105 protein-coding genes, 1 other RNA gene, 5 pseudogenes and 1 riboswitch (1 of these 112 only partly in view) are annotated in these 111,174 nt (G+C 72.7%); of the genes and pseudogenes, 58 read left to right on the top strand and 53 right to left on the bottom strand.

The window, feature by feature from the left end; genetic code table 11:
* Positions 1-27 carry the 3' portion of a phosphatase PAP2 family protein gene (locus ACH4F2_RS08525; protein WP_398131937.1) on the top strand. Its footprint begins 831 nt before the window's first position, so only the last 27 of its 858 coding nucleotides appear in the window; its start codon lies off the left edge, out of view; it ends in the stop codon at positions 25-27.
* Between the two features lie 51 nt (positions 28-78).
* Here the strand turns inward: ACH4F2_RS08525 and ACH4F2_RS08520 are convergent, their stop codons facing one another.
* Positions 79-666, bottom strand: coding sequence for a TetR/AcrR family transcriptional regulator (locus tag ACH4F2_RS08520; protein WP_398131936.1), 588 nt, complete (start codon positions 664-666; stop codon positions 79-81).
* Positions 667-737: 71 nt separating this feature from the next.
* On the opposite strand from ACH4F2_RS08520, the gene ACH4F2_RS08515 reads away from it, so the two are divergent.
* Positions 738-1,631, top strand: coding sequence for an NADP-dependent oxidoreductase (locus tag ACH4F2_RS08515; protein ID WP_398131935.1), 894 nt, complete (start codon positions 738-740; stop codon positions 1,629-1,631).
* A gap of 66 nt (positions 1,632-1,697) precedes the next feature.
* Here ACH4F2_RS08515 and ACH4F2_RS08510 read toward each other — a convergent pair whose 3' ends face one another.
* On the bottom strand, positions 1,698-4,700 hold the full coding sequence (locus ACH4F2_RS08510) for a bifunctional [glutamine synthetase] adenylyltransferase/[glutamine synthetase]-adenylyl-L-tyrosine phosphorylase (RefSeq protein ID WP_398131934.1): 3,003 nt from the start codon (positions 4,698-4,700) through the stop codon (positions 1,698-1,700).
* Positions 4,701-4,950: 250 nt separating this feature from the next.
* On the opposite strand from ACH4F2_RS08510, the gene ACH4F2_RS08505 reads away from it, so the two are divergent.
* From ACH4F2_RS08505 to ACH4F2_RS08495, 3 genes are all read left to right on the top strand, one after another.
* On the top strand, positions 4,951-5,214 hold the full coding sequence (locus ACH4F2_RS08505) for a type II toxin-antitoxin system prevent-host-death family antitoxin (protein WP_345594094.1): 264 nt from the start codon (positions 4,951-4,953) through the stop codon (positions 5,212-5,214).
* Complete coding sequence (locus tag ACH4F2_RS08500) at positions 5,211-5,465, top strand: Txe/YoeB family addiction module toxin (protein WP_398131933.1); 255 nt, start codon at positions 5,211-5,213, stop codon at positions 5,463-5,465. The genes ACH4F2_RS08505 and ACH4F2_RS08500 overlap by 4 nt, the downstream gene beginning before the upstream one ends.
* A 105-nt stretch (positions 5,466-5,570) precedes the next feature.
* On the top strand, positions 5,571-6,017 hold the full coding sequence (locus ACH4F2_RS08495) for a VOC family protein (protein ID WP_398131932.1): 447 nt from the start codon (positions 5,571-5,573) through the stop codon (positions 6,015-6,017).
* A 138-nt stretch (positions 6,018-6,155) separates the two neighbouring features.
* On the opposite strand, the gene ACH4F2_RS08490 is transcribed toward ACH4F2_RS08495, so the two are convergent.
* Entirely contained in the window at positions 6,156-6,782 is a 627-nt protein-coding gene (locus tag ACH4F2_RS08490) for a DUF305 domain-containing protein (protein ID WP_398131931.1), read from the bottom strand.
* On the bottom strand, positions 6,779-7,447 hold the full coding sequence (locus ACH4F2_RS08485) for a DUF3105 domain-containing protein (RefSeq protein ID WP_398131930.1): 669 nt from the start codon (positions 7,445-7,447) through the stop codon (positions 6,779-6,781). Before ACH4F2_RS08485 ends, ACH4F2_RS08490 begins: the two co-directional genes overlap by 4 nt.
* Positions 7,448-7,722: 275 nt before the next feature.
* Between ACH4F2_RS08485 and glnA the strand changes: the two genes are divergently transcribed.
* The 3 genes from glnA (at position 7,723) to ACH4F2_RS08470 (ending at position 12,270) form a co-directional block, all read left to right on the top strand.
* Positions 7,723-9,084 carry a type I glutamate--ammonia ligase gene (glnA, locus tag ACH4F2_RS08480; protein WP_398131929.1) on the top strand — a complete coding sequence of 454 codons (1,362 nt, stop codon included), beginning with the start codon at positions 7,723-7,725 and terminating at the stop codon, positions 9,082-9,084.
* A gap of 185 nt (positions 9,085-9,269) precedes the next feature.
* Positions 9,270-11,657 (top strand): penicillin acylase family protein, encoded by a 2,388-nt coding sequence (locus tag ACH4F2_RS08475; protein ID WP_398131928.1) that lies wholly within the window; start codon positions 9,270-9,272, stop codon positions 11,655-11,657.
* Between the two features lie 379 nt (positions 11,658-12,036).
* On the top strand, positions 12,037-12,270 hold the full coding sequence (locus ACH4F2_RS08470; protein ID WP_398131927.1) for a hypothetical protein: 234 nt from the start codon (positions 12,037-12,039) through the stop codon (positions 12,268-12,270).
* 360 nt (positions 12,271-12,630) lie between these two features.
* Here the strand turns inward: ACH4F2_RS08470 and ACH4F2_RS08465 are convergent, their stop codons facing one another.
* From ACH4F2_RS08465 to ACH4F2_RS08445, 5 genes are all read right to left on the bottom strand, one after another.
* On the bottom strand, positions 12,631-13,377 hold the full coding sequence (locus ACH4F2_RS08465; protein ID WP_398131926.1) for a DUF3618 domain-containing protein: 747 nt from the start codon (positions 13,375-13,377) through the stop codon (positions 12,631-12,633).
* Positions 13,353-13,784, bottom strand: a complete 432-nt coding sequence (locus tag ACH4F2_RS08460) for a phage holin family protein (RefSeq protein ID WP_398131925.1) — start codon at positions 13,782-13,784, stop codon at positions 13,353-13,355. Before ACH4F2_RS08460 ends, ACH4F2_RS08465 begins: the two co-directional genes overlap by 25 nt.
* 1 nt (position 13,785) lies before the next feature.
* Positions 13,786-14,472 carry a hypothetical protein gene (locus tag ACH4F2_RS08455; RefSeq protein WP_398131924.1) on the bottom strand — a complete coding sequence of 229 codons (687 nt, stop codon included), beginning with the start codon at positions 14,470-14,472 and terminating at the stop codon, positions 13,786-13,788.
* 317 nt (positions 14,473-14,789) lie between these two features.
* A complete protein-coding gene (locus tag ACH4F2_RS08450) occupies positions 14,790-16,016 on the bottom strand; it encodes an MFS transporter (protein WP_398131923.1) in 1,227 nt (408 codons plus the stop codon).
* 151 nt (positions 16,017-16,167) lie between these two features.
* Positions 16,168-17,220, bottom strand: a complete 1,053-nt coding sequence (locus ACH4F2_RS08445) for an endonuclease/exonuclease/phosphatase family protein (protein ID WP_398131922.1) — start codon at positions 17,218-17,220, stop codon at positions 16,168-16,170.
* Between the two features lie 346 nt (positions 17,221-17,566).
* On the opposite strand from ACH4F2_RS08445, the gene panB reads away from it, so the two are divergent.
* From panB to ACH4F2_RS08430, 3 genes are all read left to right on the top strand, one after another.
* Positions 17,567-18,442, top strand: coding sequence for a 3-methyl-2-oxobutanoate hydroxymethyltransferase (panB, locus tag ACH4F2_RS08440; protein ID WP_398131921.1), 876 nt, complete (start codon positions 17,567-17,569; stop codon positions 18,440-18,442).
* A 154-nt stretch (positions 18,443-18,596) separates the two neighbouring features.
* A complete protein-coding gene (locus tag ACH4F2_RS08435) occupies positions 18,597-19,622 on the top strand; it encodes an ATP-binding cassette domain-containing protein (RefSeq protein ID WP_398131920.1) in 1,026 nt (341 codons plus the stop codon).
* Positions 19,619-20,473: an ABC transporter permease gene (locus ACH4F2_RS08430; protein WP_398131919.1), complete on the top strand. Its 855-nt coding sequence runs from the start codon at positions 19,619-19,621 to the stop codon at positions 20,471-20,473. The genes ACH4F2_RS08435 and ACH4F2_RS08430 overlap by 4 nt, the downstream gene beginning before the upstream one ends.
* Positions 20,474-20,485: 12 nt before the next feature.
* On the opposite strand, the gene ACH4F2_RS08425 is transcribed toward ACH4F2_RS08430, so the two are convergent.
* Positions 20,486-23,833 carry an AfsR/SARP family transcriptional regulator gene (locus ACH4F2_RS08425; protein WP_398131918.1) on the bottom strand — a complete coding sequence of 1,116 codons (3,348 nt, stop codon included), beginning with the start codon at positions 23,831-23,833 and terminating at the stop codon, positions 20,486-20,488.
* Positions 23,834-24,183: 350 nt separating this feature from the next.
* Here ACH4F2_RS08425 and ACH4F2_RS08420 point away from each other — a divergent pair, with 350 nt between their 5' ends.
* Positions 24,184-24,981, top strand: a complete 798-nt coding sequence (locus tag ACH4F2_RS08420) for a site-2 protease family protein (protein ID WP_398131917.1) — start codon at positions 24,184-24,186, stop codon at positions 24,979-24,981.
* A 6-nt stretch (positions 24,982-24,987) separates the two neighbouring features.
* On the opposite strand, the gene ACH4F2_RS08415 is transcribed toward ACH4F2_RS08420, so the two are convergent.
* Together ACH4F2_RS08415 and npdG are read right to left on the bottom strand one after the other, a co-directional pair.
* Entirely contained in the window at positions 24,988-25,179 is a 192-nt protein-coding gene (locus ACH4F2_RS08415) for a hypothetical protein (protein ID WP_279563676.1), read from the bottom strand.
* 92 nt (positions 25,180-25,271) lie between these two features.
* Entirely contained in the window at positions 25,272-25,979 is a 708-nt protein-coding gene (gene npdG, locus ACH4F2_RS08410) for an NADPH-dependent F420 reductase (RefSeq protein ID WP_398131916.1), read from the bottom strand.
* A 219-nt stretch (positions 25,980-26,198) separates the two neighbouring features.
* On the opposite strand from npdG, the gene ACH4F2_RS08405 reads away from it, so the two are divergent.
* Positions 26,199-26,801: a hypothetical protein gene (locus ACH4F2_RS08405; RefSeq protein ID WP_398131915.1), complete on the top strand. Its 603-nt coding sequence runs from the start codon at positions 26,199-26,201 to the stop codon at positions 26,799-26,801.
* A 42-nt stretch (positions 26,802-26,843) separates the two neighbouring features.
* Here ACH4F2_RS08405 and ACH4F2_RS08400 read toward each other — a convergent pair whose 3' ends face one another.
* The gene (locus ACH4F2_RS08400; protein WP_398131914.1) at positions 26,844-27,077 is read right to left on the bottom strand and encodes a hypothetical protein; all 234 of its coding nucleotides are present in this window, start codon (positions 27,075-27,077) and stop codon (positions 26,844-26,846) included.
* 67 nt (positions 27,078-27,144) lie between these two features.
* Between ACH4F2_RS08400 and map the strand changes: the two genes are divergently transcribed.
* Together map and ACH4F2_RS08390 are read left to right on the top strand one after the other, a co-directional pair.
* A complete protein-coding gene (gene map, locus ACH4F2_RS08395) occupies positions 27,145-28,002 on the top strand; it encodes a type I methionyl aminopeptidase (RefSeq protein ID WP_398131913.1) in 858 nt (285 codons plus the stop codon).
* Positions 28,003-28,142: 140 nt separating this feature from the next.
* Positions 28,143-28,790 carry a heme oxygenase (biliverdin-producing) gene (locus tag ACH4F2_RS08390; RefSeq protein ID WP_398131912.1) on the top strand — a complete coding sequence of 216 codons (648 nt, stop codon included), beginning with the start codon at positions 28,143-28,145 and terminating at the stop codon, positions 28,788-28,790.
* A gap of 204 nt (positions 28,791-28,994) precedes the next feature.
* On the opposite strand, the gene ACH4F2_RS08385 is transcribed toward ACH4F2_RS08390, so the two are convergent.
* The 3 genes from ACH4F2_RS08385 to ACH4F2_RS08375 form a co-directional block, all read right to left on the bottom strand.
* The gene (locus tag ACH4F2_RS08385) at positions 28,995-29,717 is read right to left on the bottom strand and encodes a DUF998 domain-containing protein (RefSeq protein ID WP_398131911.1); all 723 of its coding nucleotides are present in this window, start codon (positions 29,715-29,717) and stop codon (positions 28,995-28,997) included.
* A 182-nt stretch (positions 29,718-29,899) separates the two neighbouring features.
* On the bottom strand, positions 29,900-30,733 hold the full coding sequence (locus ACH4F2_RS08380) for an NAD(P)H-binding protein (RefSeq protein ID WP_398131910.1): 834 nt from the start codon (positions 30,731-30,733) through the stop codon (positions 29,900-29,902).
* A 240-nt stretch (positions 30,734-30,973) separates the two neighbouring features.
* Entirely contained in the window at positions 30,974-31,384 is a 411-nt protein-coding gene (locus ACH4F2_RS08375) for a DUF3224 domain-containing protein (protein WP_398131909.1), read from the bottom strand.
* Positions 31,385-31,733: 349 nt separating this feature from the next.
* On the opposite strand from ACH4F2_RS08375, the gene ACH4F2_RS08370 reads away from it, so the two are divergent.
* A complete protein-coding gene (locus ACH4F2_RS08370; protein ID WP_398131908.1) occupies positions 31,734-32,360 on the top strand; it encodes an NAD(P)H-dependent oxidoreductase in 627 nt (208 codons plus the stop codon).
* Between the two features lie 476 nt (positions 32,361-32,836).
* Here ACH4F2_RS08370 and ACH4F2_RS08365 read toward each other — a convergent pair whose 3' ends face one another.
* On the bottom strand, positions 32,837-33,481 hold the full coding sequence (locus tag ACH4F2_RS08365) for a PhzF family phenazine biosynthesis protein (protein WP_398131907.1): 645 nt from the start codon (positions 33,479-33,481) through the stop codon (positions 32,837-32,839).
* Between the two features lie 165 nt (positions 33,482-33,646).
* On the opposite strand from ACH4F2_RS08365, the pseudogene ACH4F2_RS08360 reads away from it, so the two are divergent.
* The 3 genes and pseudogenes from ACH4F2_RS08360 to ACH4F2_RS08350 all read left to right on the top strand — a co-directional run.
* A pseudogene (locus tag ACH4F2_RS08360) lies at positions 33,647-34,105 on the top strand (ABC transporter ATP-binding protein); the annotation flags it as partial.
* A gap of 3 nt (positions 34,106-34,108) precedes the next feature.
* Positions 34,109-34,232, top strand: a pseudogene (locus tag ACH4F2_RS08355) (iron transporter); the annotation flags it as partial.
* Positions 34,207-35,208: a hypothetical protein gene (locus ACH4F2_RS08350; RefSeq protein ID WP_398131906.1), complete on the top strand. Its 1,002-nt coding sequence runs from the start codon at positions 34,207-34,209 to the stop codon at positions 35,206-35,208. The pseudogene ACH4F2_RS08355 and the gene ACH4F2_RS08350, both read left to right, overlap by 26 nt.
* Positions 35,209-35,233: 25 nt before the next feature.
* Here the strand turns inward: ACH4F2_RS08350 and ACH4F2_RS08345 are convergent, their stop codons facing one another.
* The gene (locus ACH4F2_RS08345) at positions 35,234-35,965 is read right to left on the bottom strand and encodes a bifunctional DNA primase/polymerase (RefSeq protein WP_398131905.1); all 732 of its coding nucleotides are present in this window, start codon (positions 35,963-35,965) and stop codon (positions 35,234-35,236) included.
* Between the two features lie 160 nt (positions 35,966-36,125).
* Entirely contained in the window at positions 36,126-36,761 is a 636-nt protein-coding gene (locus ACH4F2_RS08340) for a TetR/AcrR family transcriptional regulator (protein WP_398131904.1), read from the bottom strand.
* 98 nt (positions 36,762-36,859) lie between these two features.
* On the opposite strand from ACH4F2_RS08340, the gene ACH4F2_RS08335 reads away from it, so the two are divergent.
* Positions 36,860-37,066: a DUF6243 family protein gene (locus tag ACH4F2_RS08335; RefSeq protein WP_398131903.1), complete on the top strand. Its 207-nt coding sequence runs from the start codon at positions 36,860-36,862 to the stop codon at positions 37,064-37,066.
* A 164-nt stretch (positions 37,067-37,230) separates the two neighbouring features.
* Here ACH4F2_RS08335 and ACH4F2_RS08330 read toward each other — a convergent pair whose 3' ends face one another.
* From ACH4F2_RS08330 to ACH4F2_RS08310, 5 genes are all read right to left on the bottom strand, one after another.
* On the bottom strand, positions 37,231-37,929 hold the full coding sequence (locus ACH4F2_RS08330; RefSeq protein WP_398131902.1) for a response regulator: 699 nt from the start codon (positions 37,927-37,929) through the stop codon (positions 37,231-37,233).
* A 1-nt stretch (position 37,930) separates the two neighbouring features.
* Complete coding sequence (locus tag ACH4F2_RS08325) at positions 37,931-39,205, bottom strand: sensor histidine kinase (protein ID WP_398131901.1); 1,275 nt, start codon at positions 39,203-39,205, stop codon at positions 37,931-37,933.
* Between the two features lie 91 nt (positions 39,206-39,296).
* Entirely contained in the window at positions 39,297-40,301 is a 1,005-nt protein-coding gene (locus tag ACH4F2_RS08320) for a small ribosomal subunit Rsm22 family protein (RefSeq protein WP_398131900.1), read from the bottom strand.
* Between the two features lie 51 nt (positions 40,302-40,352).
* Entirely contained in the window at positions 40,353-41,549 is a 1,197-nt protein-coding gene (locus ACH4F2_RS08315) for a serine hydrolase domain-containing protein (protein WP_398131899.1), read from the bottom strand.
* Positions 41,489-42,940, bottom strand: a complete 1,452-nt coding sequence (locus ACH4F2_RS08310) for a multidrug effflux MFS transporter (protein ID WP_398131898.1) — start codon at positions 42,938-42,940, stop codon at positions 41,489-41,491. Before ACH4F2_RS08310 ends, ACH4F2_RS08315 begins: the two co-directional genes overlap by 61 nt.
* A 106-nt stretch (positions 42,941-43,046) precedes the next feature.
* On the opposite strand from ACH4F2_RS08310, the gene ACH4F2_RS08305 reads away from it, so the two are divergent.
* Positions 43,047-44,069 carry a Gfo/Idh/MocA family protein gene (locus ACH4F2_RS08305; RefSeq protein ID WP_398131897.1) on the top strand — a complete coding sequence of 341 codons (1,023 nt, stop codon included), beginning with the start codon at positions 43,047-43,049 and terminating at the stop codon, positions 44,067-44,069.
* On the opposite strand, the pseudogene ACH4F2_RS08300 reads toward ACH4F2_RS08305, so the two are convergent.
* A pseudogene (locus tag ACH4F2_RS08300) lies at positions 44,056-45,018 on the bottom strand (PhoD-like phosphatase N-terminal domain-containing protein). The gene ACH4F2_RS08305 and the pseudogene ACH4F2_RS08300 sit on opposite strands and share 14 nt — an antisense overlap.
* 132 nt (positions 45,019-45,150) lie before the next feature.
* Between ACH4F2_RS08300 and ACH4F2_RS08295 the strand changes: the two are divergent.
* A complete protein-coding gene (locus ACH4F2_RS08295) occupies positions 45,151-45,948 on the top strand; it encodes an SDR family oxidoreductase (RefSeq protein ID WP_398131896.1) in 798 nt (265 codons plus the stop codon).
* Positions 45,949-46,225: 277 nt separating this feature from the next.
* Here the strand turns inward: ACH4F2_RS08295 and ACH4F2_RS08290 are convergent, their stop codons facing one another.
* Positions 46,226-47,224: an aldo/keto reductase gene (locus tag ACH4F2_RS08290; RefSeq protein WP_398131895.1), complete on the bottom strand. Its 999-nt coding sequence runs from the start codon at positions 47,222-47,224 to the stop codon at positions 46,226-46,228.
* Between the two features lie 72 nt (positions 47,225-47,296).
* Positions 47,297-47,623, bottom strand: coding sequence for a nuclear transport factor 2 family protein (locus tag ACH4F2_RS08285; RefSeq protein WP_398131894.1), 327 nt, complete (start codon positions 47,621-47,623; stop codon positions 47,297-47,299).
* Positions 47,624-47,858: 235 nt separating this feature from the next.
* Between ACH4F2_RS08285 and ACH4F2_RS08280 the strand changes: the two genes are divergently transcribed.
* A complete protein-coding gene (locus ACH4F2_RS08280; RefSeq protein ID WP_398131893.1) occupies positions 47,859-48,401 on the top strand; it encodes a DoxX family protein in 543 nt (180 codons plus the stop codon).
* Between the two features lie 50 nt (positions 48,402-48,451).
* Positions 48,452-48,793, top strand: coding sequence for a MazG-like family protein (locus ACH4F2_RS08275; RefSeq protein ID WP_398131892.1), 342 nt, complete (start codon positions 48,452-48,454; stop codon positions 48,791-48,793).
* Between the two features lie 234 nt (positions 48,794-49,027).
* On the opposite strand, the gene ACH4F2_RS08270 is transcribed toward ACH4F2_RS08275, so the two are convergent.
* Both ACH4F2_RS08270 and ACH4F2_RS08265 read right to left on the bottom strand, forming a co-directional pair.
* Positions 49,028-50,017, bottom strand: coding sequence for a polysaccharide deacetylase family protein (locus ACH4F2_RS08270; protein ID WP_398131891.1), 990 nt, complete (start codon positions 50,015-50,017; stop codon positions 49,028-49,030).
* 35 nt (positions 50,018-50,052) lie between these two features.
* Entirely contained in the window at positions 50,053-51,054 is a 1,002-nt protein-coding gene (locus ACH4F2_RS08265) for a glycoside hydrolase family 11 protein (RefSeq protein ID WP_398131890.1), read from the bottom strand.
* A gap of 363 nt (positions 51,055-51,417) precedes the next feature.
* On the opposite strand from ACH4F2_RS08265, the gene ACH4F2_RS08260 reads away from it, so the two are divergent.
* Positions 51,418-52,944, top strand: coding sequence for a hypothetical protein (locus ACH4F2_RS08260; protein WP_398131889.1), 1,527 nt, complete (start codon positions 51,418-51,420; stop codon positions 52,942-52,944).
* Positions 52,945-53,151: 207 nt separating this feature from the next.
* A complete protein-coding gene (locus ACH4F2_RS08255; RefSeq protein WP_398131888.1) occupies positions 53,152-54,003 on the top strand; it encodes an FG-GAP repeat domain-containing protein in 852 nt (283 codons plus the stop codon).
* Between the two features lie 96 nt (positions 54,004-54,099).
* Here the strand turns inward: ACH4F2_RS08255 and rnpB are convergent.
* From rnpB to ACH4F2_RS08235, 4 genes and pseudogenes are all read right to left on the bottom strand, one after another.
* An RNA gene (rnpB, locus tag ACH4F2_RS08250) (RNase P RNA component class A) lies at positions 54,100-54,501 on the bottom strand.
* 118 nt (positions 54,502-54,619) lie between these two features.
* Positions 54,620-55,399: pseudogene (locus ACH4F2_RS08245) on the bottom strand (DMT family transporter); the annotation flags it as partial.
* A 19-nt stretch (positions 55,400-55,418) separates the two neighbouring features.
* Positions 55,419-56,249: an AraC family transcriptional regulator gene (locus ACH4F2_RS08240; RefSeq protein ID WP_398131887.1), complete on the bottom strand. Its 831-nt coding sequence runs from the start codon at positions 56,247-56,249 to the stop codon at positions 55,419-55,421.
* Between the two features lie 27 nt (positions 56,250-56,276).
* Positions 56,277-56,858, bottom strand: coding sequence for a Uma2 family endonuclease (locus ACH4F2_RS08235; protein ID WP_398132096.1), 582 nt, complete (start codon positions 56,856-56,858; stop codon positions 56,277-56,279).
* Positions 56,859-57,032: 174 nt separating this feature from the next.
* On the opposite strand from ACH4F2_RS08235, the gene ACH4F2_RS08230 reads away from it, so the two are divergent.
* From ACH4F2_RS08230 to eda, 4 genes are all read left to right on the top strand, one after another.
* On the top strand, positions 57,033-57,794 hold the full coding sequence (locus ACH4F2_RS08230; protein WP_398131886.1) for a MerR family transcriptional regulator: 762 nt from the start codon (positions 57,033-57,035) through the stop codon (positions 57,792-57,794).
* Complete coding sequence (locus ACH4F2_RS08225) at positions 57,791-58,387, top strand: hypothetical protein (protein ID WP_398131885.1); 597 nt, start codon at positions 57,791-57,793, stop codon at positions 58,385-58,387. Before ACH4F2_RS08230 ends, ACH4F2_RS08225 begins: the two co-directional genes overlap by 4 nt.
* A gap of 51 nt (positions 58,388-58,438) precedes the next feature.
* Positions 58,439-59,221, top strand: coding sequence for a peroxide stress protein YaaA (yaaA, locus tag ACH4F2_RS08220; RefSeq protein WP_398131884.1), 783 nt, complete (start codon positions 58,439-58,441; stop codon positions 59,219-59,221).
* An 87-nt stretch (positions 59,222-59,308) separates the two neighbouring features.
* The gene (gene eda, locus ACH4F2_RS08215) at positions 59,309-59,977 is read left to right on the top strand and encodes a bifunctional 4-hydroxy-2-oxoglutarate aldolase/2-dehydro-3-deoxy-phosphogluconate aldolase (protein ID WP_398131883.1); all 669 of its coding nucleotides are present in this window, start codon (positions 59,309-59,311) and stop codon (positions 59,975-59,977) included.
* On the opposite strand, the gene ACH4F2_RS08210 is transcribed toward eda, so the two are convergent.
* The 3 genes from ACH4F2_RS08210 to ACH4F2_RS08200 form a co-directional block, all read right to left on the bottom strand.
* Entirely contained in the window at positions 59,952-61,265 is a 1,314-nt protein-coding gene (locus ACH4F2_RS08210; protein ID WP_398131882.1) for a bifunctional RNase H/acid phosphatase, read from the bottom strand. The two genes, eda and ACH4F2_RS08210, sit on opposite strands and share 26 nt — an antisense overlap.
* 132 nt (positions 61,266-61,397) lie before the next feature.
* Positions 61,398-62,141, bottom strand: a complete 744-nt coding sequence (locus ACH4F2_RS08205; protein ID WP_398132095.1) for a zinc ribbon domain-containing protein — start codon at positions 62,139-62,141, stop codon at positions 61,398-61,400.
* Entirely contained in the window at positions 62,138-62,995 is an 858-nt protein-coding gene (locus ACH4F2_RS08200; protein ID WP_398131881.1) for a Nif3-like dinuclear metal center hexameric protein, read from the bottom strand. Before ACH4F2_RS08200 ends, ACH4F2_RS08205 begins: the two co-directional genes overlap by 4 nt.
* A gap of 197 nt (positions 62,996-63,192) precedes the next feature.
* Here ACH4F2_RS08200 and ACH4F2_RS08195 point away from each other — a divergent pair, with 197 nt between their 5' ends.
* Positions 63,193-64,431: a hypothetical protein gene (locus ACH4F2_RS08195; RefSeq protein WP_398131880.1), complete on the top strand. Its 1,239-nt coding sequence runs from the start codon at positions 63,193-63,195 to the stop codon at positions 64,429-64,431.
* 97 nt (positions 64,432-64,528) lie between these two features.
* Positions 64,529-64,699, top strand: a complete 171-nt coding sequence (locus ACH4F2_RS08190) for a hypothetical protein (RefSeq protein ID WP_398131879.1) — start codon at positions 64,529-64,531, stop codon at positions 64,697-64,699.
* A gap of 142 nt (positions 64,700-64,841) precedes the next feature.
* On the opposite strand, the gene ACH4F2_RS08185 is transcribed toward ACH4F2_RS08190, so the two are convergent.
* Positions 64,842-65,747, bottom strand: coding sequence for a MaoC/PaaZ C-terminal domain-containing protein (locus ACH4F2_RS08185; protein WP_398131878.1), 906 nt, complete (start codon positions 65,745-65,747; stop codon positions 64,842-64,844).
* A gap of 371 nt (positions 65,748-66,118) precedes the next feature.
* Complete coding sequence (locus ACH4F2_RS08180) at positions 66,119-67,561, bottom strand: MFS transporter (protein ID WP_398131877.1); 1,443 nt, start codon at positions 67,559-67,561, stop codon at positions 66,119-66,121.
* Between the two features lie 357 nt (positions 67,562-67,918).
* Here ACH4F2_RS08180 and ACH4F2_RS08175 point away from each other — a divergent pair, with 357 nt between their 5' ends.
* The 5 genes and pseudogenes from ACH4F2_RS08175 to ACH4F2_RS08155 form a co-directional block, all read left to right on the top strand.
* Positions 67,919-69,703: an MFS transporter gene (locus ACH4F2_RS08175; RefSeq protein ID WP_398131876.1), complete on the top strand. Its 1,785-nt coding sequence runs from the start codon at positions 67,919-67,921 to the stop codon at positions 69,701-69,703.
* Positions 69,704-69,816: 113 nt separating this feature from the next.
* Positions 69,817-70,467 (top strand): class I SAM-dependent methyltransferase, encoded by a 651-nt coding sequence (locus tag ACH4F2_RS08170; RefSeq protein WP_398131875.1) that lies wholly within the window; start codon positions 69,817-69,819, stop codon positions 70,465-70,467.
* Positions 70,468-70,489: 22 nt separating this feature from the next.
* Positions 70,490-71,500 carry an N-acetylmuramoyl-L-alanine amidase gene (locus tag ACH4F2_RS08165; protein WP_398131874.1) on the top strand — a complete coding sequence of 337 codons (1,011 nt, stop codon included), beginning with the start codon at positions 70,490-70,492 and terminating at the stop codon, positions 71,498-71,500.
* Between the two features lie 164 nt (positions 71,501-71,664).
* Complete coding sequence (locus tag ACH4F2_RS08160; protein ID WP_398131873.1) at positions 71,665-72,540, top strand: hypothetical protein; 876 nt, start codon at positions 71,665-71,667, stop codon at positions 72,538-72,540.
* Between the two features lie 89 nt (positions 72,541-72,629).
* A pseudogene (locus ACH4F2_RS08155) lies at positions 72,630-73,011 on the top strand (LLM class F420-dependent oxidoreductase); the annotation flags it as partial.
* Positions 73,012-73,015: 4 nt separating this feature from the next.
* Here the strand turns inward: ACH4F2_RS08155 and ACH4F2_RS08150 are convergent.
* From ACH4F2_RS08150 to ACH4F2_RS08140, 3 genes are read right to left on the bottom strand one after another with little or no spacing between them, the layout of a single operon-like run.
* Positions 73,016-73,798: a hypothetical protein gene (locus tag ACH4F2_RS08150; RefSeq protein WP_398131872.1), complete on the bottom strand. Its 783-nt coding sequence runs from the start codon at positions 73,796-73,798 to the stop codon at positions 73,016-73,018.
* On the bottom strand, positions 73,779-75,362 hold the full coding sequence (locus ACH4F2_RS08145) for a substrate-binding domain-containing protein (protein ID WP_398131871.1): 1,584 nt from the start codon (positions 75,360-75,362) through the stop codon (positions 73,779-73,781). Before ACH4F2_RS08145 ends, ACH4F2_RS08150 begins: the two co-directional genes overlap by 20 nt.
* Positions 75,359-76,651: a hypothetical protein gene (locus ACH4F2_RS08140; RefSeq protein WP_398131870.1), complete on the bottom strand. Its 1,293-nt coding sequence runs from the start codon at positions 76,649-76,651 to the stop codon at positions 75,359-75,361. Before ACH4F2_RS08140 ends, ACH4F2_RS08145 begins: the two co-directional genes overlap by 4 nt.
* A 142-nt stretch (positions 76,652-76,793) precedes the next feature.
* On the opposite strand from ACH4F2_RS08140, the gene ACH4F2_RS08135 reads away from it, so the two are divergent.
* Complete coding sequence (locus ACH4F2_RS08135) at positions 76,794-77,093, top strand: hypothetical protein (RefSeq protein ID WP_398131869.1); 300 nt, start codon at positions 76,794-76,796, stop codon at positions 77,091-77,093.
* Between the two features lie 25 nt (positions 77,094-77,118).
* Here the strand turns inward: ACH4F2_RS08135 and ACH4F2_RS08130 are convergent, their stop codons facing one another.
* From ACH4F2_RS08130 to ACH4F2_RS08120, 3 genes are read right to left on the bottom strand one after another with little or no spacing between them, the layout of a single operon-like run.
* Positions 77,119-78,207, bottom strand: coding sequence for a prenyltransferase/squalene oxidase repeat-containing protein (locus tag ACH4F2_RS08130; RefSeq protein ID WP_398131868.1), 1,089 nt, complete (start codon positions 78,205-78,207; stop codon positions 77,119-77,121).
* Positions 78,204-78,938 carry a methyltransferase domain-containing protein gene (locus ACH4F2_RS08125; RefSeq protein WP_398131867.1) on the bottom strand — a complete coding sequence of 245 codons (735 nt, stop codon included), beginning with the start codon at positions 78,936-78,938 and terminating at the stop codon, positions 78,204-78,206. Before ACH4F2_RS08125 ends, ACH4F2_RS08130 begins: the two co-directional genes overlap by 4 nt.
* Complete coding sequence (locus ACH4F2_RS08120; RefSeq protein ID WP_398131866.1) at positions 78,932-80,335, bottom strand: glycosyltransferase family 4 protein; 1,404 nt, start codon at positions 80,333-80,335, stop codon at positions 78,932-78,934. The genes ACH4F2_RS08125 and ACH4F2_RS08120 overlap by 7 nt, the downstream gene beginning before the upstream one ends.
* A 217-nt stretch (positions 80,336-80,552) precedes the next feature.
* Between ACH4F2_RS08120 and ACH4F2_RS08115 the strand changes: the two genes are divergently transcribed.
* The 7 genes from ACH4F2_RS08115 (at position 80,553) to ACH4F2_RS08085 (ending at position 87,678) form a co-directional block, all read left to right on the top strand.
* A complete protein-coding gene (locus ACH4F2_RS08115) occupies positions 80,553-81,233 on the top strand; it encodes a TetR family transcriptional regulator (protein WP_398131865.1) in 681 nt (226 codons plus the stop codon).
* Positions 81,234-81,263: 30 nt separating this feature from the next.
* Positions 81,264-81,370, top strand: a riboswitch (cobalamin riboswitch).
* 129 nt (positions 81,371-81,499) lie between these two features.
* On the top strand, positions 81,500-82,756 hold the full coding sequence (locus ACH4F2_RS08110; RefSeq protein ID WP_398131864.1) for a prenyltransferase/squalene oxidase repeat-containing protein: 1,257 nt from the start codon (positions 81,500-81,502) through the stop codon (positions 82,754-82,756).
* Positions 82,753-83,430: an SCO2322 family protein gene (locus tag ACH4F2_RS08105; protein ID WP_398131863.1), complete on the top strand. Its 678-nt coding sequence runs from the start codon at positions 82,753-82,755 to the stop codon at positions 83,428-83,430. The genes ACH4F2_RS08110 and ACH4F2_RS08105 overlap by 4 nt, the downstream gene beginning before the upstream one ends.
* 67 nt (positions 83,431-83,497) lie before the next feature.
* Positions 83,498-84,733 carry a CbiQ family ECF transporter T component gene (locus ACH4F2_RS08100; protein ID WP_398132094.1) on the top strand — a complete coding sequence of 412 codons (1,236 nt, stop codon included), beginning with the start codon at positions 83,498-83,500 and terminating at the stop codon, positions 84,731-84,733.
* Positions 84,730-86,415 (top strand): ABC transporter ATP-binding protein, encoded by a 1,686-nt coding sequence (locus ACH4F2_RS08095; RefSeq protein WP_398131862.1) that lies wholly within the window; start codon positions 84,730-84,732, stop codon positions 86,413-86,415. Before ACH4F2_RS08100 ends, ACH4F2_RS08095 begins: the two co-directional genes overlap by 4 nt.
* Entirely contained in the window at positions 86,412-87,251 is an 840-nt protein-coding gene (locus ACH4F2_RS08090) for an ECF transporter S component (protein WP_398131861.1), read from the top strand. The genes ACH4F2_RS08095 and ACH4F2_RS08090 overlap by 4 nt, the downstream gene beginning before the upstream one ends.
* 118 nt (positions 87,252-87,369) lie before the next feature.
* On the top strand, positions 87,370-87,678 hold the full coding sequence (locus ACH4F2_RS08085) for a hypothetical protein (protein WP_398131860.1): 309 nt from the start codon (positions 87,370-87,372) through the stop codon (positions 87,676-87,678).
* 66 nt (positions 87,679-87,744) lie between these two features.
* Here ACH4F2_RS08085 and ACH4F2_RS08080 read toward each other — a convergent pair whose 3' ends face one another.
* Positions 87,745-88,782: a GlxA family transcriptional regulator gene (locus ACH4F2_RS08080; RefSeq protein WP_398131859.1), complete on the bottom strand. Its 1,038-nt coding sequence runs from the start codon at positions 88,780-88,782 to the stop codon at positions 87,745-87,747.
* A gap of 129 nt (positions 88,783-88,911) precedes the next feature.
* On the opposite strand from ACH4F2_RS08080, the gene ACH4F2_RS08075 reads away from it, so the two are divergent.
* Together ACH4F2_RS08075 and ACH4F2_RS08070 are read left to right on the top strand one after the other, a co-directional pair.
* Positions 88,912-89,502: a cysteine hydrolase family protein gene (locus ACH4F2_RS08075; protein WP_398131858.1), complete on the top strand. Its 591-nt coding sequence runs from the start codon at positions 88,912-88,914 to the stop codon at positions 89,500-89,502.
* 233 nt (positions 89,503-89,735) lie between these two features.
* Positions 89,736-91,376 (top strand): hypothetical protein, encoded by a 1,641-nt coding sequence (locus tag ACH4F2_RS08070; protein ID WP_398131857.1) that lies wholly within the window; start codon positions 89,736-89,738, stop codon positions 91,374-91,376.
* On the opposite strand, the gene ACH4F2_RS08065 is transcribed toward ACH4F2_RS08070, so the two are convergent.
* Positions 91,330-93,552, bottom strand: coding sequence for a bifunctional glycosyltransferase 87/phosphatase PAP2 family protein (locus tag ACH4F2_RS08065; RefSeq protein WP_398131856.1), 2,223 nt, complete (start codon positions 93,550-93,552; stop codon positions 91,330-91,332). The two genes, ACH4F2_RS08070 and ACH4F2_RS08065, sit on opposite strands and share 47 nt — an antisense overlap.
* 456 nt (positions 93,553-94,008) lie before the next feature.
* On the opposite strand from ACH4F2_RS08065, the gene proP reads away from it, so the two are divergent.
* Positions 94,009-95,388 (top strand): glycine betaine/L-proline transporter ProP, encoded by a 1,380-nt coding sequence (gene proP, locus ACH4F2_RS08060; RefSeq protein ID WP_398131855.1) that lies wholly within the window; start codon positions 94,009-94,011, stop codon positions 95,386-95,388.
* Positions 95,389-95,618: 230 nt separating this feature from the next.
* Positions 95,619-96,290, top strand: a complete 672-nt coding sequence (locus ACH4F2_RS08055) for an O-methyltransferase (protein WP_398131854.1) — start codon at positions 95,619-95,621, stop codon at positions 96,288-96,290.
* A gap of 62 nt (positions 96,291-96,352) precedes the next feature.
* Here the strand turns inward: ACH4F2_RS08055 and ACH4F2_RS08050 are convergent, their stop codons facing one another.
* Complete coding sequence (locus ACH4F2_RS08050) at positions 96,353-96,745, bottom strand: hypothetical protein (RefSeq protein ID WP_398131853.1); 393 nt, start codon at positions 96,743-96,745, stop codon at positions 96,353-96,355.
* Between the two features lie 106 nt (positions 96,746-96,851).
* Here ACH4F2_RS08050 and ACH4F2_RS08045 point away from each other — a divergent pair, with 106 nt between their 5' ends.
* A complete protein-coding gene (locus ACH4F2_RS08045; protein ID WP_279563602.1) occupies positions 96,852-97,259 on the top strand; it encodes a DUF1992 domain-containing protein in 408 nt (135 codons plus the stop codon).
* A 10-nt stretch (positions 97,260-97,269) separates the two neighbouring features.
* Here ACH4F2_RS08045 and ACH4F2_RS08040 read toward each other — a convergent pair whose 3' ends face one another.
* Both ACH4F2_RS08040 and ACH4F2_RS08035 read right to left on the bottom strand, forming a co-directional pair.
* Positions 97,270-97,821 carry a hypothetical protein gene (locus tag ACH4F2_RS08040; RefSeq protein WP_398131852.1) on the bottom strand — a complete coding sequence of 184 codons (552 nt, stop codon included), beginning with the start codon at positions 97,819-97,821 and terminating at the stop codon, positions 97,270-97,272.
* Between the two features lie 5 nt (positions 97,822-97,826).
* Positions 97,827-98,498 (bottom strand): hypothetical protein, encoded by a 672-nt coding sequence (locus tag ACH4F2_RS08035; RefSeq protein WP_398131851.1) that lies wholly within the window; start codon positions 98,496-98,498, stop codon positions 97,827-97,829.
* Between the two features lie 165 nt (positions 98,499-98,663).
* Here ACH4F2_RS08035 and ACH4F2_RS08030 point away from each other — a divergent pair, with 165 nt between their 5' ends.
* Positions 98,664-99,164 (top strand): GNAT family N-acetyltransferase, encoded by a 501-nt coding sequence (locus ACH4F2_RS08030; protein ID WP_398131850.1) that lies wholly within the window; start codon positions 98,664-98,666, stop codon positions 99,162-99,164.
* Between the two features lie 130 nt (positions 99,165-99,294).
* Here the strand turns inward: ACH4F2_RS08030 and ACH4F2_RS08025 are convergent, their stop codons facing one another.
* Positions 99,295-101,391 carry a DHA2 family efflux MFS transporter permease subunit gene (locus ACH4F2_RS08025; protein WP_398131849.1) on the bottom strand — a complete coding sequence of 699 codons (2,097 nt, stop codon included), beginning with the start codon at positions 101,389-101,391 and terminating at the stop codon, positions 99,295-99,297.
* A gap of 169 nt (positions 101,392-101,560) precedes the next feature.
* Between ACH4F2_RS08025 and ACH4F2_RS08020 the strand changes: the two genes are divergently transcribed.
* Positions 101,561-102,850 carry a peptidoglycan-binding protein gene (locus tag ACH4F2_RS08020; protein ID WP_398131848.1) on the top strand — a complete coding sequence of 430 codons (1,290 nt, stop codon included), beginning with the start codon at positions 101,561-101,563 and terminating at the stop codon, positions 102,848-102,850.
* Between the two features lie 63 nt (positions 102,851-102,913).
* On the opposite strand, the gene ACH4F2_RS08015 is transcribed toward ACH4F2_RS08020, so the two are convergent.
* Together ACH4F2_RS08015 and ACH4F2_RS08010 are read right to left on the bottom strand one after the other, a co-directional pair.
* The gene (locus ACH4F2_RS08015; protein ID WP_398131847.1) at positions 102,914-103,576 is read right to left on the bottom strand and encodes an HAD-IA family hydrolase; all 663 of its coding nucleotides are present in this window, start codon (positions 103,574-103,576) and stop codon (positions 102,914-102,916) included.
* A 314-nt stretch (positions 103,577-103,890) separates the two neighbouring features.
* Positions 103,891-104,472, bottom strand: coding sequence for a TMEM165/GDT1 family protein (locus tag ACH4F2_RS08010; protein WP_398131846.1), 582 nt, complete (start codon positions 104,470-104,472; stop codon positions 103,891-103,893).
* Between the two features lie 445 nt (positions 104,473-104,917).
* On the opposite strand from ACH4F2_RS08010, the gene ACH4F2_RS08005 reads away from it, so the two are divergent.
* From ACH4F2_RS08005 to ACH4F2_RS07990, 4 genes are all read left to right on the top strand, one after another.
* Complete coding sequence (locus ACH4F2_RS08005; RefSeq protein ID WP_398131845.1) at positions 104,918-105,562, top strand: HNH endonuclease family protein; 645 nt, start codon at positions 104,918-104,920, stop codon at positions 105,560-105,562.
* A 143-nt stretch (positions 105,563-105,705) separates the two neighbouring features.
* Positions 105,706-107,469 carry an alkaline phosphatase D family protein gene (locus ACH4F2_RS08000; RefSeq protein WP_398131844.1) on the top strand — a complete coding sequence of 588 codons (1,764 nt, stop codon included), beginning with the start codon at positions 105,706-105,708 and terminating at the stop codon, positions 107,467-107,469.
* A gap of 272 nt (positions 107,470-107,741) precedes the next feature.
* Positions 107,742-108,197 carry a DoxX family protein gene (locus ACH4F2_RS07995; RefSeq protein ID WP_398131843.1) on the top strand — a complete coding sequence of 152 codons (456 nt, stop codon included), beginning with the start codon at positions 107,742-107,744 and terminating at the stop codon, positions 108,195-108,197.
* Between the two features lie 201 nt (positions 108,198-108,398).
* The gene (locus ACH4F2_RS07990) at positions 108,399-109,043 is read left to right on the top strand and encodes a DedA family protein (protein WP_398131842.1); all 645 of its coding nucleotides are present in this window, start codon (positions 108,399-108,401) and stop codon (positions 109,041-109,043) included.
* Between the two features lie 131 nt (positions 109,044-109,174).
* Here ACH4F2_RS07990 and ACH4F2_RS07985 read toward each other — a convergent pair whose 3' ends face one another.
* Entirely contained in the window at positions 109,175-109,948 is a 774-nt protein-coding gene (locus tag ACH4F2_RS07985) for a helix-turn-helix domain-containing protein (RefSeq protein WP_398131841.1), read from the bottom strand.
* Positions 109,949-110,170: 222 nt separating this feature from the next.
* Here ACH4F2_RS07985 and ACH4F2_RS07980 point away from each other — a divergent pair, with 222 nt between their 5' ends.
* Positions 110,171-110,842, top strand: coding sequence for a DUF4097 family beta strand repeat-containing protein (locus tag ACH4F2_RS07980; protein WP_398131840.1), 672 nt, complete (start codon positions 110,171-110,173; stop codon positions 110,840-110,842).
* A 27-nt stretch (positions 110,843-110,869) separates the two neighbouring features.
* Positions 110,870-111,174: ATP-binding cassette domain-containing protein (locus ACH4F2_RS07975; protein WP_398131839.1), on the top strand; the 305-nt coding region annotated here is incomplete at its 3' end.

The following is a 111,174-nucleotide window of genomic DNA, read 5'->3' as shown; positions in this document are numbered from 1 at the left end:
GGAACACCTGCGCCCACCCGGGCGTAGGGCCGCCGAGCGTCTCCGACCGGCTCCCGCCCGTCCGAAGGGGACGGTTGCTCACGCGTGCCCGGGAGGGCGGGTGACCTCCCAGGCCGCCTCGATCATCCGGAAGATCTCGTCCACCGCGGCTTCCGGATCGGCCGCCTCACGGGCGAGCGAGTAGGCGTCGACCGCGAACCTCGCGATCGCCCGGCAGGCCGTCGTGGTCTGCGACAGGCCGGGATCGGCGGCGAGGGCCGCCGCCAGCGACTCCGCGTGGCGCGGCCTCATCGACTCCTCGTACTTCCGCAGGGCGGGCGATCCGTCGATCATGCGCCGGATCGGGGCGGCGCCGTCCCCCGTGCAGTGCCGCACCAGGGCCAGGACCTCGCGGCGCAGCGCGGGGACGAGCGACTCGTGCGGCGCGCGGCCGGTGACCGCCTCCGCGAGGCGTCGCTCGAAGTCCTGGTCCTGCTCGAACACCAGGGCCTCTTTGGAGGCGAAGTGGGAGAAGAGCGTGGTGACGGCCACGTCGGCCTCGGCGGCCACGTCCCGGATGCCCACCGCGTCATAGCCGCGTTCCAGGAAGAGCCGCAGGGCGGTGTCGGCGATCTTCTGACGGGTCGCGGCCTTCTTGCGCTCACGGCGTCCGGACTGCACGGTCATGGGCCTGACACTACCAAACACAAACATGTAACCGTTCCAGAAAGCTAACCGTTAGTGCTATGGTCCTCCGTATGAAGAAGGTGAGCTTCGCCGAGTTCGGCGGTCCGGACGTTCTGCAAGTCGTCGACGCCGAGGAGCCCCACGCGGGCCCCGGCCAGATACGCATCGCCGTACGCGCGGCGGGTGTGAACCCCGTCGACTGGAGGGTCCGGGAGGGTCAGGTCCTGGGCGCCCATCCGGTCCGGTTGCCCGCCGGGGTCGGGCTGGACGCCGCGGGGGTGGTGGACGAGATCGGTGAGGGCGTCGAAGGGATCGAGGCGGGCGACCGCGTCTTCGGCGAAGGCGCGAGCACCTACGCCGAGTTCGCCGTGCTGGGGGCCTGGGCCCGGATGCCCGAGGGGCTGACGTTCGAAGAGGCGGCCGGGTACCCGTCCGTCGTGGAGACCGCGCTGCGCGTCATCCGCGAGGTCGGTGTGCGGCCCGGACAGACGCTGCTGGTCAGCGGCGCGTCGGGGGGAGTCGGGTCGGCGGTGCTGCAGATCGCCCGCGACCGCGGCATCACGGTGATCGGCACGGCCGGGGCCGCGAACCAGGACTACCTGCGGAGCCTGGGGGCCCTCCCCACGACGTACGGCGAGGGCTGGGTGGAGCGGGTGCGGCGGCTCGGCCCTGTCGACGCGGCTCTCGATCTGGCCGGCTCGGGCGTGATCCGTGAGCTCGTCGAGCTGACCGGGGACCCCCGGAGGGTGGTGTCCATCGCCGATCTCGGTGCGCCGGAGTCCGGTGTCCGGTTCTCCGGCGTGGCCGGGAGCGTGCCCGACGCGCTCGCCGAGGCCGTCGGCCTGATCTCACGGGGACGGCTCCACATCCCGGTCGAGAAGTCGTACCCGCTCACCGAGGCCGCGGCGGCGCACATCGACAGCCAGGCCGGTCACACGCGCGGGCGCCGGGTCATCGTCGTCTGAGCCGCTTCCCGCACGGCGGCACGGCGCCGGCGAGTGGCACCGGAGCGTCAGGGCCCGGGCGTGGAACTAGGCGTAGAACAGGTCCTCCATCACCGCTCTGGCCCGGCGGGCCGTGCGGCGGTACTCGTCGAGCATGTCGCCCGCGTGGCCGGGGCCGTGCCCCAGGTAGCGGCCCACCGCGGCCAGTTCGCGGGGCTCGCTCGGGAACGTGTCCCCGGCCCGTCCGCGCACCAGCATCACCGCGTTGCGCACGCGCGTCGCCAGTACCCACGCCTCGTCGAGCGTCCCGGCGTTCTCCGCCGAGATGAGGCCGGCGTCGCACGCGGCGGCCAGGGCCCGGCGCGTCCGGGTGGTCCGCAGCCCCGCCTCCGTGTGGCCGTGCCGCAGCTGGAGCAGCTGCACGGTCCACTCGACGTCGGACAGTCCGCCCGGCCCCAGTTTGGCGTGCAGCTTGGGGTCCGCGCCGCGCGGCAGCCGCTCGGACTCCATCCGGGCCTTGAGCCGGCGGATCTCCCGTACGGCGTCCTCCCCGAGCCCGTCCGCCGGGTAGCGCAGCGGATCGGCCAGCTCGATGAAGCGCCGCCCGAGATCCGCGTCGCCGGCGACGAACTCGGCCCGCAGCAGCGCGTGCCGCTCCCACACCAGCGACCAGCGCCGGTAATAGGCCTCGTACGACTTCAGGGTCCGCACCAGCGGCCCGGACTTGCCCTCGGGCCGCAGGCCGGCGTCGATGAGCAGGGGCGGGTCGGCGCTCGGCACCTGGAGCAGGCGGCGCATCTCGGCGACGACCTTGTTCGCGGCGTCCGCCGCCTCCCGCTCCTCGACCCCGTCGCGGGGCTCGTGCACGAACAGCACGTCCGCGTCCGAGCCGTAGCCCAGCTCGTGCCCGCCGAACCGGCCCATGCCGATGATCGCGAACCGGGTCGGCAGGGTGTCGCCCCAGCCCTCCCGCACGACCGCCCGCAGCGTCCCGGCCAGTGTCGCCGCCGTCAGGTCGGAGACGGCGGCGCCGACCCGGTCCACCAGGGCGCCCTGGTCGGCCTCGACGGGCTGCGTGTCGGTGCCGTAGGAGCCGACGATGTCCGCGGCGGCCGTACGGAACAGCTCCCGGCGCCGGATTCCGCGCACCGCCGTGACCGCCTGCACCGCGCCGTCCGCGCGGCGGACCGCGGCGAGCGCCTCCTGCTCCAGCTGGAGCCGCCCGCGCGGCGCCAGCCCTCCGGCGTTGCCGTCGCCGAGCAGTGCGACGGCCTCGGGGGCCCGCAGCAGCAGGTCGGGGGCGAGCCGCCCGGCGGAGAGCACGCGGGCGAGGTTCTCGGCCGCCGCGCCCTCGTCCCGCAGCAGCCGCAGGTACCAGGGCGTGGTGCCGAGCGCGTCGGAGACCTTGCGGAAGTTCAGCAGACCGGCGTCCGGGTCGGCGGAGTCGGCGAACCAGCCGAGCAGCACGGGCAGCAGGGTGCGCTGGATGGCCGCCTTGCGGGTGACGCCGGACGCCAGCGCCTCCAGGTGCCTGAGCGCGGCGGCCGGGTCGGCGTACCCGAGGGCGACCATGCGTTCGCGGGCCGCCTCGGCGCTCAGCCGGGCCTCGCCGGGCGCGAGCTGGGCGACGGCGTCGAGCAGCGGCCGGTAGAACAGCTTCTCGTGCAGCCGGCGTACGACGGAGGCGTGCCGCTTCCAGGCGCGCAGCAGCCCGGTGACCGGGTCGTTGCGCAGGCCGAGGGAGCGGCCGAGGCGCCGCAGGTCGGCCTCGTCCTCGGGCACGAGGTGGGTGCGCCGCAGCCGGTGGAGCTGGATGCGGTGCTCCATGGAGCGCAGGAAGCGGTACGCCTCGTCGAGCTGGGCGGCGTCGGCCCGGCCGACGTACCCGCCCGCGGCCAGCGCCTCCAGCGCGTCCAGCGTCGTACCGCTGTGCAGGGACGCGTCGGACCGCCCGTGCACCAGCTGGAGCAGCTGCACGGCGAACTCGACGTCCCTCAGGCCCCCCGGGCCCAGTTTGAGCTGCCGGTCGACCTCGGCGGCGGGGATGGTCTCCACCACCCGGCGGCGCATCTTCTGCACGTCCGGGACGAAGTTCTCTCGGTCGGCGGCCTGCCACACCAGGGGCTGGAGCGCGGCGACGTACTCGGCGCCGAGCCCGGGGTCGCCGGCCACCGGGCGGGCCTTGAGCAGCGCCTGGAACTCCCAGGTCTTGGCCCAGCGCTGGTAGTAGGCGAGGTGGCTGCTGAGGGTGCGCACCAGCGGGCCGTTGCGGCCCTCGGGACGGAGGTTGGCGTCGACGGGCCAGATGGAGCCCTCGACGGTCGTCTCGGAGCAGATCCGCATCATGTGCGAGGCGAGCGCGGTCGCGGCCCGCAGCGCCTTGGTCTCATCGACGTCGGGGACGCCCTCCGCCGCCTCGCCGACGAAGATGACGTCGACGTCGGAGACGTAGTTCAGCTCGTGTCCGCCGCACTTGCCCATCGCGATCACCGCCAGCCGGCACAGCGCGGCGTCCTCGGGCGCGTCGGCCTCGGCGAGGGCGAGGGCGGCGCGCAGCGTGGCGGTGGCGAGGTCGGCCAGCTCGGCGGCGGTCTCGGCGACGTCGATGGTGCCGCACACGTCGCGGGCGGCGATGGACAGCAGGCAGCGCCGGTAGGCGACGCGCAGGGAGACGGGGTCGGTGGCCTCGGCGAGACCGTGCTCGAACTCCGCCACCCCCCGGTGCAGGTCCCGCGGCTCGTACGTGACCAGGGCCTGCCAGTCGCCGGCGTGCCGGGCGAGGTGGTCGGCGAGCGCCTCGGAGGCGCCGAGCACACCGAGGAGACGGTCGCGCAGCGGCTTGGCCGCTATCAGGGTGTCCAGCAGCTCCCGGCGGGCGGTGGGGTCCGGCTGCGCCTCCAGGAGCCGGACCAGGCCGTGCAGGGCGAGGTCCGGGTCGGCGGTGGCGCCCAGCGCCTCCAGCAGGACCGGGTCGTCGCGGACCCCCGCCAGCTCCACGCCGTCCAGCAGCCGCTCGGCGGCCGAGGGGTCGGTGAAGCCGTGCCGCAGCAGACGCGTGAAGGTACTGCTCCTGCGCCCCGGCGCCGTCATCCCGGCCTCCTGTCGGACTGGCGTTTCGTCGATACCCACGGGCCCGCGGGCCCGCAGACCCACAGGCCCGCAGGCCCGCAGGCCCGCAGGCCCACGAACTGTCGGACCCTCGAACCGTCGGATCAAGGTCGTACGCCTGAGCGTAACCGGGAAGGCGGGCGCGGGCGCCGGGGCGTACCGGTCCCGGTCCCCGGTGGACCGCACCGCACTCGTACGATATCTTGTACAAGCCGCGAAGGGAGGCACCGGTATGTCCATTACCGCGAGTGAAGCCCGCCAGAACCTGTTCCCACTGATAGAGCAGGTCAACGAGGACCATGCCCCGGTGCACATCACCTCCCGCAAGGGGAACGCCGTACTCATGTCCGAAGAGGACTTCACGGCCTGGACGGAGACGGTGCATCTCCTGCGCTCCCCCAGGAACGCCCGCCGCCTGCTCGACTCCATCGCCGAGGCCGAATCCGGCGGTGCGCGGCGGCGTGAGCTGATCGATCCGGACGCGGAGCGCCCGTGAAGATCACTTTCACGTCGCACGGCTGGGAGGACTACGTCCACTGGGCCGAGAGCGACCGGAAGGTGACCAAGCGGATCAACAAACTGATCACCGACATCACACGTGACCCGTTCAAGGGCATCGGCAAGCCTGAGCCGCTGAAGGGCGACCTGTCGGGCTACTGGTCACGACGCATCGACGACACGCACCGCCTGGTGTACAAGCCGGTCGACGGCGAGCTGGTCATCGTCCAGGCGCGATACCACTACTGACAACGACGACCGACAACGACGACTGAAGAACTGACCGTTGACGACTGACGACTGACAACTGACAACCGACATCGTGCTCGGCAAGGACGTCGAAGGAGCCAGGCCATGGACTTCACCCTCGAAGTGATCCCGCTGCCCGTGACCGACATCGACCGGGCCCGGGACTTCTACCGGGACAAGGTCGGCTTCCACGTCGACATCGACCAGGAGGTCATGCCGGGGATGCGCATCGTCCAGCTGACGCCGCCGGGCTCGGGCTGCTCGATCGCCCTCGGCGACGCCATCTGGGACATGGCGCAGGGCCAGACCGCGCCGGCCCCCGGCGCGTACCAGGGCCTGCAACTGTGCGTCACCGACATCAAGGCGGCCCACGCCGAGCTGGTGGGGCGCGGCCTGGACGTCTCCGAGCCGGTGCAGTACTCGCCGGACGACGGCGCCACGTTCATGTACTTCAAGGACCCCGACGGCAACGGCTGGGCGGTCCAGGAGTACCGGCGCCGGGAGACGGAGCCGCTGCACCAGCTGCTTGCGGACCTCAAGCGGCAGCGCTAGGAGCGTGGGCGGGCGGGCCCCCGGTCAGGTGGCCGCCGTCCTCGGCCACGGCAGGCGGTAGGGGCCGAGCGGGGCCGCGGGCGGCAGGGGGGCCGCCGCCGGGCCGGCCCGGTCCGCCCGGAAGGACGCCCGACCGCCTCACGCCCGCGGCTTCGCGCCCCGCTCCGCCAGCAGGTCCGCCATCAGCCGGATCTCCGACTCCTGCGACTCCACCATGCCCTGGGCCAGCCGCTTCTCCACGCCGACCGTGCACCGGTCGGCGCACCCCTCGGCCATGTGGACGCCGCCCTCGTGGTGCTCGGTCATGAGCTGGAGGTAGTAGACCTCCGCCTGCCGGCCGTCGAGCGTTCCGAGCTTCTCCATCTCGGCGTCGGTGGCCATCCCCGGCATCAACGAGCCCTCGCCGGCGGAGGGCATGTCGCCCATGCCCATCCAGGTCATCGGCGGGTCGGACGACACCTTGGGCAGCCCCCACAGGTCGAGCCAGCCGATCATCATGCCGCGCTGGTTGGCCTGGGTCTGCGCGATGTCGTACGCGAGCCGCCGCACCTCCTCGTCGTCGGTGCGGTCGCGCACGATGTAGGACATCTCCACGGCCTGCTGGTGGTGCACCGACATGTCCCGCGCGAAGCCGGCGTCCGCCGACCCGGCGGACGGCACCCGGCCGGCGCCGTCGTCCCCGGCGACGGCGTAGGTGACCCCGCCGGCCACGACGAGAGCCGCCGCGGCGGCCCCCGCGATCCAGCCGGCCTGTTTCGGTGTCACTCGGCCAGCCCGTTCGTGCAGGCGGCACCCGGCTCGGGGGTCTGCTCGCCCTGGACGAACTTCTCGAAGAACTTGTCCACGTTCGGGTCGTCGGCGCCCGTCACCGTGCGCTGGTGGCCCCAGGCGGTGAGCATGATCGGGTCCTTCTGCTTGTCGTCCGGGCTCATCAGCGAGTACGGCGTCTTCTTCACCTTCGCCGCGAGCTTCTCCACGTCGGCCGTCGGCGCCTTGTCGGTGTACGTCACCCAGACGGCGCCGTGCTCCAGCGAGTGCACTGCGTTCTCGTTCTTCAGCGGCTTGGTGTAGACGTCACCGTTGCAGTTCATCCACGCCTGGTCGTGATCGCCGCCGACCGGGGGCTCGGCCGGGTAGGACACCTCTTCGGTGACGTGGTTACGGGCGAGCGTCCCCTTCCAGGTCTGCACCCCGTCCTCGCCGGCGACGAACTTCCCGGAGGTCTTGCCGTCGGACGCCGCGTCGGAGGAGGAGTCGTCGGACTGCGACCGGACGAGGACGACCCCGCCGACGACGAGACCGGCGACGACCACCGCGCTGACCGCGATCGTGAGGATCCGGTTCCGGCGGTCGCGGGCCTCCTCGGCGCGCCGCATCTCGGCTATGCGTGTCTGACGCGCCGTGTTGCTGCTCTTCTTGGCGGAACCCATGGGGTGTGCCCTTCTGGGAAAAGGGGGGCGATGGAGTCCGCTGATCGTAATGGTGGAGGAGGGCCGAATCGTAGGGAGAGCACAGGATCCGTCGCCGGGGGACCCCAGGAATGGCCCGATCGAACAGGTGGCCTCTACGCTGCGGGGAGGGCCGGTCGACCGATCGAGGTCCGCAACGCGTACGAAACCGTGCTGTGGTGTGATGCCCGGGTGCAGGGCCGCCTCCCGCCGTACCGGAGACAAGCGGCCTGACCAGCGAGGATGGGAAGCGGAAGATGGACAAGCAGCAGGAGTTCGTGATCCGGACGCTGGAGGAGCGCGACATCCGGTTCGTACGCCTGTGGTTCACGGACGTGCTGGGCTTCCTCAAGTCCGTCGCCGTGGCCCCGGCCGAGCTGGAGCAGGCCTTCGACGAGGGCATCGGCTTCGACGGCTCCGCGATCGAGGGTTTCGCCCGGGTCTACGAGTCCGACATGATCGCCAAGCCGGACCCGTCGACCTTCCAGGTCCTGCCCTGGCGCGCGGAGGCCCCCGGCACGGCCCGCATGTTCTGCGACATCCTCATGCCGGACGGCTCCCCGTCCTTCGCCGACCCGCGCTACGTCCTCAAGCGTGCCCTGGCCCGCACCTCCGACCTGGGCTTCACCTTCTACACCCATCCGGAGATCGAGTTCTTCCTGCTGAGGGACAAGCCGGTCGACGGCTCGGTGCCGACCCCGGCCGACAACTCCGGGTACTTCGACCACACCCCGCAGAACATCGGCATGGACTTCCGCCGCCAGGCGATCACCATGCTGGAGTCGATGGGTATCTCGGTGGAGTTCTCCCACCACGAGGGCGCCCCCGGCCAGCAGGAGATCGACCTGCGCTACGCCGACGCGCTCTCCACGGCCGACAACATCATGACCTTCCGCCTGGTCATGAAGCAGGTCGCGCTGGAGCAGGGCCTGCAGGCCACCTTCATGCCGAAGCCGTTCTCGGAGTACCCGGGCTCGGGCATGCACACCCACCTCTCCCTCTTCGAGGGCGACCGCAACGCGTTCTACGAGTCGGGCGCCGAGTACCAGCTCTCCAAGGTCGGCCGTTCCTTCATCGCGGGCCTGCTGCGGCACGCGGCGGAGATCTCCGCCGTCACCAACCAGTGGGTGAACTCGTACAAGCGCATCTGGGGCGGCAGCGAGCGCACGGCGGGCGCCGGCGGCGAGGCCCCCTCCTACATCTGCTGGGGCCACAACAACCGCTCGGCGCTGGTCCGCGTGCCGATGTACAAGCCCGGCAAGACCGGCTCGGCCCGCGTCGAGGTCCGCTCCATCGACTCCGGCGCCAACCCGTACCTGACCTACGCCGTCCTGCTGGCCGCCGGCCTCAAGGGCATCGAGGAGGGTTACGAACTCCCGCCGGGCGCCGAGGACGACGTCTGGGCCCTGTCCGACTCGGAGCGCCGCGCGCTGGGCATCGAGCCGCTCCCCCAGAACCTCGGCGAGGCCCTCGCCCTGATGGAGCGCAGCGACCTGGTCGCCGAGACGCTCGGCGAGCACGTCTTCGACTTCTTCCTGCGCAACAAGCGGCAGGAGTGGGAGGAGTACCGGTCCCAGGTCACCGCCTTCGAACTGCGGAAGTCGCTGCCGGTGCTGTAGGCACCGGTCGGGCCGGCTCCAGCCGCACCGGAGGCGCGGACAGGCAGCGGGAGGAAGCCGTGAAGTGCCGTGCGGTAGGGGTGAGTTAGGGGGGTCACCTGCCTCGTGAGGTGAAGTAGCTTCGGGCGACGGGACTGTGCCGTCGTCCGGGCGCGTTCTGTGTCCGCTCCATGCCCACGGAGGTGATGGTCGAGATGAGAGCGCGCTTCAAGGTACTGCTGACCGCGACCGCCGTCTCGGTACCCATGGTGGTGCCGATGCCGGCCTCGGCGGAGAGCCCGGGGACCTCCTACGTGGTACCGGGCCTGGAAAAGCCGGTCTCCATGACGGTCGACACATGGGGTGTGCCTCACATCGCCGCGTCGAGTACCGGTGACCTCTTCCAGGCGCAGGGGTTCAGCGCCGCGCGGGACCGGCTCTTCCAGATGGACACCTGGCGCCGCAGCGGGCTCGGTGAGCTCAGCGCGGTGCTCGGCGAGAGCTACGTGGAACAGGACCGTGCCTCGCGGCTGTTCCTCTACCGCGGCGACATGGACAAGGAGTGGGCGAGCTACGGCCCGGGGGCCAAGGAGGCGGCGACCCGCTTCGCGGCCGGGGTCAACGCCTACGTCGACTGGCTGGAGAAGAACCCGGACTCCATGCCGGAGGAGTTCCGCAAGCTCGGCTACGAGCCCGCGCGCTGGAAGCCGCAGGACCTGGTGCGGATCCGCACCCACAGCCTGGTCAGCAATCTCAGCAAGGAGGTCACCCGGGCGAAGCTCATGTGCCTCGGGGGGCCGGACGCGAGCAGGTACCTGTCGAAGCTCGAGCCGAAGCACAGGCCCGAGGTGCCGGACGGCCTCGACCTGTGTTCGCTCCCGGACGACGTCCTGGACACCTACAACCTCGCCACGGCGACGGTCACCTTCGCAGGCGGCAGGATGGCGAGGGAGCCGGAGCCCGTCCGGGCGCTGCGGGAGGCCGCGAGCGGCAGCAACGCCTGGGCCGTTTCGCCGGAGCGCACCTCGACCGGCAGGCCCATCCTCGCGGGCGACCCGCACCGGGTGAACTACTCGGTGCCCGCGAACCGTTACATCACCCACCTCTCCGCCCCCGGGCTGAACATCATCGGCGCGGGTGAACCGTGGAACCCCGGCGTCAGCATGGGGCACAACGGGAACGTCTCGTTCGCTCTGACCAACCTGGCCGCCGACCAGTCGGACCTCTACGTGTACGACCTGAAGCCGGGGGACCCCACCAAGTACCGCTACCGCGGCGCCTGGGTGTCCATGAAGACCGTCGAGGAGGACATTCCGGTGGCCGGCGCCGGCGCACGGAGGTCGTCGCTCTCCTTCACCCGGCACGGCCCGGTCATCAAGGTGGACCAGGAGAAGAACAAGGCCTACGCGGTGCGCACGGTCTGGACGCAGCCGGGTACCTCGGCCTATCTGAGCAGCCTCGACTTCCAGAAGGCCGGGAACTTCGACGAGTTCTCCGCGTCCATGCGCAGGTGGAGGGCTCCGGGATCCAACCTCCTCTACGCGGACGAGAAGGGGAACATCGGCTGGGTGCCCGGCGCGCTCTCGCCGAGGCGCGCCGGCAAGGGCTACGACGGTCTGCTCCCCGTGCCCGGCGACGGACGCCACGAGTGGACCGGCTTCGACGACAGCGACGACTTCCCGAGCGCGCTCAACCCGGAGGCCGGCTTCATCGCCTCCGCCAACGAGTACAACTTCCCCGACGGCTACGAGGCTCCCGGGTTCGAGTGGGCGGAGCGCTACCGCAAGGACCGGATCGACGAGGTGCTGTCCGGGCAGTCGGGTACGTCCGTCGAGGACACCACGGATCTGCAGAACGATGTGAAGTCGGGCGCGGCCACCGAGGTCCTGCCGTACCTGAAGGGCCTGGAGTCCTCGGACCCGACGACGCGGGAGGCGCTGGACCTGCTGCGCGGCTACGACGGTGTCGCGGGCAAGGACTCCGCCGGGGCGGTCCTCTTCGAGACCTGGATCACCAACGCGCTCTACCCGGCGTGGGCCCGGGCCATGCTGCCGGAGGAGGCCGCACGGTATCTGACCCGGAGCGGGACCATCCCGGACTTCCGCGTCGTGACCGACTCCTTCGCCCGGCCCGAGGAGTGGTTCGGCGAGGGCGGTGCCCTGGCGAGGGACAAGCTGATCCTCGACACCCTGCCCAAGGCGTACGACGAGGTGAGCGGGTTCCTCGGCACCGACCCGGGCAGGTGGAGCTGGGGCGCGGCGCACATCCACGTGTTCCAGCACCCGCTCGGCGGCCCGAACGTCGGTCCCGTCCCGATGGACGGCACCTCCCACACGGTCCGCCTGTCGACGTACATTCCGAGCATCTTCCCCCGGATCCAGATCGTGGGACCTACGTTCAAGATGGCGCTCGACGTCGGCTCCTGGGACAACTCGCGCGCCATCAACGCGCCGGGCCAGTCCGGGGACGAGCGCAGTCCGCACTACGACGACCTCGCGGAGAAGTGGGGCGCGGGTGAGTACTTCCCGCTGCTCTACAGCGAGTCGGCGATCGAGGAGAACGCGGAGACCGAGATCACTCTCGACCCGGCGTGAGGGGCATACGGCGGCGTCTCGCGCGCAGGGCCCCGGGCCGGCCCGAAACCTCCCTCGGATCCGCACATCGTTCATCGCCCGGTCGCGCGGAAGGCGGCGGAGGCGGCAGACCGGGCCGGTGGTGCGGATCGCCGCCCCGGGGAGCTCCCGTAACCGGTGGGTAGCGTGAAGACGCGGGCTCTTTCCACGACCGCGTCACCACACTCATGAATGCGGTGACGCGGAGAGAGCGGGCGGCAACAGCACGCAACTGGTCGGCCGTTCACCGGCGTGCTTGGATCTGTGCGCGGCACGCCGGTGATCGTTTCCGGCTTCCCCACTCCGGATTCCGGGCGTGCCGCGCCGCTCCGATTCCGTTGACAGAAGGGAAAGACCTGCCATGAACCTCGTCCCCCAGGTCGAAACAGCCGAAATCTCCGACGCGGACCTGGACCAGGTGTCCGGCGGCCAGGTCGGCATCGACGCCGGCGCCGCCGTCATCACGGTCGGCGGTGCCGTCGGCGCCGGTCTCCACGTGGAGTCCGGCCCGGTCGCCGTCACCGCCGGGCTCGGTGCCTCGGCGCTGACCGGCGGTATCGCCTCGGACGGCCACGCGCACACCACCCGTGTCTGAGCCGCACTGCTGACGTGCGCTGACGTGCGCTGACGTGCGCTGACGTGCGCTGACGACAGGTGAACGTGGGCCCCGGACCGCTGTGTCCGGGGCCCACGTCCAGCACGTCGGCGGGACGACCCGCCCGTTGGCCGAGCCGTCCCGCCGCGCGTTCCTCGCAGTCGGCCGGCATGACCTCGCGGGACACCGTCCTCATCCTTGTGGCTTTGTACGGCCGACGCGTGAGCTGCCGCCCGTAGCCGCTCCCGGGCCGCTCCCGGACGTACCTTGGCGCACGGAGCCCGGCCCCGCGCCTTCGGCCGGCGGTACCGGACCGAGGGCTCGGGGCTCGGGGGCCTCGGGACTCCTCCGCCGTACGCGCTAGGTGGAGCCGGGGCCCTGCTGCCGGGCCTCGTCCTTGAGGTGCCGGCCGGAGTCCCGCGCCTGACCGGCGACCTCGCCGCCACGGTCGCGCGCCTCGTCCTGCGTGGTGCGGGCGGCCTGCGCCGCGCTGTCCTTCACCTCGGCGGCCGCGCTCTGCGTCACCTCCTTGGCGCCTTCCTTCAGGTGCTGCGCGGACTCGGTGGCGGCCTGCTTCACCGGCTCCAGGGCCTCGCCGCCGCGCTCCATCAGCTCGGCGGCCTTCTCCTGTTCGGTCCGGGAGGCGGGCAGCAGCGAGGACGCCAGCAGGCCGACGCCGAAGGCGACCAGGCCGGCGGCCAGCGGGTTGCCCCGGGTCTGGCGGAGTGCCATGTCGGGTGCCTGCTGTGCGGCTTCTCCCGCCTGGCCGGCCGCGCCCCGCGCCACCTCGGCCGCCCGTCCGGTACCTTCCTGCACCGAACCGGCCGCGGAGTGCGCCGTGTCCGAGACGGAGCCCGCCGCGGAGTGCGCCGTGTCCGAGACCGAACCGGCCGCGGACTGAGCGGTGCCGGTGACACTGTGGACGGTGTGCGACGCCGTGCCCATGACCCGGTCGCGCACGCCCGACACCGCGCCGCGCATCCTGGCCCGGCGCCGGCGGACCGCCCGCCGGGGACTGGTCCGCTCGGCGAGCTGGTCCACGTCCGTGGAGAGCTGGCCGCGCGTGGCCTCGATCTCGGCCCTCATCTGGTCGGGTGACGTGCCCATTCCGCGTTCTCCTTCATGGTCTCGACGGTTCGCTCGGGCTTCGGGGAGACGGTGCGCATCCCCGCGCGGCCCTTCATGTACAGCACGGCCGCGACAACGGCCCACACCGCGGTGACGATCAGGGCGGCCCAGCCCCCGTCCATGACGTTGGCCAGGCCCAGCACGGCGGCCAGCGACAGGAAGAGGACGACCATGTAGCCGGCGAAACCGGCCCCGCCGTACATTCCGGCGGCCTTGCCCGCCCTCGTTCCCTCCTCCTTGATCTCGGCCTTGGCCAGCTCGATCTCCTGCCGGAACAGGGTCTGCAGGTCCGCGGTAACGCCGGACATGAGCTGCCCGACCGACCTGTCGTCGACGTGCCGTTCGGTGGGGCGTGTGGGGCGGGGCGCGGGTCGGACGGTGGCCATGTCACACCTCCGGCCGCGCACGTCCCGGCGCGCCGCCCGGCGGCATACCGGTGGCGGGTGAGACCGGTGCGCCGGTGGGGGCCGCCCGCGGCGGGGCACCCGGCGCGGGGCCGGGCGGCAGCGGCGCGGTGTCCGGGGCTGCGGCCAGGCCGTCGCGGTCCGCGGCGCCGGTGGCCGGCCCCTGTCCGGAGCCGTCCGACCGGGCGGCGCTGCCCGCCTTCGCCAGACGCCCGACGGCCAGTCCGGCCAGCAGCGCGCCGCCCAGGAACGCCCCGGGGCGACGCCGGGCGAAACCCTGGAGGTCGGACACGAGGCCTTCGGCGCCCTGCTTCTCCAGGTAGCCGGCCGCACGGTGCCCCCGGTCGGCCGCCTGTGTCGCCAGGCTGCGGGCCGCGGACTCCTTGTGGGCGTTCTCGGCGAGGTCGGCGAGGTCGTCCGCCCACTGCCGAAGCGTGCCGGCCGCGCGCCTGGTCTGGCCGTTGGCCTCGGTCATCGCACGGCCGCGCAGGTCGTGGAGGGCCGTGCCGGCCTGCTGCCGTGCCTCGTCGGCCACGTGCCGGGCCTGTTCCGCCGCGGTTCCGGCGACCTGGCCGGCGGCCTGACCGGCCTGTCCGGCCGTCGCGGAGGCCTCTGTTCTGACCTTGTCCCCAGTCTTGCTCCTGGGGCCGGTCTGTACGGACTCACTCATCGGCGACTTCCCCTCGTCGGATGTCCTGTGTGAGGTCCCGTGTCCGTCTCCCGGACGGCCCGGCGTGTGCCGGAGGGCGCACACCGGGCGTCACACGTGACCGTCCGTCTCACGACGAGTGGCTATTTGTCCGCCTTTGACACACTTTCCGTCCCGCTAATCTCCTGCTCCTCAGACTCCTCCCCTGCCCCGCCGCCGGATCCCCGCGGCGATCGGCGGACCCGGGCCGACCGCGCGGAGGAAAACCGCAGGTCGCCATGGTCCTGCGGGCGGCGAGGCCTCCCGGCACCCGCCCCCGGGGAGGCGGGCGCCGGAGGTTACCGGCGGACCGTTTCCGCGGGCTCCGGCACGTGCCCCGCGACCACGCGTTCCCGTCCGGCCGCCGGAGCGGAAGCGGCGCGGCGGCGGTCCACCGCGTACGCCGCGCCCGCGACCGCCAGACCGAGCACCGCCAGCCCCGCGCCCGCCGTCGCCGGGGAGGTGGCGCCGAAGCCCGCCGCGAGGGCGAGGCCGCCGATCCAGGCGCCGCCGGCGTTGGCCAGGTTGAAGGCGGCCTGGTTGGCGGAGGAGGCCAGCGAGGGGGCCGCGGACGCCTTCTCCATGACCATCAGCTGGAGCGGGGAGCCGGTGAGGAAGGCGGCCATGCCCAGGAGGGCCACCGCGACGGCCGCGCTGACCTCCGTACGCATCAGGAGCGGGAAGAGGGCGAGGACGAGGACCAGCGAGACGAGGCCGCCGAGGAGGGTGCCGCGCAGGGAGTGGTCGGCCAGCCGGCCGCCCAGCAGGTTGCCCGCGGTGGCGCCGACGCCGAACAGGGCCAGCAGCAGTGTCACGCTGCCCTCGGCGAACCCGGCGGCGTCGGTGAGCATCGGCGTGATGTAGCTGTACGCGGAGAACAGCGCGCCGAAGCCCGCGACCGTCGTGCCGAGCGCCAGCCAGACGGGCAGGGAGCGCAGGGCGGCCAGTTCGCCGCGCAGGCCGGCGGTCGGGGCGGGGGCGCCGTCGCGCGGGATCAGCGCGACGAGCGCCGCTATCGCCGCGACGCCGATCGCGCTCACGCCGAGGAAGGTGGCCCGCCAGCCCAGTTGCTGGCCCGTGGCCGTGGCCGCGGGCACGCCCACGATGTTGGCGACCGTCAGGCCGAGGAACATCAGGGAGACGGAGCGGGCCCGGCGTTCCGGCGCCACCATGCCGGTGGCGACCACCGCGCCGACGCCGAAGAAGGCGCCGTGCGGCAGGCCGCTGACGAAACGGGCGGCCAGGAGGGAGCCCTCCCCGGGCGCGAGCGCCGAGAGCGCGTTGCCGGCCACGAAGAGGACCATGAGGGCGATGAGGACCGTGCGGCGGGACATCCGCGCGGTCGCCGCCGCGAGCAGCGGGGCGCCGATGACGACGCCGAGGGCGTAGGCCGAGACCAGGTGTCCGGCGCTGGGGATCGAGATGTTCAGGTCGTCCGCGACGTCGGGCAGCAGGCCCATCATCACGAACTCGGTCGTACCGATGCCGAAGGCGCCCACGGCAAGGGCGAGCAGGGCCAGGGGCATGAAGGGTCTCGCCTTTCGAGAGCGGGGGTGTGCGTACGGGATGAGCGTCCGGACGAGCCGCCCGGACCTGGTGTCAGGACGTGCCGTCCGGACGTTGTTATGTTCCCGTACGGAACAAAGCCTCTCAGGGCGAGTATTCCGCCGACGAATCTCAGGAAGCCGTTGTGTCGACCTTCACACGCGCGGCGATCGGAAGGTGGTCGCTGCCGGTCGCCGGGAGGGTCCAGCTGGTCACCGGGTCGACGCCGGTGACCAGGATCTGGTCGATGCGGGCCATCGGGAACGACGCCGGCCAGCTGAAGCCGAAGCCGTTGCCCACGGCGCCCTGCGGGGAGCGCATCTGGGAGGTGATCGCGGTCAGCGCGCGGTCGTTCGTGGTGCCGTTGAGGTCACCGAGCAGGATCTTGCGGGGGAGCCTCTCGTCGCCGATGGCCTCACCGAGGGCCTCGGCGCTCTTGTCCCGCTGCCGGGCGGTGAAACCGGCCTCCATTTTCACCCGTACGGAGGGCAGGTGGGCGACGTACACCGCGACCGGCCCGGACGGGGTGGCGACGGTGGCGCGCATCGCGCGCTTCCAGCCCAGCCGGATGTCGACGGCCTTCACGTCGCTCACCGGGTACTTGCTCCACAGCCCGACGGTGCCGACGACCGCGTGGTGCCGGTACGCCGGCTCCAGCGCCCGCTCGTACGCCGGTACGGCGGACGCCTTCAGCTCCTCCAGGGCCAGCACGTCCGCCTCGGCCGCGGCCACGGCGCGGGCGGTGCCGGCCGGGTCGGCGTTGTCGGCGTTGACGTTGTGCGTGGCCACCGTGAGGTCGCCGCCGGCGCCGGTCTTGTCGAAGAGCAGACCGCCGAAGAGGTCCAGCCAGACGCTCACCGGCAGCACCAGCGCGATCAGCGCCGTCGCCGACTTGCGGACGACGGCGATCACCAGCAGGACGGGGACCAGCAGGCCGAACCACGGCAGGAAGGTCTCCGTGAGGCTGCCGAGGTTGCCGATGGCGTTCGGGATGCGCGAGTGGGCCGCCATGACACCGGCCAGGAGGACGGCCACCGCGGCGGTGACCAGGCCGCGCCGCCAGATCCGCCGGTCGCCGCGCCAGCCGGTGACCAGCCGGTCGAACAGGCGCCGAATCCGGGTCTCCCGGCGCTCGGGATCCGAGCCGCCGTTGTCCGTCTCCGTCATGTACGCCTGCTGCGCCATACCGTCGCCTCACTGACTGCCGTGCACACCGTTCGCCCCCCCCGTGACTCAGCACCCTAGGGGATGATCGGTTCCGATCCCGCCGTCCCATGACGGCCGTACGCGTACGAGGACGTACGAGTCGGAGTCCGGGGTTCCGGTCACCCCCGACACAGGTGGCTCTGTGACACAACGAGCACGTTTCTCCCCATCTCCTCCTCCCCTTTCCCCGCGCGCGACCCGCACGCGACCCGCACGCGACCCGCGCCGGGGGTCCCCTAGCCGCCGGGGCTCACGAGGTGCCACCATGGAAGGGATCCGGGGACGCCGTCAGGGCGCCTCGAGATGACATGAAGGAGCCGTTGCCATGACGCAGCTCTCGGCTGCCCAGACGCCTCAGCGCAAGCCCTCCGACGGGAACAAGGCGCTTTACGGAGGCAAGAGCAACCGTCGTATCACCGTCCGGGACATCACCGCCGCCAAGGAGCGCGGCGAGAAGTGGCCCATGCTCACCGCGTACGACGCGATGACCGCGTCCGTGTTCGACGAGGCCGGCATCCCGGTCATGCTCGTCGGCGACTCCGCGGGCAACTGCCACCTCGGCTACGACACCACCGTGCCGGTCACGCTGGACGAGATGACGATGCTGTCGGCCGCCGTCGTACGGGGCACCAGCCGCGCCCTGATCGTCGCGGACCTGCCCTTCGGCTCCTACCAGGAGGGTCCGGTGCAGGCGCTGCGCTCGGCGACCCGGCTGGTGAAGGAGGCCGGGGCCGGTGCGGTCAAGCTGGAGGGCGGCGAGCGCTCGCACCGGCAGATCGAGCTGCTGGTCGAGTCCGGCATCCCCGTGATGGCGCACATCGGCCTCACCCCGCAGTCCGTCAACGCCATGGGCTACCGGGTGCAGGGCCGGGGCGAGGAGGCGGCCCAGCAGCTGCTGCGCGACGCCAAGGCCGTGCAGGACGCGGGCGCCTTCGCGGTCGTCCTGGAGCTGGTGCCGGCCGAGCTGGCCGCCGAGGTGACGCGGACGCTGCACATCCCGACGGTCGGCATCGGCGCGGGTGCGGACACGGACGCGCAGGTGCTGGTGTGGACCGACATGCTCGGGCTGACCGGCGGCCGGATGCCGAAGTTCGTCAAGCAGTACGCCGACCTGCGCAAGGTCATGGGCGACGCGGCGAAGGCGTACGCCGAGGACGTCGTCGGCGGAACGTTCCCGCAGGAGGAGCACTCCGTCCACTAGCCACCGCGGTACGGCACACCGGCCCCGCCGATCTTCCCCCGTCGGCGGGGCCGGTGGGTCCCCGGCACCCCCGTGCACCCCGTTCCGGGTCCTGTCGGTGGGGTGTCGGCCGGATGTCGGTGGTTTGTCGGTGGGGGCTGGCAACGTCGTCGGCATGAAGCGAATCGACGACAACCCCCCGGCCGCGGGCAGCGCGGTCACCGTGCGGGGGCTGGTCAAGCACTACGGCGAGACCAAGGCGCTGGACGGCGTCGACCTCGATGTGCGCGAGGGCACCGTGATGGGTGTGCTCGGACCGAACGGCGCCGGCAAGACCACCCTCGTCCGCATCCTGTCCACCCTGATCACCCCCGACGCCGGCCGGGCGCACGTCGCCGGCTACGACGTCGTACGGCAGCCGCGGCAGCTGCGGCGGGTGATAGGACTCACCGGGCAGTACGCGTCCGTGGACGAGAAGCTCCCCGGCTGGGAGAACCTCTACCTGATCGGCCGGCTGCTCGACCTGTCCCGCAAGGACTCGCGCGCGCGGGCCGACGAGCTGCTGGAGCGGTTCTCGCTCACCGAGGCGGGCAAGCGGCCCGCGGCCACCTACTCGGGCGGCATGCGGCGGCGGCTGGACCTGGCGGCCTCCATGATCGGGCGCCCGGCCGTCCTCTACCTCGACGAGCCCACCACGGGCCTGGACCCCCGCACCCGCAACGAGGTGTGGGACGAGGTCAAGCGCATGGTCGGCGACGGCGTCACCGTGCTGCTCACCACCCAGTACATGGAGGAGGCCGAGCAGCTCGCCTCCGAGCTGACCGTCGTCGACCGCGGCAAGGTCATCGCGAACGGCGGCATCGAGGCGCTGAAGGCCAAGGTCGGCGGGCGCACCCTGCGCGTCCGGCCGGCCGACCCGCTGCAACTGCGCCCGCTCGCCGCCTTCCTGGACGAGCTGGGCATCACCGGGCTCGCCACTGCGACCGTGGACGCGCAGCGCGACGCGGTCCTGGTGCCGATCCTCAGTGACGAACAGCTGACCGCCGTGGTCGGCGCCGTCACCGCGCGGGGCATCACGATCACCTCCATCACCACCGAACTGCCCAGCCTGGACGAGGTCTTCCTGTCCCTCACCGGCCACCGCGCCAGTGCCCCGCAGGACCCCGCGCCCGCCGACGCCCGCGAGGAGGTCGCCGTATGAGCGCCACCACCACCACCGACACCCCGGCCTCCACCGCCCCCGCTGCCGTGCCGGCGCCGCCGTCCGCCGACGCCCGGATCTCGGTACGCGGGCATCTGCGGCACACCAGCGCGCTGGTCCGCCGCAACCTGCTGTGGATCCGGCAGGACCCGGAGTCGATGTTCGACGCCGTCCTGTTCCCGATCGTCTTCACGCTCCTGTTCGTGTACGTCTTCGGTGGTTCCATCGGGCAGTCGCTGGGCGGCGGGCAGCAGGCGTACGTGCAGTACGTCATCCCCGGCCTGATGGCCATGATGGGCATGACCATGGCCCAGGGGGTCGGCACCGGCTTCAACCAGGACTTCAACTCCGGTGTCATGGACCGCTTCCGGTCCCTGCCGATCGGGCGCGGCTCGGTGCTGTTCGCCAAGATCGCCGTGGAACTGCTGCGGATGCTGTTCGCGACCGTGGTGCTGCTGGTCGTCGCCCTGCTCGTCGGCTTCGACATCACCAACTGGGCCGGTCTGCTGGCCTCGATCGGACTGTCCGCGGTGTTCGGTTCGGCGCTGATGTGGGTCTTCATCACACTCGGTGTGATCATGAAGAACGCGCAGTCCGTGCAGGCGATGGGCTTCCTGGTACTGATGCCGCTCCAGTTCGGCTCGTCGATCTTCGCGCCGACCGACTCGATGCCGGACTGGCTGCGGGCGTTCACCGACTACAACCCGCTCTCCGCCCTCGCGGACACGGCGCGCGGGCTGATGGTGGGCGGCCCCGTCACGCACGACCTGTGGGTGACGCTGGGCTGGTCGGCGGCCCTGACGGCGGTGATGGCGCCGGTCGCCATCCACAAGTTCCGTACGAAGAGCTGAGTCACGTCCGCGTCAGACGAGGGCGACGGCCTCCTCCGCGGAGAGTCCGGCGCCCTCGGCGTACGCCGCTTCGTACGCCTCGGTGCCGAGCGCCGCACGGACTCGCTCGACGGCCCGGATCCCCGCGTCCCGTTCCAGGCCCGTCGCGACGTGGCGGGGCGGCAGCATCGCGTCGGCGGCGCCGAGGCACCGCGCGGCATCCGTCGCCCGGCGCCCGCCGTCCACCCGGGCCAGCGCCATCGCGGCGATGGTCAGGTACGCGGAGCGCATGTGCGGGGCGACGGCCGCGGACAGCGGGTCACCGGCCCGTTCCAGCGACTCCCGGATCCTGGTCAGGGACTCCTCGTGCCGCTCCTCCAGCGTCTCGAGCCAGGCCTCCGCGGCGAGGATGAAGGCGTCGAAGACGACGAAGTGGGCGATGGAGAACTCCTCGCGCAACAGCCGCAACTGCTCGCCGGCCTCGGCGGTCCGGTCGGTCATGCCGAGCCACCCGGCGAGGAACAGCCGGGCGGCGGGCATCGCGGCGTTGTGGCCCGTCCCCGCCGACCGGTCGATCACGTCGCGCAGGAGGCGCTCGCCCTCCTCGGTGTCGCCCGCCTCCAGCAGCACGCTGCCGAGGCGGGCGCCGAGGACGTCCACCTGGGCATGTGCGCCGAGCCGTTCGGCGTGTTCCGCGGCGGCCCGGTAGTCGGCGGCGGCGAGCAGGTACTCGCCCTTGCGCTCCCGGGCCTCGGCGCGGGCGGAGAGGGCCTCGGCGGTGCCCCACGCGTCACCGAGGCGGCGGTAGATCTCCAGCGCCTCGTCGGCGTCGCGGGCCGCGTCGCCCGCCCAGTCGGTGCGGTTGGCGAGCGCGTTGGCGCGCATCTGCAGACTGCCGGCCAGCTCCCACTCGTATCCCGGCGTCTCGCGGCAGGTGCGCACGGCGGCGTCCATGATCTCGCGCAGCCGCTCGACGTCGCCGGTGAGCATCACCGCGAAGAACCAGAGCAGGCCGGGGCTGGCGCAGTTCTGCGGCATGCCGGGCTCGTAGGTGTCGGCGATGGCGCGCAGTTTCCGCTGGGCAGTCGGGGTCTGCCACTTGTCCAGCTCCGTGTCCATGCAGGCGAGGTGGGCCAGGTGCACGCCGCGCCGGGCCTCGGCGAGGACCTCGCCGGTCATCGGCGGCGGGGCCGCCGTGCACCGCTCCCACACCGGCTCTGCGCGGCGGACCGGCTCGGAAAAGGGGTCGGGGCCGAGGGTCATGACCGCGCTGAGCCAGTTCCGGGCCTCCACCCGCAGGTCGCGCATCTGCCAGTACCAGACGAGCGACAGCGACAGGCTCAGCGCCTCCTGCTCGTCGCGCGCGGTGACGGCGTGGCGCAGGGCGGTACGCAGGTTCTCGTACTCGCGCTCCAGTCGCCCGATGGCAGCGAGTTGCTCGGCGCCGCGCAGCAACGTGTCGGTGGTGCGGGCGACTTCGCGGTAGTGCGCCAGGTGCGCGCGCTCTGCCCCGGCTCGTCCGCCGGCCTCGTCGAGGCGTTCGCCGGCGTACTCGGCGACGGTCTCCAGGAGCCGGTAGCGCATGCCGTCACTCCCGGACGGCGCGGCCACGACCAGGGACTTGTCGACCAGGGAGCCGAGGGCCTCCAGGGCGGCGGGCCCGCACACGGCCTCCGCGGCGGCGAGGTCGCAGCCGCCCGCGAAGACGGACAGGCGCCCGAGGACGGTCCGTTCGTCCTCGTCGAGCAGGTCCCAGGACCAGTCGACGACCGCGCGCAGGGTCTGCTGCCGGGGCAGGACGGTCCGGCTGCCGGAGGTGAGCAGGCGGAAGCGGTCGTCGAGGCGGTCGGCGATCTGGCGCGGGGTGAGCATGCGCAGCCGGGCGGCGGCCAGTTCGATGGCCAGCGGCAGCCCGTCGAGACGGCGGCATATCTCGGCGCAGGCGGCCGCGGTCCCCTCGTCGGCGTCGGTGCGAAAGCCGGGGCGGGCGGCGGCGCCCCGGTCGGCGAGCAGCCGCAGCGCGGCCGGCTCGGGCAGCGGCTCCACCGGGCGCAGTACCTCCCCCGGTACGCCGAGGGGTTCGCGGCTGGTGGCGAGGACGGTCAGGTTCGGGCAGCGGGCGAGCAGTTCCTCGGCGAGGCGGGCGGCGGCGTCGACGACGTGCTCGCAGTTGTCGAGGACGATCAGCATGCGACGCCGGCCGCAGTGCTCGACGAGGCGCTCGACGGCGGTGGCCTGCCGGTCCGCGGTACCCCGCCGGTCGGCGACGGCCCGCATCTCCTCGGCGCCGGCGCCGTAGAGCACGGTCTCGCGGGCACCGACGGCGGTCAGCACGGCCTCCGGTACGGCGCCGGGGTCGTCGACGGGTGCGAGCTCGGCCAGCCACACGCCGTCCCGTGCCGTGTCCCCGGCGCCTTCGGCGGCCTCCTGCGACAGCCGGGTCTTGCCGGCACCGCCGGGCCCGAGGAGGGTGACGAGGCGCGTGGTGGCCAGGTCGGCGCGGAGGGCGTCCAGGTCGGCGTCCCGGCCCACGAAGGAGGTGAGCCGGGCGCGGAGGTTGCCACGGAGGCGGGGCGCCACGGCAGGAACACCCGGGGGCGCGGGGTGCATGGGCGGCGCGGGGGACTCGGGGGGCGCGGGTGCCGAGGAAGCCGGGGGATTGAGCAGCACCGCGTGCAGCGCCCGCAGTTCGGGCCCGGGATCGGTGCCGAGCCGGTCCGCGAGCAGTCGGCGTACGGCCTCGTAGGCGGCCAGCGCCTCGGCGGTGCGGCCGGTGTCGCGCAGGGCGCGCAGCCGCAGGGCCTGGAGGGGCTCGTCGAGGGGGTGTCCGTCGCACAGCGCGGTCAGCTCGGGCAGGGAGTGTTCGGCCTGCCCGAGGTCCAGGGCGGCGGTGTGGCGGGCGCGCAGGGCGTCCAGGCGCCGGGTCTCCCAGCGGGCCGCCTCGGCGGTGCGGTCGGGCAGGTCGGCGAGGGCGGGACCGCGCCACAGGGCGAGTGCGTCGTCGAGCACGACGGCCGCCTTGGCGGGGTCACCGTCGGCGAGGGCGCGGGTGCCCTCGCCGGCCAGCCGGTCGAAGAGGTGCAGGTCGATGTCGTCGGGGGCGGTGGTGAGCCGGTAGCCGCCGTCCGCGGAGGTGACCGCGTCCGCGCCGAGCGTCCGGCGCAGCCGCCCGACCAGCGCCTGCAACGCACCCGGCGCGTCGGCGGGCGGGTCGCCGTCCCACACCTCCTCCACCAGCAGCCCCGCGGGCACGGCGCGGCCGGGGCTGAGGGCGAGCACGGTCAGCAGCGCGCGCAGCCGCGCCCCGCCGACCGGGACGGCGGTGCCGTCGGGGCGGATTGCCTGTGTGGTGCCGAGAATGCGATAGCGCACGGGGTCCATTGTCCCCGCTGCCGTCGAAGCCGGTCACGGGGTTTTGACGGTGCGGCGCGGGAAGCCGCGGGTCCGGGGGGCCTTCACCGGCGGGAGGGCGGCCCGGAACCTCCCGCCGGCGCCTCGGAACCTCCCGCCGGCGCCTCGCAACCTTGCGCCGGTACCCGGAACCTCCCGTCGCCCGCGAGACGTTTTCCCGGTGCGCCCGGTACGGTCGGGCAGTCCTACCGGTCCCGGCCAGGACCGGGCCAGGACCGGGCCAGGCCCCCGCCAGGCCCCCGCCAGGGGCCTGCCGGATCCCGGCCGGGTCTCCGGCCGGCCCCTCAGGCCCCATGTGTGTCCGACAGCCAGGGAGTCCCATGACCACCGCCACCGCCCGCCCCAGTGACCGGCGGATCAGTCCCGTCTTCCTCGGGATCGTCGCCGTCGCCGCGGTCACGGGCTGGGCCACCTGGACCGGGTTCGCCGAGCAGCCGGGCGTCGCCGTGTTCCTGTTCGTGACGGCCGCGTGGGTCGTGTCGCTGTGCCTGCACGAGTACGCGCACGCCCGCACCGCGCTGCACAGCGGCGACGTCTCGGTCGGCGCGAAGGGCTATCTGACCCTGAACCCGGTCAAGTACACCCATGCCCTGCTGAGCATCGTGCTCCCGGTGCTTTTCGTGATCATGGGCGGGATCGGTCTGCCGGGCGGTGCGGTGTTCATCGAGCGCGGGCGGATCCGGGGCCGCTGGCGGCACAGCCTGATCTCGGCCGCGGGCCCGCTGACGAACGTCCTGTTCGCGGTGGTGTGCACGGCCCCGTTCTGGCTGGACGCGCTGGACGGCGTGCCGCGCGACTTCCGGATCGCGCTGGCCTTCCTCGCGCTGCTCCAGGTCACGGCCGCGATCCTGAACTTCCTGCCGGTTCCGGGCCTGGACGGGTACGGGGTGATCGAGCCGTGGCTGTCGTACAACGTGCGGCGGCAGGTGGAGCCGCTGGCGCCGTTCGGACTGCTGATCGTGTTCGCACTGCTGTGGATCCCGGCGCTCAACGGCGTCTTCTTCGACGCGATCGACGCGGTCCTGCGCGGCCTCGGGATCAGCGAGGTCGACACGTACTGCGGCTTCGAGCTGTACCGCTTCTGGCAGACGGACGAGTTGTGCTCGGTCGTCGGCTGACGCGGGTCAGCCCGTGACGGACGTGGCGCGGCGGGCGTCCCGGCCGCGCTTGACGTAGTACCAGCACATGTTGGACGACACCCCCGACAGCAGCACCCACACGACGCCGATCAGCACGCTGCCCTGCACGAAGGAGACGACGGCGGCGGCCACGGCGAGTACGCAGACGGCCAGGGCGTAGAGGGCGAGACGGGGCATGGTGCGGGCTCCTGTCGGGGGACACGTGCGGGTACTGCGGCGAACACGGGCGGTGCGGGCACCGCCGGCACCCACCAGTGTCCCCCATCGCCTCAGACGTCGGTGACGCGGAGCCCGGCGTGTGCCTTGTAGCGGCGGTTGACGGAGATCAGGTTGGCGACGAGCGACTCGACCTGGTGGGCGCCTCGCAGCCGCCCCGCGAAGACGCCGCGCATGCCGGCGATGCGCCCGGCGAGGGCCTGCACGATCTCGACGTCGGCGCGCTCCTCGCCGAGCACCATGACGTCGGTGTCGATCTCGTCGATCTCCGGGTCCTGGAGGAGGACGGCGGACAGGTGGTGGAAGGCGGCGGCGACCCGGCTGTCCGGCAGCAGGGCGGCGGCCTGCTCGGCGGCGCTGCCCTCCTCGGGCTTGAGCGCGTAGGCGCCCTTCTTGTCGAATCCGAGCGGGTTGACGCAGTCGACGACGAGCTTGCCGGACAGTTCCTCGCGCAGGGATTCGAGGGTCTTGGCGTGGCCGTCCCACGGCACGGCGACGATCACGATGTCGCTGCGGCGCGCGGTCTCGGCGTTGTCGGCGCCCTCGACGCCGTGCCCGATCTCCTCGGCGGCGGCCTCGGCGCGCTCGGCGGCGCGCGAGCCGACGATCACCTTCTGGCCGGCCTTGGCGAGGCGGTAGGCGAGGCCCTTGCCCTGGGGGCCGGTGCCGCCGAGCACGCCGACGACGAGCCCGGAGACGTCGGGCAGGTCCCAGGGGTCCTTGGCGGGGGCCTTCTGTGCAGCACTGTCGGTAGAGGTCATGGGCCGACCCTACGTCCGTACCGGCCGCCGGACGGGTTCAGGTCCCCCTCGGTGTCGGGCCGTTTCCGGGCCGTCCCCGGATCGCCCCCGCCGCGTCCCCGGATCGCCCCCGCCGCGTCCCCCGGGCCGTCCCGGCCAGTGCGCCGGCCGTCCCCGGGTCGGGCGAATCCGGAGCGAATCCCGGGCCGCGCGGGCCGGTTTGCGGCAGGATGCGGGCCCATGGACGCCGTACGGGTCGCGCTGCTGCGGGACGTGCTCGCCGGGACCGAGTGGCTGGGGGCCACCCGGAGATTCGCGGGGACGCTGCGGGGGTCCGTGGTCCCGCACGGGGGCGGGCTGCTGCTGGTGGGCACCGCAGACTACGAGCCCTGGCATCTGGCGGCCCACCTCGTGGACGAGGCCGCCTGGTCGGGGACGCCGGGGCTGGCCCCCACGCTCGTGCGGCACGACGCGCGCCCGTCGGACCCGGCACATCTGGCGGTGGGTCTCGGGCGGCTGGCGGCGGCCCGGCGCGGGGAGACGCTGCTCGTGGTGGCGCCCGACGACCCGGGCGCCCCGCTGCTGGAACGGGTGCACGACGCCCGCCGGGCCGGGGCGACGGTCCTGGCGCTCGGCGCCGGCGAGCGGGAGCTGACGGCCATGGCGCACGAGGCGCTGACCGTGCCGGACGGCGCCGAGCTGGACCTGGACACGGTGCAGCACCTGGTGAGCGCGGCGGCCGGGGAGAACGCGGCGCCGCCGCCCCGGGGCCGCCGGCGCTTCCGGGACCGCCTCTCGCGCCTCGCCGACCACCTGACGGCCCCGCCTCCGTCCCGCTGGTGACGCGGCTTCCCAGACCCGTCTGACCGCGGCTTCCCTGGCCCGTCAGTCCTCGTCCGTGCGCCCCGCGGCGGAGGCGTCGTGCCACCTGGGGTCGTTCTCCCACTCGAGGTTGCGCTCGCGGGCCGTGCGCATCGCGTGCTCGGCCTCCGTGCGGGACGCGTACGGCCCGAAACGGTCCTTGCCCGGGCAGTCCGGCCCCTCCTCGACCTTCCGGTGCTCCAGGCAGTAGTACCACTCGCCCGGTTTTCCGACCGTGCGCTTCTTGAACAAGGCCATGACCGGCTCCTTTCGTCCACCTGCCGGGGGGCATGCTCTCGCATGCCCGCTGGTTAGACTCGCTGACATGTCTGGCCAGTCGCTGCTCGTACCAGGGGAGCTGTCTCCCACCCGTTCCGTACCCGGAAACATCCGCCGGCCCGAGTACGTGGGCAAACCCGCGCCGGCGCCGTACACCGGGCCGGAGGTGCAGACGCCCGAGACGATCGAGGCGATGCGCGTGGCCGGCCGGATCGCGGCGCGGGCGATGGAGGAGGCCGCGAAGCTCATCGCGCCCGGCGTGACGACGGACGAGCTGGACCGGGTGGCGCACGCGTACATGTGCGACCACGGCGCCTACCCCTCGACGCTCGGTTACCGCGGTTTCCCCAAGTCCCTGTGCAGCTCGGTCAACGAGGTCATCTGCCATGGCATCCCCGACTCCACGGTGCTGCGCGACGGCGACATCGTCAACCTCGACGTGACGGCGTACATCGGCGGTGTGCACGGCGACAACAACGCGACCTACCTGGTCGGTGACGTGGACGAGGAGAGCCGGCTGCTGGTCGAGCGCACCCGCGAGTCCCTGGCCCGCGCGATCAAGGCGGTCAAACCGGGCCGGCAGATCAACATCATCGGCCGGGTCATCGAGTCGTACGCGAAGCGGTTCGGGTACGGGGTGGTGCGGGACTTCACCGGTCACGGGATCAACTCGTCGTTCCACTCGGGGCTCATCGTCCCGCACTACGACAGCCCGCACGCGACGACCGTCATCCAGCCCGGGATGACCTTCACCATCGAGCCGATGCTCACGCTCGGGACGCACGAGTACGACATGTGGGACGACGGCTGGACGGTCGTGACGAAGGACCGCAAGCGGACGGCGCAGTTCGAGCACACGCTGGTGGTGACGGACTCCGGGGCGGAGATCCTGACGCTGCCGTAGCGTCGCCCGCCGTCCCGGTTCGAGGGTTCGAAGGCCCGCTCTCCTCGGAGGGCGGGCCTTCTCGTGTCCGGGTACGCTCTTACCGACAGGGCGTCGGAAAAACATTGACTTAGGTAAGCCTTACCGTAGAAGATCGGCTCATGGACTCCTTCTCGACCCTCATCCGCACGGCCTCCCACGAGCAGCACGTTGAGGCGGAGACCTCCACCTTCATGAGCGACCTGCTCGGCGGCCGGCTCGGCGTCGACGCGTACGCGCGCTACACCGAGCAGCTGTGGTTCGTCTACGAGGCCCTGGAGGCCGGCGCCGGCCGGCTGGCGTCGGACCCGGTGGCCGGGCCGTTCGTCCGCCCGGAGCTGATGCGGCTGGCCTCGCTGGAGCGGGACCTGGCGCACCTGCGCGGCCCGCGGTGGCGCACGGAGCTGACCGCCCTGCCGGCGACCGAGGCGTACGCGGCCCGGGTGCGCGAGTGCGCCGAGCAGTGGCCGGCCGGGTACGTCGCCCACCACTACACGCGCTACCTCGGCGACCTGTCCGGCGGGCAGATCATCCGCGACAAGGCGGAGCGGACGTGGGGCTTCGCCAAGAAGGGCGACGGGGTCCGCTTCTACGTCTTCGAGGAGATCACCAACCCGGCCGCGTTCAAGCGCGAGTACCGCGAACTGCTGGACGGCATCCACGCGGACGACCTGGAGAAGCAGCGGGTCGTCGCCGAGTGCAAGCGGGCCTTCGCCCTGAACACGGCGGTCTTCCAGGGGCTGGGCGAGGAGTTCCCGCTGTCGGCGTGAGGCGGACCGGCCACGCGGCCGCGCAGCCGCTCTCCGCGGTGGTGACCTTCCTTCGCGAGGACGGATGAGCCCCCGTCATGTTGTCGCGATCCCGCAAGGGGGCCGTCGGCCTCCGGGCCCGAGGGCTTCGGCGACGCCGACGAGACGCCCGGCCACCGCCTGATCCGACGCAACCGGCTGTGCGGCCGAGAACGGGCAGCAGCATCAGCACTCCCTCGCGGCACAACGACCATGTCCGAGCCGGCGGAGAAACGCCAGGTGCTCACTCGCCTGCGTGCGACCGCGCGGGGCGTGGGCCGTGATCGGTGCGCATCCTTGTACGTACCGGCCGAGTACGCCGAGCATGGTCACCTCACTGCCGAGCAGCAGGCGTTCGACCAAGCCGATCAGCTCCCGGCCACCGGGGCCCGCCGAGTAGGCCATCAGCGTGGCCCCGACCAGGGCGATCCACGACAGGACACGCAGCCATCGAACTGTTCGCACCGCATGCGGTTCGGTGGAGAGCCGCCGGGCGAGAAGGAGCCCGGCGGCCGGGAGTGCGGCGAACGCCGCGATGGAGGCATAGCGGTGCACGTACGCGGACCCGCTCAACTGTGTGGTCAGCGGGTCGGTCGGCACCACAGCCGCGACCACGAGTCCCAGACCCCAGACGGTCAGCAGGGCGGAGGGAAGACCGCGCACGGGCACGCATCGCCCCCTCGCCACCGTCAGGAGTACCAACGAGACCGCGCCCAGCAGGGCCATGGTGGTTTCGATCGGACCGCCGCGGTCCAGGGCAGCGAAGTCGCTGACGGTCAGGGAGAACGGACTGAGGTAGGGGTCCGTGTCCGAGGGGGACCACAAGGCCGCGCCCACGGCCAGAGCGACGGCGGCCCAGACTGTCGGGGCAAGTAAGTGGCTGAAGGCGCGGCGTCCTGTTGTGATCATGGTCTGCATTCTCTGGTCCAGCGACCCGGCCGGACCACCAGGCCGCCCCCGAAGCACCCCTGATTTCGACCCCCGACGAGCAGTCAGGGATGACCCCGTTGCTGAGTGCGTGTTGCGTCCCCCGTCCGGCTGCGCCTCGTTCTTCCCGGCCCTTGCCATGAAGGTGCTCAGGCCCTGGCGATTCAACGGAAGGCGTCGGCGTTCTCCGAAGCCCACTGCCGGAACGAGCGAGCCGGCGTTCCGGTGACCTGAGAGACCGTGTCGCGCACCATCAGCAGCTCGGGGTTCACGTCTCCGCCAGTGACGTCGAGCACCGCGTCCGCGGCCTCGGCCCCGAAGACCGCGACCATCTGCGCGTGGGCCTGCCGACGGCTGATCTCGGCGAAGGGAACCTCCCGGCCCAGTACTGCCGCGATGGCCTCGACCTGCTGTCGGGCGGATACCGGCTCGGGCCCGGTCAAGGCGTACGTGCGTCCGTGGTGGCCGGGCTCGGTCAGTGCCACCCGTGCCACCGATGCGATGTCCGCGGGATGGATGGTAGGGAGCGCGGTCTCGGCGTACGGCGCGCGGACGGTCTTGCGGCCGCGGATGGACGCAGCCCACATCAGGGCGTTCGACGCGAACTGCGTCGGCCGCAGGATCGTCCAGGCCATGCCGGTTTCCTTGAGCAGTCGCTCCACTGCCAGGTTCTCGTCGGCGGGGCCGAGGTGCGGGTGGGTCTGGACGGTGATGGACGACACCAGTACGACGTGTTCCACTCCCGCCTGCCGTGCGGCTTCGAGGATGTCGGCGTCCGAACCCAGACGCGACACAAGAAACAGCGAGCGCACCCCCTCCAGCGCGGGCTTCAACGACGCCGGCTCTGCGAAGTCGCCCTCCACGACCTCGGCCCCTTGGGGGAGGACGGCTCGTGCGGCGTCACGGGTGAGCCCTCTCAGCGGCCCGACACCGCGTGCGTGCAACTCCTTCAGCAGGGCACTGCCTGTGTTTCCGGTGGCTCCGGTCACGAGGATCACGAGCGTGTCTCCCGTCGCTGGATGATCGAGTGGGCGACACGCTAGAACCTCAATCATGCTTCAGGTCAAGAAGAGGCCTGGCCGTGCCCGAGGGTGGGCACGTTCATCCGTACTCGGCTGTGCGCGTTCGCTCACGTGTACGCAAGAAGCCGGGGCAGCATCCCCGACGGCGGCGGCCACCGGATCCGCACCGTCACACTCGCGGCGATCCGGCTGTGGTTTTGCCTGTGACCTGCTGAGCTACTGGCCGAGGTCGTAATCGAACCAGATCCGATGCGTGCCGTCAGAGTCGATCGCGATGCCCCCGGTCCCTGTGATCCCGGCCAGCTCACCCGTTCCGCTGCCCGGAACGATGACGACGAAGAAGTCGTCTTGCCGTTCTCCACCCGACATCGTGGCGGAGTGCGCGAAGTTGAAGGCCCCCGTCCGCCCATGGAGCACTCCCTCGAACGACTCCATGGCGACATAGGTGCCCGTATTGGTGGACTGGTCGAACGCGGAGGTGAACAACGTGGCCGCGCGCCCGACGACCTCGCCCTCGAACCGCTTGTCCATCGTGGCGACCCCGACAGGCACCGCGGTCTCGATCGCCGGGCTCGGCACCGAGGCGGGCGTGAAGTCGACGACCTTGAACGTTCCTGAAACTCGCATTCCCGGAGCGTACTGGCCACCACCGACATCAACGCTGCCCAGACCCTCGTGACCAGCAGCCGGCGGAGTGCGTCCTGAGCCTGCTCGAAGAGCATACGCAGCCTGCATGACGGGTGCGTCGGTCACCGTGGACGGCGGAAGCACCACGGGCCGGATGATGATGATCCAGCCGAGCGGTACCTGAGGCTGGGTCCTTGCCCCTGCCGGTCCTGGTCGGCAGTTCGAGGTCTCCGCACCGGCCCCGTCGGCAAAAGGGGATACGGATAATGGTGAGTAGGCGCCTTGCGGCGCTCCGGTGTCCGGCTCCCATCCGGCGGGGCCGACGTCGTCTGTGTCGACTGGGGGAACCATGCGCGTAGCGGTCTATCTTGCTCACCCGCGTCCGGGGAGCTTCAACCACGCCGTGTTCGACGCCGTGGTCGAAGAGCTGCGTGAGGGAGGAGCCGAGGTGGTGGCGCACGACCTCTACGCGGAAGGGTTCCCGGCCCTGCTCTCCGCCGACGAGACGGGGACGGTCCAATCGGCAGGGCACTCCCACGACGCGCAGCTGGCGCTGCACCGGGAAGAGCTGTCCACGTTGGACGCCATGGTGTTCGTGCACCCGAACTGGTGGGGTATGCCGCCCGCTGTCCTCACGGGTTGGGTGCAGCGGGTCCTGGCGCCGGGGGTCGCGTACAAGCTGGAGACGGCGGAGGGCGAACCCGCCGGGTTGCTGAAGGCCGGCCGAGCCCTCGTGCTGAACACCTCCGATACTCCCGCCGACCGGGAGGAGAGCGAATTCGGTGATCCACTGCAGAGTGTCTGGGCGGCGTGTGTGCTGCCGTACGTGGGAGTCTCCGACGTACGCAGGGTCGTCTTCCGCACCGTCACCGGCTCGCTCCCCGAAGAACGCGCCACCTGGCTGGCCGACGCACGCAGGCAAGCGGCAGCGCTCCTCCGCCCCGCATGGCAGTCCACGTCACCGGTACAGCCCTGATGCCGGGGTAGCGGCGAGACCTCTCGCGACCGGTGCCCACCGGCGGCTGGTCGTTCCCCCTGCGGCTGTCACGGTCAGCAGCAGTGCCAAAGTGGGGTGGGTCGACTCGCGACGGTTGAGGATGGCGGCGTTCCTCGTCGGCGGGGCTACCCGCAACCTTGCCCGCCCGTGCTCGGAGAGCAGTCGGCCCCGCAGTTCCTCCGGCAGGCGGCGAACGTCCTTCCGGGGCGCCACCATGTCCCCTGACACCCGAGCCGGCGGTCCAGGCCGCGCTGGTCCATGCGCTGACGCTGTCTCTCGTGAACATTCCATGGCCCAGTGATCACCAACTGACGCCCGAACCGGCAGACAAACGCTGCTGGTGGCCTCGGCGAGGATGTGGGCGTGGTCGAACGCCGGCTGCGGCGGCAGCCTGTCGAGCGGCCACCAGCGGGCGCTGCGGGCGTCGTCCACCGCCGTCACCGCCGTCACCGCCGTCACCGCTCCAGGCGTACCCGTCCCCCGATCTCGACCCAGCCCTCGGGCTGCGGGGCCGTGAGGATCTGCGAGCCGACCCCCTGGGTGATGTTGAGGGCACGCCCCAGCCGCTCGGTCAGCAGCAGCGCCGCGGCGCCCGTCGCCTCGTCCTCGTCGATCCCGTCGTCCCGTCCCGGGAAGGCGCGGGCACGGATACGCCCCGCCGCCTCGTCCTCCCAGGCCCAGGCGTAGATCCACTCCCCCGGTGGCGGCACCCGCAGGTCGTCGACCTCGGCGACGGTGGCGTACTGGCGCAGGGTGCGCGGGGGCGCCCACTCCGCCCGCGCCTCGATCCAGCAGAACTCCCCGTCCTGCCGGGCGCCCACCACCCCGGCCGGGGTGACGAGTTCGGGCACGTCGAGCAGCCATGCCGTGCCGACGCAGGGGTGGCCGGCGAACGGCAGGCGCAGGGTGGGGGTGTAGATGTCGACGACGCCGCGCTCGGGGTCGTCGACGAACACTGTCTCGCTGAAGCCGAGTTTCCCGGCCAGCTCCTGCCGCTCGGCCCGGTCCGGCAGCGCGGAGCCGTCCCGGACGACGCCGAGTTCGTTGCCGTAGCCACCGTTCGGCGCGCAGAAGACACGCAGTACGTCGTAGTCAGTCACCGGCGCATTCAAGCATCGCCGGGGCGGCGAGCGCTTCCCGGCCGCGCAGGCCTCCGGGCAGGGGCCGGGAGACGGTGCGGGCCGGGACGCAACTCCCGTTACGCCTGCGTCCGAAGTCGGTCGTGGCCCAGCTGTACGGCGAGGACGGCGAGGACCTCAAGGACGGCGGGGACGGGCCTGGAGGACGAGGACGAGGCGGCGGTGGCCGAGGCGATGGCACGCACGGAGGTGACCGGTTTCGCCGGGTGGCCGTTCTCCGCGCTCAGCGGCGGCGAGCGGGCCCCGGTGGCGCTCGCCCGAGTGCTCGCGCAGCGCACTCCCCTGCTGCTGCTCGACGAACCGACCGCGGCACTGGACCTGCGCCACCAGGAACTGGTGCTGCGGCTGTGCCGGGAGCGGGCGCGGGCCGGGGACGCGGTGGTCGTCGTACTGCACGACCTCTCGCTGGCGCCGGCGTACGCGGACCGGGTCGCGATCCTGCGCGCCGGCCGGGTCGCAGCCGACGGGCCGCCGGCGGAGGTCCTCTCCGGACAGCTGCTGTCCCAGGTCTACGACCAGCCGGTGGAGCTGCTGCCGCATCCGCGCACGGGGGCGGTGCTGGTCGTCCCGCGCCGCGAGCCGTGACGGGAGGTCACGGTGTGGCCGCTGTACCCGGTCCGGGCGTTCGCGCGCCGCCTCGCCCCGGTAGGGTTCGCCTCCGGGAAGGGGAAGGTGAAGGAAACCTGATGAGCAGGGATCACGGCCCTCGTAGGCCCCGCAGGCTTGACAAGTGCGCGCTCATAGCCGCCTCGGCGACCGCGCTGTCGGTGACGGCGAGCGGCTGCGTGGTGGTGCACGGAGAGCGCGAGGTGCTCCCCGCGACCACCCGGGCCGAGGCCGCGAAGGTGCTCCAGGAGTTCACCTCCGCGTACAACGCGGCCGACAAGGCGTACGACGCCTCCCTGGACGCCGAGCACACCACCGGCGCCCTCGCCGCCATCGACTCGGCGCGGCTGGAGGCGGGCCGGGCCAACAACCCGGACGGCAACGCGTCGCACACGCCGCTGGAGCTGACGGACGCGAAGTTCACGATCCCGAAGAAGGCGGGCTGGCCTCGCTGGTTCGTCGCGGACGCCAAGGGCAACAAGGGCGGCGACTCGCGCTGGCTGCTGGTCTTCACCCGGCACGGCCTGGAGGAGACCTGGCAGGCGGCGTACCTGACGCTGGTCGCCCCCGGCAAGGTGCCCGAGTTCAGGACCGACCGGGACGGCTGGGCCGAGGCCGTCCCCGCGAACACCACCGACCTTGCCGTCCCGCCCGCCGGCCTGAGCAAGGCCTACACGACGTATCTGAAGGACGGCGGAGAGTCCTTCGCGGACGGCTCCCACACCAGTTCCTGGCGGCAGTTGCGCGAGAAGCGGGCGATCCGCCCCGGCCTGGTCACGCAGTTCATCGACGAGCCGCTGACGAACGACGACCACGCGCCGCTGGCGCTGCGTACGGAGGACGGCGGGGCGCTGGTGTTCTTCACCACGCGGCACTACGAGAAGCAGACCGCCGCGCAGGGTACGTCGGTGCCGACGCCGAACAAGGACGTGCTGGCGCTGACGGACGGCGAGATCAAGCAGTCCCTGACGATGGAGTTCGTCTCCAACCAGATCGCGCTCGACCCGGCGGACGGCTCGGGCGACGGGCGGGTGTCGGTCCTGGGGCGGGTCCAGGGGCTGACGTCGGCGAAGGGCGAGTAGCCGCGGCCGGTGGCGCGGCGCCCGCTCAGCGGCGCAGGGGCCAGGCGGTGCCCGCCTGGTCGCTCTCCTCGCCGGCGTGCCGGGCGCACGCGTCGGTGAGGGTCTCCAGCAGGGTCAGCGGGTCCGGCAGCGGGTGCTCGGGCCCTCGCACCCAGTGCACCGTCCGGTCCTGACCGGGCAGCCGGGCGGGCGGTACGAGGACGTAGGAGCCCCGGCAGTGCCAGCGCAGGCCGGGGTGCTCGTCCATCGTCTCGGGGTGGCAGTCCAGCTCGCAGGGCCACCACTCGTCCTCGTCCTCGGGGGTGCCGCGGGTGAGGGTGAACAGCAGCATGCGGCCGTCGTCGCTCTCGGCGACCGGGCCGACCTCGATACCGGCGTCGAGCAGGCGCTGAAGCGCCTCGCGACCGGCCTGGAGGGGGACGTCGAGGACGTCGTGCACCATGCCGGTCGCGGTGATGAAGTTGGCCTCGGGCTGGTGGCGGGCCCAGCGCTCGATCTGCGCGCGGTCGGTGGTGGACTGCGTCTGCCAGGCGAACGACACCGGGTGCCGGGCCGGGGTGGGACAGCCGACGCGGTCGCAGGAGCAGCGGTATCCGGCCGGGTGCGCGGCGGGCGCCAGGGGCAGTCCCGCACCGGCGGCGGCGAGCAGCAGGTCCTCCCGGCCACCGTCACCGGCGGCCTCCTTGGGGCGGCGTCCGCGCAGCCACTGGGAGAGTTTGCCCTGCAGACCGCTCCGACCGCCGAACTCCGCGCTCATCAATCCCCTTCGCCTCGCCGTCGTGCGCACCAGCATGCCCTATGGTCGCACCATTCCGCGCTTCGGGGTCGGGAAGGGACAAACTTCCCCGCTCAGGCTTCTCCGGCAGCGGTCACGGTCACCGGCAACCGGTCGCCGGCCATCGGCAACCGGTCGCCGGTCACCGCGGGGCGAGCCCGTGGAGCGCGTAGTCGACGAGCGTGTCGGTGTAGGCGTGGGTGATCGGCCCCGTGTGCTGCAGCCAGCGCTGGGCGAGCGGGGAGACGAAGAGTTCCAGTCCGATGCGCGGGTCGATGTCCGGCCGTACGTGGCCGGCGTCCTGGGCGGCGCGCAGCCGGTCGGCGTGGAGCTGGAGCGACGGCTCCAGGAGCCTGGCGACGAACTCCCGGCCGAGCTGTTCATTGACGACGCCCTCCGCGGCCAGGGCGCGGTAGGGGGCCTCGAACTTCGGATCGCGCAGTTCGTCGACGGTGGCGCGGAGCACGGCCTTGAGGTCGGCGGCGACATCGCCGGTGTCCGGGATGGCGTACGCCTCCTCGCCGGCGGCCTGCACGGCCCGCTCGCCCAGGTCGAGGAAGGCCTCCAGCAGGACGTCCGCCTTCGAGGACCACCAGCGGTAGATCGTCTGCTTGCCGACGCCGGCGCGGGCGGCGATGCCCTCGATGGTGGTCTTGGGGTAACCGACCTCCGCGACGAGCGCGAGGGCGGCGTCGTAGATGGCCTGGCGGGAGCGCTGGCTGCGACGGGTGGCGTCGGGGGCGGATGTCGGGGCGTGGGCTGGTTTCTGGACGGCCATGTGTCGAATTTACCAGGTTGACAAGACGGTACGTCTCGCCGGACAGTGGAGCGACGGTAGATCGAGACGATACGTCTCGTGCCGAGAGAGGAGGACCCATGTCCCGAGGTGGAGCCGGAAACATGCTGGGCGTCGGCGGCACACGCCGCACACTCGGCCGCAACGCCCTGCGCGGCGGCGACCGTAACGGCCGGACCGGCGGCGGACCGGACCCGCGGGCCCAGAAACGCGAACTGCTGCGCAGGCTCCAGGAACGGCAGCGGCAGGAGCGTGAGGAGGCCGCCGGGAGCGACGAGGCGTCTTGAAGAAGAGCCGTCGTGAAGAAGAGCCGTCGTGAAGAAGAGCCGTCGTGAAGAAGAGCCGTCATGGAGAACAGCCGTCATGAAGGGGGCCCGCCGGGCCCTGGCCGGGCCGGCCCCTGGTGGTGATCAACGGGATCGCCGGGCCCCGCCAGGCTGTACCCCGCCGCTCAGTGGGACTGCGCCCGCGCGTTCTCCAGGTAGTGCAGGACGGCCGCCACGCGCCGGTCGACCTGGTCGGCCGGGGACAGGTCGAGCTTGGCGAAGATGCTGCGGATGTGCTTGTGGACCGCGCCGTCGGTGACGACGAGCCGTCCGGCGATCGCGCTGTTGCCCAGGCCCTCGGCCATCAGGGCGAGCACCTCGCGCTCACGGCGGCTCAGGCGCTCCAGGCGGGTGTCCTGGCGGGTCCGGGCGAACAACTGGGCGACGACCTCCGGATCGATGGCGGTACCCCGGGCCGCGACCCGGCGCAGCGCGTCCATGAACTCCTCGACCCGCCCGACGCGTTCCTTGAGCAGATAGCCGATGCCTCCCACCCCGCCGGTGAGAAGGTCGGTGGCGAAGGACTGCTCGACGTACGCGGACAGCACCAGGACGGCCAACGCGGGGTGGCGGCGCCGGGCCTCGACGGCCGCTCGGACGCCGTCGTCGGTGTGGGTGGGCGGCATGCGTACGTCCAGGACGGCCACGTCGGGCTCGTGCTCGTCGATGGCGTCGAGCACCGACTCGGCGGTGTCCGCGGTGGCCACCACGTCCAGGCCCTCCGCGCGCAGCAGCAGGGCGAGCCCCTCGCGCAGCAACGGGTCGTCCTCGGCGATCACGATCCGCAGGGCGCGGTCCGCGCCGCCGGTCGCGTCAGGGTCCATGTCACGTTCCACGGGGGAGGTCCACTTCCAGGATCGTCGGTCCGCCGGGCGGGCTGGTCAGGCGCAGGGTGCCGTCATGGGCCGCGACCCGGCGCCGGATGCCGGTCAGTCCCGAACCGCCGGCCTCGTCCGCACCGCCCCGGCCGTCGTCCTCGATCAGCAGCCGCAGCCGGCCGGCACGCCCCCGGACGGTGACGGTGGCACGCTCCGCCCCACTGTGCTTCGCGATGTTCGTCAGCGCCTCCGCCACCACGAAGTACGCCGTCGCCTCGACCGACGCCGCACACCGCTCGGGCACGTCCGCCTCGACGCGGCACGGCACCCCGCAGTCCGCCGCCAGTCCCGACAACGCCCCCGCCAGCCCACGGTCCGCCAGCACCGGCGGCAGGATCCCCCGCGCCACCGCGCGCAGCTCCCCCAGCGCCTGCTCCGCCGCCGACTGCGCCCGCTCCAGCAACGCGTCCGCACCCGCCGGATCACGCACCGCCATCCGCCGTGCCGCACCCAGCAGCACCGTCACCGACACCAGCCGGTTCTGCGCACCGTCGTGCAACGACCGCTCGATACGCCGCAGCTCCGTCGCGTGCGCGTCCAGCGCCGCCGCCCGGGTCGCCGTCAGCTCCGCCACCCGCAGCGACAGATCGGTATCCGGACCCGCGACCAGCAGCCGCCGGGCCGGACCTGCCTGCAGCCGCGCCATTCCCGGCCCCAGCCCCAGGACGATCGCGGTCCAGCCCACCCCCAGCAGGGCCGCCGCGACGGCGTCCGGCCAGGTCTGCGCGGTGCCGATGCCGATGGACGTGGTCGTGGCCTCCTCGGGTCCGAGCCGCCACCACAGGGGGAAGGTGGTGTCCCGGACGGCGCAGACCGGGAGCAGGACGCCGAGCAGGCCCAGGAGGAGTCCCAGGGTGGCGTGCCGGGCCAGCCAGCGCAGTTCGCGCCGGGTGGTGGTGTCGGCGAGGGCGAGCCGCAGCCGGGTGGGCGGCGGGTCGGGGGCGATGATCTCGGGGCCCCAGCGGCCCAGCCGTTCGCGTTCCCTTCCGGCGAGCGCGTGCAGCGCCCGCAGCGCGGCCGGGGCCATGAGCAGGCCGACGCCGGCCAGGCAGGCCAGGGCGGTGAGGAGGAGCCCGCAGAGGAGGACCAGCGCGAGGAACGCCGTGCCGAGGCCACCGGTGAGCTGCCGCACCGCCGCGAGCGCGGCCCGGACAGTATGGACAACGATGTCCCGGCGCCTGGAGGGCAGGCCGCCGGCCGTGCTGTCCAGCGGTGCCGCCATCCGCCCCTCCTTCGGCCGACGACCCTACTGGGTTCCGGGGTCGGCCGTCATGTCCGGCCGGCCACGGTGCCCGGCCGGACTCCGTGGCCGCTCACGCCTGCGACGGGGGCCAGGGGTCGCCCCAGTCCGCGTCGCGGGCGGCCTTGTACAGGTCGCCGTGGCGCTTGGTGACCGTCCGGCGGGCGAGTTGCTCGTGCGGGTCGGCCGGCGACGTCTCGCACAGGTCGAGCAGGACCTGCCCCTTGCGGATCTGCGGACGCCGGACCACCCGGGAGGGGGCGGGGCCGGCCGGGAAGCGGGTGGCGGCGACGTAGCTGAACTTCTCGTCCTCGTAGGCGAGGGAGCCGCCCTTGACCTGGCGGTGCAGGGAGGAGCGGCTGACCCGGGCCGCGAAGTGGCACCAGTCCGTGCCGGGCACGATAGGGCAGGCGGCGCTGTGGGGGCAGGGGGCGGCGACCTGGAACCCGGCGGCGATCAGCCGGTCGCGGGCCTCGATGACGCGGGCGTAGCCGTCGGGGGTGCCGGCCTCGACGATCACGACGGCCTGCGCGGCGGAGGCGGCGGCGTCGACGAGCGCGGTGCGGTCGGGGCCGGTCAGCTCGTTGAGCACGTAGGAAACCGTGACGAGATCAGTGCTCTCGATGGTGAGCGCCGCTCCGATCCGAGAGCGCTGCCAGCGGACGTCGCGCAGGGCGGGGAGGGCGGCGGCGATCTCCCGGCCGAGGGCGAGCGCCGGCTCGGCCCAGTCGTGCACGGTCACCGGACGAACACCGTCCCAGGTGGCGCCGACCGCCCAGGTCGCCGCGCCGGTCCCGCCGCCGACGTCGACATGGCTCCCGGGCGCCCACCCGGGCACGGCGTCCGCGAACGCCGCCAGCGCCGACCGCACCGCCGCGAAGGTCGCCGGCATGCGGTACGCGGCGTAGGCGACGACGTCGGCGCGGTCCCGCAGGATCGGGGCGTCGGTCGGAGTGGCCCCGCGGTAGTTGGCGATCAGCCGCTCCACGGCCTGGGCGGCCTGCCGGGGCGGCAGCCCGTCGACCAGGCCGGCGAGGGCGGCACGCAGGGCGTCGGCGGGGGAGGCGGGGTCGTTCACCCGGTGATTCTACGGGCGAGCCGGGTGGGCAGTCCGCCGCGGGCGCCCCGCTCACATCTCCCGCACCGCCCGCACCGCGCGAGCCACCCGCGTCCCCAACGCCGCCCGGGGTCCGTTGTCCGGGGCACGGCGACGGGGGTGGACGGTGTTGGCGAGGAGGATCGCGAAGGTGTCCGTCGCCCGGTCGAGGACCAGCATCGTGCCCGTGAAACCCGTGTGCCCGGCCGCTCCGCGCCCCGCCAGCCCGCCCATGAACCACGGCTGGTCAAGGGCGAACCCGAGCCCCGGCTCGGTCAGGAGCAGTTCCACGAAGTCGGGGCCGAGGATGCGCGCCGGCCCGTACGAGCCGCCCGCGAGCAGCGCGCGGCAGAAGACCGCGAGGTCCCGGCCCGTCGAGAACAGCCCCGCGTGGCCGGCCACCCCGCCCAGCGCCCACGCGTTCTCGTCGTGGACGACACCCCGCAGCATCCCCCGGTCCGCCTTGGCCCACGGCCGCCGCTGGTCCTCCGTCGCCGCCGCGCCCGGACACGGCCCGAAGTGTGTCGCCGTCATGCCCAGCGGGCGGGTGATCCCGTCGTGGACGAGGACGTCGAGGCCGCGGCCGGTGATGCGTTCCAGGACCTGCTGGAGGAGCAGCATGTTCAGGTCCGAGTAGCAGTACGTGCCGGGTACGCCCACCGGCGGCTCCGCGCGCAGCCGTCGCAGCCGTTCCTCGTCGTCGGCGCAGTCGTACAGCGGCAGTTCGGGCCGCAGTCCGGAGGTGTGGGTGAGCAGCTGCCGCACGGTGACGCGGTGTGCGGCGGCCGCGCGGAAGTCCGGCAGATAGGCGCCGACCTCGGCGTCGATGCCGAGCGTGCCCCGTTCGATCTGCTGTACGGCGGCGACCGCCGTGAACACCTTGGTGAGGGACGCCAGGTCGAAGGGCGTGCGGGCGGCCATCGGCACGCGGGAGCGCGCGGGCAGTTCCACGCCCGTGTCGGTGCGCGGGTCGTAGGACGCGTAACGCACGGCCCAGCCCGCCGCCTCCTCGACGGCGAGCACGGGTCCGCGGCCGACGGCCACGACGGCGCCCGCCGCCCAGGGACGCTCGCCCGTGGTGAGGCCGTGCACTTCCTCGACGACACGGCGGAGCTGCTCGGGGTCGAGTCCGGCCCGCTCCGGCGTGTCGGTGCGCAGTCTCGGAGTGCTCAGCTCTCTTCTCCCTCCCCGGGCGTACGCCTTGCCGTACGTCCTGCGGCAGGACGGCACATTCCCACCAGGAAGGCGAGTGCGATCAGCGCCGCCACCAGCTGGACGACGGCCATCGGCAGGGCGGTGTCCTCCCCCGCGATCCCGACGAGCGGGGAGGCGACGGCGCCGATGAGGAAGGAGGACGTGCCGAGCAGCGCGGAGGCGGAGCCGGCGGACTTCTTGACCCGCATCAGGGCGAGCGCCTGGGTGTTGGGCATGCTGATGCCCATCGCGGACATCAGCACGAACAGCGCGACGGCGACCGGCACGAGGCCGACCTCGCCGAACACGCCCAGGGTCATCAGCAGCAGAGCGGTCGCGGCGGCGATGACGATCAGGAGGCCGAGGCCCAGTACCCGGTCCAGCCGGACCCGTCCGACCAGGATCTTGCCGTTGATCTGTCCGACGACGATCAGGCCGATCGAGTTGAGGCCGAACAGCAGGCTGAACATCTGCGGGGAGGCGCCGTAGATCTCCTGGATGACGAACGGGGACGCCGAGACGTAGGCGAACAGCGCGGCGAAGGTGAAGCCGCCCGCGAGCATGTACCCGGTGAAGGCGCGGTCCGCGAGCAGGCCGCGCATCGCGCGGACCGTGTCGCCGACGCCGCCGGCGTGCCGTTCGGCGGCCGGCAGCGTCTCGGGCAGCTTGGCCCAGACGGTCACGCCCAGCACCACCCCGACCACGGTGAGCACGACGAACACGCCCCGCCAGTCCGTGACGCGCAGGACCTGCCCGCCGATGAGCGGCGCGACGACCGGGGCGACGCCGGAGATCAGCATGAGGGTGGAGAAGAAACGGGCCATGGCCATGCCGTCGTAGAGGTCGCGGACGACGGCCCGGGCGATGACTATCCCGGCGGCGCCCGCGAGCCCCTGCGCCAGCCGGAAGACGATGAGGAGCTCGACGGTGGGGGCGATCGCGCACAGGACGGTGGCGACGACGTAGGCGGCGAGGCCGGCCAGGAGAGGGCGGCGACGGCCCCACTTGTCGCTCATCGGCCCGACGACGAGCTGGCCGAGGGCCATGCCGGCCAGGCAGGCGGTGAGCGTGAGCTGGACGGTCGCGGCGGGCGCGCTGAGGGACCGGGTGACCTCCGGGAGCGCGGGGAGGTACATGTCCAGCGCCAGCGGCGGCGTGGCGGTCAGACTGCCGAGGATGAGGGTGACGAGCAGGCCGGTGCGGCGGGTGGCGCGCAGCGAGCGGGCGGCCGGTCCCGTTTCCGGTCCGGCCGCCTGCGCGGGGTTCGTGGTCTTTGTGGTCTTTGTGGTGTCGGCGGTGCTTGTGTTGGCGGTGCTCGTGTTCGTGGTGCTCGTGGTGCTTGCGGTGCTCGTGGTCTTCAGTGTGGTGTCCGGTGCGGTGGTCGTGTCCGGTGACTCGTGCGGTATGGACGGCCCGCGCTCGGGCATGTGCCCCTCCCTCTTCGACAGATCCGGCACCTATGCTCTCAGCTCGTACGGACTTGAACGAACAGACTTGAACGAACCTGAACGAGGGTGGGGCAGGGTGTCAGCGGTGACCGGACAGAAGGTGCGCTGGGGGATTCTGGCGACCGGCGGTATGGCGGCGAGGTTCACGGCGGATCTGGTCGATCTGCCGGACGCGGAGGTCGTGGCGGTGGCCTCGCGGACCGAGGCGTCGGCGAAGGCGTTCGCGGAGCGGTTCGGGATACCGCGGGCGTACGGCGACTGGGAGACACTGGCGCGGGACGAGGACGTCGACGTGGTGTACGTCGCGACCCCGCACTCGGCGCACCGGGCGGCCGCCGGCCTGTGCCTGGAGGCGGGGCGGAACGTGCTGTGCGAGAAGCCGTTCACACTGAACGTGCGCGAGGCGGAGGAACTGGTCGCGCTCGCCCGTGGGGGCGGCAGCTTCCTGATGGAAGCGATGTGGATGTACTGCAACCCGATGGTGCGGCGGCTGAAGACACTGGTCGACGACGGTGCGATCGGCGAGGTCCGCAGCCTGCAGGCGGACTTCGGGCTGGCGGGACCCTTCCCGCCCGCGCACCGGCTGCGGGACCCGGCGCAGGGCGGCGGCGCGCTGCTCGACCTGGGCGTGTACCCGGTGTCGTTCGCGCAGCTGCTGCTCGGTGAGCCGTCGGACATCGCGGCGCGAGCAGTGCTCTCGGAGGAGGGCGTCGATCTCCAGACGGGTGCCCTGCTCTCCTACGAGAGCGGCGCTCTCGCTTCGGTGCACTGCTCCATCACCGGCGGTACGCCCAACTCCGCCTCGATCACGGGCTCCAAGGGCCGTATCGACGTCCCGTACGGCTTCTTCTTCCCGGACCACTTCGTACTGCACCGGGACGGCCAGGAGCCGGAGGAGTTCCGCGCCGACCCGGCCGACGGCACCCGGGACAGCCTCCAGCACGAGGCCCGGGAGGTGATGCGCGCCCTGCGTGCCGGTGAGACCGAGTCCCCGCTGGTCCCGCTCGACGGCACCCTGGCCGTGATGCGGACGCTCGACGCGATCCGGGAACGCGTCGGCGTCCGCTACCCGGGGGAAACGGACGCGCCGGTCGTCACGCCGGCTTGAGTCCCTGCTCCCCCACCTCCGTCACGAACGACGCGGCGGTCGTGAGCGGCGCACCCTCGGTGGTCACGTGGGACACCGTCTTGAAGTCGGCGCGCGCCAGCTCCCGGCCGAGCGACACCGTCGTGTAGCCGCGCCGCCCGTCGAAGAACCTCAGGTGCGGGTTGGCGGCCATGAGCGTGTCCCGGTTGGACGGCTTCCGGGAGCCGTCGCGACCGCTCGTGACGGAGGTGGTGACGATCTCGGTGCCCAGGGTCCGGGAGCCGGGGTCGTCGAAGTCGCGTTTGATGTCGAAGCCGTAGTGCACGTGCACGTCGCCGGTGAGGACCATCAGGTTCTCGACACCGGCGGCCTGCGCGCCCGCCGGCACCCGCTCGGGGGAGGCCGGGTAGCCGTCCCAGGAGTCCATGGAGATGCTGCGGCCGGCGGGCGCGGTGCGGGTGCGGCCGGCCGGGCTGATCCAGCGGCCGGCGCGGAAGCGGTAGTAGTAGACGTGGCCGGGGGCGAGGTGGCCGACCTCGACGTGGACGGCGTGGTGGAACTCGGGGTGGGCGGTGGCCCTGCCCCGTCTGACGACGCGGCGGAACCGTTCGTCGAGGGCCAGTTCCCAGTCGACGGTGACGCGTTCGGCGGGCAGTCCGCTGTCGGCCTGGTACGGGACGGGGGCCAGGCGCGTCCACAGCAGGACGGAGCCGGGCTACGGGTCGCCGGAGGCGACGCCGAGTGTGAAGGGGTCGTCGGTGAGCCGCGCCGCGTCGAGTTCGGCGGCGCTCGCGGTGCCCGCGGCCGGCAGGTTCACGGCGAAGGCGAGCGCGGCGGCGGCGCCGGTCACGGTCAGGAAGCGGCGGCGGCCCAGTTTCCGGGCGGCGGCGCGGAGTTCGGGCGCGTGCGGGGGCCGGGACTGGAGCTGGGACTGCGCCTGCGCCTGCGCCTGGTGGTTCGCGTGCGTCATCCGTTCCTCCCCTTGCGGTGGTTGCAAGGGGCATTCGAAGGGCCGGGAACGGCACGTCCTTGGCGCGGACATGGCGACCGCATGCCGGAAGGGTGAGATCCGTATGTTCCGCCCCCCGTACGCTGCCGACTCATGAACACCGTGAGAACCACCGACAAGGAACAGGCCGGCACGGGCAGGGCGCAGCGCGTGGCCGTCGTCACGGGCGCCGGCTCCGGCATCGGCCGGGCGGTCGCCGTCGAACTGCTGGCCGCGGGCTGGTCGGTGGCCCTGGCCGGGCGGCGCCCCGGGACCCTGGAGGAGACGGCCGCACTGGCGCCCGCGGGCAGCACGGCGCTCACCGTACGCGCCGACGTGTCACAACCCGGGGACGTGGCGGCCCTGTTCGACGCCGTGCGCGACCGCTTCGGGCGCCTGGACCTGCTGTTCAACAACGCCGGGACGTTCGGCCCGGGCGGCGTGCCGGTCGAGGAGCTGCCCTACGACGCGTGGCGGCACGTGGTGGACACCAACCTCCACGGAGCGTTCCTGTGCGCGCAGGCGGCGTACCGGCAGATGAAGGAGCAGGATCCGCGGGGCGGCCGGATCATCAACAACGGCTCGATCTCGGCCCACACACCGCGCCCGCACTCGGTGGCGTACACGGCGACCAAGCACGCGCTGACGGGCCTGACCAAGTCCCTGTCGCTGGACGGCCGGCCCTACGGCATCGCGGTCGGCCAGATCGACATCGGCAACGCGGCGACCGACATGACGGCCGGCATGCAGACGGGCGCGCTCCAGGCCAACGGGGAGACGGCACCCGAGCCCGTGATGGACGTCGCCGACGTGGCGCGCACGGTGCGGCACATGGCGGAGCTGCCGCCCGAGGCGAACGTGCAGTTCGCGACGGTCATGGCGACGGCGATGCCGTACGTGGGGCGGGGCTGAGGACCTCACCTCACCCCGCACCGCCCCGCCTCACCCCGCCTCGATTCACACAATCGGAATTCCTGAGTCCGCTGTATTGCGGCCGGTGACGGACGTACGATCAACTCTCCTTCACGAGAGCTTCACACTTGGAATATCGGTCTTCGGCAGCCCCGCAGGCCCTTCCGAGGGGGGAGGCGGCAGCCGTTCCGTCACACCGGGTGGGGGTGGATCCCGCGTGCGACCGCGGGATACGCACCGGTGGACGGAACGGCTGCCGCGTAGATCACCCCCTGTGTCAGCGCCCCAAAATCCGGTCCACGTCCGCCATCTGCTCCGCGCCGAGCGGCCCCTTCTCCAGCGCGCCCGCGTTCTCCTCGGCCTGCGCGACGGAACGGAATCCGGGTATCGGCACGGTGAGCGGGCTGCGGGCCCACAGCCAGGCCAGGGCGCCCTGCGCGGGCGTACGGCCGTCCGCGGTGAGGACGTCCCTGAGCGCCTCGACCCGCGCCAGCCACCGCGGGTCGGCGCCCGTCCCGTCCTGGAATCCCGGCAGCCAGGCGGGCGGCCTGCTGCGGATGTCCCCGGCCTCCAGGGCCCGGCGGCCCGCGTGCCTGCCGCTGAGCAGCCCCATGGCGAGCGGACTGCGGTTGACGCTCGCCAGCCCCGACGCCTCGCACAGGGCGATCATCCCGGGCGCGTCCTGGAGCACGTTGGCCCGGTGCTGCACGGCCGCGCAGTGCTCACCGGCCGCGAACACGGCGGCGCGCCCGGGGTCGTCCGTACTCCAGGCGTACGCGCGCACGAGCCCCTCCCGTACGAACTCCTCGCAGGCGTCGCGCAGTTCCGCCGCGCGTTCCGGGTCGGCGTCGGCGAGGTGCAGCTGGTAGAGGTCGACGTGGTCGGTGCCCAGGCGCTCCAGCGACGCGGTGAGCGCCCGGCGGGCGTACGCCGGTGAGTCGTCGGCGCCGGTGAGGGTGCGGGTGTCCGCGTCGAAGACGTTGCCCCACTTGGTGGCGACGACCACGTCGTCCCGCCGCCGGCCGAGGGCGCGGCCCAGCAGGCGTTCGCTGTGGCCGGCTCCGTAGACGTCCGCCGTGTCGAAGAAGGTGACGCCGAGATCGAGGGCGCGCCTCAGGGCCCGTACGGACTCGTCGTCGTCGACGCGGCCCCAGCCGAGCGGCTGCCCCGCGGCGTCCTGCCACTCCCCGCCGATCGCCCAGCAGCCGAAACCGAGCGCGCTGACCTCGATGCCGCTGCGGCCGAGGGTTCTGGTGGTGCCGTTGGTGGTCTCCATGCCCGGGGACGCTAGGAGTTGAAGCGCACACGAAGGCAAGGGCCGGGCCGGTCCGACGCCTCCCTGCGCCGGTTACGCCTGCCCGGTCTCGAACCGCGCGATCCGCCCGTCGTCACCCACGGTGAAGCTCCACCGCGTACGCATCTCGCCCCAGGTGTCGTTGCTGTAGCGGGCGATGAGGGCGCGGCCGCCGTTCGACTCGTTGTCGACCTCCATGTGACCGTGGGAGGAGAAGATCTCCTGGTCGATCCACTGGGCGAGGTCCCGGTCGTCCCCGTCGTCGGCCATGGTGGCGTCCGGCGCGAGCAGCGCGAGGAAGGCCTCGCGGTCGTGGGCGTTGACGGCGGCGACGAAGGCGCGGACGGCCGGGTCGCTGAGTCGCGTGGTCTGAATGGTCATGCCGGCCAGCGTCACACCGCCTCCGCCCCCTCGCCACCCGACCGGCCACCCGGCCCACCGACCGTTCGCCCGTCGGCCCGCCCCACCGCTCCGCCCGTCGGCCCGCCCACCGATCCGCCCGTCGACCCGCCACCCGAACGACGTCCGCGGCGGGCCCTCGCGGCGCGGGCGGGCGACGGTGGGGAGGAGAGCCGCCACTGTCTGCGCGGGATACGTGGGATACGAGGGAGTCGACGTGAACTGTTTTGACCGGCGTGACCTGGGGCTGCTGCTGCTCCGGCTGGGTACCGGCGGCGTCCTGGCCGCGCACGGCGCGCAGAAGCTGCTCGGCTGGTTCGGCGGCGGCGGGATCGAGGGCACCGGCCAGGCCATGGAGGCCATGGGCTACGCGCCGGGCCGGGCCAGCGCCACCGCGGCGGGCCTCGCCGAGGCCGGCGGCGGGGCGCTGCTGGCGCTGGGCCTGGCCACCCCGGCCGCGGGTGCGGCGGCGGCCGGCGCGATGGCGGGCGCCGCGGCGGTGCACGCCCCGAACGGCTTCTTCGCCCAGGCCGGCGGCTACGAGTACGCGGCGTCGCTCGGCCTGACGGCCGTCGGCCTCGCGGTCACGGGCCCGGGCCGCCTCTCCCTGGACCACGCGCTCGGCCACACCGTCAACCGGAACTGGATGGTCCCGGCGGCGTTCGCGGCGACGGCCGCGGCCACGACGGTGATCGTGGGGGCACGCAACAGACGGGTACGGAAAGCGGCGGAACAGCAGCAGGAACCGCTGTTCGACTGACGGGGCGGTCACGTACCGCTCGTCGCGTCACCCGTGGCAGGCTGCCGCGCATGGACGACGACGATCACGGCAGCGCGCCCGAGGACCTCTGGGGCACCATCGACGACCTGTGGAGGTGGCTGGAGACGGACCAGACCGTCGGCGGCAGGGAGGGCCTTCTGCTGCGCATGCTGAAGCTGTCCGAGGAGGTCGGCGAGGTCGCCGAGGCGGTGATCGGCGCGACCGGCCAGAACCCGCGCAAGGGCGTCAGTCACACGTGGGAGGACGTCGAGGCGGAGCTGTGCGATGTCGTGATCACGGCGCTGGTGACGCTGCGGACGCTGACGCCTCAGGCACGGGAGGTGTTCGCGCGGCACCTGGCGCGGGTGGCGGAGCGGTCACTGGAAGCCTGAGCCCGGCCCGTCGCGGACGTGGCGGAGCCCGGCCCGATCGCGGACGTGGCGGAGCCCGGGAGTCGTATCCGGCTCCCGGGCCCCTGGGGATCTGGTTCAGCTTCGCCGTGTCGGTCCCCCTTCGAACAGGCGTGAACGCATCCCAGCGCCTCGGGGCGTGCACGTCCTTCTGGGGCCGGCGGACGCTCGTGCGGCACGGCGGCCGGGACCGCCGTGCCGCACCACGTGCTCGGTTCAGCCCGTACTGCAGGAGACCGTCGGCCAGCTCCAGTTGCCGTTGGCCTGGATGGTCGCGCCCCAGTTGCCGCCGCTGCCGTTCGACTTGGCGGTCAGCGTCTGCGCGCTGGGATAACTGGCGTTGACGTTCCAGGTGGACAGGACCTTCGCCGGGGACGGCACGTTCATCGTCACGGTCCAGTCACTCGCCCCGCTGACCGACACGTTGAGGTTGTACCGGTCCCCCCACCGCTGCCCGGCGGACAGCGTGGCGGTGCAGCCACCACCACCGCCACCACCGCCTCCGCCCCCGCTGCCGCCGTCGGGGGCGACCGCGCGGCCGGTCTGCGGCGAGATCATGCCGGAGCACAGCCCCTTGCTCGCCAGTGTCTGCGCGATGCGCGGAACGGCCGCGAGCGTGTTGGCGGGCCAGTCGTGCATGAGGATGACCTGGCCGTTGCCCAGCCGGGAGGCGGCCTGCACGATCGCGTCGGTACTGGCGTTGTTCCAGTCCTGCGAGTCGACGTCCCAGATCACCTCGGTCAGCCCGTACTTGGCCTCGACCGCCCGCAGCGTGGCGTTGGTCTCGCCGTACGGCGGGCGGAACAGCTTCGGTGTGCCGCCGCCCGCGTTCGCGATGGCCTGCTGGGTCCGGGAGATCTCCGAGTCCATCTGCGACTGGCTCAGCTGGGTCATGTGCGGGTGGGTGTAACTGTGGTTGGCGACCCACATGCCGGCGTCGATCTGGGCCCGTACCAGCGACGGGTTCTGGGCCGCGTACTGGCCCTGGTTGAACATGGTGGCCCGCAGCCCGTTCTGCCGGAGCGCGTTGAGCAGGGCCTGGGTGTTGCCGGAGGGGCCGTCGTCGAAGGTGAGCCCGACGTAGCCGTTGCAGGCGGCGGCCCGCGCGGGGGCGGCGTCGGCGGCGACGGTGCCCGCGGCGGCCAGCGTGGCGACGGTCACCCCGGTGACGAGGGAACGCAAGGACGGGCGTGGTCTGGTGCGCATACGAGTGGGTCCTCCTCTCCTCGTGTCCGGTGTTCTCAGCCCGCGCTGCACGAGACCGAGGGCCAGGTCCAGTTGCCGTTGGCCTGGATGGTCGCGCCCCAGTTGCCGCCGCTGCCGTTCGACTTGGCGGTCAGCGTCTGCGCGCTGGGATAACTGGCGTTGACGTTCCAGGTGGACAGGACCTTCGCCGGGGACGGCACGTTCATCGTCACGGTCCAGTCACTCGCCCCGCTGACCGACACGTTGAGGTTGTACCGGTCGTCCCACTTCTGTCCGGCGGACAGCGTGGCGGAACAGCCACCGCCACCGCCACCCCCGCCGCCACCACCGCCGGAGCCCGTGCCACCGACCGTGATGTTGGAGCTGCCGCTGCTCTGGTACCCCTCGGTCGCCATGATCATGTAGTAGCTGAAGTTGCCCAGCGGCATACCGGCCCGCGACCACGCGTCGAAGTGGTTGCCGGTGGTGATGGTGCCACCGGTGCGCTTGGCCTGCCGCACGCTCCAGTACTGGTCGAAGGTGCGGGTGCCTTCGACGGAGGGCGCGTTGTGACGGGTCGTCTTGTAGATGTCGTAGGTGCCGCCGTCGGTGGTCACGGTGCCCTTGAACTCGCCCGTGGGCCGGTAGGTGCCCCAGTTGTCGACGATGTAGTACTCGACGAGCGGGTTCGACGTCCACCCGTAGAGGGTCAGGTACGCGTTGCCGGACGGGTTGAACGTGCCCGAGTACTGCACGGTCCTGCGTCCGCCGTTGCTCCAGCCCTTGCCCGCGACGAAGTTGCCGGTGTTGCGCCACGAGGTGCTGTACTGGCCCCCTGACCCCATGTCCATGGAGACGGTGCCCTGGCTGTCGGTCCAGAACGAGTAGTAGTAGCCGTTGTTGGTGCCCTCCTGGTTGGTCGTGACGACCGTGCCGGCGTGGGCGGTGCCGGGCAGCATCAGCGCGGCCAGGGCGGCCAGCGCGAAGGCCCAGGCACTTCGGACGAGCAGGGTGACGGGGCCGCTTCTGCGGCGCCCGGGTCGGACGAGCACGTTCATGGCGAGTGCTTCCTCTCGTGGGGGTGGGACAACGGCGCCAGTGTTGGCCTGCACTCGTCAAGCGTCAACGGTTTCGGTAGAAGTTTCGAAACCTTCGTCCCCGCCTCGCCACTCAAAGAACGACAGTAATAGCAGGCCACACGCCCTGTATGGACAGAGCAAACCGTCCGCCAAAAACTCATGCGGTGCGTTGCTCGGAAATCACCAGACGACCGACCGAATGTTTCGACAGCAAAGATCAATGCCCGCTGCCGGAGTACTGGGAGCGGGCCCGGCACACTTCCGCCAAGCCGTCGGCCACGGCAGACGGATGCCGCTTCCATCACCGCCCTCGGGCCCTCGTCGTCGGCTACCGTCGCCCGCATGGACCACTCCCGTCACACCATCTACAGCAGCACCGACTTCGAGGACGGTTGCCCTCGGTGTTGTCTGGACGCCCTCGTCGAACGGTCCCGGGAGGCCGAGGGAATCGGACTGGCCATGGGACTGGAGGGCCTGGTGGATAAGCACGCCCGCGTGGTTGAGCGGCACGTGCTTCGGCTGGCGGGCGAGTCCGAGCTGTTCGCTCGCCTCCCGTACAGACGTCGCTCGTCGAGCCTCGTCGACTGGGCGGCGCATCTGAGGCACCCGGAGAGATTCGCGACGACGCTCCCGGTCCTGACCGCCGTGATCGTGGGTGATGCCCGCGCTCGCGACGAGCTGTCCAGGTTCGACCGGGGGGCGAGGACCGTACTGGAGAAATTCCAGCGGCACACGAACAGCGCTGAAGCGGAGCTGTGGTATCTCGTTGCCCTCCTCATGTCGGAAAGGTCGACGGTGGCGACGGCCGGTCTGCGCGCCGACGTGCAGGAGCTGGCAAGCCGCCGGCCCCGGGCCTGGGCGGCATCACTCGACTGGTTGTTCGCCGTCGGTGATCAGCTGAACGACCTCGACGTGATCGTGACGTTGTCGCTGGCAGAGACACGCCCCTGCGTGAAGGCCGCGCTGAAGCGAAGCACACGCAGTGAGATCCCCTCGGTCCGGAAGCGAGCCGCAGGCATCACTGCCCTTGCCAGGGGCAGCAGCCCGATCGAAGAGAAGTTGCTGAACGCGCTCTCGCAGTCCGTCGATGCTCGTCGCCACGTGTTCCCGAGGCCTCTGGAACATCCTTCGTCGACCTGGCTGTCCAGCTGTGAACTGGAGGACCTCATACGCGGTGGGGTGTCCGCGGCGGTTCGGGATTTCACGGCGTTCGTGGCCCGGGCGGGCGCGCAGGACGAGGAGCCGCTGACCGCGACTCTGCTGCGGATGCTGGAGGAGCACCTGTCCACCACATCTACGGCGGGACGACGACTGACGCCCGGAACCCCGGAGGTGGTACTGGCCAGTCGACAGGAGACGAAGCATGCCGAGCAACGGAACGGCGCCGACGTGGGCATCATCCTCGAGATCACCGCCCCCGGCCGGATGGCCGCACGGGTCGGTGACCTCGTACAGGTCAAGAAGGCACAAGCGCTGATCCCCAGCGCACCGCCCCGCGATTCCTGGAAGATCGAATCACCTCAACTCACCACGCTGCTCGACCAGAGTGCGACTGCCGCCTACTGGCTCATCGCCGGCAGCGGCGAGATCCGGGTCGTACCTGCCAAGTTTCTTGCCGCTCACGAAGCCGGAAAGGCCGGCGGCCGTGGTTCGTTCGTCGTCGGGCACTCGGAGATCCGCCACAGCGCCATCGGCCTGGAGCATTACCTGACGGACCTGATCACCGGGCTGTGGCTGGGCAGCAGTGGCTCCGCGCTCACCGCTGCCGACGGTCACGACCCGCGCAACCGGCCCACCTTCTTCTTGCGCGTCAACGTGACGCTTCCCCTCCTCGACGACCAGTACGGAGGCACCCCCTTCACCGGGTGACAAGAGGCGGGATCCCGGCACGACGGTCATCGAGACGGTGGCGCCGGACCTGGTGAGCAGCACCGCGGGCGACGCCGTGTTCGCCGGCGTGCGCGCCCGCAGTGCGAGAGCCTGGCCCGATGCCGCCCGACGCGTCCGCAGTCAGAAGGCGCGCGACTGCTGACGGTCAACCACTGGCGCAGATCAGCGGATCACTAGAATCCCGCCATGGCGGAACCGGTGGGTCCTCGACAGGGCAGTGTCAGCAGCGTGTTCACCGCCCTGCCGAGACGGCCGTACACACGCCGGCGAAGGTGGCTCGTCATCGGCGCGGGAGCCGCTCTGGGCGCGGTCGCCACAGTGCTCTTCGTCGGTTCCGGGCCCGAGCCCGGTGATCACGCACCGACGGTGGTGTGCACCGACACCGGCAACACCGGCCTGACCGCCGACGTGGACGCGGACGGGCGCCTGGACGAGATAAGCGACCCCGACCGCTCAGGAAAGGCATCCGTCCTCTTCAGCCGGGCCGACGACCGTGTCGAGGTCGGTGTCGGCGAGGCTCTCGGCGTTTGGCAGAAGGCCCGGGGCCTGCTGACGCCGGACCTGGAGACCCGGGGCACGTTCGGCGACTTCGACGGCGACGGCTATCTCGATCTGGCGTTGTTCCACAGCCAGGAGGACACCGGGGACAGTCCCCGTTCCAACCTGCTCGTGCACGAGGTGCGCTACGGACCGCTCGCCCGGGACCTGAGCGGCAGCCGGAGCGGCACCATCCGCGTTCAGGTCCCGTTTTTCGTCGCCGCGGTGCGTGCGACCGACGAGGACCAGGACGGGCGCGCCGAGCTCCACGTGTTCCAGTCCGCCGGGGACGGCGGCTACGAGCAGTACACCGGCCGACAGAAGAACGGCGGTGTGACCCTGAGCGAGGCCGGCACCAGCTACTACAGCCACGGCGAGTGGGACGAAGTCCAGTCGGGGTGGAGCGACTTCGGTACCTGTGTGTACACCACCCCTGAGGGCACGCCGTCGGTCCGGAAATCGTCTTCTGACACTCCCGCATCGGGAGCGGGGCGGGGGTGACGGGTACGGCGCTCGGGCATGCCCGGATTCTTCGGTGACGGCCGAGCGAAGTACCGGTCGGAGAAGCCCTTTCCGGGGCATGGCCGCAGGTGGCGGCAGACGAGTCGGGCTGTACGCCGGGTTCTGTTCCGGCGGGTCCTCGCGGGCCCGCCGGCGACGGCCATCCATCTAGGACCGGCGTTGCCACCGGCCTCGTGCGGTCTACCCGCGGACTCGGGCGGGCAGCCCTCGAACGTCCGCGCAGAGACACCGGGGTGTCTCCTTTTGACCTTGCTCCGGGTGGGGTTTACCTAGCTGCCCAGGTCGCCCTGGGCACTGGTGGTCTCTTACACCACCGTTTCACCCTTACCTGAGGCCGAAGCCTCCGGCGGTCTGCTTTCTGTGGCACTGTCCCGCGGGTCACCCCGGGTGGCCGTTAGCCATCACCCTGCCCTGTGGAGCCCGGACGTTCCTCGGGAAGTCCCGTGAGGGACTCCACGCGGCCGCCCGCCCGGCTCGTCTGCCGTGTCGACCATGGTACCGGGCGTGCGGGCCGGCCGGCTCCCGTGGCCGCCGTGGCCAGGACCGAGCCCGTGAGGATCAGGGCGAAGGCGGCGATGATGCCGGGGGTCAGGGACTCGTCCAGGAAGACCGCGCCGGCCGCGACCGCGATCGCCGGGTTGACGTACGTGATGACCGACGCGCGGATCGGGCCGGCCTCCTTGATCAGCTCCAGGAAGGCGACGAAGGCCACGGCCGTGCAGATCACGCCCAGGCCCGCGAGGGCGGCGAGCACCTCGGTGGAGGGGAGGGTGTCGGGACGGGACAGGACGGCGGCGGGGGCGTGGACCAGGGCCGCGAGGGTGAGGCAGGACGCGGTGAGGTGGAGGGACGGTACGTCCTTCAGGTGGCGGGCGGCGATCAGGGGGGCCGTGGCGTAGCCCAGTACCGTCAGCAGGACCTCGGCGAGGGAGCGGGCGTCGCCGCCGGCCAGGTGCGGGACGGTGAGGACGCCCACGCCGGCCAGCCCGAGGCCGAGGCCGGTCAGGCGCCGTACGCCGAGGTGTTCGGTGTCGCCGAAGAATCGGGCCAGGAGGACTCCGACGATCGGTACGCCCGCGATCAGCAGGCCCGCGGTGGAGCTGGACAGGTGGCGTTCGGCGTCGGTCAGGGTCCACCAGGGGCCGATGATCTCGATGACGGCGAAGGCGAGGAGGGGCCTCCAGTGGCGTCGTACGGTGCCGGACAGGCCCCCCTTGCGCAGGGCGAAGGGGAGCAGGACGGCGGCGCCCAGCGCGCACCGCGTGAACACCACTCCCGACGGGGACACCTCGTCCACCGCCACCTTGATCATCAGGTAGGGGATGCCCCAGACCACTCCCATCAGGGAGAACAGGAACCAGCCGCGTGCAGTCATGCGGCGAGTCTCGGCCGGGTCAGGCCGTGCCGTCTTGAACGCTGTTGCGGTACACCGCCGGGGTCACGCCCAGGACGCGGCGGAACCAGCGGGTCAGGTGCGCCTGGTCGGCGAAGCCCACCAGTGCCGCGACCTCGGCGGGGCGCAGGCCCGCGTCCAGGAGCCCGCGCGCCCTGGCCACCCGGTGCTGGGCGAGCCAGGCGTACGGCGGTATCCCCGTCGTCGCCCGGAAGGCGCGCAGGAGCTGGTAGCGGGAGAGGCCGAGTTCGGTGGCGAGCGTTGCCAGGGACGGCGGGGCGAGGAGTTCGTCGGCGAGGCGGTCGCGTACGACGCGGGCGACGCGGCCGGCACCGGGGACGGTGTCGTCGGCCGCGCGGGCCGTGGAGTGGCGGCGGGCCAGGGCGGTGAGCAGCCAGGGGAGGCGGGACTCGGCCTCCAGGGGGTCGGGGCAGCGGGTCAGGTCCGTGTGCGCGGCGCGGAGGGCCGCGGCCAGTTCCGGGTCGTCGAGGACGGGTTCGCGGAAGTGCGGGAGGGCGGCGGCGCGTGTGCCGTCGGCCAGGAGGGACGGGGCCGCGTACATGGCCCGGTACGAGTAGCCGTCGGGGGCCGCCGGGCCGCCGGTGTGCATCTCGCCGGGTTCCAGGACGACGATGGAGCCGGGGCCCGAGTGGATGTGCCCGCCCCGGTAGGCGATGACCTCCAGGCCGCCGACGGTGACGCCGACCGTGAACTCGTCGTGGGCGTGCGGGGCGTAGACGTGGCGGTCGAAGCGGGCGGTCAGGAGATCGAGGGGCGGGCCGTCCGTCCCCAGCCTGGCCCTCGTCCACCGCGCCTGTTCACGTGCGTGCACCTTCCCCCACCCCCTGCCCCAACGGGATCAGAGGAAGTCCGCGGTGTCCAGTTCGAAGGCGAAGGGGGCGGGGAGGGTGAGCGGCTTGCCGAGGGGACGGGTGCGGTGCTCTCGGTAGTCGTCTCGGTGGTCGATCCTTTCCGGGGTGCTGAAGAGCGTGATCGAGGACGCCTGTCGGTCGACCAGCAGGTAGAGGGGAATGCCGCCACCGGCGTAGCAGCGGCGCTTGGCCTCGCGGTCGGCATGGGGCTTGCTGGACGTCACCTCCAGGACCATGGCGACGCCATGACAGGGCATCCAGGGATCCGCGCCGCGATACAGACGTAGTCCCGTAGGCGCGAAAGTGCCGTCGGGGATGACGTGGTCCATCGGACAGTCGAGTCCGCCCCTGAGCTTCAGGCCCTTGTTCCCGGAGAACTGCATGTCGGTCCGCGACTTCCTGATCACCTGGCTCACGATCAGCCCGATGTAGTCCTCGTGATCCCCGTCCGGCGGCGGCGTCACAACGATCTCCCCCTCGATCAGCTCGGCCCGGAAGCCCTCCGGCGTGTCCAGGGCGAGGAAGCCCTCCAGCAGGACATCCGCCTGCGTCAGCGGCTCATGGGCCATGGCAGTCATGTCACGCCCCTCCTTCGGTCGCTCGCCAGACTGGGACATCGGCTGATCACCTGTCCGAGAGATCGGAAACCGTTCCCTCGATCGTGGCACACGATCACGCCCGCCGTCGGAAGCCGGTCCCGCCACGCTTGACCCTGCCGCAACGTCAACGTCTCTACTGGGGTCATGCGAATCGGAGAACTCGCCGACGCCGTCGGCGTCACCACGCGGACCGTGCGGCACTACCACCACCAGGGCCTGCTGCCCGAGCCGGAACGGCTGGCCAACGGATATCGGACGTACACCCTGCGGCACGTCGTCGTGCTCGCCCGGATCCGGCGGCTGACCGAGCTGGGGCTCGGGCTGGCGGAGGTGCGGGACGTGCTCGCGGACGAGGCCGGGAAGGATCTGGCCGAGGTGCTGGAGGAACTGGACGCGGATCTGGCGCGGCAGGAGGCGGCGATCCGGGAGCGCCGGACGCGGTTGCGGGCGCTGCTGGGGACGGAGGGCGGGCTGCCGCCCGAGGGGCCGGTCTCGGCGGAGCTGGCCGAGCTCTTCGCCGGTATGGGGGACGTCTCCGGTTCCCCCATGGCCGTACGGGACCGGGAGATGCTGGCGCTGCTGGAGAGCACGGTGGCACCTCAGGACCGGGAGGGGCTGCTGGCCGCGGTGCGCGGCGCCCTGGGCTCGCCGGAGGCGATGGCGCGGGCCCACCGTGCCTACGCGCTGCTCGACGAGCTGGCGGACGCCGCCGTCGACGATCCGCGCGTCGCGGAGGCGGCCCGGGTGCTCGCCGACTGCCTGCCCGCGGAGCTGCTGCCCGAGGAGGACGTCGTACCGGACTCCGGCCACGGTTTCATGAGTGCCCTGTACGCCGACTTCGCGCCGGGTCAGGCGGAGGCGATCCGGCAGGCCATGGAGATCGCGTCGAGGGGGCGGCGGACATGAGGGTCCCGTACGCACTGGTGAGGCACGAGCTGCGGCTGCTGGCCGGCATGTTGCTGTGGGCGGCCCGGCGGACCGAGGGGACGGTGCCCGGCGGGACCGCCTTCGGGTACACGCGGGGGCAGGGCGCGATGACGCTCGGGCTGACGTTCGTGTGCGTGATCGAGACGGTGATGATGTCCCTGCTGCTGCGCGACTGGCCCACCGTGCACCTCGTGGTACTGGTCCTGGACGTGTACACCCTCGTCCTCGTGGTCGGGCTGCACGCCGCGTCCGTCGTCCGTCCGCACGTGCTGGACCCGGACGCCGGCACGCTGCGGATCCGCCGGGCCGCGCACGTGGACGTGCGGATACCGCTGGGGCGGATCACCTCCGTGCGGCGCGAGACGCGGGCCATGACCAAGCGGGCGGACGGTGAGCTCGATCTCGCCGTGGGTGCGCAGACCTCCGTCACCATCGAACTCGCCGAGCCCGTCCCCCACGTCACCCTCTTCGGCCGGCGGCGCGAGGTCCGTGTCGTGCGCTGCCACGCCGACGACGTCGGGGGGCTCGTACGGGCCGTCGAGCGGGCGCGGGAGGGGCACGCCGTACCCTGACCAGGAGCCCTGGAGTGGTGGAGTCCCGGGGCTCCGAGTGAAGGAGTACGTGTGCTTGTCCTGCTGCCCCCGTCGGAGGGGAAGGCCGCGTCCGGCCGCGGCGCCCCGCTGAAGCCGGAGTCGCTGTCCCTTCCGGGCCTGACCCCGGCCCGGGAGACCGTCCTCGGCGAACTGGTCGAGCTGTGCGCCGGTGACGAGGAGAAGGCGCGCGAGGTGCTCGGACTGAGCGAGGGGCTGCGCGGCGAGGTCGCGAAGAACACGGAGCTGCGGACGGCGGGGGCGCGTCCGGCCGGGGAGATCTACACCGGCGTGCTGTACGACGCCCTGGACCTGGCCTCGCTGGACCCGGCCGCCAGGAAGCGGGCCGCCCGTTCGCTGCTGGTGTTCTCCGGGCTGTGGGGCGCGGTGCGGGTGACCGACCGGATTCCCTCCTACCGGTGCTCGATGGGCGTGAAGCTCCCCGGGCTCGGGGCGCTGGGCGCGTACTGGCGTGCGCCGATGGCCGAGGTGCTGCCCGAGGCGGCCGGGGACGGGCTGGTGCTGGACCTGCGCTCGTCGGCGTACGCGGCGGCGTGGAAGCCGAAGGGGGAGGTGGCCGGGCGGACGGCGACCGTGCGGGTGCTGCACGCGCCGACCCGGAAGGTGGTCAGCCACTTCAACAAGGCGACCAAGGGGCGGATCGTACGGAGTCTGCTGACGTCCGCGAGCGCGCCCGACGGGCCCGCGGAGCTGGTGGAGGCGCTGCGGGACCTGGGGTACGAGGTGGAGGCCGAGGCTCCGGCGAAATCGGGCAAGCCGTGGTCTCTGGACGTGCTGGTGGCGGAGATCCACTGAGTCGGCCACCAGATCACCCTTCGCCCACCCGTTGCACATATCGCAACGGCGATTGCACAGGATGCTTCGCGGCGGCACGATGAGGGCATGACCTCTCCGCTGCCCTCCTCCCCCCACGCCTCGACGCCGTCGGTGCTGGATCTCGCGCCCGTCGTGCCCGTCGTGGTCGTCGACGACCTCGCCGACGCCGTGCCGCTCGCCCGGGCGCTCGTCGCCGGCGGGCTGCCCGCGATCGAGGTGACGCTGCGGACACCGGTCGCGCTCGACGCGATCCGCGCGATCGCCGGCGAGGTGCCGGGCGCGGTGGTCGGCGCGGGTACGGTCATCACGCCGGAGCAGGTCGGGGAGGTCGTGGCGGCCGGGGCGCGGTTCCTGGTCAGCCCGGGGTGGACGGACGCGCTGCTGGCGGCGATGCGGGCGTCCGGGGTGCCGTTCCTGCCGGGGGTGTCGACCACGTCGGAGGTGGTGGCGCTGCTGGAGCGCGGGGTGCGGGAGATGAAGTTCTTCCCGGCCGAGGCCGCCGGCGGCACCGCCTACCTCAAGGCGCTCGCCGCCCCGCTGCCGCAGGCCCGCTTCTGCCCGACCGGCGGTATCGGCCCGGCCTCCGCGCCGGAGTACCTGGCGCTGCCCAACGTCGGCTGTGTCGGGGGCAGCTGGATGCTTCCGAAGGACGCGGTGACCGGCCGTGACTGGGGGCGCGTGGAGGCGCTGGCCCGTGCGGCGGCGGGGCTCAGCGCAGGTGGGACGTGTCGTTGAACAGCCGGACGCTCGCGCCGCCGTCCGCGTAGTACGCCACCGCGGACAGCGAGGCCGCCGACAGTTCCATGCGGAACAACGACTCGGGCGGGGCGCCCAGGGCGAGCCGTACGAACGTCTTGATCGGCGTCACGTGGGAGACCAGCAGCACCGTGCGGCCCGCGTGCGCCGCGGCCAGCCGGTCGCGGGTGGCGGCGACCCTGGCGCCGGTCGCCGCGAAGCTCTCGCCGCCACCGGTCGGCTCGGCGTCCGGGGAGGAGAGCCAGGCGTCCATGTCCTCGGGATACCGCTCGCGCACCTCGCCGAAGGTGAGCCCTTCCCAGGCACCGAAGTCGGTCTCCCGCAGCCCCTCCTCGACCGTCACCTCCAGCCCGAGGCGGGCGGCGACGATCCCCGCCGTCTCGCGGGTGCGGGCCAGCGGGGACGCCACGACCGCCTGGATGGTGCCGCGCCGGGCGAGGCTCTCGGCGACCTTCTCGGCCTGCTCCCGGCCGACGGACGACAGGGACGGGTCGCTGCCGCCGCTTCCGGAGAACCGCTTCTGCGGGGTGAGCGGCGTCTCGCCGTGCCGGAGCAGGACGAAGGTGGCGGGGGTGCCCATGTCGGGGGGTCCCCAGCCGGGCGAGGCCACGGTCTTCGCGGCCCGCACGTCGGCAGCGGCTGTGGCTGTGGAGGGGCGGGGCGCATCGGTGGTCTCGGCGTCCGCCGTCCGGGCCGTCTGAGCGACACGTTCGCCCGCGGCGGCACCGCCACCGGCCTCGGCGGCGCCTCGCTCCGCGTCCGCGTCGGCCGCCGCGGGCCGGGCGCCGCCCGTCTCCGGTTCCGCCGTCGACGTGGACGCGGACCACTGCTCGCCGCGGGCGCCCGCGTCCATCGCCTCGTTGGCCAAACGGTCGGCGTGCTTGTTGCTCGCGCGGGGGATCCACTCGTACGTCACCCGACCCGGCGGGAAGACGCGCGCCGCCTCGGCGGCCAGCGGCTTCATGTCGGGGTGCTTGATCTTCCAGCGGCCCGACATCTGCTCCACGACGAGCTTGGAGTCCATACGGACGTGGACGCGCGCGTCCGGGTCCAGCTCCCTCGCCGCGCGCAGACCGGCCAGCAGACCCCGGTACTCGGCGACGTTGTTCGTGACGACCCCGAGGTACTCGGCGGCCTCGGCCAGGGTCTGCCCGGTCGCCGCGTCCAGGACCACGGCTCCGTAGCCCGCGGGCCCCGGGTTGCCCCGCGACCCGCCGTCCGCCTCGACGACGAACTCCCGCCCCGGGACCGCCGCCGGACCTGCCACGGGGCCCGCCGCCGGACCTGTCGCCGGGGCCGCCACTGGACGCGCCGCGGGATCTCCCGTCGGGCCCGCCACCGGACCTGCCGCGAGATCTCCCGTCGGGCCCGCCACCGGATCTGCCACCGGACAGGCCCCTTACAGCCCGGAGTCGGCCGTGCGCACCAGGATGCGGCGGCAGTTCTCGCAGCGTACGACCGTGTCGGGCGCCGCCGAGCGGATCTCGCTCAGCTCGGTGATCGCCAGCTCCTGGCGGCACCCCTGGCAGCTGCGCTGGTACAGCTTGGCCGCGCCGACGCCGCCCTGCTGCTCGCGCAGCTTCTCGTAGACCTTCAGCAGGTCCGCGGGGACCGAGCCCGCGATGACCTCACGCTCCTTGGTCACCGAGGCCGCCTCGCCGTCCAGCTCCTCGACGGCGGCGTCCCGGCGCGCGACGGCGTCGTCGGTCTTGCCCTGCACCGCGCCGACCCGCTCGGTCAGCTCGGCGACCCGCTCCTGCGCGGACTCGCGGCGCTCCATCACCTCCAGGACGATGTCCTCGAGGTCGCCCTGCCGCTTGGCGAGGGAGGCGATCTCGCGCTGGAGGTTCTCCAGGTCCTTCGGGGAGGTGACGGCGCCCGAGTCAAGGCGCTGCTGGTCGCGGGTGGCGCGCTGGCGCACCTGGTCCACGTCCTGCTCGGCCTTGGTCTGCTCGCGGGCGCAGTCGCTCTCCTCGGTCTGCGCGGCCACGAGCAGGTCGCGCAGCTGCGTGAGGTCCTTGGTCAGCGACTCGATCTCGGCGTGCTCGGGCAGCGACCGGCGCTTGTGCGCGAGCTGCTGGAGCCGCACGTCGAGGCCCTGGACATCGAGGAGTCGGATCTGGTCGGCGGGCGCGGCTTTCAGTTGGGGGCTCCCATTGAGTCGGAGGTCGGGGCGGACGCCGCGTGGGCGGTCCAGGGGTCGGTGACCGTCTTGGAGACGTGGACCCGGAGGTCCCAGCCGTTGCGGTCGGAGATCTCGTCGAGCTGGGCGGCGGCCAGCTCGCACCAGGGCCACTCGGTGGCCCAGTGCGCCGCGTCGAGCAGCGCGAGGGGACTGTGGGCGCGGGCCTCCGACACCGGGTGGTGGCGCAGGTCCGCGGTGAGGAAGGCGTCGACGCCGGCCGCGCGCACGTGGTCGAAGAGGCTGTCGCCGGAGCCGCCGCTGACGGCGACCGTGCGGACGGTCGCGTCCGGGTCGCCGGCGACGCGGATGCCCTGCGCGGTGGCGGGCAGCCGCTCGGCGGCACGGGCGGCGAGCTCGCGGACGGTCAGCGGGTGCTCCAGCTCGCACACCCTGCCGAGGCCCCGACGTCCGTCCGGGTCGGCCGGGTCGGGCACCAGGGGCCGTACGACGCGCAGGTCGAGGGCGCCGGCCAGTGCGTCGGAGACGCCCGGGTCGGCGGTGTCGGCGTTGGTGTGGGCGACGTGCAGCGCGATGTCGTTCTTGATGAGCGTGTGCACCACGCGGCCCTTGAAGGTGGACGCCGCGACCGTCGTCGTCCCCCGCAGATACAGCGGGTGATGGGTGACGAGCAGGTCGGCGCCCAGCTTGACCGCCTCGTCGACGATGCTCCGGACCGGGTCGACGGCGAACAGGACCCGGGAGACCTCCTGGCCGGGATCGCCCACGACGGTGCCGACCGCGTCCCAGGACTCGGCCCGCTCGGCGGGCCACAGGTTGTCCAGCGCGGCGATGACTTCTGACAGACGGGGCACGGATGCAAGGCTACCTGGAGGTTCTGTGCCGCTGTACCCGCAGCGTGCCCCCGCGGTCGCACCGCTCCTGCGCAGCACACGCGCCGCCCTTCTCTCAGGCGAATCGTTCCTGTGCCACACGTATGTGTGATGGGGACTGTCGCCGGTCCCCCGGCCGTGCGTACGAAACTAGCTTCGTCGCTGGAGGTGACCGAACGATGACGGTCTGTGCAATCGAGCCTTCGGCGAACCCCGGGAACGGCGGCCCCCCGCGGGCGGCCTGCAGCATCACCGCTCAGGGCGCCTACGCCGCGCGCCTCACCCTGAGCGGAGACTCCTGGTACCCGGAGCGCTGGACCCTGGACGGCCCCGAACCGTACGCGGTGCCGCTGCCCGGCAATCAGCCGGAGGAGCCCGGCACCGAGGTGCAGCCGATGGGTGACGGACGGGTCCTGGTCCACCGCGTCGCGGCCGGACGGCACGTTTTCTCGCTGCTGTACCCGACCGGGCCCGGCACCGGCGAGCTGCCGCTCGGCGCGGTCGAGTGCCCGTCGGACACCACCGCGCTGCGGCTGCTGCCGCCGGCCCCGGACGGCGAGCGGGCATACGCCCTCGCGGTCGGCCCGCGTACGACGGTGCTGTGGCAGGTCGCCGGCGGCCTCTTCGGGCCTGAGCGGGCCGCCGAGATCCCCGGCCGGTGCTCGGGCGGGGCCTGGCTGGACCGCACGGGCCGGATACTGGCCGTGGACCGGGAGTCCGACGGGCGCACCAAGGCGGTCGTGGTGGACCTGGAGCGGGGCGGCGAGGTGTCCCCGCTGCTGCAGATCGCCGCGGACAGCGACGACCGGATACTGCTGGCCGACCCGGACAGCGGGCTGGCGCTGATCCGCTCGGACGCGCCCTCGCCGGGGCACGAGAGGCTCGGCTGGGGGGTGCTGGGCAGCACACTGCCGGTCCGCTTCCCGGAGTGCCTGCGGCTGCCGGACTGCGTCGTCACGCCGTTCGCGATTCAGCCCGGCCAGGCGCTCACGCCGGAGCGCTGCGCGGTGGCGCTGCGCCTGGACGGCGCGTTCGGCAGCTGGGTGGGGGTGTGGCGGCCCGCCGAGCGACGGGTGCGTCACCTGCCGGCCCCCGAGGGATGGCTGACGGGCGCCGGGCTGTGGACCGCGGACGGGGAACTGCGCCTGCCGTGCGCCACCCCGCAGTCGCCGTGCGGTGTGGCGCGGCTGACCGCACACGACGCGGGCGGCGGGCGGGCAGGGGACCCGGAGGGCGCGGAGCGGACGCGGGGCGCGGAAGGTGCGCGGGATACGGAGGGTGCGCGGGGTGCGGAGAATACGGAGGATATGACTCCGGGCGATCCGGAGGAAGCGGGCGGATCAGGCGCCCCGGCGTCCACGTCGACGCGCCCCGTACCCCTGCAACAGGCCCCGCTGGCACGGCTTGTAACGAAGTAGTGCCGGTTGGCGTGGTCGCCTGGATTCGGGCCGAGGTGTGTTGGTTACACTCGCCCGGCTGTAGGAAAGATCATGTTAACGGGGTGAATTCCTTCCGATGAACGACGCCAGCACGACCCAGCCGATGCAGGCCGACGGTGCCGACGTTCGCGAGACCGACACCGGCCACGGCCGGCACCGAGGACCGGTCTCCAGTCAGGACGGGGCGGCGGCTCCGCGGGGCCGCCACCGCAAGCCGGCCGAAGAGGCCGACTCAGCGGCGGCCTGACGGCACGCCAGGAGCGAGACACACGAAGCAGGAAGCAGCAAGCGGCTCCGGCCCCGTTCGTCACTGTGACGGGCGGGGCCGTTGTCGTCATCCGGTTGTCGTCATACGGTGTCGTCATCCGGTCGTCGTCATCCGGTCGTCGTCATCCGGCGTCGTCATCCGGTCGTCGTCCGAACCGGACGACGGTGTCGGCGAGGACCGGCGCGTCGTCCCGTTCCACGGCGCCCACCGCCACCCGCACCGTGCCGCCGTCCGCCGGCGCCGAGGCGGCGGACCGCCACATACGCACCCGCAGCCTCTCCCCCGGATACACGACGCCGACGAACCGCGTGCGGTACTCGCGCACCCGGGTCACGTCACCGTCCAGCAGCGTGTCGACGACCGACTTGAGCGTGCTCCCGTAGGTGCACAGCCCGTGCAGGACGGGCCGGCCGAAGCCGGCGCGCGCGGCGAACTCCGGGTCGGCGTGCAGGGGGTTCCAGTCGCCGGAGAGCCGGTAGAGCAGGGCCTGGTCCTCGCGTACGGGGCGCTCGGCCACGTGGTCCGGTGCCGTGGCGGGTGGCGGCGCCGGGCGTCCGGACGGCCCCCGTTCACCGCCCCAGCCGCCTTCCCCTCGTACGAAGATCTCGGCCTCGTCGGTCCACAGCGGTCCGTCCGCGTCGGTGACCTCGGTCCGCAGGACCAGGACGGCCGCCGTGCCCTTGTCGTACGCGGCGACGACGCGCGAGGCGGCGCGCGCCCGGCCCCGCACCGGAACGGGCCGGTGCGGGCGCAGGTACTGCCCGCCGTGCAGGACGCGGGTGAGGTCGACGTCGACACCGGGCATGGACAGCGCCCGGATCACGCCGGGCGGGCCGCCGCCCGCGACGGTGGCGAAGCTCGGCAGGACGTGCAGCCGGGACTCCAGGGTGTAGCGCAGCTCGCGGGGGTCGGTGGCGGGCAGGCCGGCGCCGATGCCGAGGTGGTAGAGCTGGACGTCCTTGTGGTCCCAGGCGATCTCGCGGACGCGGGGCGCGGCGGCGAGCGCCTGGGCTGCGTCGATGGGCATGGCTCTCCTGTCACCCCGGTACGCACGGCAGTCGTCCCGTCCGGTACCGGCACCCGTCGTCCCGGTACCGCCGCCCCCTCCGTCCCGTCCGGTACCGGCATCCGTCGTCCCGGTACCGCCGGCACCCGCCGTCCCGTCCGGTACCGGCATCCGTCGTCCCGGTACCGCCGGCACCCGCCGTCCCGTCCGGTACCGGCATCCGTCGTCCCGGTACCGTCGGCACGGACAGCCATGACCGTACGGGACGCCGGCCACCCATGACACTCGTCCCGCCGGCCTCCGACACCCCCCACCGCTCGGATCCCAGCCGCGCCTACGCGCGCGCCCCGCGCTTCGTCCGCCGACCGCTGCCGCTCGGGTCCCAGCCGCGGCTACTCCCGCGCCCCGCGCTTCGTCCGCTCCCCCGGCGGCAGCCACACCCGCATCAGCACCGCCCCGGCGGCCAGCACCACCGCCGCCGTGCGGAACACCAGCGCGTACCCGTCCGTCAGCTCCCCGGGCCCGGCGTCCTCTCCCCCGGCCCGGGCCGCCGCGATCGTCGACATCACGGCGAGTCCCAGCGAACCGCCCATCGTCCGGGAGGTGTTGACCAGCCCGGAGACCAGTCCGGCGTCCCCGGCGGCCGCCCCGGAGATGGCCAGCGACGCCAGCGGAGTCGCCGCCAGCCCCGCGCCCAGCATCATCAGCACCCCGGGGATCATGATCGTGGTGACGTAGCCCCCGTCCGCGGTCATCGTCGACTGCCAGCCGAAGCCGACCGCCGCCACGAGCGTGCCCAGCACGGCCACGTTCCGCGCCCCGATCAGCGGCATGAACCGCGGTGCCGCCTTCGAGCCGAGGACCACCGCCAGCGAGCTGGGCACCAGGGCGAGTCCCGCCTCCAGCGGGGAGTAGCCCAGTACGTTCTGCGCGTACAGGGTCATGAAGAACCACATCGAGAACATCGACGAGCCGGACACCAGCATGGCCACGTTCGCCGACGCCACCGACCGCAGCCGCAGCAGCCCCAGCGGCATCAGCGGCGCCGCCGTCCGCGCCTCGACGAGGAGGAACAGCGCGAGCAGCGCGAGCCCGGCGAACAGCGGCACCAGCGTGGCGGCCGCCGCCCACCCGGAGGACTCGCTCTGCGAGATGCCGTAGGCCAGGGTGGCCAGCCCGGCGGTGACCAGCAGCGCGCCCGGCAGGTCGAGGCGCCGCCGCTCCCCCGCCCGGCTCTCGGTCAGCCAGTACACGGCGCCCGCCAGCACCACCGCGCCCACCGGCACGTTGATCAGGAGCACCCAGCGCCACGACAGCCCGTCCACCAGGACGCCGCCGACCAGGCCTCCCGCCGCACCGCCTCCCGCGCCCACGGCGGTCCAGGTCGCGATCGCCCGGGCCCGCGCGGCTCCCTCCGGCACCGCGGCGGTCAGGATCGTGAGCGTCGAGGGGGCGAGTACCGCCGCACCCAGTCCCTGCACGGCCCGTGCGAGCAGCAACTGCCAGCCCTCCTGGGCGAGTCCGCCGCCCAGCGAGGCCAGCGTGAACAGTCCGAGCCCGACCAGGAACATCCGTTTGCGCCCGTAGAGGTCCCCGGCCCGTCCGCCCAGCAGCATGAACCCGGCGAAGGCGATGGCGTAGGCGTTGACGACCCACTGCAGACCCTGCGCGCTCAGTCCGAGGTCGGTCCGCATCGACGGCAGGGCGACGTTGACGACGGACACGTCGAGCACGACCAGGAACTGTCCGGCGCACGCGAGCGCCACGACCAGCCAGGTGGGTGGCGTGCGGCGCGAGGATATTCGGGCGGTGTTCGTACCGGTGGCTTCGAGCATGGGCGTCATGGTCTCAACCCCGGTGCGCCCCTTGCATCGGGATTCGGTCCCAGACCGTCCTGGGCCCTCGGTCCCCGGCCCTCGGTCCCCGGCCCTCGGCCCTCGGCCCTCGGCCCTCGGTCCCGGAATTTCCGTCCAGTCCTGGGAATTGGACTCGGGCTCGGACTCGGGCTCGGGCTCGGACTCGGACTCGGGCTCGGGCTCGGGCTCGGGCTCGGACATTGCCTGGATGTGGACGCTCCCCAAAGAGAAGGTCAAGAATTCGTTAGGGACTCGAAGCAACGGAATAGTTGCCCTGGCGCACGAGGTTCAGCCTGCACACATCCGCCGACTCCCCCGGCCTGGAGGCCTCACTCAATGTCCGACACGACGACCGACGAGCCCGCCCGGAAAGCGAGCGGGGCCACCGTCCCGGTGCTCGCCTTCGCGGGCATCGTCGTCGCGGTGATGCAGACCCTGCTCGTCCCGGTCTTCAAGGACCTGCCCCGACTCCTGGACACGACACCCGGCAACGCCACCTGGGTCATGACCTCCACGCTCCTGTCCGGAGCCGTGGCCACGCCGATCATGGGCCGGCTCGGCGACCTCTTCGGCAAGCGCCGCATGCTGGTCGCCAGCCTCTCGGTGATGGTGGTGGGCGCGCTGGTCAGCGCGTTCACCGACGCCCTGCTCCCGATGATCGTCGGCCGTACCCTCCAGGGCTTCGCGATGGGCGCGATACCCCTCGGCATCGGCCTGATGCGCGACATGCTGCCCCGCGAGCGGCTCGGCTCCGCGATGGCACTGATGAGTTCCTCGATCGGCGTCGGCGGAGGCCTGGCGCTGCCCGCCGCGGCCCTGGTCGCGCAGCACACCGACTGGCACGCCCTGTTCTACGGCGCCGCCGGCCTCGGCGTCCTCGCCATCGCCCTGACCCTCGCCGTCGTACCGGAGTCCCCGCTGCGCGCCGAGGGGTCCTTCGACCTGCCGGGCGCGCTCGGTCTGACCGCCGGCCTGGTCCTCTTCCTCCTGCCGATCACGAAGGGCAGCGACTGGGGCTGGTCGTCGCCCACCACGCTCGGCCTGTTCGCCGCCGCCGTCGTGGTGCTGCTCCTGTGGGGCCTGATGGAACTGCGCGTCGCGGCCCCGCTGGTCGACCTGCGCACCACGGCCCGCCGCGAGGTCCTGCTCACCAACCTCGCCTCGATCATGGTCGGTGTCGCCTTCTACGTCGTCTCCCTGGTCCTGCCCCAGCTCCTCCAGCTGCCCTCCGAGACCGGTCACGGCCTCGGGCAGTCGATGGTCGTCGCGGGCCTGTGCGTGGCCCCGCTCGGCCTGACGATGATGTTCACGGCGCCGGTGTACGCCCGCCTGTCCGCCCGCTACGGCCCCCGGACGACCCTGCTCATCGGCCTGCTGGTCATCGCGATCGGCTACGGCGGCGGCCTCGGCCTGATGAGCGCCGCCTGGCAGACCGTCGTCACCTCGGTGCTGCTCGGCGCCGGCATCGGCCTCGCCTACTCCTCTCTGCCCGCGCTGATCATCGGCGCGGTCCCGGCCTCGGAGACGGGCGCGGCCAACGGCCTCAACACCCTGATGCGGTCCATCGGTACGTCGGTGTCGAGCGCCGTCATCGGCATGGTGCTCGCCAACACCGCGGACGACGTCGGCGGGGTCGCCGTCCCCACCATGCAGGGCTTCCGTATCTCCTTCCTGATCGCGACCGGCGCGGTCGCCGTCGGCCTGGCCCTGGCCTTCTTCCTCCCCCGCCGCCGCCCGGCCACGACCACCCAGCTGCGCGCGAGCAGCGAGGAGGACGCCAACCTGGCCCGCGCCGAACAGGCACTGGCCGGCAGGCCCGGCACCGGGACGGCCGTCGCCGGCGAGCCGGTGCGCGGCTTCCGCGGCCGGGTACTGGCCGCCGACGGCGCACCCGTGGCCCGCGCCAAGGTCACGCTGATCGACCGGCACGGCCGCCAGGCGGGCGCGACCCTCTCCGCCGGGGACGGAAGCTACGCCCTCGCCGTCCCCGCCCGGGGCCCGTACGTGCTGGCCGCCCGTGCCGCGGGCCACGGTCCGCTCGCCCACTCGGCGACGTACACCGGCGACGACCACCCGGTCGACCTGGACCTGTCCCTGCCGGGCGAGACGGTCTCCGCCTGAACCCTCCGCCCGGCCCACCCGTACCGGAGCGCCCGCACCCCCTGTTCGCATCGCGCGGCGGGGGGTGCGGCACCATGGGGCGCCGACACGCTCGTACCACCGGAAGGACCTCCATGTCCGCGGCACCCACCCCCGACACCCTGGCCGCCTTCGAGGCCGCGAAGGGGTTCATGCCCGCCCACGAGGGCCTCGCCCTGTACGCGGCGGCCGTGGAGGCCGGCGGGCTCGGGCTGCCGCTGCTGGAGGTCGGCACGTACTGCGGGCGCTCCACCGTCCTGCTCGCCGACGCCGCCCGCCGGGCCGGGGTCACCGCGCTCACCGTCGACCACCACCGGGGCAGCGAGGAGCAGCAGCCGGGCTGGGAGTACCACGACCCCGACACGGTCGACCCGGAGCTCGGTGTGATGGACACCCTCCCCGCCTTCCGCCGCACCCTCAACCGGGCCGGACTGGAGGAGCACGTCGTGGCCCTCGTCGGCCGCTCCCCCCAGGTCGCGGCGGTCTGGAACTCCCCCCTCGGCCTCGTCTTCGTCGACGGCGGCCACACCGACGAGCACGCGAACGCCGACTACGAGGGCTGGGCGCCGCACGTGGCCGACGGGGGCCTCCTGGTCATCCACGACGTCTTCCCGTACCCGGCCGACGAGTTCACCGGCCAGGCCCCGTACCGCGTGTACCTCAGGGCTCTCGCGTCCGGCGCGTTCACCGAAATCTCCGTGACCGACTCGCTGCGCGTGCTGCGGCGAACGGGAGCGGGGATCTGAGGGCGCGGTCTAGAGTCGCTGCGTGTCGTACACAGGCCCGGACTTCGATCCTCCCCAGCCCCGCCGTTCCCCGCTGCGCCGTCCGCTGACCGTGGCGATCGCCGCGCTCGTACCGGGGGCGCTGCTCGGGTGGGGGGTGTACGCGGCGGTCGGCGGCCCGGACGACGGGGGCGGCGGAGGCGGTACGGACCGTGCGGGCAGCGTGCGGACGTCGTCCGCGCCGTCCTCCAGTGGCCCGGTGTCCCCCACGGACGACGCCAAGAGGCCCACCGGCGCCTCCCCTTCCGCTTCTTCCTCTCCCTCTTCCTCCTCCACGGCTGGGAATCCGTCCGCGTCCGCGTCGAAGTCCGCGGCCTCCGGCCCCCTCAGGGGCAAGGTCGTTGTCATCGACCCGGGCCACAACCCGGGCAACTTCCAGCACGCCTCCGAGATCAACCGCAAGGTGAACGTCGGCACCCACTGGAAGGAGTGCGACACGACGGGCACGGCCACCGACGCGGGCTGGCCCGAGGCGGAGTTCACCCTCGACGTGGCCCACCGGCTGCGCACGCTCCTGGAGGCACAGGGCGCCACGGTGAGGCTGACGCAGGACGACGACCGTCCGTACGGGCCCTGCGTGGACGAGCGGGCCCGGATCGGCAACGAGGCGAAGGCGGACGCCGCGATCTCGATCCACGCCGACGGGTCGGGGGCCGGCAACCGCGGCTTCCACGTCATCCTGCCGGGCCCGGTGCACGACGGCGCCGCCGACACCCGCGCCATCGCCGCCCCCTCCGCCGAACTCGGCCAGCGCATCGCGGGCAACTTCGTCCGCGCCACGGGCAGCGCGCCCTCCAACTACGTCGGCGGCGGCACCGGTCTCGTCACGCGCACGGACCTCGGTGGTCTCAATCTGTCAACGGTTCCCAAGGTGTTCATCGAGTGCGGCAACATGCGCGATAGCAAGGACGCGGCATCGCTGACCAGCGGTGCCTGGCGGCAGAAGGCAGCGCACGGGATGTCTGAGGGAATCGTGAGTTTCCTGCGCGGGTAGTGATCAGCGCGCTCATCCCTGCGGACAGCTCCGAGGCGCGGACGATAGTGTCATCCGTACGATGAGGGGCCACCCCCGCGCTTCGCACCGGAACCCGAACCTGACGGCGACTCGGTGACAGCGACGCCTCTACCGACGACGAGACGACCTACGAAGGACCTGAAGTGAATATCCGCTCCCTCACTCGAGGCGACGGCGTGGTGATCGGAGCAGCGGTGTTGCTGTTCATCGCGTCGTTCCTCGACATCTACTCGATCGACGGTGCCCCCGACGACGCCGACATTCCCAGCCTGTGGGGCAGTGGGGCGGTCGTGCTCGGTGTCGTCCTCGCGGGCATCATCGGCACCGCGCTCGTCATCGTGGCCCGCGCTCTGCCGCAGCCCAAGAAGGTGGCGGGCCTCGACCTCGGTCAGTTCGGCGTCGCGTTCACGGTCTTCGCCGCCTGGTCCGCGCTCGGCAACATCTTCGACCCGGCGGGCGCCTTCGACGGCGACGGGGGCATCACCGACGAATTCGGTGCCGGCACGGGCCTGATCCTCGCCCTCGTCGCCACGCTGATCATGGCCGCCGCGGCCGTGGCGACGCCGCTGGTCCCCGCCCTCAAGGGCTCCCTGATCCCGGCCGCCCGTCCGGCCGCGCCGCAGCCCTACGGCGGCCAGCCCCAGGGCGGTTACGGCTACCCGGGCGCGCAGCAGCAGCCGTACGGCGGGCAGCCGGGGCAGCCCGGCCCGGGCCAGCCCGGTCAGCCGGGGCAGTCCTTCGGCGGCCAGCCGCAGCCGGGCCAGCCGCAGCCGCACGCCCCGCAGCCCCAGCAGGCGCAGGCGCAGCCGGCCCCGGCCGGGGACTTCTCGCCGTTCTGGTTCGCCGTGCCGGTGCCGCGTCCGCTGTTCGCGGAGGACGGCTCCCCCACGCCGATCGCCGAGCTGGCGCCGGGCACCTGGTACCTGGCCGTCGAGCAGCGCGGCGCGAACCTGGTCGCCCAGACGCAGGACGGCCGCCGCGGCGTACTGCAGGACACGAGCGGCATCCAGCGCGGCTGAGCTTCGCCGCACGCACCCGCACGGCCCCTCGCCCTCCCGGGTGCGGGGCCGTTGGCGTACAGTCGCCGCCTCCACCCGGGGGCTCCGGCGGCTTCCTCGTGACGGCGCCCACGGCCCAGGCCCGGGTGTGCGACGACGTCCGGGAAGGGCTGCCCGTCAAGGCCGCGCCCGGCTTCTCCATCGGCGGCATGGGGCACGCGTCCCGCACCTTCCACGCCGCGCTGATGGCCCGCACGGGGGCGCGGAGGAGGCGCGGAGCATGCGGGAGCTGTTCCTGGCCGGGCGCCGGGAGGACGCCGTGCGGGCCGTTCCCGACGCGTTCGCCGACGAGAACTCGCTGGTCGGGCCGCTGGAGCGGATCGCCGAGCGGCCGGCGGAGCGTCGGAGCGTCGGAAGGGGCCGGTGACCGACCTGCTGGTCCTGTCCCCGGTCCTCCCGACGCTGCGCACGCTCGCCGAGCTGAACGCCTGACGCGTCAGAGGAAGATCGCGACCGGGTTGAACGACAGCTCGCCCGTCTCTCTGTTCCAGGTCTGGACCTTGCCGAGGCAGCGCGCCTGGAACTCGCCGGTGAAGTACTCCGCGTTCTGGAAGCCCTCCCGCACCCCGGCGGCCTCGCAGGTGATGCGGACGTGGGCGGGCCGGGGGCCGTCGCCGTAGGGGGCGCGCAGCACGATGTCGCCGCTGTCCGAGGTGCGGCCGGCCGTGAAGCGGCCGGTGACCGAGACGAACGCCGACATGACCTCCACCGAGGTGAGCGGGATGCGGTCGCCGCGGTCGGCGAGGGCGTCGGAGAGCCGGCGGTTGGGGACGATCAGGCCGGTGGTGAGGTCGGTGTGGACGATCACGTCCTCCTTGCGCATGGTGTCCATGAGCAGCCGTATCACGGTGATCGGGGTGCTCTGCTGGATATAGGCGGTGACGCGTTCCTTGGTGACGTCCCTGTTGGCGTTGCCGTCGCCCCAGCCGAACTTGGCGCGCAGGCCGACGCCGCTGGTGACGTTGATCCGGTCGGCGACCTCCTGTTCGAGGGCGTCGGAGAATCCGCCCTGCTGGTAGAGGTCCATCACGCGCTGCTCGTGCAGGAAGAAGCACATGCCGTGGACCGTACGGCCGCCCTGTCGGCGGCGTCTGCGCAGCCAGCCGAGGCGGATCAGGCCGTAGCGCAGCAGGACGGCCCAGCAGACCGCGGTGCCCGCCCAGACGACCAGCCATGGCCACCACCACAGGGCCCACCACTCACTGTCGATGACACCCACGGATCTCCTTGAACGCGTCGGGGAGGGAGGTGAGTCCGGCGTCGACCACGCGGCCGCCGGTGGCGTCGGCGGCCCGCCGCAGGGCGTCCGCGTCGGCTTCTCCCAGGTGGACGGGGAAGGTGGGCACCGCCTCGGCCTCGGCGCCGAGGGCGCGGTGGCGGCGCAGGAACTCCTCGTAGGTGATGCCCGCGTTGTTCTCGCCGTCGGTCATCAGGACGACGGCGACGGGGCGGTCCGGATCGTCGCGTACGGCGTCGGCGGCGACACGGTAGCCGTGGTCGAGGGCGGACCACACGGCGGTGGCGTCGTCGTAACCGCCGTTCGCGACCGTGGCGTTGAGGTCGCGGAGGTCGACGTCGCCGCGAACCGTGATGGTGCGTTCCTCCAGGATCTCGCCGCCGAAGCGGATCACGGTCAGCCGTTCGCCCCGGTAGAAGCGGGCGAACTTGCCGGTGGCGGAGGAGTCGGCGCCGCTGAGCCCGGCGAAGGCGGCGCGCAGACCGGCCATGCGGGCGCCGCGCATGGAGGTGGAGAAGTCGAGGACGAAGACGACCTGGTCGGCGGTGCGGTGGTCGGGGTCGCCGTAGTCGGTGATCAGCCGTTGGACGACGGAGAGGCGGTCGGGGAAGGAGAGCGCGTTGCCGACGGGTGTGCGCAGGGCGCCGTCGGGAGTGACGTCCTGGTTGACGGGGCGGCGGTACGTCCGTTCCATCAGGGCGCGCTGGGTGTCCTCGGCGAGCAGCCGGTCGACGACCTTGCGGTAGGCGGGCAGTTCGGTGGCGTCCAGCAGGAGCAGCGGGAAGTCGGACAGGACCATGCCGTCGTCGGGGTGGACGATCTCCAGCGGGGTGCGCAGCTCGCCGGAGGCGTTCAGGGCGAGGAGTTCCGCCTCGTGGGCGATGAGCGCGTTGGTGTCGTCCTGCCGTGCGGGGTAGCGGGCGACGAGGTCGCGGGAGCTGGCGGCGTCGAGGGTCTGGCCGGAGCGGAAGCCGCGCAGCCGGTCGCAGGAGACGTCCTGTTCGCGCAGGGCGCTGCCGGTGCCGGCGGCGGCGGTGGCGACGCCGACGAGCGCGGCGCGGCCGGTGTCGCTGCGCCGCGGGTCGGCCATCCCGAACCGTACGGTGCCGTCGGCGGCGGCGTCCGCGATGCCGGCCCAGGAGACCCGGCCGCCGGGGGCGTTCGCGCGCAGGCTCCGGACGGTGGCGGGGGTGAGGCCGGCGACGACCGGGGAGCGCATGATCGGTGTGGACTCGGGGCGGGTGAGCCTGCCGTCGGAGTCCTGGACGCGCAGCAGGAAGGAGCGGTCGGAGGCGAGCCAGGCGAGATCGTAGCCGGGGGTGCCGCGCGAGGGCGGGTACTGCCCGGTGAGGTCGGCGTTGGCCCGGTAGTCGATGTCCAGCTCCACGCCCGTGTCCTCGGCGAGGTCGGCCAGCAGAGGCTCCACGTCGGCGAGTTCGGGGCTGGCGAGGACGCGGAGGGTGGTGGAGCCGTCGTCGGAGGTGCAGGCGGTGAGCGTGGCGCCGAGCAGGACGAGCCCGAGCAGGGCGCGGGCGGCGGCCCTCATGGTGTGTCCTGGACAGGAGGCGGGCAGTCGCCGACGTGATCGATGATCTCCTCCAGGACCTCGAGGTCGGGTTCGTAGACCTTGGTCCGGTCGCTGTTCTCCTGCGGCACCTGGACGTCGTGCTCGGCGAGGTGGGCGTTCAACTGATCGCTGGTGCCGGCCGTGCCGGAGAAGCGGACGCGGAAGCCGAGTTCGACGGCGCGGCGGCGCAGTTCCTCGTCCTCCTGGATCACCTCGACGAGCCGGTCGCCCCGGTCGGTGAGGGAGATCAGCTGGGGTTCGGTGAGGGCGTAGGGCGTGGGGTAGAGCAGGACGCGGCTGGTGTCCTGGCGGTCCTCGCGGCCGTGGTGGGCGATCTGGTGGGCCAGGTACTGGTGCTCGTAGATCACGGAGACCGGTGCGATGGACTCGCCGAGGTCGGAGAAGTAGCTGTCGGCCTGCTCGTCGGCCCACATGCCCTGGAGGTCGATGAGCGGCTTGATCTCGGCGGCGAGGCGCTGGACGGCGTTCGCCGCGAGCAGGGTGTCGTTGCTGTTCTGGGTGCCGGGGGTGCGGTTTCCGTTGGCGACGAAGGCGAGGATGCTCAGGTACGTGCCCGCCGAGTTGGACTCGCAGACGTTGGAGGTGCGGACCAGGACGCGGCCGCTGTTGCTTCGGCCGTCGCGGGTGACCTCGTCGTAGCCGACGCCGTTCCAGGTGTCGGCGGTGCGGCCCTCGCCGTCCTCGGGGTTCCGCCGGTCGTCGACGCCGTCGAGGAGGCCGGTGAAGCGGGCCATGTCCAGGTTGTAGTAGAGAGTTTCGTCGCTGCCGTCGGGGGCCGGCTGCGGGGTGGCGACGCCCGCCCTCACCAGGGTCTCGGCGTAGTCGCGGAAGGTGCCGAGGACGAGCGGGCTGACGAAGGGGCGCACCGAGCGGACCGAGCGGTCCTGGCGGTCGAGGACGAGCTTGGCGGCGGGCTGGCCGGACGGGAAGACGACGTCCATGTCCCGCAGGGACTGGGTGGCGATGCCTCGGGAGCCGAGGCGGTGGATGTCGACGCGGATGCCGTGCCGGAGTAACAGCCGCTGTACCTCCGGGTCCCGGAAGTAGTCGGACTTGGAGGCCATTCTGGCCTCGATGGTGGTGATGTGCTCCAAGGGGCGCAGGGTGTTGCCCGACACCAGCAGAGAGATCAGGCCGGCCACGCCGAGGGGCAGCACGGCGAGCACGTACCGGGGCACTCGGCGGCGGTCGGTGCGCCGGGTGGTGAGCCGGGGCTCCTCGATGGTGGGTGCTCTGTCGTCGGACAACGGCCTGCCCTCCTACCGCTCAGGGAGCAGGATCATCGGCGACGGCGGGGAACGAGCACACCAGGAATCCTCAACTCCAGGCAAACGGCGAGCAAATGGCCGTACACGGTTTCGAACCGTGCGGGGCGGCAACCCGACCGACATGTCCCCTCGAAGTCGCAGTCGCAGTGGCTCCAACTCCGCCGGGACGGCCGTCGCGGTGATCGCGGACATCATGGCCGTCATCCTCGGACTGTGGATCCTGATGTACCTGCTGGACGCCAACCGGGCCAACGACCTGGTTCAGTTCGTCCATGACGCGGCCAACTGGCTGGCCGGCTGGTCACGAGACCTCTTCACCTTCGACGAGGCCTGGGCCCGCGTGGTCGCCGGCTACGGACTGGCCGCCGTCGTCTACCTCTTCGTCGGCCACGCCATCGCCAACCGCCTCCACCGGCACTGAGCCGGACGCGGACCCGGCCCGGCGGTCAGACGCAGCAGTCCGGGTCCAGGCCCCGCGGCAGACGATCGCCGGAGAAGACCTGGCAGGTGGCCTCGTGGCCGCCGAGGGCGGCGACGGCGAGGAGCAGGGAACCGGCCGTCCAGGTGGTCAGTTCGCGCGGCCAGATCGCCTCGTCCTCGAAGACGTAGCCCGTCCAGTACAGGCCGCTGTCCGCATCGCGCAGATGCTGGATCGACTGGAGGATCTCCAGGGCGTGGTCGGACTCGCCCACCGCCCACAGGGCGAGCGCGAGTTCGGCCGACTCACCGCCCGTGACCCACGGGTTGGGGACGACGCAGCGCACGCCGAGGTCCGGGACCACGAAGCGGCCCCAGCTCTCCGCGATGCGGGACCTGGCCTCGGTTCCGGTCAGCGCGCCGCCCAGCACCGGGTAGTACCAGTCCATCGAGTAGCGGCCCTTGTCCAGGAACCGCTCCGGGTGGCGGCGGATGGCGTGCCGCAGCGCGCCCGCCGCCAACTCCCAGTCGGGCTGCGGCTCTTCGCGCTGCTCGGCGATGGCCAGCGCGCAGCGCAGCGCGTGGTGGACGGAGGAGCTGCCGGTCAGCAGCGCGTCCGTGGTGTCCGTGCCGTCGTCGTCGCGGCGCCAGCCGATCTGCCCGCCCGGCTGCTTGAGGCTCAGCACGAACTCGACCGCCGCGTGGACGACGGGCCACATCCGGTCGAGGAACGTGTCGTCGCCGGTGGCGAGGTGGTGGTGCCAGACGCCCACGGCGACATAGGCGACGAAGTTGGTCTCCCTGCCGCGGTCGGTGACGTCGGCGAAGTCGCCGTCGGCGTAGGCCGCGTACCAGGAACCGTCCGGGTTCTGGTGCCGGGCCAGCCACTCGTACGCCCGCTCGGCGGCCTCGTGCTCGCCGGCCGCGTCGAGGGCCATCGCCGCCTCGACGTGGTCCCAGGGGTCGAGATGGTGGCCGCGGAACCACGGGATCGCCCCGTCCTCCCGCTGCTCGGCGAGGATGCCGCGGACGGTCGCCGCGGCCTCGGCGTCGGTGAGGACGCCGGGCAGGACGAGGTGTTCCGTGCGGGGCGTGCGAGGACTGCGGGGCGACGTCACGCGGCGTCCACCGGCGGCAGGTGCGGCTTGGTCGCGTACGCCACGAAGCTCTTGCCGATCAGCGGGTTCAGGGCCTGCTCGGCGACCCGCGTCGCCAGCGGCTTCTTCATGATGTCCCAGACCAGCAGCTTGTGGTACGCCCGCACCGGCAGCGCCTTGTCGTTGTCGACGCCGAACGCGCACTTCAGCCACCAGTACGGCGAGTGCAGCGCGTGCGCGTGGTGGGTGCCGTAGGGCTTGAGGCCCGCCTCGCGGATGCGGGCGAGGAGCTGGTCGGCCCGGTAGATGCGGATGTGGCCGCCCTCGACCTCGTGGTAGGCGTCGGAGAGCGTCCAGCAGACCTTCTCGGGGCCGTAGCGCGGCACGGTGACCGCGATGCGCCCGCCGGGCTTGAGGACGCGGACCATCTCGGCGAGGACGCCCTTGTCGTCGGGGATGTGCTCCATCACCTCGGAGATGATGACGACGTCGAAGGACTCGTCCGGGAAGGGCAGGGCCAGCGCGTCGCCCTCCATCGCGGTGGCGGTGGCGCCGGCCGGGGCCTCACCGGCCTCCTTCATCGCCGCGAACCACTTGGCGACCTCGCGGATCTCCTCCGCGTTCCGGTCCAGCGCGACGACCCGGGCGCCGCGCCGGTAGCACTCGAACGCGTGCCGGCCGGCGCCGCAGCCGAGGTCCAGCACGCGGTCGCCCGGGGCGAGCGGGAACCGGGAGAAGTCGACGGTCAGCACGTGGCCCTGCTTTCGGGGTAGACGCCGGTGTCACTGGTGGTGGGGATCGCGGGCACGGTCCTCGGGGTGGCCGTGGAGGAGGGGCCGATCGCCTCGCGGTAGCGGGCGGCCGTGCCCTCCGCGGCGCGGGCCCAGGTGAAGTGCCGCAGTACGCGCTCGCGTCCGGCCGCGCCGAGCCGGGCGCGCAGTTCGCGGTCGCCGAGCAGCCGGTTCAGTCCGGCGGCCAGCGCGCCCGCGTCCCCCGGCGGCACCGCGAGGCAGGTCTCCCCGTCGGGTCCGGCGACCTCCGGGACGGCCCCGCCGGTGGTGGCGAGCAGCGCGGTGCCCGTCGCCATGGCCTCGGCGGCCGGCAGCGAGAACCCCTCGTACAGCGACGGCACGCACGCGACCTCGGCGGAGCGTACGAGGCCGACCAGTTCGGCGTCGGAGATGCCCTTGACGAACTCGACGGCGCCTTCGAGGCCGTACCGCTCGATCGCCTGCGCGACGGGCCCTTCGGCGGGGCGCTTGCCGACGACGACGAGGTGGGCCCGGGGGTGCTCGGTGCGCGTCTTGGCCAGCGCCTCGACGAGGAAGACCAGGCCCTTGAGCGGCACGTCCGCGCTGGACGTCGTCACGATCCGGCCCGGTACCCGCGGCACCGACGGGTCGGGCGAGAACAGGTCGGTGTCGGCGCCGATGTGGACGACGTGGATGCGGTCGTCCCGTACGCCGAGGTGGTCGATGATCTCCTGGCGGGAGGTGCCGGAGACGGTGAGCACGGAGGGCAGGCGGCGCGCGACGCGCTTCTGCATGCGGGTGAACGCGTACCAGCGGCGCACCGAGCAGCGCCGCTTCCAGCCTTCGGCGGCGTCCAGTTCGAGCTGCCGGTCGACGGTGATGGGGTGGTGGATGGTCGTGACGAGGGGTGCGCCGACGTCGCCGAGAAGCCCGTACCCGAGTGTCTGGTTGTCGTGCACGACGTCGAAGTCGCCGCGGCGGGCGCGCAGATGGCGGCGGGCGCGCAGCGAGAACGTCAGGGGTTCGGGGAAGCCGCCCGTCCACATCGTGCCGACCTCCAGCGCGTCGACCCAGTCGCGGTACTCGTCGCGCTTCGGGGTGCGGAAGGGGTCGGGCTGGCGGTAGAGGTCGAGGCTGGGCAACTCGGTGAGGGACGGCGGCTCGTGATGGCCGCCGCGGTCCCCGTCGACCACGTCGAGCACGGGGTACGGCTGGGCGCCGATGACCTCGACCCGGTGGCCGAGGCGGGCCAGTTCGCGCGAGAGGTGGCGGACGTAGACGCCCTGGCCGCCGCAGAACGGGTTTCCCTTGTAGGTGAGGAGTGCGATGCGGAGCGGTCGCAAGCCGTCGGCGGCAGGCTCCGGACGGGGACCCGTCCGACTGGCCTCAGCGGTCACTCCGGGCCCCCTTCTCACTGCGCTGTCCCGCGACACTATGCCGGGACGTTAATCTGGAACAAGTTTCAGACTTGATCGTTCTGAGGCTTCGAATCTACCGGCAGGTAGGGACGCTGTGACGAGTGGATCAGGTGATTCACGCCACGGCGCGAAGCCCTGCCGGACGCCTGCCGGGCACCCTTGCGGACACCGTGCCGGACCGGACATCGGGGAGAAGGTGACCAAGGTGGACATCCCGGAAGTGGAGGTCCCCGGTTCCGCGCGTCGCTCCGCCGCCGCGCCCCTCACCGAGCGGCAGCGGGAGCGCCGCCGCCGCATCCTGCACGCGACCGCCCGGCTGGCCTGCCGGGGCGGCTTCGAGGCGGTGCAGATGCGGGAGGTCGCGGAGTCGTCGCAGGTCGCCCTCGGCACGCTGTACCGCTACTTCCCGTCCAAGGTCCATCTGCTGGTGGCGACCATGCACGACCAGCTGGAGCAGCTGCACGGCACCCTGCGCAAGAGTCCGCCGGCCGGCGAGACGGCGGCCGACCGGGTGGCGCAGGCCCTGATGCGGGCCTTCGGCGCGCTGCAGCGCGAACCCCGGCTGGCCGAGGCGATGGCACGTGCGCTGACCTTCGCCGACCGCAGCGTCTCCCCGGAGGCCGACCAGGTCTCCCGCCAGACCACGGCGATCATCCTGGACGCGATGGGCGGCCTGGAGAACCCCACCCCCGGGCAGCTCTCCGCGGTCCGCGTCATCGAGCACACCTGGCTCTCCACCCTGATCACCTGGCTCGCCGGCCGCGCCTCCCTCGCCCAGGTGCGGGTGGACATCGAGACGGTCTGCCGCCTGATCGACCTGACGGACGCCGGTCCGGGTGGGCGGGCGCCCCGGCCCGGCCCCGTTGCCTCCGGGTAAGGTGGCCGCGTCGTCATCACACCCGTACGGGGGGAAGCCGGTGCAATTCCGGCGCTGACCCGCAACCGTGAGCCGCCCGCCGGCACCGCCTCGAGGACTTTTTCGGGGACTTCCGCGGACGGTGAGCCGGACTGCCCCGCACGGACGTGACCGGCTCACGTGCCCGGCACCCGCCGGCGCACGGGCACCGTCGAGGCATACGGGGCCGAGCCGCCCGGGGGTGCCCGTGCTGCCCGGCTCCGCGCAGGGAAAGGCACCCGCCGATCATGAACGTCCGCCGTCGCAGCAGCGCCGCGGCCCTGGCCGCCATAGCCGTGATCGGCGCCGCCGCCGCGCCCGCGGTCGCCGCCGACCCGTCATCCTCCCCGTCCGCGCCGGCGCCCAGGTCCTCCGGGCTGTACGGCACCACCGACCCCCAGTACGACGGCGTGTGGCGCCAGTCCCTGGCCCTGCTCGCGCAGGACACGGTGGGTGTGAGCCCGTCACCGGCGGCCGTGGACTGGCTCACCGGGCAGCAGTGCGACAGCGGCGCCTTCGCCCCGTTCCGCGCCGACCCCGCCAAGGCGTGCGACGCCAAGACCATGGTCGACACCAACAGCACGGCCGCCGCCGTCCAGGCGCTGTGGGCCGTCGGCGGGCGCGGCGACGTCGTCGAGGACGCCCTCGCCTGGCTGAAGTCCGTGCAGAACAAGGACGGTGGCTGGGGCTACACCCCCGGCGGCCCCAGCGACGCGAACTCCACCTCCGTCGTCATCGGCGCCCTGACCGCCGCGGGCACCGACCCCGAGAAGATCGAGAAGGGCGGCAAGTCCCCGTACGACGCCCTGCTGACCTTCGCCCTCCCCTGTGCCGAGAAGGACGGCGCGGGCGCCTTCGCCTTCCAGCCCGACAAGGACGGCAAGCTGCTCGCCAACGCGGACGCGACGGCCGCCGGCGTTCTCGGCGCGCTCGGCAAGGGCCTGGTCACCGAGGCCGGCGAGAAGGCCGGCGACGCCGCCTGCACCGACGCGGCGAAGCCCACCCGCGAGCAGGCCGCCGCGAACGGCGCCGCGTATCTCACCGGCGCTGTCGCCGAGGACGGTCACCTGAAGTCCGCCCTCGGCGGCTCCGCCGACCAGCCCGACTACGGCAACACCGCCGACGCCGTCGTCGCGCTCGCCGCGCAGGGCGGTGCGGACAAGGCCGCCGAGCCGCTGGCGTGGCTGAAGGAGAACGCCGCGAAGTGGGCGAAGGAGAGCGGCCCGGCCGCCTACGCCCAGCTGATCTTCGCCGCCCGGGCCACGGGCACCGACCCGCGTGCCTTCGGCGGCACGGACCTGGTGGCGGAGCTGAACGCGACGGGGCCGAGCCCGCGGGGCTCCGAGGCGAGGGACACCGCCACCACGACCGACCAGGCCGTCGAGGAGAAGGACGAGAAGGACGACTCCGGCTTCGGCGTCTGGTGGTTCGTCGGTGTCTGCCTGGTCTTCGGTATCGGCATCGGCTTCCTGCTGAGCGGCCGCAACAAGAAGCAGCAGCCGTGAGCCGCCGCGTCGTCCTCCTCTTCCTGGCCACGTTCCTGCTCATCGGGACCGCGGGCCAGGCGCAGGCAGCCGGTTACCGGTACTGGTCCTTCTGGGACCGCGACGGCGGCCGCTGGGTCTACGCCACCCAGGGCCCGTCGCTCGTCCGCCCCTCCGACGGCGACGTCCAGGGCTTCCGCTTCGCGGTGAGCGAGAACTCGGACGACGCGGCGCAGCCACGCGGCGCCGCGGACTTCGCGTCGATCTGCGCGAAGACACCGGCCGAGGACGGCAGCAAGCGCGTCGCCCTCGTCGTCGACTTCGGTACGGCGTCCGACGCCCCGTCGGGCGAGACCCCGCCGGCCCCGCGCACGGCCTGCGCCCAGGTCGCTCCGGAAGCGACGACGGCCGACGCCCTGGCCGCCGTGGCGGACCCGCTCCGCTACAACACCAACGCCCTGCTGTGCGGCATCGCGGGCTACCCGGAGTCGGGGTGCGGGGAGCAGGTGGCGCAGAAGGAGGACTCGAAGGAGAACTCGGAGGACGGCTCGACGGCCACCGCGGCCCCGGACCGGAAGAGCACGCAGGACGACAACGGTCCGTCGGTCGGCCTCTACGCGGGCATCGCCCTGGTGGCGGCCCTGGCCGGAGCGGCGACCTGGCAGGCGAGGCGGCGCAGGAATGCCACCGGCTGACCCCGCGGGCCGGCGGACCGCGGGCAGCCGCGCCGCGCTGCCTGCGGGCAGCCGCGCCGCCGGGGCGATGAGGGTCCCCCCGCTCGGGCGAAGCCGAGAGCGGGGGAGGGTGGGCGCTGGGGATGCCCCCGCTGGGGGAGGCACCCTGTCAGCGCCGGCAAGCGCACCTGCCCCCGCCTCCCGCGACCAGTACCGCCCACCCCTGCACCCCGGCGCCTGGTGGCTCTGGGCACTGGCCCTGGGCACCGCCGCCACCCGCACCACCAACCCCCTCCTCCTCGCCCTCCTCGTCGCCGTCTCCGCCTACGTCGTCATCGCCCGCCGCCCCCACGCCCCCTGGGCCCGCTCCTACGGCGCCTTCGTCAAGCTCGCCCTCGCCGTCCTCGTCATCCGCCTCCTGTTCACCACGGTCCTCGGCTCCCCCGTCCCCGGCACGCACACCCTCGTCACCCTCCCCGAAGTCCCCCTCCCCGACTGGGCGCAGGGCATCCGCCTGGGCGGCCGGGTCACCGCGGAGGGCCTCACGTTCGCCCTGTACGACGCGATGACGCTGGCCACCCTCCTCATCTGCGTCGGCGCCGCGAACGCCCTCGCCAACCCGTCCCGCCTCCTCAAGTCCCTCCCCGGCGCCCTGTACGAGATGGGCGTGGCCGTCGTCGTCGCCCTCACCTTCGCGCCGAACCTCATCGCCGACGTCCAGCGTCTGCGGGCCGCCCGCCGTCTGAGGGGCCGGCCCGACAACGGCGTACGGGGACTGCTCCAGGTCGGACTGCCGGTACTGGAGGGCGCCCTGGAGCGTTCCGTCGCCCTCGCCGCCGCGATGGACGCCCGCGGTTACGGCCGTACCGCCCAGGTCCCCGCCCCCGTACGCCGTACCACCGCCGCCCTCACCCTGGGCGGCCTCCTCGGCGTCTGCGCGGGGACGTACGGGCTGCTGACCGCGGCGGGCGGCACGTACGGCATCCCCGTCCTGCTGGCCGGCGTCGCCGCCGCGCTCGCGGGCCTGTGGCTCGGCGGTCGCCGGTCGGTCCGCACCCGGTACCGCCCGGACCGCTGGGACGCCCGCGCCTGGCTGGTCACCGCCTCCGGCGTGGCGGTCGCGGCGCTGATGTTCCTCGCCGCCGCCCGTGACCCGGCGGCGCTGCACCCGGGCGTGGTCCCGCTGGTCGCCCCCGTCCTCCCCCTGTGGCCGGCGGCGGCCGTGCTCGTCGGCCTGCTCCCGGCGTTCGTCACCCCCGCCCCCGCCCCCCTCTCCGTACCCGCCTCCCTCTCCGTACCCGCCCCCGTCAAGGAGCCGTCGTGATCCGCTTCGAGGATGTCTCCGTGACGTACGACGGGGCGGCCGGCCCCACCGTCCGGGGCGTCGACTTCGAGGTCCCCGAAGGTGAACTCGTCCTGCTCGCCGGCCCGTCCGGCGTCGGCAAGTCGACCGTGCTCGGCGCGGTCAGCGGCCTCGTGCCGCACTTCACCGGCGGCACACTGAGCGGCCGGGTCACGGTGGCCGGCCGCGACACCCGCACCCACAAGCCGCGCGAACTCGCCGACGTCGTCGGCACGGTCGGCCAGGACCCGCTCTCCCACTTCGTGACGGACACCGTCGAGGACGAGCTCGCGTACGGCATGGAGTCCCTCGGTCTGGCCCCGGACGTGATGCGCCGCCGCGTCGAGGAGACCCTCGACCTGCTGGGCCTGACCGATCTCCGGTCCCGCCCCATCGCCACGCTCTCCGGCGGGCAGCAGCAGCGGGTCGCGATCGGCTCGGTCCTCACCCCGCACCCGGACGTCCTGGTCCTGGACGAGCCGACCTCCGCCCTCGACCCCGCCGCCGCGGAGGAGGTCCTGGCCGTCCTCCAGCGCCTGGTCCACGACCTCGGCACGACGGTCCTGATGGCCGAGCACCGCCTGGAACGCGTCATCCAGTACGCCGACCAGGTCGTCCTGCTCCCGTCCCCGGGCGCGGCCCCGCTCCTCGGCCCTCCGGCGGACGTGATGGCCGTGTCCCCCGTGTACCCGCCGGTGGTGGGCCTGGGCAGGCTGGCGGACTGGTCCCCGCTGCCGCTGACGGTCCGCGACGCCCGCCGCCGCGCGGCCCCGCTGCGGGAGCGGCTGGCCGGCCGGGAGATCCCGGATCACACGCCGCCGGCCGCCACGCTCCCGCCGCTCCCCGCCCTGCGGCCCGTCACCTCCCGTTGGCGGCGCGGGAAGTCCACGGAGACGGCCGCCGCCTCCTCCCCGTACGCCGCCGAGGTCCGCTCCCTCGCCGTCCGCCGGGACCGGATCCACGCGCTGCGCGGCGTCGACCTGGCGGTCTCCCCCGGCGAGACCGTCGCCCTGATGGGCCGCAACGGCGCCGGCAAGTCCACGCTGCTCTCCGCGCTCGTCGGCCTGGTCGAGCCGTCCGCCGGTTCCGTCCGCGCCGGTGACGCGGTGCCGCACCGCACAGCCCCCCGCGACCTCGTGCGCCGCGTCGGCCTGGTCCCGCAGGAGCCGCGCGACCTGCTGTACGCCGACACGGTCGCCGCCGAGTGCGCGGCCGCCGACCGGGACGCGGAGGCGGACCCGGGCACCTGCCGTGCCCTCCTCACCGAACTGCTCCCCGGCGTCACCGACGACACCCACCCCCGCGACCTCTCCGAGGGCCAGCGCCTCACCCTCGCGCTGTCGGTCGTACTCACCGCCCGCCCGCCCCTCCTCCTCCTGGACGAGCCGACGCGCGGCCTGGACTACGCGGCGAAGGCCCGTCTCGCGGGCATCCTGCGCGGGCTGGCCGCCGAGGGCCACGCGATCGTGCTGGCCACGCACGACGTGGAACTCGCCGCCGAGCTGGCCCACCGGGTCGTGTTGCTCGCCGAGGGCGAGGTGATCGCCGACGGTCCGGCGGCGGACGTGGTGGTGGCCTCCCCCTCCTTCGCACCGCAGGTCGCGAAGGTGCTGGCGCCGCGTAAGTGGCTCACGGTCGCGCAGGTACGGGAGGCGCTGGCATGACGGGGCCGTCCTCGCCGCGCGACCGCCAGACCCGCGCCGTCCGCCTGGGCCCCCGCTCGGTCGTCGCCCTCGTGCTGGTGAGCGCGGTCGGTGTGGCGGGCTTCGGCTGGCCCTTCCTGGCCCCGCCGGACGCCTCGCTGAACGCGCACGCGCAGGACGCGCCGTGGCTGTTCGCCGGCCTGCTGGTGCTGCTGGTGGCCGTGGTGGCGGCGACGATCTCGGAGTCGGGCCTCGGCCCCAAGGCGGTGGCGATGCTCGGCGTCCTGGCGGCGACGGGCGCGGCGCTGCGCCCGATCGGGGCGGGGACGGCCGGCCTGGAGCCCATGTTCTTCCTCATGGTCCTCAGCGGCCGGGTCCTGGGCCCCGGCTTCGGCTTCGTCCTCGGCTCGGTCACGATGTTCGCGTCCGCGCTGCTCACGGGCGGGGTGGGTCCGTGGATGCCGTTCCAGATGCTGTCGATGGGCTGGTTCACGATGGGCGCGGGCCTGCTGCCCTTCCCCGACCGCCTGCGCGGCCGGGCGGAGCTGCTCCTGCTGGCCGCGTACGGCTTCCTGGCCGCGTTCGCCTACGGCACGGTGATGAACCTGGCGGGCTGGACCTTCATGAACACGCTCGCCTCGAACATCGCCTTCGACCCGGACGCGTCGATCCCCGACAACCTGGCCCGCTTCCTCGCCTACTGCCTGGCCACGTCCCTCGGCTGGGACGGAGGCCGCGCCGCCGTGACGGTCGTCCTGACCCTCGCGCTCGGCACCCCGGTCCTGAAGGCACTGCGCCGCGCCACCCGCCGGGCGGCCTTCGAGGCACCGGTCACCTTCGAGAAGCCGACGAGCTGAACCCTGCAACTTTCGAGGTGGCCGACGGCGAGGTTCTCGGATGCACTGGTTCACAGCCGTTCGCCGGGCCACCTGCCCGGCGGCTGACCGCGTCACTCGTGAGGGGATGATCCACACCATGTCTTCGATGAAGAGGACCGTGCTGGTGAGCACCGCACTGCTCACCGCGGCACTCACCGTCGCCGCCACCGCTCCGGCCGCGCATGCCGCGGCCGGTGACACGGCGCCGTCCTGCGTCGACACGTACGTGGACGGCTACCCGTCCAGCATCTACGTCAAGGTGACGAACAACTGCGCCACGACCAAGAAGGTGAAGATCGACATCAAGCTGGGCGGTGACAGCCCGTGCTGGAGTCTGAAGTCCGGTGCCCACAAGGTCTGGTGGTACGAGGGACTGGGAAGCTACCGCAAGACAGTGCTCTGCTGACCCGGTCCCCGGTCCCCGGCCCCCGGCACCCCCGCGTCGGCAAGGCCCACTTCGGACCGGTCCGCTTCAGGCCGGTCCGCTCCGCTCCGAGCCGGTCTGCTTCGGGCCGGTCCGCTCCGAGCCGGTCCGGAACCGGCGCCGGTACTCGGTCGGTGTCGTGTCGAGCCGGCGGCGGAATGCCCGGACCAGGGTGTCGACGGTGCCGAAACCGCAGGCGGAGGCGACCCTCTCCAAGGTCGCGTCGGTGGATTCGAGCTGCTGGCGCGCCACCTCGATGCGGACCGACTCGACGTAGGCGTACGGGGTCGTGCCGAGTTCGGTCTTGAAGATCCGGGTGAGCTGCCGGTCGCTGACGTGCGCGTGTGCGGCGAGGTCGGCGACGGTGAGCGGTTCGGCGATGTTGCGCATGACGTGGTGGCGGAGCTCCTCGACGCGCCGTGTCGTGGAGACCTGCTCCAGCGGAACACTGAACTGACTCTGCCCGCTCGGCCGCTTCAGGTACATCACGAGCTGCCGGGCCACCCGCAACGCCACCGCCTCGCCGAGGTCGTCGGCGACGAGCGCGAGGGAGAGGTCGAGACAGGAGCTGATGCCCGCGCCGGTCCACACGTCGCCTTCCCGGATGAAGATCGGGTCGGCGTCCACCTCGACCGCCGGATGGTCTTCGGCGAGCTGTCGGGCGGTCGACCAGTGGGTGGTGACGCGCTTGCCGTCCAGCAGCCCGGCGGCTGCCAGCACGTGCGCGCCGACGCAGACGGACGTGACCCGCCGGGTCCGGCCGGCGAGCTGCCTCACCCGCTCCACCACGGCCGGGTCGGTGACCGCGCGGACGCGGCGCCGCCCGTCGACCTCGACCGCGCCGGGCACGATCAGGGTGTCGACGCTCCGGGCGGACAGGCCGTCGAAGGTGACGTCCGGGAGGACCCGGACCCCGGCGCCGGTGGTGACCGGGTCCATGGTCTCGGCGGCGAGGACCACCTCGTAGCCCGCCGCCTCGTCCGTCTCGCGCCGGGCGAGGGCGAACACCTCCGGCGGCCCGGTGACGTCGAGCAGGTCGACGCCCTCGAAGAGGACGACGACGATCAGTCGTCTCACGGAGTTCACGGTCCTCCCCAGCGGTCATGTCGGTATCTGCAGGTTAGACGACATTGCCGACACCACGGGGGCCCCGTAGCGTCGAAGGAGCAGGCCACCAGCCGCACCCTCAACCGACGAAGACCAGGGAGTTCCCCCATGCCCAGGACCACGCTGCGCCGCCTCAACGGACTCGACGACACGCCCGCCAAGCTCGCCGGCTCCACCCTGGTCCTCGTCGACTACCAGAACACCTACACGACCGGCGTGATGGAGCTCGACGGCTGGCAGGACGCCCTCGACGCCGGCGCCCGGCTGCTGGCCCGCGCCCGCCGGGAAGGCACCAAGGTCATCCACGTCATGCACGACGGCGGCGAGGGCACCCCGTACGACATCCGGGCCGAGATCGGCCGGATCCACCCGAGCGTCGCCCCGGTCGACGGCGAGCCCGTCGTCGTCAAGAAGGCGCCCGACTCGTTCTTCGGCACGGACCTGGGCGAGCACGTCGACGCGGCCGGCAACGGCGACCTCGTCGTCGTCGGCTTCATGACGCACATGTGCGTGACCTTCACCGCCCAGGGCGCCTTCCTGCGCGGCAACCGCCCCACGGTCGTCGCCGACGCCTGCGCCACCCGCGCCCTGCCGGTCGCCGGCACCGAACTGGACGCCCACCAGGTGCACCACAGCGCCCTCGCCACCATCACCGACATGTACGGCGTCGTCGTTCCATCGCAGGAGTCCCTGACCTGAGACGACCCGCCCGCCCGACTTCGGACCGCCCTGTCCACCGGGAGAACGGAGCGCTCCCTCTCACCCCACCTCGAACCACACGGCCGTGCCCGAATGACCCGGTGGCCCGGTGGCCCGGTGCCCCTGTGGCCCGGCGACCCGGCCCGGGTCAGGTAAACGTTTCTGTTCGAATTATCGTCTTCGCACGTGCCCCCGCCGTGCACCCCCGATGACGCCGAACGGAAACCCCGACCGTGGTCCCTGCCGCACTGACGACCGTCCCCCGCCCCGAACGGCAGCGGGAGAGACGCCCGGGCGATGTCCTGCGCAGCTTCGGGCGCCGGCATCGCGTGGCCCTGCTCGCCACCCTGCCCACCATCCCGCTGTACGCGGTGTGGTGGGCGTTTCTCGCCACCGGCGGGGGCGACCTCGCCGCACAGGAGGCGTGGGCCGACTTCACCTCGCGGCACGTCGGTTCGCCGTACGGGCTGTTCTGGTACGGCGGGACGCACACCGCCAACTACAGCGTCATATCGCCGCACCTGATGGCCCTGCTCGGCGTGCGCACGGTCACCGCGGTGTCCGGGCTGGCCGGCGCCTGGCTGGCGGCCGTGCTGATCGAGCGGACCGGTGTGCGCAGGCCCCTGTGGCCCGCCCTGCTCGCCTCCCTCGCCCTGTGGTGCAACGTCGCCTCGGGGCGTACGACCTTCGCGCTCGGTCTCGCCTTCGGACTGGCGGCCTGCGTGGTGCTGGTCGGGGAACGGCGGCTGGTCCTGGCCGCGGGGTACGCGGCACTGGCCACCATGGCCTCCCCGGTGGCCGGGCTGTACCTGGCCGTCGTGGGCGCCGGTTACCTGCTCGTACGGGACTGGGGGCGCGCCCTGGTCCTCCTCGTACCGCCGGCCGCCGTCGTCGGGCTGACCACGCTGCTGTTCCCCTTCACCGGGGAGCAGCCCATGCCGGCGGCCCGAATATGGCCGCCGGTCGTGCTCGGCCTCGCCGTCACCGCTCTCGCCCCGCGTGCCTGGCGGGTCGCCCGGTGGAGCGGGGCCGTCTACGCGACCGGCACCGTGCTCACGTACCTCGTCGCCTCGCCCGTCGGCACGAACGTCGAGCGGTTCGCGGAGTACTTCGCGCCCCCCGCGCTGCTCGCCGCCCTGCTCAGCACGGACCGGGCCCGGCGGATCGCACGCGGCCTGCTGATCGTCGCCCTCGTCTTCTCCGTGGGGTGGATGGGGAAGAAGACCGACGACGATCTGAGGGAGTACACCGTGGTGCCCGCCTGGGCCGTCGAGACGGACGGTGTCCTGCGGGCGCTGGACGGCCTCGGGGCCGACCGCACGCGGGTGGAGGTGGTGCCGGCCCGCGACCACCGCGAGGCGTCCGGGCTCGCCCCGCACGTCAACCTGGCGCGTGGCTGGAACCGGCAGCTCGACGTGGAACGCGCCCGTCTCTTCTACGACGGCACCTTCTCCGCGGCCACCTACCGGGACTGGCTGGACCACTGGGCGGTCGGCTTCGTCGTGCTTCCGCTGGGCAAGCCGGACGGGCCCGCCGAGGCCGAGGCGGCGCTCGTCCGGGACCCGGACCTGCGCCCCGAGTGGCTGGAGCCCGTCTGGCAGGACGAGCACTGGAGGGTGTACCGGGTGCGGGACGCCGTACCGCTCGTCTCCGAACCCGGCACCGTCGTGACGACCGGCAGCGCCGACCTGGTGCTCCGCGTGGACCGGCCCGGCCCGGTGACCGTACGGGTCGCCTGGTCGCCGTGGCTGCGGGCCGACGGCGGGTGCCTCGCCCAGGACGGCGAGTTCACCCGCCTGACCGTCGAGGCGGCGGGCGAGTACCGGATCAGCTCCCGGTACGGTCCTTCGCCGGGGTCGGAGGATCGCTGCTGAGCTTCTCGGCGGGCACGTCGGCGTCCTTGGCCGGGGCGGGCGCGGGGATGGCGTTGGCGGTCGAAGTGGCGTCCTCGGCCGGGGTGTCCTTGGCCAAGGACTTGGGGGCGTCCTTGGCCAAGGTGGCCGGGGCCGAGGCGTCCTTGGTCGCGGTCACGGGCGCAGTCGCGGTCGCCGTGACCACCCGGGCCCTCGGCCCCTGGAACAGGTAGGTCAGCCCGAAGCCCGCGGCGACCACGGCCGCGCCGCCCACCGCGTCCAGGATCCAGTGGTTGCCGGTCGCCACGATCGCCGCGACGGTGAACAGGGGGTGGAGGAGGCCGAGGGCCTTCATCCACATCTTCGGGGCGATGAGCGCGATCGCCACACCGCACCACAGCGACCAGCCGAAGTGCAGCGACGGCATCGCCGCGTACTGGTTGGTGAGGTGCGTCAGCGTGCCGTAGTCCGGCTTCGAGAAGTCCTGCACGCCGTGCACCGTGTCGATGATCCCCAGGTTCGGCATCAGGCGCGGCGGTGCCAGCGGGTACAGCCAGAAGCCGACCAGGGCCAGCAGTGTGGCGAAGCCGAGGGACGCGCGGGCCCACCGGTAGTCGACCGGGCGGCGCCAGTACAGGACGCCGAGGACGGCCAGCGGGACGACGAAGTGGAACGACGTGTAGTAGAAGTCGAAGAAGTCCCGCAGCCAGCCGATCTTCACGACGGCGTGGTTGACCGCGTGCTCGATGTCGATGTGCAGGAAGCGCTCGATGTCGAGGATCTGCCAGCCGTGCTCCTCGGCCCTCGCCCGGCCCGCCGAGTTGCTGCCGCCGGTCGCCGCGAGGCGGACCTGGGAGTAGGCGGCGTAGGTGACCCGGATGAGGAGGAGCTCCAGGAGGAGGTTGGGGCGGGTGAGGACCCGGCGCAGGAACGGCAGCAGGGGGACGTGCTTGAAACGGGTCGGCACCGGCGGCGCGTAGCTCGTCGGGACCGGCGCGTCGAAGTACGGCGACGTGCGGGACAGGAAGGGCACGGCGACGGCGGCGGCCAGCGCGGCGAGGAGCACGACGTTGTCGCGCAGGGGGTAGAGGGCCGCCATGTTCGGCAGCATCATCTTCGCGGGCAGCGTCATGACCAGGACGACGGCGACCGGCCACACGTACCGGTCGGAGGCCTTCTTGCCGACCCGGCCGACGAGCGCGGGCAGCACCCACAGCAGCTGGTGCTGCCAGGTGGCCGGCGACACCACGACGGCCGCGCAGCCGGTGATGGCGACCGCGAGCAGGAGCTGGCCGTCGCGGGCGTAGCGCACGGCGCGGCGCAGGGCGAGGACGGCGACGGCCGCGCCGAGCAGGAGGAAGAGGGCGATCTCCAGGGGACCGGAGAGGCCGAGGCGCAGCAGGGCGCCGTGCAGCGACTGGTTGGCGAGGTCGTCGGCCTCGCCGCCCAGGCCCACGCCGGCCAGGTGGTGGACCCAGTAGGTGTAGGAGTCCTGCGCCATGGCCGCCCAGGCGACGGCGGTGCAGGCGAGGAAGGTGACGCCGGTGGTCACGGCGGCCCGTCTGCGGTCGGTGAACCACAGCAGGGGGACGAAGAGGAGGACGGTCGGCTGGAACGCGGCGGCGACGCCGATCAGCGCGCCGCCGATCCGGTCGCCGTGTTCACCGCGTACGGCGAAGCAGCCCAGCAGGACGAGAAGGACCGGGATGATGCTGGTCTGGCCGAGCCACAGCGCGTTGCGCACCGGCAGCGACAGCATCAGCAGGCTGACGGCCACGGGCGCCGCCAGCAGTGCCGTGCGGCGGCCCACCGGCTTGGGCAGGGCGCGGGCGGCGACCAGGCCGAGGGCCACGACGAGCAGCAGCGAGCCGAAGGTCCAGCCCCAGCCGAGGGCCTGTTCGGCGGCGCGGGTGAACGGTTTGAGGACCAGGCCGACGAAGGGGGTGCCGGTGAACTGCGTGGAGTCGTACAGGGACCCCTCCACGTGCAGGACTCCGTGCTCCCCGACCCAGGTATCGAGGTCCGTCAGCCGTTCACCGCTCGGGGTGCTGAGGACCGTGGCCAGCTGTCGTACGGCGAGGATGGCGGCGACCAGCCACAGGCCGAGGCGCGCGACGCGCAGCCGTGCCCTGGTCGCATCGACGGCCGGTGTCCCGAAAGACTCCGCCGGTCGCCCACTGTGCTCCGCATTCGCCACGCCTCGTCGGCCTCCCGCCCCGTTCGTCCCGCGCTCGTGTACGCGGTGTGTTGTCCTTGCGAACCCTATGAGGCTCGCACCACCCCCGGGGGGAGACGCAGGCAACCCCCGTTCAACCTGACCGCCGCCCGCGTTTCGTCCCGACTTTTTCCGGCCGTCCGGCCGTACGTCCGGACGAGGACGGTGCGGGAGCGGTACGGACGCCTCTCGTGAAAGCGAGAAGGATCACAGGTCCCGGGGCGACGGAGCGCTCCGTGGCGCGCGGACGTCCCTGCGTGTACGCCATTTGAGTGCCCTGTGCAACGAAAAGCATACCGGGCGTAAGCGGCGCATCAGCGCCTATGGTCGCTTTTCAGCCCGTGGCCGAGTGTCGCGGGCTTCTTTCCGGCCCGGCGACAGTGCCGCCGTGCGGGTCGTGGCGTCCCTGTCCCCGTCGAAAGGTAGGCGAGCGAAGTCTTGTCGGCCGCCCCTGTCGCCACCCACCCGTCCCGCACGAACCCGCGCTCCTCCCCTCCGTCGGGGTCCGCTCCCACCGTGACCGACCCCGCCCTCGTCAGGCGTGCCGTGAAGGCGGCGGCGCTCGGCAACGCGATGGAGTGGTTCGACTTCGGCGTCTACAGCTACATCGCCGTGACGCTGGGCAAGGTCTTCTTCCCGTCGGGCAACCCGACCGCCCAGCTGCTCTCCACGTTCGGCGCCTTCGCCGCCGCGTTCCTGGTCCGGCCGCTCGGCGGCATGGTCTTCGGTCCGCTGGGCGACCGGGTCGGGCGGCAGAAGGTCCTCGCCCTCACGATGATCATGATGGCGGCGGGCACGTTCGCCATCGGGCTGATCCCCTCGTACGCGACGATCGGCGTCTGGGCACCGGTGCTGCTGCTGGTCGCACGGCTGGTGCAGGGGTTCTCCACCGGGGGTGAGTACGCGGGCGCGTCCACCTTCATCGCCGAGTACGCGCCGGACAAGCGGCGCGGGTTCCTGGGGAGCTGGCTGGAGTTCGGCACGCTCGCCGGGTACATCGGCGGTGCGGGGCTCGTGACCCTGATGACGGCGCTGCTGTCGGACGGTGACCTGACGTCCTGGGGCTGGCGCATCCCGTTCCTGATCGCGGGGCCGATGGGCATCATCGGGCTGTACCTGCGGATGCGGCTGGAGGAGACGCCGGCGTTCGCCGCCGAGCTGGAGAAGGCGGAGGCGACGCGTCCGAAGGTGCCGCTGCGGGACATGATCACCGGGCAGTGGCGGGCGCTGCTGCTCTGCGTCGGCCTGGTGCTGGTCTTCAACGTCACCGACTACATGCTGCTGTCGTACATGCCGAGCTACCTGACGAGCGAGCTGAAGTACGACGAGACGCACGGGCTGCTGGTCGTGCTGGTCGTGATGGCACTGATGATGGTCGTCCAGCCGTTCGCGGGCGCGCTGACCGACCGGGTCGGGCGGCGGCCGGTGATCGCGGCGGGCTGCGCCGGGTTCCTGCTCCTGTCCGTCCCGGCACTGCTGCTGATCCGCGAGGGCAGCCTGCTCGCGGTGGGGCTGGGCATGGCCGCGCTGGGGCTGCTGCTGGTCTGCTTCACGGCGTCGATGCCGTCCGCGCTGCCGGCGCTGTTCCCGACGCGGGTGCGGTACGGCTCGCTGTCGATCGGCTTCAACGTCTCGGTGTCGCTGTTCGGCGGCACGACGCCGCTGGTGGTGACGGCGCTGATCGGGGCGACGGGCGACATGATGATGCCCGCCTACTACATGATGGCCGCGGCCGTGGTCGGTGGCGTTGCGGTGTGGTTCATGAGCGAGTCCGCGGGCCGGCCGCTGCCGGGCTCGGCGCCGGCCGTGGAGGGCTAGCGCGCCCGCTCCCTCCCGCAGGTCCACCCCGGGACCGGAGTCCGGCCCCGGGGTGCTGCCGGATCGCGTCCGTTGATCGCGTCCGTTGATCGCGTCCGTCCGGATGGAGGACCGTCGCCCGGCTGCCCTCGGGACACGCCCGCGTGATCCCCTGACACGTCACCGCTCCGGGGCTATCTTCGTTAGCGCACCTACTTAGAAAGCCTAACGACGCACGCGAGAGGCCCCACATGAGCGAGTCACGGCTCTGGGACGACGTCGACGCCTACTTCACCCACCACCTCAGCCCGAACGACGACCCGCTGGAGGCAGCCCTGAGGGACAGCGACGCCGCCCGGCTGCCGCAGGCGAACGTCACCGCCCCCCAGGGCAAGTTCCTCCAGCTCCTCGCCCAGATCCAGGGCGCCCGCACCATCCTGGAGATCGGCACCCTCGGCGGCTACAGCACCATCTGGCTGGCCCGCGCCCTGCCCGCCGACGGCCGCCTGGTCACGCTGGAGTACAGCGCCCGGCACGCCGAGGTCGCCACCCGCAACATCGCCCGCGCCGGGGTCGCCGCCCTCGTCGACGTACGCGTGGGGCCCGCCCTCGAGTCACTGCCGGAGCTCGCCGACGAGAACCCGCCGCCCTTCGACCTGGTCTTCATCGACGCCGACAAGGCCAACAACCCGCACTACCTGGAGTGGGCCCTCAAGCTCACCAGCACCGGCAGCCTCATCGTCGTCGACAACGTGGTCCGCGGCGGCCGGGTGGCCGACGCGGACGACACCGCCGACGACGTGCGCGGCACCCGCGCCGCGATCGAGCTGATCGGCAGCCACCCGCGACTCAGCGGTACGGCCGTCCAGACGGTCGGCAGCAAGGGCTACGACGGGTTCGCGCTGGCGCGGGTGCTGGCCTGAGCACCCGCGCCCCGGGCAGCCCGGCAGCACCCGCGCCCCGGGGGGCACCCCGGCGCGCGGCCTCACACCTCGTGGTAGAAGCCGACGTTGACGCTGCGCGGCTCCGCGCGGTCCTGGACCACGATCTCGCCGCTGCCGCCCCTCGGCAGTGACACGGTGCCGCCGTAGGCCAGGGACCGCGCGTGCCCGTCGACGACGAGCCGGACCTCCGAGGACGGGTCCGGCTGGGAGCCCCGCAGCCAGGTCAGCTGCCACGCGCCGTCGGCACCGCACCGGAACTCCAGGTGGACCCGGGAGACGAACAGCCAGTCGTCCGGCGTCGACAACCGGCACACCGACGCGTCCCGGCCCACCCGCAGCACCGCCCCCGGCTCACTGGGCGCGTCGGCCATCCGCATGCCGGCCGTGGCACCCGCGTCCGCCGCGGTGACGGCGGCCATGGTCAGTTCGAGCACGCGCGCTCCTTCCGGGACCCGAGAGGGACCCTGAGACGTCCCTCGTTGACGTACCGCCGCCGCATGATAGATCGGCCGGTGGCGCGATGTCCGGCACACTGGGGTCATGACCGAGCGAAAGCCACCTGGCGTCGACTTCGAGTCCTGGGTGGACAAACAGATCCGTGATGCGGACGCGCGCGGCGAGTTCGCCCAACTGCCCGGCGCGGGCAAACCCCTGCCCAGCGAAGTGGACAGCACCTACGACGAACTGTGGTGGGTCAAGCGGAAGATGGCCCGCGAGGGCTTCTCCGTGCTGCCGCCCACCCTGGCCCTGCGCAAGGAGGCGGAGGACGCCCTGGAGGCGGCGGCGAACGCCCCGTCGGAGCGGGTGGTCCGCCGCATCGTCGAGGAGATCAACGTCAAGATCCGCGACGTCATGTTCAAGCCACCGCCCGGCCCCCCGCTGGGTCTGAAGCCCTACGACGTCGAAGAGGTCGTACGGCAGTGGCGGGAGCGCCGGGCGGAGCGGTGAAGCAGGCGCGTCACAGACGCATCAGGCGGTCCGACAGCTCGCGGTAGTCCCGCAGGGCCAGGCGGAGCTGCTCGGTGTCGGTGCTCGTGGCGCGGTCGTCCGCGCCGGTGTCGTGCCAAGAGGTGCGCAGGCTGCGGCGGCGGTGCGTCACGGCGTCCGTGAAGCGGGCGGTGATCTCCTCCAGGACGCGGTCGGCCTCCTCCACGGAGGCGCGCGGCGCGTCGACGAAGCCGGCCACCGCGTGCTGCAGGCGCTGCCCGAGCTCGTCCAGCGCGTCGTGCGGCACGAGCGTGCCGCCACCGTGCGCGGACCGGGCGGTGCCGCCCTCCGGGCCGTCGCTGTCGGTCCGCAGTCCCGGGGCGGTCTCGCTGCGGGCACCCGCCGCGTGGTCGGCACGGGCTCCGGGAGCCGGCTGCGTCTCACGCGGCGGTGCCGTGGTGCCCAGGGGCGCCTCGCCCCGGGTGTCGGGGGTGGTGCCCAGGGGTGCCTCGCCCCGGGTGTCGGGAATCTGCCTGTCTCGCTGGGCGGGGGTGCCGCCGGGCTGCCGGGTCACATCGGACATGTGGCTCAACTCTCCTTCGGCTGGCGCTTGCTGAACGACCAGGAGTGGGGGGTGCGGGCGCGGGCGGGCACGGGGCCGTCACCGTCCGTTCCGGTGCGGAGCCGGCCTCCGTCGTGCCGGCCGGGGCGTACCAGGTCGTCGAAGAGCGCGCGGGCGGCGACCAGGGACTCGCGCATCTCCTCGGTACCCGCGCCGCTGTCCTGCGCGCCGTCCACGCGCGCGTGCGTCACGCGGTGCACGCGCCGGTAGCCGTCGACGTGGTGGGCGTGGTGCACGGACAGCGCCGCGAGCTGCTCCTCGTACTGCCCGCCGTCCGGGAAGCCCCGGGCGCCGGCCACCTCCGCGAGCAGCCGGTCCGCCTCGCCGACCGCCTCGCGCGGGGAGTCGACGAAGCGCTCCTGGGCCGCGGTCCAGCGCGCCTCGAAGCGCTCGCGCTCGGCCGGCTCCAACGGCCTCTCGTGCAGCGAACCGTGCCGTTCCACGCGCTCTGCGAGTTCGCGCTCGGCGGCCTTGGTGTCGCCGTCGTGCCGGGCCAGGGCCCGGTCGTACTCGGGCCCGAAGCGCCGCTTCAGGCTTCCGCCGTGCTGGGGGCCCCGCGCACGCAGGGCCAGTACGGCCGCGACTACGAGCACGGCCGCCACGATCACGATCAAAGCGATGATCACGCCTGTGGACATGAGTGCCTTCCGGGTTCTCGGCCCTGCCGGCTCTCCGAACGGGCCGGTTCGCTGTTCGGGTTGCCCCGGACTCCGCCCTCAAACGGCGCACAGCTCGCGCCCACGGCGCATCGGTGGGAAAATACGCTTGCACAGTGCGCCGGTACCGTACCGACAATGCCGGTCATGACCTGGACGATCGCCCCGGAACCATACGACTCCCCCGTCGCCGCCGCCCTCTGGCGCGCGTACTACACGGAGGTCAGCGACCGCTACTACCTGCTGCACGAGGGACGGCCCACCGACCCCGGCGAGCTGGAGCGGGAGATCGCCGCGCACTCCGGCGCCGACCTCGTGCCGCCCCGGGGGCAGCTGCTGGTCGCGCGGTACGGCGGCGAACCGGCCGGCATCTCGGGCGTACGGCTGCTGGACGACACCACCGCCGAGCTGACCCGGGTGTTCCTGTACGAGCGGATGCGTGGCCGGGGCGGCGCCGCGCTGCTCGTGCGGGCCGCCGAGGACGCGGCACGGGCGCTCGGGGCCTCGCGGATGGTCCTCGACACGCGCGGCGACCTCGTCGAGGCCCGTGCCCTGTACGCCCGGCTCGGCTACGCAGAGACCGAGGCCTACAACGAGGGCCCGTACGCCGAGCACTGGTTCGCGAAGCGACTCCCGCACGCCGCCTGACGGGTTCACGGATCCGGACCCGGCGGAGCTCGCGGACCCGACGAGGCTCGCGGACCCGGACCCGGCGGAGCTCGCGGACCCGACGATGGACCCGGACCCGGACCCGGCGGAGCTCGCGGGCCGGGGGCGCTCAGCCGACCCGTGCCGGTGTGCGCTCCTCGTGCGGGCGCTCCCGCTCCGAGCCGCACAGCTCGCCGGTGAGTTCCTTCACCAGACGCACCAGGTCGGTCGGGCGGTCCGGGCCCCACCAGTCACCGAGCAGCGCGGCCAGGGATTCCTCACGGGCCAGCGCCAGCCGTTCGGCGACCTCGCGGCCCCGCTCGGTGAGGACCAGGTCGGGGCCCTCGCGGACGGCGAGGTGCCGCTCCTCCACCTGGCGGGCGGCGGCCATGACGGCGGTCAGCGGGACAGGGCTGCGCTCGGCGAGCAGGGCCGGCTCGACCCGGCCGTACTTCCTGACCCGCAGCAGCATCCAGCTCGACGCCGGCAGCAGGTCGTAGCCCGCCCGCGCGGTGATCCGCCGGTAGACCTCCCTGCGGCCCTCGCGGGTGCCGAGCACCGACAGCGCACGGCACACCTCGTCGCGCGAGGACCGCTCCACCGGGTTGCTGGCCAGGGTCTGCGTGGCGTCCGGTGCCCTGACGGAGCCGCGCAGCCGGTCCTCCTTCAGGAACCAGGCCAGCAGGAAGCCGAGAAGGGCGACGGGGGCGGCGTACAGGAAGACGTCGGTGATGGCGGAGGCGTAGGCGCTCAGGGCCTCGGGGCGCAGCGCGGGCGGCAGGGCGCCGATGCCGCGCGGGTCGGCCTTCAGGGTGTCCACGGAGACACCGGGCGGGAGTTCGGCGCCCCGGAAGGCGTCCGCGAGCTTGTCGCCGAGGCGGCCCGCGAAGACCGTGCCGAAGACGGCCACGCCGAAGGACGCGCCGATCGAACGGAAGAACGTCGCGCCGGAGGTGGCGACGCCCAGATCCTCGTACGCCACGGCGTTCTGCACGATGAGGACGAGTACCTGCATCACCAGGCCGAGGCCCAGGCCGAAGACGAAGAAATAGGCGCTCATCTCGGCGGTCGCGCTGTTCTCGTCGAGCTGGTGCAGCAGGAGCAGGCCGAGGGTGGTGACGGCGGTGCCCGCGACGGGGAACACCTTCCAGCGGCCGGTGCGGCTGACGATCTGCCCGGAAACGGTCGACGACAGCAGCAGGCCGACCACCATCGGCAGCATGTGCACCCCCGACATGGTCGGGGTGACACCCCGCACGACCTGGAGGAACGTCGGCAGGTAGGTCATCGCTCCGAACATGGCGAAGCCGACGACGAAGCTGATGACGGCGGAGAGCGTGAAGGTGCGGACGCGGAAGAGTTTGAGCGGGAGCACGGGCTCGGCGGCCCTGCGCTCCACGGCCACGAAGAGGGCGGCCAGGACGACTCCCAGCACCGCCAGGCCGATGATCTGCGGCGAACCCCAGGCCCAGGTCGTGCCGCCGAGCGAGGCCACCAGTACCAGGCAGGTGGCGACGGACGCGATGAGCAGGGTGCCGAGGTAGTCGATGACGTGCCGGGTGCTCCGGCGCGGAATGTGCAGCACCGCCGCGATCACGGCGAGCGCGACGATGCCGACGGGCAGGTTGATGTAGAAGACCCAGCGCCAGCTCAGGTGCTCGGTGAAGACTCCGCCGAGCAGCGGCCCGAGCACGCTGGTCGCGCCGAAGACCGCGCCGAACAGCCCCTGGTACCGGCCTCGTTCGCGGGGTGACACCAGGTCGCCGACGATCGCCATCGACAGCACCATCAGCCCGCCGCCGCCCAGTCCCTGGAGGGCGCGGAAGGCGATCAGTTCGGACATGCTCTGCGCCACGCCGCACAGCGCGGAGCCGACCAGGAAGATCCCGATCGCCGTCTGGAACAGCTTCTTGCGCCCGTACTGGTCGCCGAGTTTGCCCCACAGCGGGGTGGCGGCGGTCGCGGCCAGCATGTACGCGGTGACCACCCAGGAGAGGTGCTCCAGGCCGCCCAGGTCGCTGACGATGGTGGGCAGCGCCGTCGACACGATGGTCTGGTCGAGGGCGGCGAGCAGCATGCCGAGGAGCAGGGCTCCGATCGAGACGAGAACGCCGCTGGAGACCTGCTCCTGGCCCTCCCCGTTCGCCGCGGGCCGCGTCGGATCCGCCGGGGTCGCCGGGTCCCTCGGGGCTGTCGGGTCCGTCGCTTCGCGCGCATCTCCCGCCATGAAGTCCTCCCACGGGCGTCTCGCCTTCCATCCTGGTCGGTGTGACCCGATTTGGCCGGTTCAGTCCTGTGGGGAACCGGTACTCCGGGGGCGTGTGCGCGAGAGTGTGGAGGAGATCTGCATAATCTCTGGAGTTCGCGAGGGGAGTCGCGAGGGGAGGGACGAACGCGTGGAACAGCACAAAGAGCCGCCGCAGGAGCCGCAGGAGCGGCCCCAGGGGCACTCGTGCCCGGAGTGCGGAACGCCCAGGAAGGCGGACAACACGCCCTCCTGCGCCTGCGGGTCGAGGGCGTCCGACGCCCTGCGCGACGCGCGTACGGCACAGGCGGCAGCGGCGGAGGACTTCGACCCGCTGCGCATACGGCCGTACGTCGAACTGGACGGCACCGGGGGGCCGCCGACGCCCCCGACAGGGGCGGCACCCTTCTCCGGTGCGCCGATGCCCGGTGTTCCCGCGTCCGGGACACCCGAGTCCGGCACGCCCGCGTCCGGCACGCCCGTGCCCGGGACACCCGAGTCCGGCACGCCCATGTCCGAGGTACCAGCGTCCCCGGCGTCCTCGGCTTCCCCGGCGCCCCCGTCCGCGCCCGCCGCGTCCACCTCCGGCCCCGCGCTCGACCCGGACGCCACCATGACGCTGCGCGCCGTCGGCACCGAGCCGCCCGGTGCCGCCATGGAGGCGACCTCCGTGCTGCCCACGCCCCTGGCGCCTTCGGCCGGCCCGCCCAGCGCGCACGACCTGCGCCTGTTCGAGACCTCGGCCACCGCGCCGGCCGCCCCCTCCGCGCCCGTGGGGCCCGGTGCGGACGGCGCGTACGGTACCGGCGGGCCTCCGCCGCGCAGGCGGCGCCGCGGCGTACTGCTCAGTGCCGCCGGGGCGGTCGTGGTCATGGTGGGCGCGGCCGGGTACGCGAGCGGGCTGTTCTCCTACGAGTCACCCTCGCGGGACGGGGCGCTGCCGGACGAGGTCCGGGCGAGCGTGCCGGATCCGTCGGCCAGTGCGGCCTCCGCGACACCCGAGGCGAGCGCCACGTCCGCACGGCCGACCTCCGCGTCGCCGTCCCCGTCCGCCTCCGCGTCCGCCGACGCGAGCCCGTCGCCCTCGCCGTCCCCGTCGGCGTCGAGCACCTCGGCCGAGCCGACCCGGGTGGCCGAGCCGACACGGACCACGACGACCACGCCTGCCGACGACCCCACGGAGCAGTCCGAGGACGACGGACACACCCCCGGCGGCGGCGGCACTCTGCACCGCGGCGACCAGGGGCCCGAGGTCGCCGAACTCCAGCAGCGCCTGACGCAGTTGTACCTCTACACCGGCGACCTCAACGGCAACTACAACCGCCAGGTCGAGGACTCGGTCCGCACCTACCAGTGGGCCCGCGGCATCCGCTCCGACGAGCTCGGCGTCTACGGGGAGGACACCCGGCGCCAGCTGGAGTCGGAGACGCGGGCACCGTAGGCGAGGTGCGCGGGCACCGCAGGCGGGATGCGCGGGCACCGCAGGCGGGGTGCGCGGCCGCCGTCAGCCGATGTGCAGCCGCAGCGTCCCGTCGGCGCCGGCCTCCACACGCACCCGCGTCAGGTCCTCCACGACCACGTCGGGCCCGTGCGAACCGGCCCGCGGGCCGACCCCCACGACCTGCATCCCCGCGGCGCGCGCGGCGGCGATGCCGGCGCCGGAGTCCTCGAAGGCGATGCAGTCGGCGGGGGCGATCCCCAGTTCGGCGGCGCCCTTGAGGAAGCCCTCGGGGTCGGGCTTGCTGGCGCCGACCGACTCGGCGGTGACCCGGACGTCCGGCTGCGCGAGCCCGGCGGCGGCCATCCGCGCCGTGGACAACGGCACGTCGGCCGAGGTCACCAGGGCGTGCGGCAGTCCGCGCAGCGAGGCGAGGAACTCCGGCGCCCCGGGGATCGCGACGACGCCCTCGGTGTCGGCGGTCTCCTCGGCGAGCATGCGCGCGTTGTCGGCGTGGTTCTGGTCCATGGGCCGGTCCGGCAGCAGCAGCGCCATCGAGGCATAGCCCTGCCGCCCGTGGACGACCTTCATGACCTCGTCGCCGTCCAGGCCGTGCCGGTCGGCCCAGCGCCGCCAGACGCGCTCGACGGCGGCGTCCGAGTTGACGAGGGTGCCGTCCATGTCCAGCAGCAGTGCACGGGCGGTGAGAACGGTGGTGGTGGCCGTCATCGGCAGACTCCAAGGCGCGGGGCGGAATACAAGGCGGCCCCGCCCGCCGGTCAGGGGAAACGGGCGGGAGCCACTTTGTTCATCCACGGTACAAAACATACCGGGCATCGCGCCACCACCTCGCCCGAACATTCACGCACCGTTCGGTTCGCACGCCACCCGGCTCGTGCGTCCCCGAGCCCTCAGATCCGGCGGGCCCCCAGATCCGGCGGGCCCGGATCCGGTGAATCCCCCAGGTCCGCCAGGCCCCCAGGTCCGCCAGGCCCGCCAGGCCTGCCGGATCCGACGGATCCGCCGGATCCGTCGGGGGCAGCTCACCCGGCGACCGCCTCCCACAGGCTCCACACCCCGAGGCCCAGCATGAGCAGCGCCGCGACCTTCGTGATCAGCCGCAGCGGCACCCGCTTCATCAGGGCCTTGCCGCCGACGATGCCGAGGCCGGCCACCGCCCACAGCGCGAGCACCGCGCCGAGACCGACGGAGAGCGGGTCGTCGTAGCGGGCCGCGAGGTTCGCCGTCATGATCTGCGTGAGGTCGCCGAACTCGGCGACCAGGATGAGCATGAAGCCCGCCCCGGAGACCTTCCAGAAGGACTGGTCCTCCGGCTTGCGGATCTCCTCGTCCTCATCGTCCTTCCTCATCAGCAGCACGGCGGCGCCGCCCAGGAACAGCACACCGGTCAGCGCGTGCACGATCTGCTGCGGCAGCAGGGTCAGCACACTGCCGGCCGCGACCGCCAGCACGACGTGCAGCGCGAAGGCGGCGGCCACGCCGGCGAAGACGTACGAGGCCCGGTAGCGGGTGCCGAGGACGAGGCCGGCCAGTGCGGTCTTGTCCGGCAGTTCGGCCAGGAAGACGACGCCGAAGACGACTGCCGTCACGGTCAGGCTGATCAAGGGTTCCTCTATCGGTCGGGGCCGCCCCGCCGAGAGTGCTGATCCCGCGGATTTCACACCATCCGCGACGCAAGACACCTCGGCACGGCAGCACACGGTCCACCCCTGCCGTACGGCGGGGGCGTGCACTGCTTGCCGAAGGTCTCGCTGGCCGGCCTCGCGTGCGAGACCTGCCTCCGGGCGCCGGCTCAGACGAGCTGAGCAGTATGTCGACGGTCCGGCGAAGAGCTACTCCCCTTCTGCGCCGTCCATAGTACGCGAGCCGTCGAGCGGACCCGAGAGGCGAAGGTCCCGGGCGCCGTGAGAGGCGAAAGTCCCGTCGCACTTATAGACGTGCCATGCACACGTCACTAACTTCTTACCGACCGCACACCTGTGCGCCATGCGGCGTCGCGAGCATTCCCCTGCCCGCGTCCCAACACCCCCACACTCCAAGGGAGTTCGCATGCCGAAGTTCTACGCGCGTCGACGGCTCGGTTTCCTCGCCGCGTTCACCGGACTCATAGCCTCCGCCGGGCTCCTCAACGGCCCGGCCGCCTCCGCCGCCCTCCCCACCCCGGTCAGCGCCGCCACCGCCCGCGGCTACCTCGCCTCCCTCACCGTGGCCACCGAGAACCGCACCGGCTACGACCGCGACCTCTTCCCGCACTGGATCACGCAGTCCGGCTCCTGCAACACCCGCGAAACCGTCCTCAAGCGCGACGGCTCGGGTGTCGTCACCGACTCCTCCTGCGCCGCCACCAAGGGCAGCTGGTACTCCCCCTACGACGGCGCCACCTGGTCCGCCGCCTCCGACGTCGACATCGACCACCTCGTCCCGCTCGCCGAGGCCTGGGACTCCGGCGCCGGCTCCTGGAGCACCTCCCGGCGCCAGTCCTTCGCCAATGACCTGACCCGCCCCCAGCTCCTCGCGGTCACCGACAACGTCAACCAGTCCAAGGGCGACCAGGACCCGGCCACCTGGATGCCCTCGCGCAGCGCCTACCAGTGCACGTACGTCCGCGCCTGGGTCCAGGTGAAGTACTACTACGACCTCTCGGTCGACTCCGCCGAGAAGTCGGCGCTGCAGAGCCGGCTCGCGAACTGCTGACCTCCCGGCCGCCCGGTGAAGCGCCCGCGCATCGGAGTCCGGTCACCAGGCATCGGCGGTCCGGTCACCGGGTGTCCGGCGCGGAACTCCCCCGTCGGCCTCCGTCGTTCCGTACCGTACGGGGCGACGGAGGAGGCACCACCATGGCCGGTCTGCGCCTGGGACCACTGCTGAGATACACCGACGGCTCGTGCGCGACCGTCTGGGTCGAGACGAACCGCCCCTGCACCGCCGAGGTGCGCTGCGCCGACGGCGCCCGGGGCACGACCCCCACCTTCCAGATCGCGGGGCACCATTACGCCCTGGTCCCGGTGACCGGTCTGACACCCGGCAAGGCGACGGAGTACGAGGTGCTCCTCGACGGCGCGCGCGTGTGGCCGCCGCCCGACTCGCGCTTCCCGCCCTCGGTGATCACCACGTCCCCGGCGGTGCACGAGGAGATGCGCATCGCGTTCGGTTCCTGCCGCTGGGCCGCGCCACCGGCCGGCGGGAAGGACCGGGTGGGCCCGGACGCGCTGGACACGCTCTCCGCCCGGATCGCCGCCGATCCGCAGGGCGCGCGGCCCGACCTGCTGCTCCTGCTCGGCGACCAGGTGTACGCCGACGAGATCTCCGACGCCACACGCCACTGGATCGCCGGCCGCCGCGACCTGAACGAGCCCCCCGGCGACCAGGTAGCCAACTACGAGGAGTACACCCGCCTCTACTACGAGTCGTGGCTCGACCCCGAGGTGCGCTGGCTGCTGTCCACCGTGCCCAGCTGCATGATCTTCGACGACCACGACGTCATCGACGACTGGAACACCTCCGCCGCCTGGCTCGCCGACATGCGGGCCACGGACTGGTGGCGCGAGCGGCTGCTGAGCGGGCTGATGTCCTACTGGGTGTACCAGCAGCTGGGCAACCTCTCCCCGGACGAGCTGGCCGCCGACCCGCTCTACGCGGCCGTCCGCGAGAGCCCCGACGGCACCGACGCGCTCCGCACGTTCGCCGCGCGGGCCGACGCCGACCCGGCCTCCGTCCGCTGGAGCTACCGGCGCGACTTCGGCCGCGTACGGCTGGTGATGGTGGACTCGCGCGCGGCCCGCGTCCTCGATGAGGACCGCCGCACGATGCTCGACCCGGGCGAGGCCGCCTGGCTGCGCGAACAGATCCTGGACGGGCGGGGCGGCGGCGAGCACCGGGACGGAGACAACGAGGCCGGGGCCCACGAGGCCGGGAACGGGGGAAGCGCCCGGGGCGAGGACGGGGACAAGGACAAGGACGGGGACAAGGACGGGGGCGACGGGCAGAGTGCGTACGATCATCTGCTGATCGGCACCTCCCTGCCCTGGCTGCTGCCCCACCTGGTGCACGACGTGGAGGCGTGGAACGCGGCGATGTGCGTCGGGGAGCGCGGCGCACGCTGGGCACGCCTCGGGGAGAGGATCAGACGCGGGGCCGATCTGGAGCACTGGTCGGCCTTCCCGTCCTCCTTCGACGCCCTCGCCGACCTGATCGCCGAGGCCGGAACCGGCCCCGGGGCGCCCGCGACGGTGAGCGTGCTCTCCGGCGACGTCCACCACGCCTACGTGGCCGAACCGTCCTGGCCCGGCCGCGCGCCCGACGCCCGGGTGGCGCAGCTGACCTGCTCCCCCGTCCACAACTCCGTACCGCTTTCGATCCGCCTCGGCTTCCGCTTCGGCTGGAGCGCCCCGGCGCGTGCCCTCGGGCGGCGCATCGCCCGGCACGGACGCTGTGCGCCGCCGGCGGTCGGCTGGCGCAAGACCGGCGGCCCCTGGTTCGGCAACCAGCTCATGACGCTGACCCTGCGGGGGCGTTCGGCCCGGCTCCGGCTGGAGCAGGCACGGGCGGAGCGCGACGGGGCGACCGTCCTGCGGACGATCACGGACAGGGAGCTGGCGTAGGACCGGGGCGGGTCCGGGTAGGACCGGGGCGGGTCCGGGTAGGACCGAGGCGGGTCCGGGTATGAAACCAGTCACACCGGTGGCCTGCGCCGTACGCGTGGGAGCGCTCCCACCTGCGAGGGCGACAGCACCGGAAGGGCGATCGTGCGCCAAGTCATGGCCAAATGTTGAACTTGCAAGTACTCGTAAGGCGCACCTAACGTGGGCACCCCACTCGGTTCCGTCCCCACCGGCCCCACACGGGCCGGTCCGACCGAAGGAGCACCCCCCACATGTCCGGACGCCTCGACAGCGCCCAGCCCTACGCCCTCGGCCTGTTCCGCATAGTCGTCGGCCTGCTCTTCGCCTGCCACGGCGCGGCCTCCCTCTTCGGCGTCCTCGGTGGCGCCTCGGGAACCGGCGGCACCGTCGAGGCCGGCACCTGGCCCGGCTGGTACGCGGCCGTGATCCAGCTGGTCGGCGGCAGCCTCGTCATGCTCGGCCTCGGCACCCGCGCCGCCGCGATCGTCTCCTCGGGCTCCATGGCCTACGCGTACTTCAAGGTGCACCAGCCGGGCGCCCTGTGGCCGATGGAGAACGGCGGCGAGGCCTCCGCCATGTTCTGCTGGGCCTTCCTGCTGCTGGCCTTCACCGGCTCCGGCGCCTTCGGCCTGGACCGGCTGTTCTCCCGGCGGAGCGCCGAACAGGAGAAGGCCGCCACGGAGCGGCAGACGCCGGTCGCGGCCTGACCGACCCGCAGCGGCGCCACCCCGGACCGGGAGGCGCCGCTGTCGCTTCCGCCGGGTGAACGCTCCGTGCCGAAAACACAAGGCCCCTGTGAACCGTCTGTCACACCCCAGGCGTACGCTGTATGGCTGTCATCGGCCGCCCCTGCCGTCCCCGCGTCTCGCGGCATGGCCCGGCCCACGGGGGAGTAACGGGGAGTTGTGGTGGTCGAAAGTCTGGGGAGTATTGGTTCGCTGGTCAGCAGCCCATGGATCTATGTGCTGGTGGCCGTCTCGGTGCTCCTCGACATCTTCCTGCCGGTGCTGCCGAGCGGTGTCCTGGTGATCACGGCGGCCACGGCGGCGGCCGCGGGCACGGGTGCGGGCGCGGCGGCCGCCGGGCGGGTTCCGCAGGACGTCCCCGACATCCTGGTCCTGACGCTGTGCGCGGCGACCGCTTCCGTCCTCGGTGATCTGGCGGTCTACCGCCTCGCCTGGCGCGGCGGACCGCGGCTGGACCGCGCGATCGCCCGTTCCCGTCGGCTGACCACGGCGCAGGAACGTCTCGGCGGAGCTCTCGCCCGTGGCGGTGGTGCGCTGGTCGTACTGGCCCGTTTCGCCCCGGCCGGCCGCTCGGTCGTCTCTCTCGTCGCGGGCGCCGCCCACCGCCGGGTCCGCGAGTTCCTCCCCTGGTCGGCCCTGGCCGGACTGGCCTGGGCCGCCTACAGCGTCGCCCTCGGCTACTTCGGCGGCCAGTGGCTGGGCGCGACGTGGCTGGGGGCCGCGGTGTCACTGGTGGCTCTGTTCGGCGCGGGCGCGGGGGCGGCGTACCTGATGCGCCGCCGGCCCCGGACGACGGAGGCCTCGTAGCAGGCCGGGCGTCGTAGCAGGAGCAGGCAGGGCGTCGTAGCCAGCCGGGGGACTCGGTGGGGCGCCGGTAGGAGTGCGGGGGGCTGCTCAGGTGGAAGCCGTCCGGCACGGGCACCACCGGCTGTGCCCCCTCAGGACGGTCGCCCGGCCGCCTGTGCGCGATCCGGACTCGGTTCGGCACTGCCGTCCGGGGTCGCCTGAGGTTTCGTGTGGAGGATCTCGCGGGCCTGCTCCGCGGCGCGGGCGAGGCTCTCGGAGACGAAGTCGAGGAAGCGGGCGATGTTCTCCAGGCGGGCGGCGGCCGGGGTGTGGGGGCCGAGGATGTCGACGCCCTGCCGTGCGGTCTCGACGACGTGGGCCGTGGAGCGGGCGCTGGCCTGCATCGACTGGTACCAGATGTCGTCGTCGACGACGTAGCGCTCGCGGCGGCGTTCGTCGCGTTCCCGGCGGACGAAGGCCTGACTCTCGAGGAACGCGATCGCTTTGGAGACGGACGCCGGGCTGACCTGGAGGCGCTGGGCGAGCTCGGACGCGGTGAGGCTGCCGGCGTCGGTGAGGGTGAGGCAGGCCATCACCCGGGACATCATCTTGGGCATGCCCGACCCCATGAGGACGGTGGTGAACACCTCCTCGTACTCGCGCACCGCATCAGGGTCGCGCCCGTGGGCCTGCGCGGGCGCCTCCGGCGCCGGTGCCGCCTGCCTGCGCCGCTGGGTACGGCGCTCTGTGGCGCGGTGGGCCAGGTCGGCGCGGTAGCCGGTGGGGCCTCCGTTGCGCATCACCTCACGCGTGACCGTCGAGGTCGGGCGATCGAGCCGTCTGGCGATCTCGGCGTAGGCGAGCCCGTCGGCCAGTCCCAGCGCGATCTGCTGGCGTTCCTGCTGAGTGAGTCTGCCTCCCGGCACCGGCGGCCTCCTTCGTGGCTTCTGTTGCCCACAGCTTAGCGTTCACTCTCACTCCATTGCAACGAACGAGCCGGAGTTGTTGCGTTAGGCTCGAAACCATTGCAACGAAACACCTGCCCTCACCTGTGGCTACTTAGAAACCTTGCAACAAGTACGTTGCGCGCATCGTGAACGCAACGTAGCGTTTCCAACGTCAGAAACAACGAGTCGCAGGAGGAAGCAATGCAGAAGTTCGACACCGCCGCCCCGGTCTCCGCCGTCCTGGTCATCCCCGCGGGGCGCGTGCAGTTCATCGCCGCCGACCGGGCCGACACCGTGGTCGAGGTCCTGCCCTCGGACGCCTCGAAGAGCCGCGACGTGAAGGCGGCGGAGCAGGTCCGGGTCGAGTACGGCGACGGCCTCCTGCGGATCCAGAGCCCTGCGGCGAAGAACCAGGCCTTCGGCCCTTCCGGCTCCGTCGAGGTGACCGTCCAACTGCCCGCCGGCTCCCGCGTCGAGGCGAAGGCGGCCGCCGCCGAGTTCCGGGGTGTCGGGCGGCTCGGCGACGTCACCTTCGAGGGTGCGCAGGGCTCGGTCAAGCTCGACGAGGCCGACAGCGCCCGCCTGACCCTCCTCGCCGGTGACATCTCGGTCGGCCGTCTGGGCGGCCCCGCGGAGATCAGCACTCAGAAGGGCGACATCCGCATCACCGAGGCCGTGCGCGGCACGGTCGTACTGCGCACCGAGTCCGGCGACGTGTCGGTCGGCGCCGCCCGCGGAGTCTCCGCCTCTCTGGACGCCGGCACCACCTACGGCCGGATCCACAACGCACTCCAGAACGCCGACGGCGCCGCCGCCGGTCTGACCATCCACGCGACCACCGCCCACGGCGACATCACCGCCCGCAGCCTGTAGCCCGCAGCCTGGAGAAGGAGCACCCACATGACCAGCTTGGCCATCGCGGCGAACGGGCTGCGCAAGTCGTACGGCGACAAGACCGTCCTCGACGGCATCGACCTCGCTGTCCCCGAAGGAACGGTCTTCGCTCTGCTCGGGCCGAACGGGGCCGGCAAGACCACCGCCGTGAAGATCCTCTCCACGCTCATCACCGCCGACGGCGGGCAGGCGCGGGTCGCCGGCCACGACCTCGCCGCCGACCCCCAGGCCGTACGGGCCGCGATCGGCGTCACCGGGCAGTTCTCCGCCGTCGACGGCCTGATCACCGGCGAGGAGAACATGCTCCTCAT

This window comes from Streptomyces sp. NPDC017890, from assembly GCF_044328675.1.
GTDB lineage: Bacteria > Actinomycetota > Actinomycetes > Streptomycetales > Streptomycetaceae > Streptomyces.
The sequence above is the reverse complement of the archived record's forward strand: the minus strand, read 5'-3'. Positions and strand labels throughout refer to the sequence as shown.

Bases quoted from the DNA above. Each gene is read 5' to 3' on its own strand.
- ACH4F2_RS08225 (WP_398131885.1), top strand. From the start codon at position 57,791: ATGAGGGTCCCGTACGCACTGGTGAGGCACGAGCTGCGGCTGCTGGCC.
- ACH4F2_RS08495 (WP_398131932.1), top strand. From the start codon at position 5,571: ATGGACTTCACCCTCGAAGTGATCCCGCTGCCCGTGACCGACATCGAC.
- ACH4F2_RS08460 (WP_398131925.1), bottom strand. From the start codon at position 13,784: ATGGCCACCGTCCGACCCGCGCCCCGCCCCACACGCCCCACCGAACGG.
- ACH4F2_RS08195 (WP_398131880.1), top strand. From the start codon at position 63,193: ATGACGGTCTGTGCAATCGAGCCTTCGGCGAACCCCGGGAACGGCGGC.
- ACH4F2_RS08425 (WP_398131918.1), bottom strand. From the start codon at position 23,833: ATGGACCCCGTGCGCTATCGCATTCTCGGCACCACACAGGCAATCCGC.
- ACH4F2_RS08005 (WP_398131845.1), top strand. From the start codon at position 104,918: ATGCCGAAGTTCTACGCGCGTCGACGGCTCGGTTTCCTCGCCGCGTTC.
- ACH4F2_RS08295 (WP_398131896.1), top strand. From the start codon at position 45,151: ATGAACACCGTGAGAACCACCGACAAGGAACAGGCCGGCACGGGCAGG.
- ACH4F2_RS08455 (WP_398131924.1), bottom strand. From the start codon at position 14,472: ATGAGTGAGTCCGTACAGACCGGCCCCAGGAGCAAGACTGGGGACAAG.
- ACH4F2_RS08335 (WP_398131903.1), top strand. From the start codon at position 36,860: ATGTCCCGAGGTGGAGCCGGAAACATGCTGGGCGTCGGCGGCACACGC.
- ACH4F2_RS08085 (WP_398131860.1), top strand. From the start codon at position 87,370: ATGTCTTCGATGAAGAGGACCGTGCTGGTGAGCACCGCACTGCTCACC.
- map (WP_398131913.1), top strand. From the start codon at position 27,145: ATGTCTGGCCAGTCGCTGCTCGTACCAGGGGAGCTGTCTCCCACCCGT.
- ACH4F2_RS08515 (WP_398131935.1), top strand. From the start codon at position 738: ATGAAGAAGGTGAGCTTCGCCGAGTTCGGCGGTCCGGACGTTCTGCAA.
- ACH4F2_RS08275 (WP_398131892.1), top strand. From the start codon at position 48,452: ATGGACGACGACGATCACGGCAGCGCGCCCGAGGACCTCTGGGGCACC.
- ACH4F2_RS07980 (WP_398131840.1), top strand. From the start codon at position 110,171: ATGCAGAAGTTCGACACCGCCGCCCCGGTCTCCGCCGTCCTGGTCATC.
- ACH4F2_RS08100 (WP_398132094.1), top strand. From the start codon at position 83,498: ATGAGGGTCCCCCCGCTCGGGCGAAGCCGAGAGCGGGGGAGGGTGGGC.
- ACH4F2_RS08055 (WP_398131854.1), top strand. From the start codon at position 95,619: ATGAGCGAGTCACGGCTCTGGGACGACGTCGACGCCTACTTCACCCAC.
- ACH4F2_RS08025 (WP_398131849.1), bottom strand. From the start codon at position 101,391: ATGGCGGGAGATGCGCGCGAAGCGACGGACCCGACAGCCCCGAGGGAC.
- ACH4F2_RS08265 (WP_398131890.1), bottom strand. From the start codon at position 51,054: ATGAACGTGCTCGTCCGACCCGGGCGCCGCAGAAGCGGCCCCGTCACC.
- ACH4F2_RS08145 (WP_398131871.1), bottom strand. From the start codon at position 75,362: ATGAGGGCCGCCGCCCGCGCCCTGCTCGGGCTCGTCCTGCTCGGCGCC.
- ACH4F2_RS08175 (WP_398131876.1), top strand. From the start codon at position 67,919: ATGTCCGACACGACGACCGACGAGCCCGCCCGGAAAGCGAGCGGGGCC.
- ACH4F2_RS08285 (WP_398131894.1), bottom strand. From the start codon at position 47,623: ATGACCATTCAGACCACGCGACTCAGCGACCCGGCCGTCCGCGCCTTC.
- ACH4F2_RS08375 (WP_398131909.1), bottom strand. From the start codon at position 31,384: ATGCGAGTTTCAGGAACGTTCAAGGTCGTCGACTTCACGCCCGCCTCG.
- ACH4F2_RS08390 (WP_398131912.1), top strand. From the start codon at position 28,143: ATGGACTCCTTCTCGACCCTCATCCGCACGGCCTCCCACGAGCAGCAC.
- ACH4F2_RS08350 (WP_398131906.1), top strand. From the start codon at position 34,207: ATGAGCAGGGATCACGGCCCTCGTAGGCCCCGCAGGCTTGACAAGTGC.
- ACH4F2_RS08435 (WP_398131920.1), top strand. From the start codon at position 18,597: ATGAAGCGAATCGACGACAACCCCCCGGCCGCGGGCAGCGCGGTCACC.
- ACH4F2_RS08090 (WP_398131861.1), top strand. From the start codon at position 86,412: ATGACGGGGCCGTCCTCGCCGCGCGACCGCCAGACCCGCGCCGTCCGC.
- ACH4F2_RS08310 (WP_398131898.1), bottom strand. From the start codon at position 42,940: ATGCCCGAGCGCGGGCCGTCCATACCGCACGAGTCACCGGACACGACC.
- ACH4F2_RS08505 (WP_345594094.1), top strand. From the start codon at position 4,951: ATGTCCATTACCGCGAGTGAAGCCCGCCAGAACCTGTTCCCACTGATA.
- ACH4F2_RS08015 (WP_398131847.1), bottom strand. From the start codon at position 103,576: ATGACGGCCACCACCACCGTTCTCACCGCCCGTGCACTGCTGCTGGAC.
- ACH4F2_RS08040 (WP_398131852.1), bottom strand. From the start codon at position 97,821: ATGTCCGATGTGACCCGGCAGCCCGGCGGCACCCCCGCCCAGCGAGAC.
- ACH4F2_RS08000 (WP_398131844.1), top strand. From the start codon at position 105,706: ATGGCCGGTCTGCGCCTGGGACCACTGCTGAGATACACCGACGGCTCG.
- ACH4F2_RS08485 (WP_398131930.1), bottom strand. From the start codon at position 7,447: ATGGGTTCCGCCAAGAAGAGCAGCAACACGGCGCGTCAGACACGCATA.
- ACH4F2_RS08255 (WP_398131888.1), top strand. From the start codon at position 53,152: ATGGCGGAACCGGTGGGTCCTCGACAGGGCAGTGTCAGCAGCGTGTTC.
- ACH4F2_RS08520 (WP_398131936.1), bottom strand. From the start codon at position 666: ATGACCGTGCAGTCCGGACGCCGTGAGCGCAAGAAGGCCGCGACCCGT.
- ACH4F2_RS08385 (WP_398131911.1), bottom strand. From the start codon at position 29,717: ATGATCACAACAGGACGCCGCGCCTTCAGCCACTTACTTGCCCCGACA.
- ACH4F2_RS08450 (WP_398131923.1), bottom strand. From the start codon at position 16,016: ATGCCCCTGGCCCTGCTCGCCCTTGCCGTGGGCGCCTTCGGCATCGGT.
- glnA (WP_398131929.1), top strand. From the start codon at position 7,723: ATGGACAAGCAGCAGGAGTTCGTGATCCGGACGCTGGAGGAGCGCGAC.
- ACH4F2_RS08260 (WP_398131889.1), top strand. From the start codon at position 51,418: ATGGACCACTCCCGTCACACCATCTACAGCAGCACCGACTTCGAGGAC.
- ACH4F2_RS08185 (WP_398131878.1), bottom strand. From the start codon at position 65,747: ATGCCCATCGACGCAGCCCAGGCGCTCGCCGCCGCGCCCCGCGTCCGC.
- ACH4F2_RS08325 (WP_398131901.1), bottom strand. From the start codon at position 39,205: ATGGCGGCACCGCTGGACAGCACGGCCGGCGGCCTGCCCTCCAGGCGC.
- ACH4F2_RS08430 (WP_398131919.1), top strand. From the start codon at position 19,619: ATGAGCGCCACCACCACCACCGACACCCCGGCCTCCACCGCCCCCGCT.
- ACH4F2_RS08405 (WP_398131915.1), top strand. From the start codon at position 26,199: ATGGACGCCGTACGGGTCGCGCTGCTGCGGGACGTGCTCGCCGGGACC.
- ACH4F2_RS07995 (WP_398131843.1), top strand. From the start codon at position 107,742: ATGTCCGGACGCCTCGACAGCGCCCAGCCCTACGCCCTCGGCCTGTTC.
- ACH4F2_RS08230 (WP_398131886.1), top strand. From the start codon at position 57,033: ATGCGAATCGGAGAACTCGCCGACGCCGTCGGCGTCACCACGCGGACC.
- ACH4F2_RS08170 (WP_398131875.1), top strand. From the start codon at position 69,817: ATGTCCGCGGCACCCACCCCCGACACCCTGGCCGCCTTCGAGGCCGCG.
- ACH4F2_RS08465 (WP_398131926.1), bottom strand. From the start codon at position 13,377: ATGGGCACGTCACCCGACCAGATGAGGGCCGAGATCGAGGCCACGCGC.
- ACH4F2_RS08030 (WP_398131850.1), top strand. From the start codon at position 98,664: ATGACCTGGACGATCGCCCCGGAACCATACGACTCCCCCGTCGCCGCC.
- ACH4F2_RS08400 (WP_398131914.1), bottom strand. From the start codon at position 27,077: ATGGCCTTGTTCAAGAAGCGCACGGTCGGAAAACCGGGCGAGTGGTAC.
- ACH4F2_RS08340 (WP_398131904.1), bottom strand. From the start codon at position 36,761: ATGGCCGTCCAGAAACCAGCCCACGCCCCGACATCCGCCCCCGACGCC.
- ACH4F2_RS08045 (WP_279563602.1), top strand. From the start codon at position 96,852: ATGACCGAGCGAAAGCCACCTGGCGTCGACTTCGAGTCCTGGGTGGAC.
- ACH4F2_RS08235 (WP_398132096.1), bottom strand. From the start codon at position 56,858: ATGGCCCATGAGCCGCTGACGCAGGCGGATGTCCTGCTGGAGGGCTTC.
- ACH4F2_RS08510 (WP_398131934.1), bottom strand. From the start codon at position 4,700: ATGACGGCGCCGGGGCGCAGGAGCAGTACCTTCACGCGTCTGCTGCGG.
- ACH4F2_RS08415 (WP_279563676.1), bottom strand. From the start codon at position 25,179: ATGCCCCGTCTCGCCCTCTACGCCCTGGCCGTCTGCGTACTCGCCGTG.
- npdG (WP_398131916.1), bottom strand. From the start codon at position 25,979: ATGACCTCTACCGACAGTGCTGCACAGAAGGCCCCCGCCAAGGACCCC.
- ACH4F2_RS08470 (WP_398131927.1), top strand. From the start codon at position 12,037: ATGAACCTCGTCCCCCAGGTCGAAACAGCCGAAATCTCCGACGCGGAC.
- ACH4F2_RS08035 (WP_398131851.1), bottom strand. From the start codon at position 98,498: ATGTCCACAGGCGTGATCATCGCTTTGATCGTGATCGTGGCGGCCGTG.
- eda (WP_398131883.1), top strand. From the start codon at position 59,309: ATGACCTCTCCGCTGCCCTCCTCCCCCCACGCCTCGACGCCGTCGGTG.
- ACH4F2_RS08110 (WP_398131864.1), top strand. From the start codon at position 81,500: ATGAACGTCCGCCGTCGCAGCAGCGCCGCGGCCCTGGCCGCCATAGCC.
- ACH4F2_RS08370 (WP_398131908.1), top strand. From the start codon at position 31,734: ATGCGCGTAGCGGTCTATCTTGCTCACCCGCGTCCGGGGAGCTTCAAC.
- ACH4F2_RS08330 (WP_398131902.1), bottom strand. From the start codon at position 37,929: ATGGACCCTGACGCGACCGGCGGCGCGGACCGCGCCCTGCGGATCGTG.
- ACH4F2_RS08135 (WP_398131869.1), top strand. From the start codon at position 76,794: ATGTCCCCTCGAAGTCGCAGTCGCAGTGGCTCCAACTCCGCCGGGACG.
- ACH4F2_RS08075 (WP_398131858.1), top strand. From the start codon at position 88,912: ATGCCCAGGACCACGCTGCGCCGCCTCAACGGACTCGACGACACGCCC.
- ACH4F2_RS08290 (WP_398131895.1), bottom strand. From the start codon at position 47,224: ATGGAGACCACCAACGGCACCACCAGAACCCTCGGCCGCAGCGGCATC.
- ACH4F2_RS08180 (WP_398131877.1), bottom strand. From the start codon at position 67,561: ATGCTCGAAGCCACCGGTACGAACACCGCCCGAATATCCTCGCGCCGC.
- ACH4F2_RS08475 (WP_398131928.1), top strand. From the start codon at position 9,270: ATGGTCGAGATGAGAGCGCGCTTCAAGGTACTGCTGACCGCGACCGCC.
- ACH4F2_RS08190 (WP_398131879.1), top strand. From the start codon at position 64,529: ATGAACGACGCCAGCACGACCCAGCCGATGCAGGCCGACGGTGCCGAC.
- ACH4F2_RS08345 (WP_398131905.1), bottom strand. From the start codon at position 35,965: ATGAGCGCGGAGTTCGGCGGTCGGAGCGGTCTGCAGGGCAAACTCTCC.
- ACH4F2_RS08420 (WP_398131917.1), top strand. From the start codon at position 24,184: ATGACCACCGCCACCGCCCGCCCCAGTGACCGGCGGATCAGTCCCGTC.
- ACH4F2_RS08270 (WP_398131891.1), bottom strand. From the start codon at position 50,017: ATGCGCACCAGACCACGCCCGTCCTTGCGTTCCCTCGTCACCGGGGTG.
- ACH4F2_RS08445 (WP_398131922.1), bottom strand. From the start codon at position 17,220: ATGGCGCAGCAGGCGTACATGACGGAGACGGACAACGGCGGCTCGGAT.
- panB (WP_398131921.1), top strand. From the start codon at position 17,567: ATGACGCAGCTCTCGGCTGCCCAGACGCCTCAGCGCAAGCCCTCCGAC.